Source organism: Haloferax sp. Atlit-48N (assembly GCF_003383015.2).
Taxonomy (GTDB): domain Archaea; phylum Halobacteriota; class Halobacteria; order Halobacteriales; family Haloferacaceae; genus Haloferax; species Haloferax volcanii.
In genome coordinates, this window is the sequence record NZ_CP137689.1 from 1525548 (window position 1) to 1639011 (window position 113464).

Here is a 113464-nt window from a genome sequence, read left to right on the forward strand (position 1 = left end):
GTTGGCGAAGCCGAACGCGAACGGCGAGAGGAACCAAAACACCATCAACAGCCCGTGGGCCGAGACGGCCTGATTGTACGCGACGGGCGAGAGAATCCCCTCGCCGAGCGCGCGCGGAGCGAGCAGTTGGACGCGCATCAGCCACGCGAGGACGCCGCCGAGCACGAGGAAGAAAAGCGACGTGACGACGTAGAGGATGCCCACGTCCTTGTGGTTCGTCGTGACGAACCAGCGCTTGATGCTCCCCGTGCCGGGGAAGTCGTGGCCGTGGTCGTCGCCGCCGCGAGCGACCTCGTGGCCGCCGTCGGCCGCGGCGTCCCGTTCGGGAGACGCGTCGGTCATGGAACCACCGCCGGTCGGAGGTTCGATTGCGCGGCGACCGATTCATCGGCGCTCGACTCGTTCGCTGTCGCGTTGTCCGCTGTCGCGTTGTCCGCGGTCGTGTTCGCGTACCACGCCTCGTACTCGTCGGGCGGCATCACGACGACCTCGGCGGACATATACGAGTGGCCGGCCCCGCAGAGTTCGTAACACTGCGCGGTGTACGTCCCCGGTTCGTCGGCGGTGAACCACGTCTCCGTCTCCTGACCGGGGATGGCGTCGGATTTGACGCGTAACTCCGTGACGCCGAAGTTGTGGAACACGTCCGCGGTGGTAATCGTCAGTCGGACGGGCCGGTCGGCGGGGACACGGAGCACGCCGTCGGTGGTGTGGCCGTTCGGGTAGGTAAAGCGCCAGCCGAACTGGTAGCCCTCGACGGCCACGTCGAGCGACTCGTCGTCGGCGGGGCCTTCCTCGACGTACAGGAGCGTCAGATACGTCCACGAGACCAGCGAGACGACGATGACCATGCTCATGAAAAACGAGGTGAACAGCTTTCGGCCCCCGCCGCTCCCCGACGGGAGTTCACCGAGGACGAGGCGGTCCCCGTCGTCGATGTGGCCGTTTCCGGAGCCGGAGCGATACTTGTACGCGTTGTAGAGCATATACCCCACGACGACGACGCCCACGAGCGTCCCCAAGAGCAGGAACACCTCGAAGATGCTCTCGAAGACGAACGCGCGGGTCCCCCGCGGAACCAACCCCGACTGGAGCGGGAACGCGGCCGTCAGTACGAGTTCCGTGACCATTGATAACACCACCCAAATAAGATAATTAACGTTCGTGATGATTATTGTTTCGGAGCAATCGGGGAAAGCGGCGTCGAACGGGCGGTTCCGGTCGGTCGCAGGGCGAAGCGGGGAGCAAAACGAGCGAAGTCGCGGGCGACGACGAGTGATGGCGGACGGGTAGCGGCGGCCGCTACCCGCCATGGCGCTCGGTCAGACTTCGTGTTGCGGGATATCCGCGAACAGGTCGAGCAGGTAGCCGAGCGAGAGGCCGTACACCCAGTGGGCCAGAAGCGAGAACACGAGGAACGAGGCGATGACGAACGCGTCCGCGGGCGGCCAGAACGCCGGCACGAACCCGACCCAGTAGAGCGTCGCGAACGACACGCCGCGGAGGTACTTCGGTGACTCCGGCGGGAGGAACGCGCCGACGACGACGAACGTCACCGGGAGGACGACGACCCCGCCGATGCCGAAGAGGAACGCTCCGAGGGCGAGCGTCGGTTCGTAGCCGAAGAACGCCCCCACACCGGCGAACCGCGTAATCGGCTCGGTCGTAAACAGACCGAGGAGTTCGGGGATGCCGACGAGGACGGGCAGCATCAACACCGTCCCGACGAAGCCGCTTGCCATCGCAGTGAGGATGACGTTCCCCGTGATGTCGTAGTCGGCGGTCTCGCCGGCGCGCTGTTCGACCGCGGTAGCCGGGTTCGGCGTCTCTTGACTCATACTCCCGTCATACTACGGGTTCTTTCATGATAAAAGATAACAAATGCCGTAGTGTTGAGGGGTCGCCGGCGCGAGTCACCGAGGTTTTTGCCCTCCGGACGCGCCCGTGAGTGCATGTACGAAGTCGAGGTCAAGGTCCGCGCGGACCACGGCGCGGTTCGCGAGCGACTCGACGCGGCCGGGGGCGAACAGGTTAACCGCGTCGCCCAGACGGACACCTACTACGACGCCCCGCACAGGGATTTCGCAGAGACCGACGAGGCGCTCCGACTCCGCCGGGAGTCGCGCTACGAGGGCGGCGAACTCGCCGACGAGGAGACCGTCGTCACCTACAAGGGACCGCTCGTGGACGAGTCGTCGAAGACCCGCCGGGAGTACGAGACCGGCGTCGAAGACGGTGAAACGATGAACGCTATCTGCGAGGCGGTCGGCTTCGAACCCGCCGCGACCGTCGAGAAAGAGCGCGAGCGGTTCGCCCTCGACGGCTACACCGTCTCGCTCGATTCGGTGTCCGGACTCGGCGAGTTCGTGGAGGTCGAAATCGAAGTCGAGTCCGGCGTCGACGACGCCCGCGACGGGGCGTTCGCCGTCCTCCGGGACCTCGGCCTCGACCCCGACGACCAGATTCGGACCTCCTACCTCGGGATGCTGCTCGGGTCGCCCGAAGAATAGACGGACTATCGACCCCCGCGGGCGTCCGCAACCTCGGCAGATACTGCCCGAGCATACTCTCAGGTAATACGAGTGTGGCCAAAGGTTTCCGCAAGTTATAGAACCGCCCGCCGGGTACGTCCCGCCAATGAACGACCGAAATATCCGCCTCGAATCCGCCGACAAGCGCGCGGTCGAGGACCAAGAGGTCGAAATCGTCGAGCGAAAGGGTATCGGGCACCCCGACTCCATCTCCGACGGCATCGCCGAGAGCGTCTCCCGCGCCCTCTCGAACCTCTATCTCGACCGCGTCGGCAAAGTGCTGCACTACAACACCGACGAGACCCAGCTCGTCGCCGGCACGGCCGCGCCCGCCTTCGGCGGCGGCGAGGTCATCGAGCCCATCTATCTCCTCATCGTCGGCCGCGCCACGAAGGAGTACGACGGCGAGAAGATTCCCGTCGACTCGACGGCGCTCCGGGCCGCCCGCGAGTACCTCAACGAGAACATCCCCGGGCTCGACGTGGGCACCGACATCATCGTCGACGTGAAACTCGGCGAGGGCTCCGGCGACCTCCAGGACGTGTTCGGCGAGGAGACCCAGCAGGTCCCGATGGCCAACGACACGAGTTTCGGCGTCGGCCACGCCCCCCTGACCGAGACGGAGCGAATCGTCCTCGAAGCCGAGCGCGCCCTCAACGGCCCGGCCTACGGCGACGACCACCCCGAACTCGGACAGGACATCAAGCTCATGGGCAAACGCGAGGGCGATGTCATCGACGTGACCGTCGCCGCCGCGATGGTCGACAAACACCTCGACGACATCGACGACTACGTCGCCGCCGTCGACGACGTGCGCGAGTTCGTCTCCGACCTCGCCACCGACTACACCGACCGCGAGGTCAACGTCGAGGTCAACACCGCCGACGACTACGACGAAGGCTCCATCTACCTCACGACGACCGGCACGTCCGCCGAGCAGGGCGACGACGGCTCCGTCGGCCGCGGCAACCGCGCCAACGGCCTCATCACGCCGAACCGCCCGATGAGCATGGAAGCGACCTCCGGCAAGAACCCCGTCAACCACATCGGGAAGATTTACAACCTGCTTTCCACCCACATCGCCGAGACGGTCGTCGACGAGGTCGACGGCATCCGCGACCTCCAGGTCCGCCTGCTCTCGCAAATCGGTCGCCCCATCGACGAACCCCACGTCGCCGACGCGAAGGTCATCACGGACGACGGCGTCACCATCGCTGACATCGAAGACGAGGTTATCGCCATCATCGACCGCGAACTCGCGAACGTGACCGACATCACCCGCCGGACCATCGAAGGCGAACTCAGCACGTTCTGAGGCGTCGCCTCGCGGCGGGTCGAAACCAAAACAGAACACCGACCGCCGCGTCGCCGGCGCGGGCGACGACGCTACTCCTCGCCGTAGTACTTCTCGACCAGTCGCGCGGCCGCCTCGGCCGTCTTCCGGTAGTCGCGGTCGCCGTCCGGCGTCCGAACCGCGTACTCGTAGTGCCGACTGCTCGGCACGTACCACTTCTCGGGGAAATCGTCGAGGACGTGCCGCGGGTCGCCGTTCGTCGGCGCGCCCGCGCCCGATTCGACGGCGGGGTCGGTGCTCTCGTCCTCGTCACCTTCCTGCGTCTCTGCCTCGTCTCTGGGAGCCATCACGGACGGGTCGGACTCCACGAGGAGCGTCTCGGGCACGTCGGGATGCGACGCCGAGATGCCGCGGTGGACGCCGGGCGTGTTCGACGCCGCGAGCGTCTGGTCCATCAGAATCTTCTGCATGCTAATCTCGTGGCCGTCGCCGGGGTCGCGCTGGTCGTAGCTGCCGTCGGCGTTCATCTCCCACGCCTTCCGGTTGTCCGCGAAGCCGAGTTCGAGGACGAACCGCAACTGCTCGCGGATGTCGGGGTCTTCGACGGGGGCGATGGCCTCCACGCGCTTGTCGAGGTTGCGGGTCATCCAGTCCGCCGAACCGACGTAGTAGTCGGGGTCGCCCGCGTTCTCGAAGTAGAAGATGCGGGAGTGTTCGAGGAAGCGGTCCACGACGCTCCGGACCGTGACGGTCTCCGAGACGCCCTCCAGACCGGGGCGGAGCCGACAGATGTCGCGGACGAGCAGGTCGATGTCGACGCCGGCCATCGACGCCTCGTACAGTTCCTCGACGATGCCGGGGTCTTCGAGGGCGTTCATCTTGGCGACGATGCGGGCGTCGCGACCGGCGCGGGCGTGTTCGGCCTCCCGCCGGATGCACTTCGTGAACTCGTTACGCATCGTCACGGGCGCGATGAGGAGCTTCCGGAACTCCTCGTCGAGCGAGGGGCCGGTGAAGAAGTTGAACACCTTCACGAGGTCCTGCCCGATGTCGCGGTCGGCGGTGAGGACGCCGAGGTCGACGTATCCCTTCGCGGTCCCGGAGTGGTAGTTCCCCGTGGCGACGTGGGAGTAGAGGCGGACGCCGTCTTCCTCCTCGCGGACGACGAGCGCGGTCTTCGTGTGCGTCTTGAGGCCGATGGTTCCGTAGGCGACGTGGATGCCCTCCTCTTCGAGGCGACGGACCCATTCGAGGTTGTTCTGCTCGTCGAACCGCGCTTTGAGCTCGACCATCGCCGCGACCTGTTTGCCGTTGTCGGCGGCGTCGATGAGCGCCTCGATGACCTGCGAGTCCGAGGCCGTCCGGTAGATGGCGGCCTTGATGGCCAACACGTCGGGGTCGTTGGCGGCCGCGTCGAGGAACTGCTGGACGGTGTCACCGAACGAGTGGTACGGATGGTGCAACAGCACGTCTTTGCGGCGAATCGCGTCGAAGATGGTGTCGCCGTCGTCGCCGGCCGCCTCGGGGGACGACGCGCCCGAGCCGAGCCCCGCGTCGGCCGCGTCGAGGTCCGAAAACCGCGGGTGCGGCTGGGGTGTCCACGACTCCAGCGAGAGGTCCGGGCGGTCGAGGTCGGTGAGGTCCATCAGTTCGCGGTAGTCGAGCGGCCCGCGGAGTTCGAACACCTCGCGGTCGTCGAGGTCCAACTGCTCGACGAGGAGGTCCCTCGCGGCCGCGGGCGCGTCCGCCTCGATTTCGAGGCGGACCACGGTGGCGAAGCGGCGCTGTTCGAGCACCTCCTCTATCATGTCGATGAGGTCCTCCGCGACCTCCTCGTTGCGGCGGACCTCGGCGTTTCGCGTCAGCTTGAACACCGCGGTGTCGACGACCTCGACGTTCGGGAACAGCAGGTCGAGGTTGGCGCGGATGACCTCCTCCAAGAGGACGTACCGGACCTCGTCGCCGTCGGTGTCGACCTCGACGAGCCGCGGGCGGTTCTGCGGAATCTTCACCCGGGTGAACGTCTGGTCGCCGTCGTCGTCGCGGGTGACGACCGCGAGCGACAGCGAGAGGTTCGAGATGAACGGGAACGGGTGGGCCGGGTCGAACGACAGGGGCGTCAGCGTCGGCAGCACCGAGAGTTCGAAGTAGTCCCGCATCTCCGCCCGCTGGTCGGGCGTCAGGTCGTCGTAGTCACAGATGTGGATGCCCTCCCCGGCGAGCGCCGGGCGAATCTCCTCGCGGTAGCACTCGGCCTGTCGCTCGAACATGGGCCGGGCCTTGTCGATGGCCTCCTCCCACTGCTTGAGGGGCGTCCGGCCGTCGGTCGTCCGCTCTGTCACGCCGGCGTCTATCTGCTGTTTCAGGCCGCCGACGCGCTTCATGAAGAACTCGTCTAAGTTCTTCGTGAAGATGGACAGAAATCGGACCCGTTCGAGAAGCGGGTTCCGGTCGTCGAGCGCTTCGTTGAGCACGCGGGACTGGAACTCAAGTTCGCTCAGCTCGCGGTTGAGATAGTACTGCGGGTCTGTGAGGTCGATGTCGGCTGGCAACTCGTCGGTCATTGGCATCGAGTGAGCATCGAGTGGGGTCGGGCGAACGTCGGGCAAGCGTCGGGCGCGACGGCGGGTCGTTCGGTGGTTGTACGAGTCGAAAACGGCGTGAAATCTATTAAGCGGTTTATATTGTTTCGCCGTCTGTCTACGGTTCAGTAAATTGTACTATTTACAAATATATAACACTAATAGCAGCGGAGAGCGACGTGCCGTGTCGGGCGCGGACGCCCCTCGAAACGAGACGCTGAAGGGTGCCGGCGGAGAACGTCGACCGTGAATCAGACGGCGCACGTCGTCCTCGTCGGCTACGGCGAGGTGGGCACGAAGAGTTCGAGCGTCCGGGCGAAGATGGAGGCCAGACTGCGGACGAACCTCCAGGCGGTCCTCGACGACCGCTCGCTCCCGGGCCGCGTCGAGCGGGAGTGGTCCCGCCTGCTCGTCCGCGACGCCGCCGACGCCGAGGCCGTCGCGGCCGCCTGCGCCGAGGTGCCGGGCGTCGTCTGGGCGCGCCCCTGCGTCGCCTGCGACCCCGTCCTCGACGACATCGTCACGGTCTGTCGAAGTCTCGCGTCCGACCACCCCGACGGGGCGGCGTTCGCCGTCGACGCCGACCGCGTCGGCGACGCCGACCAACACGCGTTCACGAGTTCCGACCTCGAACGCGAGGCCGGGAGCGCCGTCGTCGAGGCGACCGGCGCGCCCGTGGACCTCGACGACCCCGACCGGACCTACCGCATCGAGTGCCGCGAGGAGACGGCGTATCTCTCCGTCCGGCGGTTCGACGGCCCCGGCGGCCTCCCGCTCGGAACGCAGGGGCGGGCCGTCTCGCTCGTCTCTGGCGGCATCGACTCGCCGGTGGCGACGTGGGAGCTGATGCGCCGGGGCTGCGAAATCGTCCCCGTCTACGTCGATTTGGGCGACTACGGCGGCGCTGACCACCGCGCGCGGGCCATCGAGACGGTGCGGACCATCGCTCGCCGCGCCCCGAACGCGGACATGCGAGTCCACGTCGTCCCCGCCGGCGACGTGGTCGAGCGACTGATGGAGTCCGTCGATGACACCCGGATGCTCTCGCTGCGGCGCGCCATGCTCGCCATCGCCGCCGAGGTCGCCACCGACGAGCACGCCCACTCAATCGTGACCGGCGAGTCGCTCGGTCAGAAGTCGAGTCAGACCGGCGAGAACCTCGCCGTCACCGAGGCCGCGGTCGACTACCCCGTCCACCGCCCGCTTTTGACCCGCGACAAGACCGACATCGTCGCGGCCGCCCGCGACCTCGGCACCTACGACGACTCGACGCTCCCCGTCGGCTGCGAGCGCGTCGCGCCGAGTTTCCCCGAGACGAACGCCTCGCTGTCGGCCGTCGAGGCCGCGGAACCCGACGATTTGTTCGACCTCGCAGTCGAGGCCGCCCGCGAGCGAGTCGTCGTCTCGCCCGACGGCGAGTGAGTGAGTAAGTGAGTGAGTGAGAGAGCGCGGGAGAGGGAACGCGAGACGACGGCCGACTGCGAGAAAGAACGCCGGGGCGACCCCTCCGAGGTGCGGTACCGACGCCCACACGAACAGTGCAAACCACCATCACAGTCACGATTCTCCAAACGTTTAGATTCGTTTCGAATGAACAATTGCACAAAAATGGCTTTATTTACCGTGAGCGCTAGTGTTCTCCCATGTCGAAAACATCGCATCCCGGTCGCGGACACCCCGGTCCCGAGTGGCGCGTCAGCCACCGGGCGTCGCGGACCGACTGGAGCGACGCCGTCGAGCGGTGCGCGGCGTGCCGCGCCCGCGTCGACATGAGCGAAGCGCACTACCAGGTCCTCCTCGAACGAGACATCGACAAGCCCGGCAAGATAACGCTCGAACGCGAGCGCGTCGTGTTCTGCGACGAGTCCTGCGCCGCCGAGTGGGAGTCGACCGCCTGAGTACCGGAACCGCTTTACCGGGTCCGGTCCCTCCCTCTCGACGTGACGCAGGTCTGTATCGTCGGCGCGGAGGACGTCCACCTCCAGTACGAACTGCTGTCGCGCGACACCGCGCGCGCGGCGCTTTCGACCTACGATATCTCCGAACCGTTCGACAACTCGCTTTCGGTCGACACGGTGAGTCTCGGCGCGGCCGTCTCGCTTCTCAACGACCTCAACTGGTATCTCGTCCGGTTCGCCGACTTCTCGTTGGTCCGCGAGCCCTCCGTCTCGGCCGACGAGTGGCTCTCCCGCGACCTCGCCCGACGGATTCGAGACGGGAAGGTTCAGCCCGAGGACACGGGCGACCACCTCGCCATCTACGGCGTCGAAGACGGCCGCCTCGTCGAGCCGATGTTCGTGACGCGGGTCGACGGCTCGGTGCCCGACTACGACCTCAGAGACGTGGAGCGAACGCTCGTCGTCAGAGTGGGCGAAGACGAGTTCGGTCGGTGAGCGCCGCCCCGGGGCGACCGCTATTCTTCGGCGTCGAACATCCCGGTCGACATGTAGCGCTCGCCGGAGTCCCAGAAGACCGTCACCACGAGCGGCTGGTCTTCCTCGTCGGCGTCGGGGGCGGCGAGCCGCTCGGCGACGCGCTTGGCGGCGAGGAGCGACGCGCCGGACGACTGGCCGACGAGGATGCCTTCCTCGCGGGCGAGGCGGCGACACTCGGCCTCGGCGTCCGCGAGTTCGACGATTTCCACGTCGTCGAGGAGGTCGGTGTCGAGGTTGGGGCTGACGAAGCCCGGGCCCATCCCCTGGAAGTCGTTGTTTCCGACCTCACGGCCCGAGAGGACGGCGCTCTCGGCGGGTTCGACGCCGACGACGCGCATCGAGGGGAACTCCTCGACGAGACGGCGGCCGGTGCCCGAAATCGTGCCGCCGGTGCCGATGCCGGCGACGAGGGCGTCGATGCGGCGGTCGCCCACCTGTTCGAGAACCTCCTCGGCGGTCGTCCGGTAGTGCGCCTCCGGGTTGGCGGGGTTCTCGAACTGTCGGAGCTGGTACATGCCCTCGGCTTCGAGTTCGTCCGCGCGCTCTTTCGCGGCGGAGATGTCGCCGTCGACGAGCTCGATGGTCGCCCCGTAGGCGCGCATGATTTCGCGGCGCTCGGGCGACATCGAGTCCGGCATGACGATGGTCAGGTCGTAGCCCTTCGCCGCCGCGACGACCGCGAGTCCGATACCGGTGTTCCCGGACGTGGGTTCGACGAGGCGGTCGCCCGGCGAGATGTCGCCCGCCTCCTCGGCCGCCTCGACCATCGCCAACGCGGGGCGGTCCTTCGCCGACCCGCCCGGGTTCTTCGACTCTATCTTCGCCGCGACCGTCGACCCCTCGGGGGAGTCGACGCGGACCAGCGGCGACCCGATAGCGTCGAGGATACTGTCGTCCATCGACCCTCCGTTGACGGTGCGACACTAAACGACTGGCGGAGGCGGACGATACGGCCACCGTCTCGGGGGGAGACAGCGACGAGCGCGGGCGGCGAGCCCCGCCGCGAGCGCACCCGTTAAATCCGCGCGGCCGGTACACCGGCGCATGGCCGAAGCCGAGACGCTCGAAACGATGCAACCGAACCCCGCGTGGGACGCGGCGTCCTACCCCGACGTGGTCGACACTCTCGCGGCCGCGGACTACACGTTCAAGGTCTGGGGCGGCGACTGGTGCGGCGACTGCCGCGGACAGCTTCCCGACTTCGCGGCGGCGCTCGACGCCGCCGGCGTCCCCGCCGAGCGAATCGACCACTACCCCGTCGAGAAGGCCGACGACGGCTCGAAGGTCGGCCCGCTCGTCGAGGAGTACGACATCGAACTCATCCCGACGGTCGTCGTCGAACTCGACGGCGAGGAGGTCGCCCGCTTCGTGGAAGAAGAGGACGTTCCGATTGCGGTCTACCTCGCGGACGAACTGTCGAACTGAGCGCCGACGCCGATTCTCTCGTTTTCGTCGACCCGTCGAATCCGCCAACGAAGCCGAACCCGCCGAAACCGTGATACGACACCCGCGGGTACGCCGATGCGATGCGACGGGCGCAGATGGCGCGGGGGTCAGCAGATGCGTGAGGAACGTGGCGGAGATAGTAGTGAGAGTCCGGGTGACGGGGATGACCTGCGGCGCTATCACCTCGACAGCGACGACTACCGCCGCGACCTCCTCCCGGTGTTCGCCGAGGTCGTTCCCGTCGCGCACGCGGTTCGAGTCGAACTCGACGAGGAATGGCTCGACGAAGCGTTCGGGGAAGACGACAGCGAGCGATGCGTCGAGGCGCTCGCGGCCGTCGACGCGCTCGACCCCGAGCGTCCGGACGACAGGACCCGATGCTTCTCTCTCGGCCCGGATAGAGAGGGCGAGGACGCGCTGTTCGCGCTTCTCGACGCCGCGACGACGATGGTCGGTGAGCATTTCGTGTTTCGCCTCGCGCTCCTCGACGACGGCGGCGACGAACTGCTCACGACGATTCCCCACGAGTCGATGCTCTGGGGCGAGTCGCCGCCGCTCTCCGAGGGAGTCGTGGCGTCGGTCCAAGAACTGCTCGCCGACCGGGTCGGGCTGTTCGTGGCGTCGACGGTCCACGAGCGGTGGGAGACCGACGACCACGCCTACCGCTTCGACACCACGGCAATCGTGCAATCGACGCTGGACCGGAAGACGAGTCGGACGTACTGTTCCGCGCTCTCGGCGCGGCACCTCGACGTCGTCGACGGAACGACGCTCGTCTTCGACACGCCGACGGGTGAGAAAGTCGTCCCGTGCGTGACCCGCGAGCGCACCGAACGAGTCGCCGAGAAAGTCAGAGAATTACGACGACGCTACGACGGCTCTCAGCTCTGAATTGGGTTCCGACCCGTCTCTATGTTCAGTTAGACGTCGTCGCCCGCCGTGAACCACGCCAGCGCCTCGTCGAGGTCGTGGGTCGGCGCGGAGCAGGTGAAGTTCTCGCAGGCGTAGACGGTCGGCTCCCCGTCGGCGGCCTCGCGGCCGGCCCAGATTGGCGGGGCCTCGTCTAATCCGAGTTCGTCCAGCCACGCGTCGAGTTCCGCGTCGGTGCCGGGGCGACGGGAGACGACGAGGCCGGGGAGGTACCGCGAGGCGAGCGTCGCGCGCCACTCGTCGGGAACCTCGTCGGCGGCGACGGTGAGTTCGGGGACGCCGCTGGCGGCCTTCTCGGCGGCGAGCGCGAGCGAGACGTGTTCGAGCGGACTGCCGCGGACGCGGTTGGCGAACGACCCGAGGACCGCGTCCGCGACCTCGCCGAACCCCGCGTCGGGCGCGAACTGTTCGAGGTCCAAGAACAACGACGTGGCGACGCCGAGGCTCGACGGCGTGGACTGGTCGGTCGGCTCCTGCGGGCGGGTGACGAGCGATTCGCCGCTCTCGGGAGTGAAGTAGAGCGTGCCCGCGTCGGCGTCGTAGAACTCGCGGCGGGTCGCCCGCGCGAGGTCGAGCGCGAACGAGAGCGGCGCGAGGTCGCCGGTCGCCTGATAGAGGTCGAACGCGCCGCGCGCGAGGAAGGCGTAGTCTTCGAGGTAGCCGTCGCCTTTCACCTCGCCGTTCATCACGCGCCGCGAGAGCGTCTCGGTCTCGTCGTCCCAGAGGCGCTCGCGCACGAAGTCGAGGGCGCGGCGGGCGTCGGCCGCGAGCGAGTCGTCTTCGAGGACGACCGAGCCCTGCGCGAACGCCGAAATCATCAGGCCGTTCCAGCCGGCGAGCACCTTCTCGTCACGGGCGGGGCGCTCGCGCCCCTCGCGGGCGGCGAACAGCGCCTTCCGTGCCTTTTCGAGTCGGTCCTCGACCTCGGACTCGTCGAGGTCGTACTCGTCGGCGAGGTCGGCGGTCGTCGCGGAGACGTTCAGGACGGTCGTCTTGTTCTCGAAGTTGCCGCCGGGCGTGACGCCGTAGCGGTCGCAAAAGAGGTCGGCGTCGAGTTCGGGGAGGAGGTCGCGCACGTCGTCGGGCGTCCAGACGTAGAAGGTCCCCTCCTCGCCGCCGGACTGGGCGTCGAGGGTGGCGAAGAAGCCGCCGTCGTCGTGGGTGAGTTCGCGGCGGACGAACTCGAACGTCTCGGCGGCGACGGTCGCGTACGAGTCGTTGCCGGTGAGTCGGGCGGCGTCGAGATACCGCGAGGCGAGGCCGGCCTGGTCGTACAGCATCTTCTCGAAGTGCGGGACGGTCCACTCGCGGTCGACGCAGTAGCGGTGGAAGCCGCCGCCGAGGTGGTCGCGGAGGCCGCCGTTGGCCATCGCGTCGAGGCTCTGCCGCGCCACGTCGAGCGCTTCGCGGCGGCCGGAGACGGCGTAGCCGCGGAGCAGGGCGTCGATGCGACCGGGTTGGGGGAACTTCGGCCCGTCGCCGCCGAAGCCGCCGTGGTCGCGGTCGGCGCCGCGGAGCGCGGCCTGCACGGTCGTGTCGAGCACTTCCGAGCCGGGGGCTTCGCCGGGAACGTCGGGCGTCTCCTCCAGTCGGTCGGTGATGGCGCTCGTCCACTGCTCGGCGCGGTTTTCTATCTCGTCGCGGTCGGTCCGCCACGACTCTGCGAAGCTCTCGACGACATCGCGGAAGCCGGGCGCGCCGCGGCGGGGTTCGGGTGGGAAGTACGTGCCGACGAAGAAGGGCTTGCCCTCGGGCGTGAGCCAGACCGAAAGCGGCCAGCCGCCGCCGCCGGTGACCTGTTGGCAGATGGTCTGGTAGATGCGGTCGAGGTCGGGGCGCTCCTCGCGGTCGACTTTGACCGGGACGAACTCCTCGTTGAGCACCTCGGCGATGTCGGGGTCCGAGAAGCTCTCGTCGGCCATGACGTGACACCAGTGGCACGCCGAGTAGCCGATTGAAAGAAAGATGGGCTTGTCCGCCTCGCGGGCCGCTTCGAGGGCCGTTTCGTCCCACGGCTGCCAGTTGACCGGGTTGTCGGCGTGCTGGCGGAGGTACGGGCTCTGCTCCTCGTCGAGTCGGTTGCGTCCCACCGGGTCGGACATGCGTCGGAGTCGGCGCTCCGGGAACTAAAGCGGCGTGGAGACGGCCGTCGTGGCCGACTCGGGGTGTGGCGCGGGGTGTGGGTCGGACGGCGAGTCACCCTCGCTGGCGACCGTCTATGACCACAATCGTGCCTATTTCGTCGAAGATAAAGAGCAATCTTTACACTCCCGTGCGCATGGTATGCGACCATGAGCGAGACCGTCCTCCTCGTCGGCGGCGGCGGCCGCGAGCACGCGATTGCCCGCGCGCTGGCCCCCGACTGCGACCTGTACGCCTGCGCCAGCAACCGAAACCCCGGCATCGCCGCCCTCGCGGAGGGCTTCGAGACGATTTCGGAGACCGCCGCCGAGGACATCGTCGCCTACGCCGAGTCCGTCGACGCGACGCTCGCGGTCGTCGGCCCCGAGTCCGGCCTCGCGGCCGGCGTCGCCGACGCCCTCGACGAGGCGGGTATCTACACCTTCGGCCCGCAGGCCGCCGAGGCGCGCATCGAGACGGACAAGGCGTTCCAGCGGCAGTTCATGCGCGACGAGGAGATTCCGGGCAACCCCGACTTCGCCACCTTCGACGACATGGAGGCCGCCTGCGACTACATCGACGACTACGACGGCGACCTCGCGGTCAAGCCCGCGGGCCTCACCGGCGGCAAGGGCGTGAAGGTCATCGGCGACCAGGTGACGCCCGCGGAGGCGAAGGCGTACCTCCGCGACTCGGACTACGAGCGCGTCGTCCTCGAAGAGCGCCTCGTCGGCGAGGAGTTCACGATTCAGGCGTTCGTCGCCGACGGCGAGTTCCGCGTCAGCCCCGCCGTGCAGGACCACAAGCGCGCCTACGAGGGCGACGAGGGACCGAACACCGGCGGCATGGGCAGTTACACCGACGTGTCTCCCTCCCTGCCGTTCATGGCCGACGGCGACTACGAGGCCGCCGTCGAAGTCATCGAGGCCGTCGTGGAGGCGCTGCCGGAGTACAAGGGCATCCTCTACGGCCAGTTCATGCTCACGACCGAGGGGCCGAAGGTCATCGAGTTCAACGCCCGCTTCGGTGACCCCGAGGCGATGAACACCCTACCGGTCCTCGAAACGCCCTTCATCGACGTGCTCACCGCAGCCCGCGAGGGCGAATCCCTGCCGGAACTCGACTTCACCGAGGCCGCCACGGTCTGTAAGTACGCCGTCCCCGAGGGCTACCCGACGGACCCCGAGGCCGGCGCGGAAATCACGGTCGAAGTGGACGAGGACGCCGGCGCGCTGCTGTTCTACGCGAGCGTCGACGACCGCGAGGACGGCCTCTACACGACGACCTCCCGGTCGTTCGCCGTGGTCGGCGTCGCCGACAGCATCACCGAGGCTGAGGAACTCGCGGAGGACGCGCTCGCCGACGCCGGCGAGGGCTTCCACATCCGCCACGACATCGGCACGGCGGCGCTCGTCCAGCGCCGCATCGACCACATGGCCGAACTCCGCGGCGAGTAAGCGGGACGCGGTTCCGCGACCCCGCGTTTCTGTTTCTCTCGTCGCCCCCGCGCCGAGGGCGCTTTTACCCCCGCGGTCCAATCGGCGGACGTGACCGACGACGATGCCGCACCGGCGGACGCGGAGGCCCGCCGACACGACCGAATCCAGCACCACCCGACGCCCGGCCCGCGGAACTCGTTGCAGTACTGGACCGACGCCAAACCCGTCTGGCGCGTGATGCTCAACTACGTGTTCGTCCTCGTGGCGCGCATCGCGCCGTCGCTCAAACTTCGAAACTGGGCGCTCAGACGCATCGGCGTCACCGTCGGCGCGGGCGTCTCGTGGGGCCTCGAAGCGACGCCCGACGTGTTCTGGCCGGAACTCGTCACCATCGAAGACGACGCTATCATCGGCTACGACGCGGTCATCCTCTGCCACGAGTTTTTGCAGGACGAGTACCGAACCGGCGAGGTCGTCGTCGGCGAGCGCGCCATGATCGGCGCGAAGGCGACGATTCTCCCGGGCGTCCGCATCGGCGAGGGCGCGCAGGTCGCGGCGAACTCGCTCGTCACGCGCGACGTGCCCGCGGGCGAGACGGTCGCCGGCGTGCCCGCGAGACCCATGTCCGGCGGCGAGACCGACGGGCAGTAATCGGTCGTCGTAGTGGGCGGTTCGAGACGCGGCGACCGCCGGCCCGGCACCGAACCGCACGGAATCGGTCCGAACGACGACAGTGGCCTCGGTTCCGAGCGCCTACCGAACGCGCCCGACGCCCTTGTCGAGGACGCGCGCGTTCGGAATGACGAACTCCGTATCCTCGGATTCGACGTGGGTGACGAACATATCGAACTCCTGGACGACGCCGCGAACCTCGCCGACGACTATCTCGTCGCCGATGCTGTACGGTTGAGTGAACAGGAGATACGTCCCCGCCGCGCCCGAGCGAAGGAGGTCGCGGAACGCGACGGCACCGAACACGATGAGTCCCAGCAGGTACGCCCCGAGGAGGACGATGAGCGCGAGCGTGGCGACGCGGACCTGCGAGAGCGCGACGAGCGTGGCGAGAAAGAAGACGGTGTATTTCGCGAGCGCCGGGAGGATGTTCACCTGCGGGAGTTTGACCGCGCGGAGTCGCTCGGCGACGAGCAGTTCGACCTTGTCGCCGACGACGACCCCGATGATGAGGACCAGAATGGCGATGAACAACTGCGGGAGGATGGCGATGACGAGCCCCCAAAACCGGTCGGCGTAGTTGACCCCGGCGAACGAGAGGGTGGCGAAGATGCTGATGCCGAGGACGAAATACCGCGTCAGCCACGACAGGATTTCGACCGTCGAGGTGTCGAAGTCGCGGGCGGTCCGCTCGAACGCGGTCCCCTCGATGGCCTCCGGGACACCGACGCTGACGAGCAGCCGATGGACGAGCGTCCCCGCGACGTACGCGAGCACCAGCCCGAGGAGGAGGATGGCGAGCACGCCGAGAAACCGGAGGCCGGCGATTCTGACGATGTCGTCGACGACGCCGCCGACCGTCTGAAGCGGGGCGGTAGATGCGGACGCGGATGCGGACGCGGACGCGGATGCGGATGTGAGTGCGGCTGTGGACGCGGAACCGACCGACGAGTGGATGAGGGACGCCGAAGCGAACCCCGGCATCTCAGTACGCCTCCGGGTCGATTTCGAGAATCATCTTGCCGCCCTTGAACGCCCGGACGAGCCCGTCGGACTCCGAGAGGACGATGGCCGTGGCGTTGGTGTCGCGGGTGATAGCGCCGCCGGCCATGTGGCGCGCGCCCAGCCCCTTCGGGATGTCGACGCCCTCCGCCGAGGGTTCGAGGTAGCGGTACGCCGAGACGATTTTCCCCGAGTCGGAGATGACGAACGCGCCGTCGAGCCGCGAGAACTCCTTGAGCATCACGTTGACGATGGGGTCGCCGACGTAGACGTGGGATTTCTCGAAGGGGTTGTACGACAGCGGCCGCGACTTGTTCATCACCTTGCCCGCGTCACCGACGATGAACAGCGCGCCGACGGGTTCGCCCTTCTGCCCTTTCTTGCCCAGTTCGATGGCCACCTCGAACACGTCGCGGATGACGCCGGGGTCCGCCCGCGAGTTCGCAAAGAGGTCGTAGATGCCCGACCGCATGTTCTCCTCAACGCGGACGCGGACGAGCGAGTCCGGGTCGCCGCCGAAGATGCCGACGTTGCAGGCGATGGTGTCGCCGGCCTCGACGATGCTCTGTTCCATCGCGCCTTCGACGCCGAAGCGGATGCGGTCTTTGACGTTCTGGAACTGCAGGGGCAACTCCACGAACGTCTCTGCTTCGACCGTGTTCTCCGGCGCGATGACCACCGTCGGAACGTCCGTCTCGGCGAACTGCTCGTAGTGGGAGCTGCTCGGCGTGAACAGAAACAACCCATCGACGTCCGCCACGAGGTCGCCCAATAATTCGGATAACGCCGCCATTGGTGGAGAGAGACACCGGGTGAGAAAAAGGGTTGTGTCGCGTCTGACGCGTGGCGTGCGCGATTCGGCCGGTCGAAACCGGCGACTGAGTCTCCCGGAAGGGGGTCGAACGGGACCTACTGCCCCAGAATCGGGGCTCTGAGCGCGGCGACTTCGTCGAGAATCGCGTCGGCGTCTTCCGGGGCGACGCCGTTTTCGTCGAGCGCGGCCGCGAGGTGCTCGGCGATGGCGTCGAAGTCCTCACCGGAGAGGTCGAGGTGGTCGTGGGCCGCCCGCATATCGGCCCCGTCGTACTCGACGGGACCGCCCGCGACGGCGCTGATGAACTTGACCTGATGGGCGCGCTGTTCGACCATGTCGATGTCGTCGAAGTAGTGGGCGACCGAATCGTCCGCGAGGACGCGGTCGTAGAAGTCCGAGACGACTGCTTCGACGGCCTCACGGCCGCCGATGCGAGCGTAGAGTGACTGCGCAGGCATTCGTCGGGGAATTGGACACCACGACGGTAAGGTTTCCTCCGAACGTATGCGGGGTGTTTAAGAGTGGATTGGAAGTTGAAGTGGGAGTACGTGAAGTTCCGGTAGTTCTGTTTGAATTCTCCGGAGATGGGTCTGAGTCCGTAGAATCAAGATACTACGTCGAGTTCCGGGATACGACCGGGGACAAATTTATAGCACAGTTGTCAGTATCTCGGGCGTGAACACTACGGCGAGATTCGCTGTTATCGCGGGGGTCGCTCTCATCCTCTCGGCGCTGATTTACACCCCACTGTTTACGCCGGGTCCCTTTCGCCTCTCTGACTATTTCCGACTCGAACTCGTCGTTTACATGGCACTCGGGTGGATATTCCTCGCTGTCACGTTCGCAGCCACGGAAGACGGATAGCACTGTCCAGTACGCGAAACGCGCGGGACAGGGTTCGAACCGGGCCGAGACTCGCGGTGCTCGTCTCGTAGGGTTCGAACCTGTCTGCTCCCTCGCTCACTTCGTTCGCTCAGTGCGCGGGACAGGGTTCGAACCTGCGAAGGTCTACACCACAGCGTCCTAAGCGCTGCGCCTTTGGCCACTTGGCTACCCGCGCGCAATCGGGCGACGCCCGCCCTTCGACCGCACATTTCCCGCAACGATATATAAACGTCACGAGCGCCCGCCGCGGGGATTATGCTCCCGCGGCCGCAACGACGACCATGTACAGCGCCCGAGACCAGCGAGACAACCGGGAGTGGCTGGCCCGCATCGACGCCGCCGCCGACGGCCTCGAACTCGGCAGCGAGGCCCGCTCGTACGCCTCGGACATGTTTCTCACCCAGTTGCCCGACGAGGAGCGCTCCAAACAGGCCGTCGCCGCCGCCAGCCTCTACGCCGGCGCGCTCATCGCCGGCGAGGAGCGCTCCCAGACCGCCGTCGCCGAGTCGATGGACGTGTCGCGGCTCAGCATCCAACAGCGCTGGAAGGACCTCCTCCGGGAGGCCGGCTTCCGACCGCCGAGCTGGTAGTTTGGAGGCGCTCACTCCGAGGAGCGCGCGGGAGCCATCCGACGAGTCAGGACCGCGTAGGTCACCGCGGTGGCGACGACGCCGGCGGCGACGCCGGCCGGAATACCGACGAAAAGCGAGAAGAATATCCACCGCGAGGCTACCTCGGTGACGGCGATGCCGACGACGAGCGCGGCGACGACGCCGACGGCGAAACTGGCGAAACGCGCGTGTCGCATGGGGGAGCGTACGACCGTGACAGTGAAAACTATTCGTCGCTCGGGGGCGTCCGACCGCGGCCCTCGCGGTCGGGCGTGAGGTTGCCGTGGCGGTCGATTTCGCCGGAGACGATGCGCGTCGAGGAGATGCGCTCGCCGTCCTCGGCGGGGACGTGTTCGACGACCTCGATACGGAGGGGTTTGAGGCCCTTTTCTTCGCGAATCTCGTTGACGCGCTCGCCGCCACCCCGCGTCTCGGGCGAGACGATGAGCACGTCGAAGCCTTCCTCGGTCGCGATGCCGGTCGGTTTGTCGAGTTCGCGGACCTCGAACTCGCGGTCGTACTCCTCGGCGAGCGGTCGGAGTTCGGCTTCGAGGTCGGCCTTGCGGTCGTCGAAGGGCCGGACGTAGCGGTCGACGTGTCGCGTCTTCGGCGCGAGTTCGTCGCTCGTGAGTCCGACCGTGACAGCACCCAATTCGAACGCCCGCTCGAACAGCGCGAGATGTCCATCGTGGACAGGGTCGAACGTCCCGCCCAACGCGACGTGCATACTCTCGGGGTGGGTACGGCGCGACTTAAGCGGGTCGGGTTAGCCTAACGGCCCAACGCCCGCGGCCAGCGGGGGCTCCGAGGGTGCGCGAATCGTCGCAGCAGTCGGGACGCCGCGCTACTCCTCGCGGACCGTAATCGTGACCGGTTCGGTCTCGTCGGAGCGGTCGGTGCCGAGGTGTCGGTCGAGGTTGAACACGGCGTTCAACTGCGCCTGCACCTGTCCGGAGACGCCCTTCACGAGGTCGCTCGGCGCGATGGCGACGTACTCGTAGGGGTTGTTGCCCGCCCCGGAACTCTTCCGCTTGCGGCGCTCGACCGTCTCGTCGTCCGCGAGCTCGGCCAGCGCCTCCCGAACCGTACTGGGGTAGAGGCCGGTCCCCTCGGCGACTTCCTCGCTCGTCGAATGTGGGTGCTGTCGGAGGTGGACGTAGATTCGCGCGCGGGTCTCGGTATCGAGAATCCACGCGAGCAGGTCCACCAACCCGTCGTCGAACTCGGAGACGGCGCAGTCGGCCGCGCCGCCCGAGTCGTCTTCGTCCGTCGACTCCGCGCTCCCCTCTGTGCTCTGGTCCGCAGACATTTGTGCTACGGCAAAGGTCAAAACTGGGGCGCTAAAAAATGTTTCCTGTCGCGCGTCGGCGTGCGACTCAGTCCAGCGTCAGGTGTTCGCACAGGCCGTCGAGCCCGGATTCCTCGTGAATCCGCCGCTGGACGGCGGTTCCGGATTCGGCGTCGAGAAGCGACCGGAGGCCGTCGACGCCGAGGCGGTCGGACTCGGTTTCGACGAACGAGTCGAGGCTCACCACGCCCTCGGAGTCGGGGGCGATGAAGTCCGTGTCCCGGCCGTAGCGGGTCGCGCGCCACTTGTTCTCGTCGAGGAGTTCTCGGCGGACCGACGTTCCCGACTCGCCGGCCTCGTAGCGGTCGGCGAGGTCCAACACGAGCGCGTGGACGTACTCGACGAAGTCGGTGACGCGTTCGGGGTCGGTCTGGGCGTCGGGGGTGCGGATTTCGACCGTCCCGTGGCCGGTGTGGGGGCGCACGTCGTACCAGAGTTCGCCCCGGTCGTCTATCGAGCCGTACTCGACCATCCGGCGCTCGAAGCGTTGGAACTCCTCGAAGTCGTCGAAGGCGGTCGGCATGCCGGTGTTCGGGAGGTTCTCGAACACCTTGGCGCGGGCGGAGGCGAGACCGGTGTCGAAGCCGTTCCAGAAGGGAGAGTTCGCAGAGAGCGCGAGGAGCGGCGCGAGATACCAGCGGAGTTCGTTGGCGACCCAGACGGCCTTGTCCGCGTCGTCGACGCCGACGTGGACGTGGAGGCCGGCGGTCGTGTTCCGGTGTTGCGGGTACTGAATCCGGTCGAGTTGCGCCTGATACCGGGGTTTGGTCGCGTGGTCGAGTTCGCGCCACTTGGCGGCGGGGTGGAGCCCGGCCGCGGCGATGCGGTAGCCGTGGGCCGCGGCGTGGTCGACGAGCGCCTCGCGGACCGTCTCGACGGCCGCGCCGGCCTCGTCGGGGTCCTCGATGAGCGGCGTCTGCGTCTCGATAGTGAACTGGAACAGCTCGTGGTCGAGCCGTCCGGCGAGCGGTTCGGGAGGTTCCGGTCCGTAGACTAAGTCGTCGATACCCGAGGTGGGGCGGCCGTCGGCATCGACGATGTAGAATTCCTCTTCGACGCCGAGCGTCCCCATTCGGTCGAAGGCATCCGCCGACCCTAGTTCCATCGCAACGGCGTAAGTTGCGCCGAATTAAAAACACCGTGGGAGCCGGCGAACGCGTCGCACGACCGCCGCCGGTCGAATCCGACGACGTGACAGCGACCGAATGGTTCCGCGGACGCCCAACACCGGCGGCGACCCCCGTGATTCGGGGAGCCAGCCGGCGGCGGCGACCTACTTCGGCCGGGCGACGATACCGAGGTGGTCCGCGTGGAAGCGGTCGAGGCGGGCGGTTTCGAGGAGTTCGTACGCCGAGTCGAGTTCAGCGACCACGTCGTCGAATACGTCGTCCGGCTCCGCAGTCACGTCCTCGCTGCGCGCCTTGACGGCCATCAGGAGTCGGCCGTCGTCCGCGAGGAACTGTCGGTTGCGGACGGCGACGGTCGCCTGCCCGCGGGTCGCCACGTCCATGACGAGGCAATCGATGCCGGCTTCGACGACGTGCGCGTAGGAGTCGGGGTCGCGCGCGTCCTTCAGAAGCGGAAAGAGGTTGTCGCGGTCCTCGGCGACGCCGACGAGGTCGCGGACGGGTCGCGGCGCGAACTCCACGGCGTAGGTCGGCCCGGCGAAGTCGGCGACGTGCGAGACGGTCGTCCCCGAGGCGGCCCCGAGGTAGAGCACCGACTCGCCGCCGACGAGGCCCGTGTCCATGCCGAGTTCGAGCATCGCGCCGAGCTTCGAACGTCCGGCGTCCCACGCGCGCCAGCCGTCGGAATCGACGGGTTCGCCGTAGACCGGTTCGCCCCGCGTCGAGAGGCGCTCGCGGCCGCCGAACGTCCGGCGTTCGACGCCGTCGGGGAGGCCACTGTCGTCGCTCATTCGTCGCCCCCCTCGTCGGCGCGGGCGCGAATCGTCTCCATCCGGTCGGTGAGTTCGGCGTGCAGGTCCGGCCGGTAGTCGCCCGAGTAGTGGTCGACGCGGGCGGCGATAGCGAGTTTCCCGGCGAGCGCGCGGGCGGCGGACCCGCGGTCTTCCGGGCGCGTCCCGCGGACGTACTCGTGGGTGAAGATAACGCCGTGTTTGGGCGACGTGGCGCGGCCCTTCAGGTGGGCGAACAGGGCGTCTTCGGCTCCGAGCACTTGGACCGTCCCGCTCGGTTTCTTGGCGAGGGGTTCGAGGCCGCCCGCCAGCGCGATGAGCCGCGCCGCGAGGACCGGCCCGGCCATCTCGGCGAGGTTCGGCGCGGTCGTGGGCGCGCGCTCCTCGATGAACGCTCGGAGGTCGTCGCGCTCGTCGAGCAGGTCCACCGCGCGGGTGGCGTAGGAGACGACGCGCTCTTCGGCGGCGGTCTTCGGCTCGCGGGCGGCGATGTCGCGGACGCCGTCGAGGCCGCGCGGAACCTCCTCGTAGAGCGTGCCGGCCCACTCGACGACCCGCTCGGCGAGTTCGTTCGCGGTCCGTTCGGCGTCGTCCATCGCGCGCACGGCGTGGGCGAGCTGCACGTCGTCGGCGCGCTCGCGCTCCGCGACGGCCTCGCTGGCGGCGGCGAGCGTCGCCGAGCGGAGTTTGGCGTAGTAATCGCTTTCGTCGGCGGCGAACCCGGCGTCGACGGCCTCGGCCGGCCAGTCGGCGGGGGCGGAGGCGCTACCCGTTCGGACTCGCGTCGCCCCGGGTTCGGGGTCGTCGGGGTCCGCGCCGGCGAACCATGCGTCTGTCATACTGGCGGATTGCGCCCCGTTCGGGTAAAAGGGCACGGACCCGCGGGCGCGGGCCGCCGTCCGGTCGTTCTGTGGTAAGTTTTAACACACCATGTCTCGTACGAATGCTCGATGGAACGCGCTTCGTACGTCTGTCGTGAGTGTCAAACGACCGTGAGCGCCGCGTCGTACCGTTCGACCTGCCCCGAGTGCAGCGGCGAACTGCGGCCCACGTCGATGACGAGTCGCCGGCGCGCCGGAGATTGAACGGCGCGCGCGGGTCGTCCGACCCGACCGCCGTCCGCTCGCTCGCAGTCACGACCGACGACCTCGTGACCGCCTTGGAGGCGAACCGCAGAGGCGACGACCCCGTCGTCCTCCGCGTCACGCCGCCGTTCTACGGGCGGATGCGGGCGCGCATTCACCGCACCGGCGGCGAGGCCTCGGACTACGCCGACCCCGAGCCGATACACCTCCAGCCGCGGGTCTTCGTCGCTGACGACGCCCCCGCGTTCCCCGAACCCGACGAGACGCGACCGGACCCGTACGAGGTCGAAGCGCACCACGAGCGCCACACGGAGGCGGTTCGAGCGTGGCGCTCGGCGGTCCGCGACCACCTCCGCGAGGCGGTCGCGCTCCCGACAGACGACGGCCCGCACGAGGTCGAGGTCAAATACCTCGGCTGAGCGAACCACTTTTTCCCCGCGGGGGACACCGTAGCGACATGAGCACCGACGAGTACCGCCGCGGGACGGCGGTCGAGCGCGAGCGACAGCGGAAACAGCGCCCGGCGCGCGGCCGCTACCGTGGGGTGCTGCCGGTCATCTACGCCATCGGCTTCGTCATGTTCACCGTCGTCTCGCTGTACATCGGGCCGGAACCGGCGTTCGCGGTCTACCTCGTCACCCACGTCTTCTACGCGGGGCTGATTCGCGCCGATATCAGGTCGCTCCGCGGACAGGGCATCGACTGGGGCGCGTCCCGACATCTCTGGTTCGGCGCGGCGTTCGCGCTCCCGTTCGTCGCGCCCGCCTACTACGTCCACAGCGGCCGCGTGATTCGCCGCGAGAACGAGTCGCGGGACCTCGACGGCTGAGGCGAAACCCGCAGCGTTCGACGCGGGCCGCACCACGCCGAAGACCGACCCGTCCGGCCACCGAACTTATGCCGGGTGCGGGGAAATGGCGGGGCAATGAGTTCCAGACGCGTAGTCGCGGTGCTCGCGCTCGCCGCACTCGTGCTCACGAGCGGTTGTATCGGCTTTCTGACCGGCGAGGAGACGCTGACGTTCGAATCCGAGCCGGCCACGGCGGACGCGACCGTCGCCGGGAACGCCGGCTACGAGACGAACGGGACCGAGACGTTCGCGGTGAACCGCACGCTCTCGTTCGGCGGACAGGAGCGTCAAATCGCCGCCAGCAACCACATCACGACGTACGAGAAGACGCTTGACCTCGGCTTCTTCGGCGAGGCCAAACTCGGTTCGTTCAGCGTCATCTCGACGCCCGCGGTCGAGGTCGCCGGCCAGCCGCGGAGCCCCATCGGCGACTACTCGAACGACGACCTCATCCGCCTCGTCGACAACCGGTATCAGGGCCTCAGCGACGTCGACCAAGTCAGTTCGCGGAACGTCCAGATGCTCGGACAGACCGCCAACGTCACGAAGTACAGCGCCACCGCGCGGTTCGGCGGGGACGAAGTCGACGTGTACGTCCACGTGACGAAGGTCCAGCACAACGAGGACTTCGTCGTCGCAATCGGGCTGTACCCCCAACAGCTCGACGGCGAGGAGGAGAACGTCTTGGAACTGATTCGCTCGGTCGAACACCCGTCCGAAGCGTAGGTCGCTCTGGCGAGTCGCCTCGGGGGAGCCTTTTTCTCGTCGCCGCGGGTCGGTGGTTCCATGACTCGCGTACGGACCGCAGGTATCGCGGTGACGGCGCTCGGCGTCGTCGGCTACGGCGTCGGGACCCTCGCCGCCTATCCGGGGCGGGCGTTCTCGGTGACGGCCGTCATGGTCGGCATCACGCTCTGGGCCATCGGGGGTGACGTGCGGTGATTTCGGCGCTCGTCTACCGCGACGACGGCGCGTCGGCCTACGAGGAGACCGCGCTGGACGCGGCGCGCGACGCCGACGGGACGACGTGGGTTCGCGCGACGACCGGCGAGGAGTTCGACCGCGTCGCCGAGGCGTTCGGCATCCACTCGCTTTCGGTCGAGGACGTGCGGAACGACGCCCGACCGAAGACCGAGGAGTACGACGAGTACACGTTCGTCCTCGTCCGAATGGCGACGCTCCGCGCCGGCGAGCAGGTGTTCGAAGAGGAGGTCCAGACCAGACCCGTGGGGCTCTGCTTCGGTGACGACTGGCTCGTGACGCTGACGCGCCGGGAGTTGGAACCGATAAACTACGTCTGGAACGCCATCGAGCGCGAAGAGCCGCGGATGCTCCGGTTCGGGCCGGACTACGTGGGCTATCGCGTCATCGACCGCATCGTCGACGAGTACTTCGGGCTGTTGGACGAGGTCGGCGGGGAAATCGAGCTCATCGAGGACAGCATCTTCGAGGGGCCCGACCCGGAGGTGCTCGAAGGGCTGAACGCGGTCCGGCGCGACCTGCTGTCGTTCCGAAAGACGGTGTGGCCGACGCGCGAGGCCGTCGGGGTGCTCGCCCGCGGCGACCCCGACTACGTCCGCGAGGCGACGGAGAAGTACTACCGCGACGTGTACGACCACCTCGTCGAGTTGGTCGACCTGACGGAGACGTACCGCGACCTCGCGCGCGGCGCGCGAGATATCTATCTCAACACCCTCTCGCAGTCGACGAACGAGGTGATGAAGACGCTCACCGTCGTGGCGACCATCATCCTCCCGCTCACGCTCGTCGTCGGCATCTACGGCATGAACTTCGACCCCGGCGCGTCGGCGTTCAACATGCCCGAACTCGGCTGGGCCTACGGCTACCCGGCGACGATGCTCGGGATGGCGCTCGTCTCCGTGGTCCTCCTCGTCTACTTCCGCCGGGAACACTGGCTCTGAGCGACGAAAGAGCTATACTATCCCATTAATCGCGCGGAACCCCGATTCCCGTCGGCGAGGTGACGACAAAGCGCCCACATCGTGCGATTCACCCACACAGGAGTGGCGAAAACTTTATAAGGCTTTCGAACTTACTGTTGGTAAGGCCAGTCCAAGCCGGATTATTCTTTCGTCTTCTGAGGTCTTCCCGGCCGAGACGTATCCGCGCCTTCCACCCCACCATGAGCGACACGATAACCACCCGAACGTACAGTGCCGACGCAAAGAGCAGGGACGTCCGTCCCCGCGAGTCAGAGCGAGACGAAACGCAGCAGGACGAAACGCAGGTCTGCCCCGAGTGCAGCGGCCACCTCGTCACCGACGAGGAACACGGCGAGACCATCTGCGAAGACTGCGGCCTCGTCGTCGAGGACACCGTGGTCGACCGCGGCCCCGAGTGGCGCGCGTTCGACTCCGCCGAGCGCGACAGCAAGTCCCGCGTCGGCGCGCCCACGACGAAGATGATGCACGACAAGGGGCTGTCGACCAACATCGGCTGGCAGAACAAAGACGCCTACGGCAAGTCCCTCTCGCCGCGGCAGCGCGAGCAGATGCAGCGGCTCCGCACGTGGAACGAGCGGTTCCGTACCCGCGACTCCAAGGAGCGCAACCTCAAGCAGGCGCTCGGTGAAATCGACCGCATGGCCTCGGCGCTCGGCCTCCCCGAGAACGTCCGCGAGACCGCCTCGGTCATCTACCGCCGCGCGCTCAACGACGACCTGCTCCCGGGCCGTTCCATCGAGGGCGTCGCCACCTCGGCGCTGTACGCGTCGGCCCGGATGGCCGGAACTCCCCGGTCGCTCGACGAGCTGGAGAAGGTCTCGCGCGTCGATAAGATGGAGCTCACCCGGACGTACCGCTACATCGTCCGCGAGCTGAAGCTCGAAATCAAGCCCGCCGACCCCGAGCAGTACGTCCCGCGGTTCGCCAGCGAACTCGGTCTCTCCGACGAGGCCGAGCGACAGGCCCGCCAGCTCCTCCGCGACGCGAAGGAGACCGGCATCCACTCGGGCAAGTCGCCGGTCGGCCTCGCCGCCGCCGCCGTCTACGCCGCCGCCCTCCTCACCAACGAGAAGGTAACCCAAAGCGAGGTCTCGACGGTCGCGGACATCTCCGAGGTCACCATCCGCAACCGGTACAAGGAGCTGCTCGAAGTCCAAGACGGCACCCTGCTCGCGTAAGCCATCGGTGGGCGCGCGGCGCATCGTGAGCCGTGCTTTTTCTCGGCCGTGCTATCACGCAACAACATTTATCCGCGCTCCCGGAGCATATACCGGGTATGGTTGAAGCGTTCGTCCGCCTGTTGTGCCCCGAGTGTGGAAAGGACTGGGAGACGAATCCGACCGAACTCCCCGCTCACCGCGACAACTACTCGTGTCAGAGCTGTGGCGCGACGCGGCGCACGGCCGAGTTCATGCGGACGGAGCGCGACCTCCAGACGCTCAAGCAGTTCGAGTAGCGAGAGAACAGAGCGCCCGTCTCTCGGACGGGGCTGTCCCCGCCGGACGTTCGTTTTTACAGATCGGGAATCGCTGAGAGCGCGCCGCACGCGTCGCACTTCAGCACGTCGGCACCCCGCTGAGTGGTGAGCTTCGTGTCGGGAGACCCGCACTCGCTGCACAGCACGAACGACTCGACGTACTCGTCGAGCGCGTCGGCGATGCGGCGCTGGCGGAACTCGCCGGTGAAGCGCGCGCGGCCGCGGTCGTCGATTTGGGCGCTCGTGCCCAACTCCGTCTGGAAGAACTTCAGGACGTGCGTCGCCTCGCGGGCGAGTCGGTCGTGGGTCGCCGCGAAGTTCTCGTAGACCGTGACGTTCCCCTCCTGGCGGACCGTCGGCTCCGGGACGCTGAAGCGGTCGTCGCCTTCCGCGACATCCGGGGACGCCGAGAGCGCGCGGTCCAGTTGGTCGTCGTAGTCCATGCGCGACAGTACGCGCGCGGCGGCGTAAAATTCTCACGACCCCCCGACGCGCGCGACCGACGCTCGGCGCGCGGGCTACATAGCTATATAAACCACTCGTGATATTCGGCCGTCGTTCACTAGCGACGGGGCGAAACAACAAACCAATTGAAAACGGTCGAACACGAAATTTCCGCTGAGACCCCCATAATCGGCGGTTTAAGGGAGTCGGATGCTAACGTGACTCAAGATAATACTATATCCCTCCGGTCTCAAGCCGTGGTTGCTCATGAAGAAGCAGGAACTCATCCACCTGCACGGTCTGCTCGCAGAAGTCCACACCCAGATTGAGGCCTGGGAGGACGAGGAAATCAGTCTCGTCGAGTACAACGAACTCGGCGTACGACCGACATCCATCCACAAGTCCAAGACGGACCACAAAGCAGCCGTGTTTAAACTGGCGAAAGGAATCACCGGAGCGATGCGCGAGGCCGAACCAGAGCCGCTCGCACCGCAAGCCGACTGAACCGAGAAAAGAAACGCGTTCTCCTCTACGACCCTACATCCGAGAGCGACCGCGCCGTGCTCTCCCGCGCGACGACGCTCCCGAGCGACCGCCGTGCCGAGAGTGAGTGAGTTCCGCACGCGAGCAGAAACTGTGAACGGGGCTGCGGCGTCGCCGCAGCGACGACGATAGAACCGACGCCTCAGCGGCCGTCGACGAGGTCGTCGAAGTCGACGAGCGTTTCGTCGGGGTCAGACGCGCCGGTTTCGGTTCGGGTGCCGCCCTCGCCATCGGTCTCGACCGACTCGTCGTCGACGCGGTCGACGGACAGCACTTTCAGCGGGATGTTTTCGAGGCGTTGGCCGATTTCCTTGCGCGCGATGCGCGAGGCGTGTTCCTCCTGTTCGACGTTGAAGACGGTCATCTCCAGTTCGAGGGCGACGAGCGCCTCGTCCGCGGCGATAAAGGCGGGGGGAAGCTCCTCGCCGCCGGGCGAGGTGCGCGCGCCCATGCTAATCTCGACGTACTTCAGGTCGGGATTGAGCATCTCGCCGGTCTTCGAGATGGCGATACGAATCGCCTCGTCGACGGTCTCCACGTCGTACACCGGGACCGCGGCCTCGACGACGACTCTGCAGTCCATGGGTACGAGGAGGTTGTGTGCCGAAGGCTATCAACCTTCTTGCCAGTCCGTCTCGTGGCGCTCACTCCCCGCCTGAGCGAAGGTAGTGAAACACGTACGTCTGGGTGTAGCCGGCGTAGCGACCGCCGAGGCGCTCGCGGATGGCCCGCGAGGTGTCGGCGTAGTTCCCCCGGTCGCAGTCGGGGTAATGTTCCTCGATGGCCGACCGAATCCACGTGTCGAGCGGGACGGCTTCGAGGTAGTCGAGCGAGAACAACAGGACGCAGTCCGCGACCTTGTCACCGACGCCGACGAACGTCGTCAGGAACTCGCGGGCGTCCTCGTAGTCGCGGCCGCGGGCCTCGGCGGGCGTCGCCTCGCCCGTGGCGACCATCTCGGCCGTCCGCCGGACGTACGGCGCGCGGTAGCCGAGGCTGAGGTCGCGCAGTTCGTCTTCGGTGGCTTCGGCCAGTCGCTCGGGGGTCGGGTACGCGAAGTACGTCTCGCCGTCGAACTCGACGCGCTCGCCGTAGGTCTCTCTGAGCCGCGACTGCATCCCGAAGATGCGGGAGACGCGCATCTGCGCCGAGCAGATGAACGAGACGAGACAGCCGAACGGCGGGTCGCGGACGAGTCGCATCCCCGGGTACGCCTCGTAGGCCCGCCGGACCAGCGGTTCGTCGGGCATCTCCGAGACGATGGCGTCGAGGTCGTCGTCGAGGCGGAGCAAGTGGGTGAGAAGCGGGACGGCGTCGACGTTGGACTCCCACTCCAGCGCGCCGTCGGTCTGGCGGACCCTGACGACGGCGGACTCGTCGGAGACGCCGTCGAGCGGCGGGACGACCGTCTGGTACCACGCGTCGCCGCCGTGGGCCGCGTCGCGCTCGTACATCCGGCCGTCGGGGCGGTCCCAGAGGTACGACTGGCCGCTTTCCAGCGTCGATTGGAGGTCGAACGCTCCGTCGAGGCTCCCGAGGTCGATGACACCCGTCTCCATATCGCTTCGACGTTGGGCGCGGGGGATTTGCGGGTTTCGATGCCGGCGGGCGAGGCGGGGTGGCGACGAGGCGGGGTGGCGACGAGCGAGGCGCGCCGCGTCGCGCCACGTCGAACCGCGTCGCGCTCAGCGGTTGCGACTCACCGGGAAGCTGACGCGGTCCGGGTGGTCACCCAGTCGGTCGAGGATGCGCTCGTACAGCCGGTTTTTGACGCGCTGGGCGCGGGTCGGCGGGACGAGCACGCGGAGTCGGAAGACGACCCACGACTCCTCCTGTGCGACGTTGACGGTCGGGCCGTCGGCCACATCGAGGTCCAGCGGCGACTCGCGGAGCCTGTCTCGGTAGCGTTTCATCGCGGCGTCCATGTCGTCGCCGAGCTCCTCGTCGGCCACGTCCAAGAGGAGTCGGCGGACGAACGGGAGGTCCGTCTCGTAGGACACCTGCACGGGTATCTCGGTCCAGACGCGGTCGAACAGCGCGCCGTAGTTGACGACCTCGGAGGAGAGGACCAGCGAGTTCGGGACGGTGACGGTCCGGCCGGTCGGCTGGTTCGACGCGAGGGGGCCGCCGGTCTCCCAGAGCGTCGTGACGAGGAAGTCGATTTCGGCCACGTCGCCGGAGACCGAGCCGATGTTGACGCGGTCACCGACCGCGTAGGGGCGGCTCACGAGGATGTAAAACCAGCCGATGAAGGAGAGAATCGGCTGTTGGAGCGCGAAGGTGACGGCGAAGCCGATGACGCCGAAGGAGACCAACACGCCGAGCCACTGGTCCGTGAACGCCCCGAGGACGCCGACGAGCGCGATTCCGCCGACCCCGAGTCGCAGGACGTTCCGCACGTCGTGGGCGCGGCGGCGGTCCGCGATGCGCGCGACGAGGAACGCGGTGAGAAAGCGGTAGACGCCGTAGGCGACGAGCGCGACCGCGGCGGCCGACAGCCCGGTCGAGAGAAACAGGTCGGCGTTGGGTACGTCGAACTCCGAAAGCGGGGTCGTCGCGCGGACGAGCGCCGAGAGGACCGCGGCGAGAAGCCCGGCGGCGAACGCGCCGAGGCCGAGGCGGCGAGACATACCGTTGCCGTCGGGTGGACGATTGAAAAAGGTGCAGTCGAACCGAGGCGAGAGTCGCCGGCCGCTTCAGTTGCGGATGTGGAGGTCCGTGAGGCTCGCGAGGCGGTCAGCGACGCCGTCGTCGAGGCCTTCGCGGGTGACGCGCCACTCCCAGTTACCGGTCTGCGTGCCGGGGGTGTTGAACCGGGCGTCGGAGCCGAGCCCGAGGAGGTCCTGCGTGGTTGTGAACGCGAGGACGGACGCGGAGTTCCAGACGGCGTCGATGATAGACCAGTGAATCTCCGAGCCGTCCGCGCCGATGTTGTAGTGAAGGCAGTCGCGGGTGCGGTCGTCGAGGTCGCGGTAGTAGCCGACGAACGTGTCGGTGTCGTGGGTCGAGGTGTAGGCGACGGAGCTCTCCGGGTAGTGCATCGGCTGGTACATGTCGCCCTCGCGGCACCAGTCGGCGTACTGCGGGACGCGCATGCCGGGGAAGGCGAACCGGTCGCGGAGGTCGACGAGCGAGGCGTCGAGGAAGCCGAGGTCCTCGACGATGAACGGGAGGTCGCCCAGTTCGCGCTCGACCGTCTCGAAGAAGTCGTGGCCGGGCGCGTCGCGCCACTCGCCGTCGCCGGGGTCGTCGGAGTCGGCGTCGATGGCCCAGAACTCGTCGAAGCCTTTGAAGTGGTCGATGCGGGTCACGTCGACGAGGTCGAACAGCCGGCGGAGGCGGTCGAGCCACCAGCCGTAGCCGTCCTCGCGGAGCGTCTCCCAGTCGTACAGCGGGTTGCCCCAGCGCTGGCCGGCGTCGTCCGGGTTCGGCGGGACGCCGGCGACGACGGCGGGTTCGTTCGACTCGGTGAGGTCGAACGCCTCGGGGGCGGCCCACACGTCGGCGCTGTCGAGCGCGACGTAGATGGGGAGGTCGCCGACGAGGGTGATGCCCTTCTCGTCGGCGTAGTCGGCGAGGGCGCGCCACTGCTCGTCGAAGCAGAACTGGACGAACTCGCGGTAGCGAATCTCGTCGGCGTACTCGGCGCGGGCGTCGGCGAGCGCGTCGGGGTCGCGGGTCTTCAACTCGGTCGGCCAGTCTATCCACGCCCGCCGGAACTCGTCTTTCAGGGCGGCGAACAGCGCGTAGTCGTCGAGCCAGCCGGCCTCGCGCTCGCGGAAGGCGTCGAGGGCCGCGCGGGCGTCCTCGGTGGCCTCGGCCTCGAAGCGGTCGAAGGCGGCGCGGAGCCGCGAGCGCTTGTACTCGCCGACGCGCTCGTAGTCGACCGCGTGAGGGTCGAAGTCGGGGACGGGTTCGAGGTCGGCGTCGGTGAGCCACCCGCGGTCCGCGAGGTCGGTGAGGTCGATGAGAAGCGGATTGCCGGCGAACGAGGAGGTCGACTGGTACGGCGAGTTCGCCATGGCGGGTTCGGTCGGCCCGAGGGGGCAGAACTGCCACATCGACTGTTCGGCGTCGGCAAGGAAGTCCACGAAAGCGCGCGCGCCGTCGCCGAGGTCGCCGATGCCGTGGGGCCCCGGGACCGAGGTGACGTGCATGAACACCCCGCTCTGTCGAGAAAGTCGCATACCCACAGGGTCCGCGGGCGACCCAATTGGTACTTTGGGTCGAAACGGCGAGCCGACGACGAGGGCGCGACCGCGGGGGCGGGAACCGAGTCAGGCCGCCGACGCCGCCACAGTTGTGCTAGCAAATCGCACGAAACCGGCCGCGAGCGGGCGTCGCTCGCGCTCGTCTCAACAACACTTATTCTCCCCCGTCCGTTCCGTGCGCGTATGAGTGATATCGCTGTCATCCTCCCCGACGGGACGGAACTCTCCGTCGAGGAGGGTGCGACGGTGCGAGACGCCGCGTTCGCAATCGGCCCCGGCCTCGGCAAGGACACCGTCGCCGGCGTCGTCGATGGCGAACTCGTGGACAAGGAGACGCCGCTCCACGACGGCGCGGACCTCGTCATCGTCACCGACCAGTCCGACGAGTATCTGGACGTGCTCCGCCACTCGGCGGCCCACGTCTTCGCGCAGGCCCTCCAGCGGCTCCACCCCGAGGCCAAGCTAACCATCGGCCCGTGGACGGACGACGGCTTCTACTACGACGTGACGAGCGTCGACCTCGAACAGGAGGACCTCGAAGCCATCGAAGACGAGATGCGCGACATCATCGAGGAGGACCTCGACATCGAGCGCGTCCTCGTCGACCGCGAGGAGGCCCTGGAGAAGTACGCCGACAACCCCTACAAGCGCGACATCCTCGAAGAGGAGGCCGCCGGCGACGACGAGCTCTCGTTCTACCAGCAGGGCGAGTTCGAGGACCTCTGTAAGGGTCCGCACGTCGAATCGACGGGCGAAATCGGCGCGGTCAAGCTCCTCAACATCTCCGCGGCCTACTGGCGCGGCGACGAGGACAACGACACGCTGACGCGGGTGTACGGCACGGCGTTCGAGTCCGAGTCCGACCTCGAAGAGTTCCTCGAGATGCGCGAGGAGGCCAAGGAGCGCGACCACCGGAAGCTCGGCCAGGAGCTGAACCTGTTCGCCATCGACGAGACGACGGGGCCGGGTCTGCCGCTGTACCAGCCCAACGGCAAGCGCATCCTCGACGAGCTCGCGGACTACGCGAAACAGCTCAACCTCGACGCGGGCTACGACCCCGTCGAGACACCCCACCTGTTCCGGACGGAGCTGTGGAAGAAGTCGGGCCACTACGAGAACTACGTCGACGACATGTTCCTCCTCGACGTGAACGACGAGGAGTACGGCCTGAAGCCGATGAACTGCCCCGGTCACGCGACCATCTTCGACCAGCAGTCGTGGTCGTACCGCGACCTGCCGGTGCGCTACTTCGAGGACGGGAAGGTCTACCGGAAGGAACAGCGCGGCGAGCTGTCGGGCCTCTCGCGGGTCTGGTCCTTTACCATCGACGACGGTCACCTGTTCGTCCGCCCCGACCAGATCGAGGACGAAATCAACCTCATCATCGACAACATCCTGACGGTGTTCGACACGTTCGGGCTGGACGCCGAAGTCGCGCTCGCCACGCGTCCCGAGAAGTCCGTCGGCAGCGACGAAATCTGGGAGCAGGCCGAGACGCAACTGCGCGCGGTCCTCGACGACAGCGGCATCGACTACGGCATCGAGGCCGGCGACGGCGCGTTCTACGGGCCGAAAATCGACTTCGCGTTCAAGGACGCCCTCGGTCGCAAGTGGGACGGTCCGACGGTCCAACTCGACTTCAACATGCCCGACCGCTTCGACCTCACCTACACGGGCGAGGACAACGAGGACCACCAGCCGGTGATGATTCACCGCGCGCTCTACGGCAGTTACGAGCGCTTCTTCATGGTCCTCATCGAGCACTTCAACGGCAAGTTCCCGTTCTGGCTCGCGCCCGAGCAGGTCCGCATCCTGCCCATCTCGGACGACCAGATTGGGTACGCGAAGAAGCTCCAGTACGAACTCAACGACTTCCGCGTCGACATCGAGGACCGCTCGTGGACGCTCGGCCGGAAGATTCGCGAGGCCCAGACCGACCGCGTCCCGTACATGGTCATCGTCGGCGGCGACGAGGAAGAAGACGGAACCATCTCCGTCCGCGACCGCAAGGAACGCGAGGCCAAGGACGTGAGCGTCGAGGCGTTCCGCGACCACCTCCGGAGCGAATACGACGAAAAGCGCACGGAACCCGACTTCCTCGCCGACGAGGAGTGAGGTCCGGCAGTCGGCTCAGGCGGTAACTGATTCTCTGTTTCGGCGGTCCCGCGCCGCCGCGTCCAACTCTCGCCGGACCGTCGTTCGGAACGATTCGTCCCTGATGAGGTGTGCGAGCACGCCGAAATGTCCGCAGTCCCACTCGCGGCGGTTCGGCCGCGGGACGCCCCACTCGTCGAGGAGCGCGCGGGCCGTCGAGGCGGGAGCCATCTCGTCGCGACTGCCGACGAACGAGAAGACGCGTTCGGGCGCGAGACACGGCGTTTTGGGTGGATTCAACAGCGGCGCGAACTCGTGGAGCGCCGCGCCGGTCCAGCCGGCCGCGTCGAGCGCGTCGTCGATGTCGAGCAGTTTCGTGAGGCCGCCCGCGAGGAGCGTCTGGTCGATTGCGCCGGGCATTCCCACGGGGAACAGCAGGTCGGGGCGCATCGACTCGGGCCAGTCGCCGCACCGGCCGCCGACGTGGAGCGCGACGGTCCCGCCGAGGCTGACGCCGCCGACGCCGACAGCCGGCGCGCCCTCGGTCCGCGCCCAGTCGATGAGGACGGCGGTCTCCAGCGCGGCCGCCGAGTAGAGCGTGAACAGGCCGACTGGCGCGCGGGCGATGTAGGGCTCGCCGCTGTATCGACCGAGTAGCTCGCGGCGGCCGTGCCACGGCGCGTCGGGGAGGATGACCCGGTAGCCCTCCGGGGCGAGCGCGCGGGCGACAGACTCCTCTTCGGGCCAGTAGGTGAGTTGGTCGTCGAACATCCCCCAGCCGGAGTGGAAGACGAGCGTCGGCAGGTCGACGTCGCCGTCTGTGTTGGCGTCGATGTCGACGGGTTCGTACACCCGCGCGGTCGCCCGGTCGCTGAGGTGCGGCGAGGGCGACCGGAAGCGAAGCAGGTACTCGACGGTTCCCGGCCCGCGGACGGTCGCGGAGCGCTCGACGCGAGGGAACTCCTCGGCCGCGCTGGACTCGACGAAGCCGTAGAGCCGCTCGGGTTCAGCGAGTTCGTGGTGCCAGCGGGTCCGCGCGTCCTCGGGCGGGGGTGTCTCGAACTTCACCGGCGGTACGAGGTGTTCCTTCGAGAGGAAGCCGAAGATGTCGGTCGGTTTGGCCCGCCGTTCCGACACCTCGCGGCGCTCTCGCTCGACGGCGACGCGCTCGTCGGGCGTCGACTCGCCGTCGCCCCAGAAGACGCGCTCCCAGCGGTCCATCGTCTCGTCGTACGCGCCGCGGAGGCGGGCGTACCGCGCGAGGGCGCGTTCGATTCGGTCGTGGAGGTGCGGCGCGGGCGGCGCGCCGACCTCGCGGAGGAACGCTTCCGGGCCCTCCGAGAGCGCCACGTCGGCCGCGGCGCGAGCGCGGACGACGCCGAACTCGCGGGGGAGCGAGCGGGTCTTGAACGCCTCGAACGGGCGCGAGGTCAACAGTCGGCCGGCGGGCGAAGTGAGCAACCGGTGTACCGCCGGGGTTTCGAGGTGGTCCATACCGTGTGATACGAGTGACACGATAATGACCCTAGGCCCGCCTATTGGGGAGTGGGAACGGGCGGGGAGAAGTCCGGCCGGGACAGAATAAATCAGATACCACGATACAAAACGCACGAAGTCCTACCACGCCGTGAGCGCGTCGGTCCCGTGGGACCACGTCAGGGCCGCGAGGAAGGCGAGGACGCCGGTGATGGCCGTCGCGCCGCCGACGAAGAACACCCACTCCATGCCGACTTCGGCCATGAGGTAGCCGCCGAGGAGGGGCGCGACGACGCTGCCGGGTCGCCAGAGGAGTTCGCGGATACCGAAGCTACTGGCGACGCCCGCGCCGCCGGAGCCCTCGTCGGCGAACAGCGCCATGCTGGCCGGTTCGCGGAGGCTGTCGGCGACGCCGAGCAGACCCGCGAGGCCGACGAGCGGGAGGAACGCGGGCGAGAGCGGGCCGAGGACGGGGAACGCCGCGGGGAGCGCGAGCGCCTCGCCGACCGCGGGCGAGAAGGGGACGGCGAGCGCGATGAGGCCGTAGAGGCCGCCGCCGACGAAGACGAACCGCGCGCGGCCGTAGCCGTCGGAGATGCGGCCGGTGTAGGGCTGGCAGAGCATGTTGGTGAACTTCTCGGCGACGACGGTCGCGGCGACGGCGATGCCGCCGTAGGCGAGACCGCCGGAGGCCGCCGACACGCCGGCGTAGATGGGAACCCACGTCCGAACGAGGGTGACGGCGACGGCGTACTGGACGCGGAACGTCGCCATCGTCAGGATGCGCTCGTTGAGCGCGAGGTCCGTGAACGGAAAGCCGCGAATGCGGGTCTCGTCCGGCGGGAGAAACACCCAGATGGCGACGACGGCGGTGGTCAGGAGAATCGTGATGACGATGAAGATGGGCGTGAAGCCGAACAGGTCGTAGAGGGTACCGGCGCTGACGCTGCCGAGGATGGAGGCCGCGAAGCGGGCGGCGTTCGCCTTCCCGATGTGGTTCGCGCGCGTTCCCTCGCGGGCGAGTTCGCCGACGAGCGCGAGCGACATCAGCCCCGCGCCGGTGACGGCGACGCCCTGTGCGGCCCGCGCGAGGATAAACGAGAGATTGGAGTCGACGAGCGGGAACGCGGCGTAGACGACCGCGCCGAGGCCGACCGTCCCCGCGAGCACGAGGCGTTTGTCGTAGCGGTCGCCGGCCCACGACAAGGGCACGACGGCGACGGTCTGGGCGAGCGTGAAGCCGGTGGTGAACATCCCGATGACGAAGCCACGAGAGAGGGAGAACCCGCCGAGCGCGAGCCCGCCGAGCGCGAGTTCGGGGACGGCGACCGCACCCGGGTCGAGTTCGTTGATGTACTTCGGGAGGAGGGTGACGAGCGTGATGAAGCCGAACCCCCCGGCGAACCGAGTGAGATACAACGTCCAGAATCTGAGACGGGTGCGGTCCATGGGCTGTGTGCGGCCAACCGGCGAAAAGAAGTTCCGGAACCGGCCGTCGCCGCGGACGGCCTAAAGCCCCCGCGAATAACGGCGGTGAGCTTTATCATTCACGACGAGAGATATGTTACCATGGAGCTGGTGGGTGGAAAGACGGCGGCGAGAGGTGCGGAGACGCGCCTCGTCCGCGTCGAGCGGGAGATGAACGACCACGGCGCGATGACCGTTCGGGTGGTCGAAACCGGAGAACTGCGAACCGTGGTGGCGTGTGCGAGTTCGGGCCTGCGGGAGCGACTCGCCTCGGCGACGACCGAGTCGGAGTTCCCGCTTCGACTCGCGCCGTCGCCGGGCCGCGGGAACTCGTGGGTCGCGCTCGGGCGGTAGTCAGGAGTCGAACAGCAGTTTCGCACCGACCGCGAGACCGCCGAAGAGCGCCACGAGCACCGCGCCCGCGACGACATCGGCCCCGAACAACACCCCGAGGTCCGGGGTGAGCGCGGCGACGAACCGGTCGGCGTCGAAGCGGTCCCCGATGCCCATGGCCAGGCCGAAGACGATGGCGACGAGAAGCGTGATGAAGACGAGGACCAGTTCGGTCCTGTCGCTCTGGTTCATAGTCGGTAGCGTTCGGAGCGGGGCATAAAACACCCGAGGGTGTAAGCGAGTCGGCTATCCGATACGAACGGTCGAAGCGGCGTCTCGACTGCCGAAGTTGGTCTGGAAGGAAGGTAGTGGGCCGGACGCGATTTGAACCCCACTCGCTCCGCTCACTTCGTTCGCTTCGCTCCCTAGTTCAAATCGCACGGTCTACGAGAGCACTCAGTGAGACATCAGCCGCTCTCTGGAGGCTGTGGTTCCATCGGAAAGGTAGTGGGCCGGACGCGATTTGAACACGCGACCGTCTGATTAAGAGTCAGACGCTCTGCCTAACTGAGCTACCGGCCCTTGCAATCTCTCGTAGCTGCCGGTAGGTAAAATGACTTTCCTTTCTGCACGACGACGGCAGGGACGCACACGCAAGAAACAACGAACAAACGGTGGGTGTTAAGTGTCGGCCGACCGGAGTAGCGGGCAACGATGAGTGCAGGGGTCAGCATTTCCTCGATGTCTACGTACGCGATACTCGGCTGCGGGAGCGTCGGGCACGCGGTCGCCGAGGAACTGACAGACGAGGGAAAAGACGTCCTCATCCTCGACAAGGACGAAAGCCGCGTCGAAGCCCTGCGCGACCAGGATTTGAACGCGCAGACCACGGACATCGCCGACCCGGAGCTCGCCGACGCCGTCGTCGGACGCGACGTGATTCTCATCCTCTCGTCGGACGTCGAGGCCAACAAGGCCGCCGTCTCGACCATCCGCGACCGCGACGAAGACCAGTTCATCGTCGTCCGCGCTTCGGACCCCGTCTCCGAGGACGAACTGACGAAGCTCGGTGCCGACGTGGTCATCAACCCCTCCGAGGTCATCGCGGACTCCGCGCTCCGAAGCGTCGAGTCCGGCGAACTCGAATACAAGGCCCGCCAACTGGCCGATATCCTGCGCGACACCGACCACGGGATGGCAATCCTCACCCACGACAACCCCGACCCCGACTCGCTCGCCTCGGCGGTCGCCCTCCAAGCCATCGCCCGCGAGTACGACGTCGAGGCCGACATCCTCTACTCGGGCGATATGGGCCATCAGGAGAACCGGGCGTTCGTGAACATCCTCGGCATCGAACTCACCCCGCGGAGTGACTCGAAGCCGCTCCAAGAGTACGGCGCGGTCGCGCTCGTCGACCACATGAAGTCGGGAATGCCCGACCTCGGCGACGCCGACATCACGGTCTTTATCGACCACTTCGAACCCGACGACGGCATCGACGCCCGCTTTACCGACGTGCGACCGAACGTCTCGTCGACCTCGACGATTCTGACGAAGTACATCCAGGAGTTCGACCTCAGCCCGTCGCAGGCGGTCGCCACGGCGCTCCTCTACGGGATTCGCGCCGAGACGCTCGACTTCAAGCGCGACACGACGCCCGCCGACCTGACCGCGGCGGCGTATCTCTACCCCTTCGCTGACCACGATACCCTGGAGAAAGTGGAGTCGCCGTCGATGTCGCCGGAGACGCTGGACGTGCTCGCCGAGGCCATCCAGAACCGCGACGTACAGGGCTCGCATCTCGTCTCGAACGCGGGGTTCATCCGCGACCGCGACGCGCTGACGCAGGCGGCCCAGCACCTCCTCAATCTGGAGGGCATCACCACGACGGCGGTGTTCGGCATCGCCGACGACACCATCTACCTCGCGGCGCGGTCGAAGGACATCCGCATGAACATCGGGAAGATTCTGAGCGACGCCTTCACCGGCATCGGTGAGGCCGGCGGCCACTCCACGCAGGGGTCGGTCGAGATTCCGCTCGGCATCTTCACGGGCATCGAGTCCAACGACGACAACCGCGACACGCTCTTGCAGCTCACCGAAGAGGCGGTGAAGCGCAAGCTCTTCCGTGCGATGGGCGTCGAGGGCAGCGAGAGCGGAAACGGGAGTTAGAACGTCAGGCGACCAGCGACTCTTCGTCTTCTTCTGGGTTCTTCAGGCGTTCGATGACGTCGTTGATGAGGATGACGTCGCCGACGGCGCGGACCCACCGATACGGGATGAGAACGCCCTTCCCGGGTTCGATCTGGTTACGGAACAGTTCGTCGTTCAGCGCCGTCAGCGCGAGGCCGGTGACCGTCTCGTGGTCCAAGTCGAGGCGGACGTCTTCGACCTCGCCGACGAACACACCGTTGTTCGAGTAGACCTCTCGGCCTACGAGCGTCGTAATCTCTTCGGGCGTCCCGTCCATATCCGCCAACATGGGATGCCGGGTCTTAATTGTTCGTAGCCCGCGAGTCGGGGCGCAGACGCGCGGCAGACGGGCGTCCGACGCCGGCGAGAAATCACCGGACGAAGACGTGTTGGTCGGTTGAGAAGACGGGGGAAAGGGCGTCGCGGCCGACGGCCGAGACCGGGGTCGAGACGGGGCGCGTTACCGCCGCGGCGCGACCAGTTGAATCGGGTGTTGCGTCGGTCGGCTGAGGAGCGAATCGAGCTGTTCGAGACAGGAGGTGCCGCTGGCGACCACGGTGCGGTCTCTGTTCTCGTCGGTCTGGAACTGTCCCCGTAGCTCGGAGCCGACATCGACGCTGAGTTCGTAGTACTCGGATTTGTAGCCGAACGAGCCGGCCATGCCGCAGCACTCCACGTCGGAGGTGGCGACGTCGTAGCCGAGGTCCGAGAGGACGGCCTCGGTGTGGCCTTCGAGGCCGAGCGTGCGCTGCTGGCAGTGGCTGTGGTAGGCGATTTCCTCGCCCGCGCCCGCCGACAGCGCGTCGGCGTCAGCGCCGTTGTCCAGCAGGCCGAAGACGTACTCCATGACCTCGTAGCTGGCCTCGGAGATGCGCTCGAAGGACTTCTCGGGGAGGAACTTCTCGTACTCGCTTTGGAACATCGCCAGGTCAGAGGGCTCGATGACGACGATGTCGCGGCCGTCGTCGATGTGCTCCGCGAGGCCGGCGTACACGTCGTGAGCGTGGTCCTCCGCGGTCGCAATCATGCCCTGCGAGAGCGGCGCGCGGCCCGACGAGCGAACGTCGGGGACGACGACGTCGACGCCGAGGGCTTCGAGGGCGCGGACGGCGGCCTTCCCGCGTTCGACCTGCACGTGATTCGTGTACACGTCGGGGTAGAGCACGGCGGTGCGGACCGGGTCGTCGACACGCGAGGTGCGGCTCTCGAACCAGTCTTTCAGCGTCTCGCGCTGGAATTCGGGGAGTTCGCGGCGGGCGTCGATGCCGAGGAACCGCTCCATGAGGTCCCGAGAGACGCCGAGGCCGGCGGCCCAGTTGGAGACCGGGGCGAAGAAGCTCCCGACCTTCGCGGCCGTCTCGAAGTTGCCGAAGAAGCGCTTCTGGAGGCTGACGCCGCCGGGCTCCTCGTCGGGGGTGAGCCCCTCGACGAGCCAGTCGAGTTCGGACACCTCGCCGCGGTTGACCCGGTCGCGGACGACCGTGTTAATCCACGGAATATCGATTTCGACCGGACAGGCGGTGGTGCACCGGCTACAACCGGTACAGAGGTCGTTGAACTCGGCGGCGCTGTCGAGGCCCTCGACGCCGGCCTCCCAGCCGGTGCCGATGCCGCCGGAGTAGGTCTCGCCGCCGAAGGCGTGGCCGCCGACGTGCTGGAAGTTGGCGCAGACGTTGGAACACGCCGAACACCGGATGCAGTAGAGCGTCTCGCGGAGTTGGTCGTCCTCGCGCATGTCGAACCGCCCGTTGTCGATGAGGACGAGGTGGAAGTCGCGGTCCGTCTCGGTCTCCGAAAGCGGCGTGTCGGGGGCGTCGAAATCGACGGTTGGCGACTCGACCGGCGGCGTCAGAAGCGAGATGTAGGAGGTGATGTCCTGACCCGTCCCCGACTTGCCGATGAGTTCGACGAAGGGCCGGAGGTCCTCGACGGTCGGGATGACCTTCTCGACGCCGGCGACCGCGACGTGCGTGTCGGGGACGACGGCCGTCTTCCGGGCGTTGCCCTCGGAGGTGACGAGCGCCATCGTGCCGGTGTCGGCGGTGATGAAGTTCGCGCCGGTCATCCCCACGTCCGCGCCCTCGATGAGGTCGCCGAGCTGTTCGCGGGCGAACATGGTGAGTTCCTCCGCGGTTTCGAGGGGCTCGTCGGGCTCGAACGTCTCGTTGAACAGGTCGGCGATGGCCTCCCGCGACTTGTGGATGGCGGGCGCGACGATGTGCGACGGCGACTCGTCTGCGACCTGCAAGACCCACTCGCCGAGGTCGGTCTCGACCACGTCGATGTCGGCGGCTTCGAGGTCCTCGTTGACCTCGATTTCCTCGGATGTCATCGACTTCGACTTGACGACGCGTTCGGCCTCCTTGTCCTCGCAGACCTCGCGGACGTACCGATTCGCGTCGGCCGCGTCGTCGGCGATGTAGAGCGTGCCGCCGTTGGATTCGACCGTCTCGCGCAGTTGGTCGATGAGTTCGGGGAGGCGTTCGATGGCGTCTTCCTTGATGGCCCGCGCTTCGGACTTCAGCCCCTCGTAGTCGTCGAGCGACCGGACCGACTCGTAGCGGCCCTCGTTGAACCCGCGGGTGCTCGTGCCGACGGCGTCGCCCTCGGTCTCCATCAGCTGTCGAATCTTCGCCGCCTTGGCCTCGCGCGCCTTACTCATCGAGAATCACCACGTGGACGTCCTTCGGGCCGTGCGCTCCTTTCACCAGCGCGCCCATGTCGGCGGTGGCGCTGGGACCGGTGGCGATGATGGCCGAGGAGTGGCCCGTGCGGAACTCCTCGCCCAGCCAGTCGAACGCCTCGGGCATTCCGGGGACGATGTCCGACCGCCGGAGAACGGCGATGTGGAGGTCGCCGAACAGGCTCACGGGTTCGATGCCGTCGGGCGTGCCCTGCACGACGACGCTCCCGTAGTCCGCGATGCCCAGACCGGCCGCCGTGACGCCCGCGTTCGCCTCCCGGAGGTCCGCGGGGGTCGGGTCGGTGTTCACCCAGTCGGGGAGGTCGACGCCGTCGTACGGGAGTTCCACGCCGACGGCCGGCTCCGGACAGCGTTCTTCGAGTACGTCCGCCAGCCCGTCGGGCGACGCGTGTGTCCAGCCTACTTCGAGTCGTTCGAGCGAGTCCTCGAACGTCGCAACCGTGCCGGTTGACATACGTTGAGCTAGCGCGTTCTACATAATCGTTCTTCGGGTTCGAGCACCACGCTGTCGGTTAATTATGAAGGATAGGAGTCAGGAGAACCGGCCGACCGCCTCGTCCGCGTCGGCGACCGTGCCGGCCGCCTCGCGCTTTCCGGCGGCGGACTTCGCCACCGCGTAGGCCTGCACGGCGAAGTAGCCCGCCCAGAGGAGGTAGCCGCCGGTCCCGCTCCCGATGACCGTCGGGACCGTTCGGAACGTCGCGACCCCGAGGCCGTTGAGCCACGTCCCGATGAGGAGGACGCTGAAGTAGCCGTAGAAGCCCGTCGCCCACCACATGCCGACGACGCGCGCCCAGCCGGGCTGGACGTGTTCGGGGAGCCGCGTCGTGTTCATCACGAGGACGAGCGCGGTGTAGGGCCACATCATCACACCGGACATCGCGGCCCCGACGACGAGGAAGAAAAACGGCTCTTGGCCCTCGAACGGCGAGCTAAACAGGAGGATGATGACGACGCCCCAGACGCAGAAAGCGGTGAGGAGCCGCCAGAACAGTTTCGGGAGGTCCCAGCCGGCCTCGCGGCCGTAGGACTCGTAGAGGGCGTCGGCGCTGTTGCGGACGAACGACTCGACGATGGCGTACTCGGTGGTAAACAGCGCGACGAAGAGGACGGCGAAGACGAGAAACGAGCCGACCGGGCCTAAAAGCGGGACGACGTCGCCGAGCCACATCTGGATGGCGTTGGCGGTCGACCCCGAGGCGTAGCGCATGGCGACGCTCATCAGCGCGGGGGCGACGAGGAGCAGGCCGAACGCGAACGTGAGCAGGTGTTCGAGTTGAACGACGCGCCACCAGCCGCGCCAGCGGCGGAGGTTCGTTAGCGTCGGGCGGAACGCGAAGCCGTCGCGCTCGATGGGTTCGGGGTCGTCGCCGCGGAGCGGGTTCTTCACGCGCCCCTGATAGTTGCCCATGCCGTAGCCCTTCTCCCGCATCCAGAGGCTCTGGGAGAGGTTCAGATAGCCGCCCGCGCCGGCGAAGGCGAGGCCGCCGAGGAAGACCGCGATGTCCAGCCCCTCGGGGAGCGTTCCGACCGACCCCGCGGCCGCGGGGAGGTCAGCGAACTCGACCCACGAGCCGGTAACGGCGACGAGGAGCAGGGCCGCGCCGATGGCGACGAACAGGAGGCCGATTTGGAACACCTCGACGGCGTTGTACATGACCGACGACACCTGGTACGAGAGCCAGATGACGCCCATGAGGGCGGCGGCGACGAGTTTCCACGTCGCGAGCGACGCGCCGAACAGCGCCACCGTCCCGTCGAGTCCGAGCGCCGTCGTGGCGACCTGCGCCGCGCCGGCGGCCCACCCGGGCCAGCCGAGGCTGATGAGCCCGCCGACGAGGAACGCCCACGGCCAGTACGACCCCACGCGTGCGAACGCGCGGAAGATGCTCTCGCCGGTGGCGAGCGTCCAGCGCTGAAGCTCCGTGTTGATGAGGAACTGCGTGAAGACGCCGACGACGAACGCCCAGAACACCGCCCAACCGTACTGCGCGGTCAACACCGGCCAAAAGAGCGTCTCGCCGCTCCCGAGCGACGCCCCGAGCATGATGGCCGAGGGGCCGACGACGTGGCCGACCCGCGGGACGCGCGGGAGGTCAGCGAGGCGGAACGACCCGCCTTCGCCCGATTCGGGGTAGTCGTCCGAGTCGTCGGACTCCTCCAACTCCTCGTAGCGAAGCGGGAGATACCACGTCCCGCGGTACTGTTTTCCCTCGACTTCGGAGGCGTAGACGTCGTCGCCGCCGGCGACGCTCGGCTCCGTCGAGGGCGCGGACGCCGAGGGGTGCGTGTTAGACTCGTCCGAGTCGTCCGAGTCGTCGAGCGCGTCCGACCGCGCGGACCCGTCGGCGTCGGAACCGGGGCGACCGTCGCTCACGAGACGAGACCCCCCGGAACGACACTATCGGACGGCGAATCGCTTGACATCGATGCGTTTGCCGGAATTGTGGCCCGATGGTGTATAAATTCGTAGGGTGGCTGTCGCGTTCGAAAACCGGACTACCCGCCGAGGAAGTGCCAGATGTGGCCGCGCTCTTCCGGCGGGTCGACGCCGGGCAGTTGCTTGAGCGCCGGCTGAATCGCGTTCCACCAGCCCTCGGCGGACTCGAAGCCGGCGGGGTAGTCGTGGTACACGTCCCGCAGGAAATCCGCCTTCTTCGCCTCCGGGTGGTCGGTGAGGTACTGGTACGCCGCCGACAGCGCCTCGCGGCGAGCGTCGAGCATCGGGCCGCTCCCCGGCAGGTCGGCGCGCTCGATGGCCGACGAGACGGCGGGCGGGTGGTCGAGGTCGTCAGAACCGTCGGCCTCCACCTCGTCCGTGGCCGCGGTTTCGGCGGTCGAAGCCGAGTCAGTCGAGTCGGCGGCCCGCCCCGCAGTCGGCTCCCCGCGGGCGGGCATCGGAATCCAGAACACCCGGCTCCGAGCGCCGACTTTCCGGGTCGCGAGGTCGCCGCGTGCTTCGAGTTCGTTCAGTTTGTTGTGCGCGGTACGCCGCGAGCAGTCGAGCGCCTCCATCACGTCGGTGGCGGTCAGGGGGCGAGCGGCGTCGTCGCGCGCCTCGAACACCTCCAAGACGGCGTCCAGCGAGATGCGTCCCACGTACTGTCCGTGCTCGTTCCGAGAGCGCGCGCGAGACTCATCGCCCATGAGAATCCCTTTTCACACGACTGCATAAGCCTTTACACACGAGTGAATTACCAGTTCATTCGTGTGTTGTAACCGTGAAACACGTATGTAGTGGCTATTTCGAGAATCGGTTTCCCAAAATCGACTCCGAACGCGAACCGACAGGATAGACCATGTAGAACACGGATTCGGCGTTTAACCGCGTATTTGTCCGAATATCCACGAGTGTACCGGGTTGTGTACTCCGAGTAAGGCGGCCCCAACCGATATGCCATGAATAGCGACGAACGATAGATATATATCACAAAAGTTGTGTAGCGGATGCCACGATGCACCGCATCAGGCACGAATCTGGAACGGCACAGGCTGGAACGAACTGCGGAGGTGTGCGGCATGGTTAGCGCGACGAACGCGCTCATCGCACTGCTCCCGCTCATCACCATCGCCTATCTGATGGTCGGGCGGTACTGGCCCGCGACGCGGGCGATGCCCGTCGCGTGGGTCGTCGCAATCGGAGCCGGCGTCCTCGGCTGGGGCATGACGCCGCAGTGGATTATCGCCTCGACCATCAACGGCTTCATCACCGCCTCGAACATCCTGTACATCGTCTTCGGCGCGATTCTGCTCCTGTACACGCTCAAGCAGACGGGCGCGTTCGACGCCATCAACAACGGCTTCGCCTCCATCAGCGAGGACCGCCGCGTACAGGTCGTCCTGCTCGTGTTCCTCATGGGCTCGTTCATCGAGGCGGCCGCCGGCTTCGGCACGCCCGCGGCAATCGTCGGCCCGCTTCTCGTGGGCCTCGGCTTCCCGCCGCTCGCGGCCGTCGTCGTCGCGCTGACGGGGAACCTCATGGCCATCACCTTCGGCGCGGTCGGCACGCCCCTCATCATCGGGATGATAGACATCTTCGACGACGTGCCGGTCATCACGAACGCGCTCGACGCGCAGGGCATGGGCGTCGAACAGTGGGTCTCCGAAATCGCCGTCTTCGCGGCGATGAACCACGTCGTCGTCGGCGTCGTGCTCCCCTTCATCGGCGTCGCCATGATGACGCGCTTCTTCGGCGAGGAGCGCTCCATCAAGCCGGCGCTCGAAGTGCTGCCCCTCACGCTGTTCGCGTGGGCGTCCTTCTCGGTGCCGTACTTCCTGACGGCCTACTTCCTCGGCCCGGTGTTCCCCGGCCTCGTCGGCGCGATGGTCGGACTGCTCCTCACCGTCTCCGCGCTCAAAGCCGGCTTCTTCCACCCCGACGAGGAGTGGGACTTCGCGCCGCAGACCGAGTGGCCAGACCACTGGGTCGGTGACATCCAACCCGGCGAGACGAGCCAGCGCGGCGGCGCGGTCGCCGCCGACGGCGGAGCCGTCCAGCAGATGTCGCTGTGGAAGGCGTGGACGCCGTACGTCCTCGTCGCGGCGCTCCTCGTCGTCACCCGCGTGTTCGACCCGCTGACGAGCTTCCTCACGTCGAATCTCGTCTTCGAGTACGCGGACATCTGGGGTACGGAGTTGGCCGGCGACTTCCAACTGCTCTACCTGCCCGGCGCGGTGTTCCTCGTGGTCCACGCCGTCACCATCGGCCTCCACGACATGGACGCGAGACAGGTCAAAGCGACGTGGGCGGAGACCGTCGAGAAAGTCACTCCGGCGGTCGTCGCGCTGTTGTTCGCGGTCGCGACCGTCCAAATCATGCTCCAGTCGGGGAACGCCACGGGCACCGACAGCATGCTCATCGTCCTCTCGGAGGGCATGGCCGGCATCGCGGGCGGCGTCTACCCGTTCTTCGCCGCCTTCGTGGGCGCGTTCGGCGCGTTCCTCGCGGGGTCGAACACCGTCTCCGACATCCTGTTCGGCACCTTCCAGTACGGCGTCGCCGACCAAATCGGCACGCCGAAGACCGTCATGCTGGGCGCGCAGGCGGTCGGCGGGGCCATCGGCAACCTCATCGCCGTCCACAACGTCGTCGCCGCGCTCGCGGTCGTCGGCCTCGTCGGCGAGGAGGGCCGCGTCATCCGCCTCGAACTCATCCCGCTTCTGTACTACGGGACCGCGACCGGCGTCCTCACGCTCCTGTTCAGCTACGTGCTGTTCCCGGGCGTGTTCTGACCGGTCGGCGCTTTCGACCCGGCCCGACCTGACTCGGTTCGGCTGAGCTACCTCGGTCCGAACCGACCAGACGTGACTCGGGCCGACTTGCCTCGGCCCGACTCGACTCGATTCGGGCCGCGAATCGACTCGAAAACCACCCGCGCGCGACCCGGAGCGACGCCCGTCACCGGGTGTCTTTATCCGTTCACGCAAACCGACATACGACAGAGCTAATCAATGGCATCCAACACGCACGAACCGGCCACCGACCCCGCGCTCGCTGGCGATTATGACTACGTCAGCGACGACGTCGAGCGGCCGGGGCTGGTCGAAGACCTCGAATCCCTCGTCGAGGGCGACGTGCGCTTCGACACCTACACGAGAACGCTGTACGCGACCGACGCGTCGGCCTACGAGCAAGTCCCCATCGGCGTCGTCATGCCGACCTCGACGGCCGACGTGGCGGCGGTGATGGAGTACTGCGCCGACCGCGAGATTCCCGTCCTCCCCCGCGGCGGCGGCACGAGCCTCGCCGGCCAGACCGTCAACGAGGCCGTCGTCCTCGACCTCGTCCGCCACATGGGCGGCGTCGAGGAAATCGACCCCGAAGCGCGGACGGCCACGGCCGAAGCGGGCGTCCGCCTCGGCGAACTCAACGAGGAGCTCGCCCCCCACGGCCTGAAGTTCGCGCCAGACCCGGCGTGGGGCGACCGCTCCGCACTCGGCGGCGCAATCGGCAACAACTCCACCGGCTCGCACTCGCTGAAGTACGGCAAGACCGACTACTACATCGAGGAGTTGGAACTCGTCCTCGCGGACGGCACGGTGACGACGTTCGGAGAAGTGAGCGTCGACGAACTCCGCGAGTCCGGCGACCCCGACGGCGACCTCGAAGCGCGCGTTTACGCCGAAGTCGCGCGGATACTCGACGAGGAGGCCGACGAGATTTCCGAGCGCTTCCCCGACCTGAAGCGCAACGTCTCGGGCTACAACCTCGACATGCTCGTCGACGAGATGCGCGGCGAGCGCCGCACGCCGGACGATACCGGCATCGACGAGGACTGGGAGGCCGGCCGCGTCAACCTCGGTCGGCTCATCGCCGGGAGCGAGGGCACCCTCGGCATCGTGACGAAGGCGACCGTCTCGCTGGAGGAGATTCCGAACACCGCGTCGGTGGCGCTTCTCACCTACGACGACGTCATCGACGCGATGCACGACGTCGCGCCCATCCTCGAACACGAACCCGCGGCCGTCGAGGTGATGGACGACGTGCTGCTCGACCTCGCTCGGGACACCGCCGAGTTCGCGGACGTGGTCGGGATGCTCCCCGAGGGGACGGACTCGACGCTCCTCGTGGAGTTCTACGCCGACTCCGACGAGGCGGGCAAACAGAAGGTGGCGAACCTCATCGAAGACCGCGTCATCGACCCCGACGGGACCGAGTTCACCCCCGACGAGGGCTCGGCCTCGGTGACCGAAACGGAACGCCGCGCGACCGACTTCATGGAGGCCCACGACGCCGACACCCGCGCGAAGTTCTGGAAGATGCGCAAGTCGGGGCTGCCGATTCTCCTCTCGCGGACGACCGACGAGAAGCACATCGCGTACATCGAGGACACTGCCATCCCCGCCGAGAACCTTCCGGCGTACGTCTCTGACTTCCAAGACATCCTCGACGAACACGACACCTTCGCGTCGTACTACGCCCACGCGGGGCCGGGCGTCCTGCACATCCGCCCGCTGGTCAACACGAAGACCGCCGAGGGCGTCGAGACGTTCGAGGCCATCGCCGACGAGGTGACGGACTTGGTCGTCAAGTACGGCGGCTCCGTCTCGGGCGAACACGGCGACGGCCGCGCGCGGACCCAGTGGAACCGCAAGCTGTACGGCGACCACCTCTGGAACGTCTTCCGCGACCTCAAGACCGCGTTCGACCCCGACTGGCTCCTGAATCCGGGGAACATCTGCGGCGACTACGACATGACCGAGAACCTCCGGTTTTCGCCCGACTACGAGTTCGACGCCGGCTTCGAACCGGCGCTGAACTGGGACAACGACAACGGGTTCGAGGGCATGGTCGAACTCTGCCACGGCTGTGCCGGCTGTCGCGGCCAGCAGTCCACGGTCGGCGGGGTCATGTGCCCGACGTTCCGCGCCGCCGAAGAGGAGATTCAGGCGACTCGCGGCCGCGCCAACATGCTCCGGCAGGCCATGAGCGGCGGGCTCCCGGAAGACGAGATGTTCACCGACGAGTTCGTCGACGAGGTGCTCGACCTCTGTGTCGGCTGTAAGGGCTGTTCGAAGGACTGCCCGAGCGAGGTCGACATGGCGAAGATGAAAGCCGAGGTCGTCCACGAGTACCACCAGCGCAACGGCTCCAGCCTCCGCGACAAACTGTTCGCCAACATCGACTCGCTTTCCAAACTCGGGTCGGCGTTCGCCCCGCTCGCCAACGCGGCGACGAAAGTTCCGGGCGCGCGGACGGTCATGGAGAAGACCGTCGGTATCGCCAAGGAGCGCTCGCTCCCGACGTTCCACTCGACGAGCTTCGTCGACTGGTTCGAGAGCCGCGGAGGAGCCGGCGTCCCGAAGGCCGAGGCCGACCGCAAGGCGCTGTTGTTCCCCGACACCTACACGAACTACAACCACCTCGAGGTCGGCAAGGCCGCCGTGGCGGTGCTGGAGGCCGCAAACGTCCACGTCCGGATTCCGGACGGCGTCGCCGGCTCCGGCCGGCCGCCGCACTCGAAGGGCTTTCTCGACAAGGCCCGCGCCGACGCCGAGCAGAACGTCGAGGCGCTCGCACCGTCCGTCGAAGAGGGCTGGGACATCGTCCTCTGTGAGCCCTCCGACGCGGTGATGTTCCAGTCGGACTACCTCGACCTGCTCTCCGGCGACGACGTGGAGGCCGTTTCGGCCAACGCCTACGGCGTCATGGAGTACGTCGACGCGTTCCGGCTGGACGAGTCGCTGTCGTTCCGCCCGCAGGACGACTCCCTGACGTACCACGGCCACTGCCACCAGAAGTCCACGAAGAAGGACCACCACGCGGTGGGCGTCCTCCGCCGCGCCGGCTTCGAGGTGGACCCGCTGGACTCGACGTGCTGCGGGATGTCCGGGTCGTTCGGCTACGAGGCCGAACACTACTCCATGTCGAAGGCCATCGGGGACATCCTCGAAGGCCAAGTGGCCGAGAGCCCCGGCGACGTGGTCGTCGCCCCCGGCGCGTCGTGTCGGACGCAACTCGAAGACATGGACGGCGCGACCGACGACCCGCCGCACCCCGTCGAGGTGCTCGCGCGCGCCATCGACGCGTAGGCGACGCGTAGGCGACGCTCCGACGGCGCGGCACTGCGGGCCCGACTCGGACGCGACGCGGGTCGCGGTCTTCCCTCGTTTTTCGCCGCAGATACGTTTAGGACGCTCGGCGGCCAACCGCGGAACGACCGAGATGCGAGGGAACCAGCCATGACACCGATGGAACTCGACGACGTGCGCGTCGACGCGTACATGACGACCGGCGTGGAGACGGTCGGGCCCGACGCGTGGGTCACGGACGTGGTCGACCGACTCAAAGCGGGACCGCAGTACGGCGGGCTCCCGGTCGTCGACGACGAAGACCACCTCCTCGGGTTCGTCGGCGCGATAGACCTCTTGGAAGTCCACGGCGACGTGCGTGTCGAGTCGGTGATGAGCCGCGACCTCGTGGTCGTCCGCCCGGAGATGACGGTGAAGAACGCCGCGCGCGTCATCTTCCGCACCGGCCACCAGTTCCTGCCCGTCGTCGACGACGACCGAGTGCTGCTCGGCCTGTTTTCGAACGGCGACGCGGTGCGGAGCCAAATCGAGCGGACGACGCCCTCGAAGGTCCAGAGCACCCGCGAGATGCTCGAACGGACCCACGACACGTCCATCGGCGTCGGCGAGCGGGAAGTCGAGGTCGGCTCGCTGATTCCGACCCAGCGGGAGGTGTACGGCGACGAGCTCGAAGGCCGGAAGTACGAACTCCAAAACGGGCTCGCGGAGCCGCTCATCGTCGTCTCTCACGGCTCCGAGACGCTGCTCGTCGACGGTCACCACCGGGCGATGGCCGCGAGGCGACTCGATATCGACCGGATGCTCGCGCACGTGCTCACGGTCTCGCCGGAGGACGTCGACGAGTTGGGCCTGCGCCGGATGGCTCGCGTCGGGGGCCTCCGGTCGCTCGCTGACGTGGAGGTCAACGACTACCTCCAACACCCGCTCATCGAGAAGACCGAACAGTAAGAAACGCCGCGTTACTCGTCGAGGTCGTCGAGCGCGTCACCGAAGGCTTCGAGGCCGGTTTCCATCGCCTCGGGGTCGCCGCCCAGCGAGATGCGGAACGACTCCGGCGCGTCGAAAAATCGGCCGGGAACGACGAGGACGCCGCGGTCCCACGCGGCGTCGACGACCGCGTCGCCGTCGGCAGTGGCGTGGTCGAGGAAGGCGAACGTCCCGCCGGCGTGGATGCGCCCGTCGAGTTCGTCGCGGTCAGCGACGAACGTCGCCAGCAGGTCGTGGTTGGCCGAGAGGTGTTCGCGGGCGGCGGCCTCTATCTCGTCGCCGTGGTGGAGCGCGCGCCGGGCGAGTTTGGTGCTCGGCTCGGCGACCGCGGGCAGGTACATCGACGCCGAGCGGGCGCGCTCGACGACCTCCTCGGGGCCGATAATCCAGCCGACGCGGAGGCCGCCGAGACCGTAGAACTTCGTCAGCGACCCGGTGACGACGGTGTTGTCGAGGCCGGACGCCGTGGTGCCGCCGAAGGGACCGTCGGCGGCGGGGTCGACGAAGGGCGCGTACACCTCGTCGACGAGGAGGTAACCGCCGGCGTCGGCCGCGGCCGACGCGACTTCGGCGAGTTCGGCGCGCGGCGTGAGTTTCCCCGACGGGTTGTGGCGGTTAGTGACGATGGCGTAGGCGAAGTCGTCGGTCGACGCCCCGTCGAGGCGGTGCGGTTCGAGTTCGTAGTCGTACTCCGGCGGCCGGACGAAACGGTCGACGCGCGCGCCGAGCGCCTCCGACGTGGCCACGAGCGGCTGGTAGCCGGGCTTTTCCACGAGCACCTGCGGGCGCGAGGCGTCGGAGTCGTCGTCGCCGTCTTCGTCGTCGCCGGACGCAAGTTCGAGAAGCGCGCAGGCGGCGAGGAAGTTCGCGTTCGTCGCGCCCGCGGTGACGAGGACCGACGACTCGGAGACGCCGTAGCGCGCAGCGAGCTGACCGCTGAGCGTCGCGTCTTCGGGGTCTGAGCGACCGGCGAGAACCGGCGGGACGAGGTCGTCACCGCGCCGGGAGGAGCCGAGGTCGCTCGTCGCGAGGTCGTGGGTGGCCTCGTCCACCCGGTCGACAATCCACTCCAGATAGGGGATTCCAGGAAACGTTGCCGTCATTGGGACCCCTTCGCGGCCGCCCCCGTAAGTCGTTGGGGTCTCGGGAACATCGGCTGCCGGCGGCGGGTCGTCAGGGTTCGTCGCCCGGCGGCCGGGGGAGCGGCGAGGCGTCCGACCGCCAGTCTTCGATGCGCCGGCTGGCCCACGACACCGCCGGCCGCGAGTCGTTGTAGATGACGCCCGCGAGACCTCGCTCGGAGTACGCGACCAGGAACGCGACGGGGCCATCCGGGAGGTCCGAAACGACGAGGCCGTACGGAAGCGCCGCGGTCGACCGAAGCGAAAAAGAGTCAACCGACCACGCCTCGGCGAGTTGCGGTCGGTAGGCGGTGACGAGGCGTTGGACCACGTCGTCGGTGGCGACGATGTCGACCGGCGTGCCGTCGTCGACGACGGCCCGATAGTAGGCGTCGACCTGCGAGGGGAACGCTCCCCGGACGCACCCGCGGACCGACTCCGCCTCCTCGACGAAGGACGTGAGCTTCGAGAGCGCGGGCCCGGGGCCGCCGTCGGCGACGGGGACGACCTCGCAGCCGTCGAGGAACACCGGCGCGAGCGGCGCGTCCGAATCGAGCGCGTCGAGCACCGCGGCGGCGGCGTCGATGTCGTCCAAGCACTCGACGAACTGCGAGTACGTTTCGAGCGCCATGCGGCCGGCGAGCGTCGAGTAGTGGACGGCGTCGCGCGTCTCGACGAAGCCCGCGCGCTCTAGCTCGCGGAGGCCGCGGTCGACGGTCGACCGCGACACCGGGAGGTCGCTCGCGAGTTCCGCGGTCGTTCGAGACTGTCGAACGACGGCCTCGAGCACGTCGGCCCGCGACGCGAGCACGTCGAACACCCCGGCGACCTCGGACCGAACCATGTCGAACTGCATGAACGTGTCACTACTTAAGTCACAGGAGAACCCGCCATCAGCATATAAACAAACGAATCGTTTTTATACTCGAAATCACTGACTGAGTGAGTGATGCGATGGGTGAAGTAAAGCGTGTAGCCGGAGTATGGAGGTACGCCGGGGTGCCTCTGACAACCGGCTTATCGTTCGAACCGGGGTGCCCGGTCCGGTTCGGACGTCAGAAGGGGAAGACATTCCCCTTCACATTTTGCTTCGAAACGCTGCTTCGACGAGCGGCGTCACCGTCTCGACCGAGTCGCCGCGCGCGAGGTGCGCGTCGCACGAACAGTCCGACGAGCCGAAGCCGTCGATTGGGGCCGAACCGAGCGACGACGCGAGTTCGGTCGCGACCGCACACTCCACGTCGCGGTCGGTGAGGCAGACGACGCGCGCGAGGTCGACGGCCGGATGGCCGCCGAGGTAGTCGACGTGCCAGTGGCGGGCGTCGTGGTCGCCGGCCGCGACGCGCCGGTGGCGGCGGACGCGGCGTAAGCCGCCGGTTCCGAACGCGCTCCCGACGTAGACGTACGCACCGGCCGGAAAGCGGTGTTCGCCCAGCGCGCCGACCTCGACGGTCGCCTCGGGCGCGTCGAAAACGAGCGCGTAGGTTCCGACGGGCGACCGAGAGCCGAGCGCCAGCGGGTCGTCGTCGGTGCCGAGGGCAGCGGGGTCGAGGGAGTGTATCGTCGGCGCGTCGTCGGTGGAGTGGTTCGGTTCAGTCATCGGTCGGAGTGCGTCGCCCCGGCTACGAAAGTTCGGCGGGTCGTGGCTCGGCGTTGTCGAGGAGGGGCGCAAACAGGGCGGCTGCGTCGGGTTCGAGGTCGTAGACGCTGTGGACGTCGTCGGGGTCGCGGCCGCGGCCGCTGGCGACGCCGACGACCTTGGCGATTCTGTCGTAGTTGTCGCGGACGAGACTGCCGAGGAGTCCGGGCATTCCGGCTCGGTCGGTGAGTTCTTTGGCGGCGGCGCGGCCGGCGTACACGCGCCCCTCCCGGCGGTCGACGAAGACCATGGCGAACGGCACGTCCGCGAACTGGGCGTCGAGAAACGCCTGCGCCGCGTCGTCGTACCACGAGATAGCTTCCACGTCGTCGAGGCGCTTCAGCGCCGACGCGGCGACGGAACAGTAGGCGCACTCGCCGTCGTAGATGAGCACGGCGGCCGCGGACTCGTTCATATCTTCCGTCGGGACGCGAAGAACAAAAACGGCGCGGCGGGCGTGCCGTGTGCTATCAGTTACGGCCTGCGACAGCGTTAGGGCGACCACGTCCGCAGTAGACGTGTGGACGACCTCATCGAGTGGCTTCGGACCAGACCGTACTACGAGGGGCAGATTCGGTCCCGCCGCCGGTTCGAGGCGCGCGCGCCGGCGTTCGCCGGCGTGGACCTCGAACCGCGGTTGGCGTCGGCGCTCGAAGACCGCGGCATCGACCGGCTCTACCGGCATCAGGCCGAGGCGGTCGAGGCGGTCCGCGACGGGGACAACGTCGTGTTGGCGACGCGGACCGCGAGCGGCAAGAGCCTCGCGTACACCGTGCCGGCGTTCGAGCGGGCGATGGACCACGGCGGGCGGACGCTCTATCTCGGCCCGCAGAACGCGCTCGTCGCCGACCAACTCGACACGCTGTCGGACCTCGCGCGCGGCCTCGGCTTCGGCAGTCGCGTCTCGGTCGACCAGTACACCGGCCGGCTGTCGAAATCGGAGAAACGCGAGGTGAGAAAGCGGATGCCGACGGTGCTGCTTTCGAACCCCGACATGGTTCACTACGCGCTGCTCCCGCACGCCCACCGGCTGTGGGAGTGGTTCTTCTCCTCGCTGGAGACGGTCGTCATCGACGAAGTCCACGGCTATCGCGGGGTGTTCGGGAGCCACGTCGCCCTGCTCATCCGCCGACTCAAGCGCGTCTGCGAGCGGTTCGGGGCCGACCCGCAGTTCGTCTGCTGTTCGGCCACCATCGGCAACCCCGTCGAACACGCCGCGCGCATCACGGGCGAGCGGGAGGACTCCTTTACGCTCGTGGACGAGGACACGAGCGGGACCGGCGAGACCAACTGGCTCCTCTGGAACCCCCCGGAGTACGAGAACCCCGACGCCGGCGGGTCGGGGCGGCGGCGCTCGGGCCACGTCGAGACGAAGAACCTCTTCGTCGACCTCGTCGCGCGCGGCCACCAGACGCTGGCGTTCACCCGCGCCCGACAGGCCGCCGAGCGGTACGCCTCCGAGAGCGCGAGCGACCTCCGGAGTCGCGGCGAACACGACCTCGCGGGCGAGGTGGCGGCGTATCAGGCCTCGCTGACCCACGACCGACGACGGGAGATAGAGGACGGCCTCCACGACGGCGACATCGCGGGCGTCTGGAGCACCAACGCGCTCGAACTCGGCGTCGACGTGGGCGGCCTCGACGTGGTGCTCATCGACGGCTACCCCGGCACGAGGATGTCCGCGTGGCAACAGGCCGGGCGGGCGGGCCGCGGCGACAGGCCCGCACTGGTCGTCCTCGTCGGCGGCGAGGACCAACTCGACCAGTACCTCATGAACCACCCCGCCGAGTTCTTCGACGGCGACCCCGAACGCGCCGTCTCCGACCCGGAAAACGACCATCTCCTCCCCTCACACGTCGCCTGCGCGGCCGCGGAAAACTGGCTCTCGACGGAAGACGAATCGAAGTTCGGCGCGCCGTTCCCCGGTATCGTCTCCGACCTCGAAGCCGACGGGACGCTGGCGCGCCGGGAGACGGACGACGGCCTCCGGTGGACCCACGACGGGGGCGAGAGCCCGCAGCACGCGATGAGCCTCCGGACCATCACCGACCGCGAGGTGCAACTGATGGACTCGCGGAACGACGAGACCATCGCCACGCTGGCGTTCGACGACGCGCTCCGGGACGCCCACCCCGGCGCGGTCTACCACCATCAGGGCCAGACGTACGAGGTCGCGGAGTTGGATTTGGACCGCGACGTGGCCCGGCTCCGGCCGACGTGGGCGGACTACTACACCCGCGTCCTCCACGACAAACACATCACGGTCGAGCGGGACATCCTGTCGAAACCGCTGTCGGCGCGGTCCGACGTGGAGGTCCGGTTCGCGGAGGTGACGATGCGAAAGCAGATAACGGGGTTCGAGCGCCGCGACCCGAAGCGGGGGACGACCATCGGCCAGCAGCTACTCGACCTCCCGGAGACGAGCCTGCGGACGAAGGCGCTGTATTTCACCGTGCCCGGCGACGTGGAATCGGAGATGCGCGAGCTATCGAGCGACCGCGCGGAGGGCCGCGACTACGGCTTCAACGGCGGCATCCACGCCGCCGAACACGGGATGATTTCGCTGTTTCCGCTCCGACTGCTCTGTGACCGCGGCGACATCGGCGGGCTCTCGACGCCGTACCACGCCCACACCGACCAGTCGACCATCTTCATCTACGACGGCCACCCCGGCGGGGTCGGCATCATGCGCGCCGGCTACGACATCGTCGAGGGGCTGATGCGCCAGACGGCCGAGTTGATTTCGGACTGCGACTGCGAGGACGGCTGTCCCTCCTGCGTGCAGTCGCCGCAGTGCGGAAACGCGAACGACCCGCTGGCGAAAGCCGAGGCGGTCCTGCTGTTGGAGTCGCTGACGGGAACGCGAGCCTAAAGCGGGCGGTCGGGCGTGAATCGCCCGCCCTCGTCGGCCCGACGGAGTAATTATCACTACATCGGCATTTCAGGGCCGCTATTTCGAACCAACAGCTATTTTTGGGTTGCCTAAATCCATAGGAGCAATGAACGCGGATATCTGTGTTATCGTCCCGACTATCCGGGAGTACGAGTGCATGCGGGCGTACTTCGACAACGCGCGGGCACACGGTTTCGACCTCGACCGGCTGTTCGTCCTCCTCGTGACCGAGGACTTCTGCGACACCGAGGGGATGGCGTCGATGCTGGACGACGAGGGGATTTCGGGCGCGGTTTTCGACGGGACGGCCCGCGAGGAGTGGTACGACGACCACGACATCTCGGAGTACTCGCATCTCGTTCCGGCGGCGAGCCACGCCCAGACGAGCTTCGGCCTGCTGTACGTGTGGGCGCACTCCGAGTTCGACTACGGCGTCTTCATCGACGACGACACGCTCCCGCACGACGAGTGGGACTTCTTCGGTCGCCACATGGCGAACCTCGACCGCACCGACGAGGTGGAGTCGGTGTCGAGCGACGAGCGCTGGGTGAACGTGCTCTACCAGAACGCCGACGAACACGGGCTGTACCCCCGCGGGTATCCCTACTCCGCGATGGACGAGACGGTCGAGACCGGGACGCGCGAACTCCGCGACGTGGTGGCCTCGCAGGGGCTGTGGACGAACGTCCCCGACCTCGACGCGGTCCGCATCCTGATGGACGGCGACCTCGAAGGGCAGGCCCAGACTCGGACGGACTTCGACGACTTCGACGGCGACTTCGTCGCCGAACCGGGGCAGTACCTCACCGTCTGCTCGATGAACCTCGCGTTCGAGCGCGAGGTCATCCCGGCGTTCTACCAGCTCCCGATGGACGACAACGAGTGGGAGGTCGGCCGCTTCGACGACATCTGGTCGGGCGTGTTCCTCAAGCGCGCCGCCGACGTGCTCGGGAAAGACATCGTGACGGGCTACCCGCTGTGCGAGCACAACAAGGCCGCGCGGCCGACGTTCGACGACCTCAACAACGAGGTACCGGGTCTCGAACTCAACGAGCACCTCTGGGAAGTCGTCGACGCGGTCGGCGGGGACGCCGACAGCTACGCCGGCGTCTTCGAGGCGATGGCCGACGCCCTCGCCGACGGCGACTGGTCCGACTACCGCAACGGCGACTTCTTCAACTACGTCGGCGAGCACATGCGCGACTGGCTGGACTGCCTCGACGCGCTCGCCGCACCGCGGGCCGCCGCGCCGGCCGACGACTGAGTGAGCGACGGCGAACGCCACCCCGCGCCGCCGCGGGAGAAAGCTGACCCGTGGCCCGCGATTCGGCCGCTTCGCCCGACGAATCGGTAGGTATAAATGGTTTAGGGAGACCTAAATTCACATATGCACGAACGCGACCGAGAGCCTCGCGGCCACAGTCGTCGGCGGTTCATCGCGACGACGGCGGCCCTCGGGGTCGGCGCACTCGCCGGGTGTACCGGCGGAAGCGACGAGGAGACGGAAACGACGACCGAATCCAGTACGAACGAGTCGGTCGGGCAGATTGGGTCCGGGCGCTCGCCGTTCGGTGACCGCGACATCACCGGCGGCGTGTCCGTCACGGAGATGCCGGACCTCTCGGGCGAACTCACGCTCTACTCCGGGCGCGGGCAGGCGCTCGTCGGTGAGCTTATCACCTTCTTCGAGGAGTACTACGACGACTTCACCATCCGCCCGCGGTACAACTCGGCGGCCGAACTGGTCAACCAGATTCAGACCGAGGGGCAGAACAGCCCCGCGGACGTGTTCTTCTCGGTCAACGCCGGCTCGCTCGGCGCGCTGAAGGACGCCGGTCGCACGCAGGACCTCCCGAGCGAGGTGCTCGACCTCGTCCGCGACGAGTTCCACGACCCCGACGGCCAGTGGACCGGGACCTCCGGTCGCGCCCGGACCGTCCCGTTCAACACCGACCAGTTCGACGAGTCGGGCATCCCCGACGACATCATGGCCTTCCCGGACACGGAGGCGTTCCGCGACAACATCGGCTGGGCACCGACGTACTCCTCGTTCCAGGCGTTCATCACGGCGATGCGCGTCCTCGAAGGCGAAGACGCCACGAGAGAGTGGCTCCAAGGGATGCAGGACCTCGGCGTCACGGAGTACAACAACGAGTTCCTCGTCTCGCAGGCCGTCGCGGACGGCGAAATCAACGCGGGCTTCGCCAACCACTACTACATCCAGCGCATCCTCGCGGGGCGGCCGAACGCGCCGCTTTCGACCGCGTTCACCGCGGGCGACGCCGGCTCGATTTTCAACGTCGCGGGCGCGCTCGTCCTCGACACCGCCGACGACACCGAGTTGGCGAGCAACTTCGTCCGCCACCTGCTTTCGGCCGAAGCGCAGGACTACTTCGCGCGGACCACCTTCGAGTACCCGCTGGTCTCGGGCGTCGACCCCATCGGCGAACTGCCGAGCATCGACGAACTCAGCCCGCCCGAGGGGCTCGACCTGACGCAGCTTTCGGACCTCGAAGGAACCGTGGAACTCTTGCGTGAGGTGGGCGTTCTCTGAGGTAGCTCACTCATGGCGACCGAACAGCAGACGGGGACCGGTGGGGGAGACGACGAGCAACCGCTCGGCCTGACCGTCGCCAGCGGGGCCGTCGCCGCCGCGGTCGTCGTCCCGCTGTTGTGGCTCGTCAGGACCGCGCTCGACGTGGGGTTCGCCGAGGCGGTGGCGCTCGTCACCCGGCCGGCGACCGTCGAGGTGTTTCTGAACAGCGCCGTCCTCGTCACGCTCGTCACCGCCGCGTGTATCGGTCTGGGCGTCCCGCTGGCGTATCTCACCGTCCGGACCGACCTGCCGTTCAGACGCTTTTGGACCGTCGTCGTCTCGCTCCCGCTCGTCATTCCGAGCTACATCGGCGCGTTCGCGTTCGTCTCGGCGTTCGGCCCGCAGGGCGCGTTTCAGCGGCTGTTAGCTCCCCTCGGTATCGAGTCGCTCCCGGAGATTTACGGGCTACCCGGTGCCGTTTTAGTGCTGACGCTCTACACGTACCCGTACGTGTTCATCACCACCCGGGCCGCGCTGAAGTCGATGGACACCACGCTCATCGACGCCGCGCGGACGCTGAACCACAGCCGCTGGGAGGCGTTCAAACGGGTGACCGTCCCCCAGATTCGCCCGGCGGTCGCCGCCGGCTCGCTCCTGGCGGCGCTGTACGTCCTCTCGGACTTCGGCACGCCGGCCATCATGCGGTTCGACGCCTTCACCCGCGTCATCTACGTCGAGTTCGGGACGTTCGGCCGCGACACCGCGACGCTCCTGTCGCTCCAACTGGTCGCCGTGACGCTCCTCATCCTGACCCTCGAATCGAAGATTCGGGGCGACGAGCGCACGACGACCGGCGGGCGCTCGGGAGCCCCGATGCCGCTCGGCCGCTGGAAGTACCCGGCGCTCGGCTTCGCGGCGCTCGTCGCCACCGTCGCGCTCCTCGTCCCGCTCGGCATCCTCTTTACGTGGCTCGCGCAGGGCGTCGCCGCGACGAGCGGGTCGCTCGCGTTCCAGCCGGAGTACGCGCTCAACTCGGTCCTCGTGGCGGCCGCGACGGCCGGCGCGGCGACGCTCGCCGGCCTCCCCGTCGCGTACCTCGCCGCCCGGCACCCCTCGCGGCTGAGTTCCGTCTTCGAGCGCGCGACCTACGTCGGCTACGCGGTGCCGGGCGTCGTCCTCGGGCTGGCGCTCGTCTTCTTCGGCAGTTCGTACGCGACGCCCATCTACCAGACGCTCTACCTCCTCGTGTTCGCGTACGTCATCCGCTTTCTCCCGCAGGCCATCGGGTCGCTCCGGGCGTCGTTCCTCCGGGTCGACCCCGCGCTCCCGGAGGCGGCGCGGACGCTCGGCGAGACCCCGTCGGGGGCGTTCCGTCACGTCACGCTCCCGCTCGTCGCGCCCGGCCTGTTCGGCGGCGCGGCGCTCGTCTTCCTGACCACGATGAAGGAACTGCCCGCGACGCTCCTGCTTCGCCCCTCGGGGTTCAGCACGCTCGTGACCCACATCTGGACGGCCTACGAGCAGGGCTACTTCGGTCAGGCCGTCGTGCCCGCGTTCATCCTGCTTTTCGTCTCCGGGCTCTCGATGCTCGTCATCATCACCCAAGAGGGATACGATGTCAAATAGCACACTCTCGACCACCGACCGCTCGAACCGCGCGGAAGCCACCGACTCCGAGACCGACGACGCGGACGCCGGCGGCGTCCTCGAACTCGACGGCGTCTCGAAGTCCTACGGCACCGAGTCGGTCATCGACGACCTCTCGCTCAGCGTCGAGGAGGGCGAGATTCTCACGCTGCTCGGGCCGTCGGGCTGCGGGAAGACGACGACGCTCCGGCTCATCGCCGGCCTCGACCGCCCCGACGGGGGCGAGGTCCGGCTGAACGGAAACGTCGTCTCCGGCGGCGACACCTTCCGCGCGCCCGAAGAGCGCGGCGTCGGCGTCGTCTTCCAAGAGTTCGCGCTGTTCCCGCACCTCACCGCGGCCGAGAACATCGCGTTCGGCCTGAAGGACCTCAGTGAGTCCGAGCGCGACGAGCGCGTGGCCGACCTCCTCGACCTCGTGGGGCTGGAGACCCAAGGCGACAGCTACCCCGACGAGCTCTCCGGCGGCCAGCAACAGCGGGTCGCCCTCGCCCGCTCGCTCGCGCCGGAGCCGGCTATTCTGCTCCTCGACGAGCCGTTCTCGAACCTCGACGTGGACCTCCGCGTCCAGATGCGCGAGGAGGTCCGCCGCATCCTCAAGGAGGCCGGCGTGACGGCCGTCTCCGTCACCCACGACCAGGAGGAGGCGATGTCCATCTCCGACCGCGTGGCCGTGATGAACGACGGCGACCTCGAACAGGTGGGCGAACCGGAACAGGTGTTCCAACACCCCGAGTCGCGGTTCGTCGCCGGCTTCCTCGGCTACGCCGGGTTCCTGCCGGGACGCATCGCGGGCGACGCGGTCGAGACCGAACTGGGGACGGTCGACCGCGACCAGATTCACGGCCTCGCGCCCGAGTACGACGACACGGACATCGACATCCTCGTCCGCCCCGACGACGTGTCGGCCCATCCCTGCGACGGCGGCGGCGACGGCCACGGCAAAGTCGTCGGCAAGCGCTACCTCGGGCCGACAATCCTCTACGAGGTCGAACTTCACGGCGGCGACAATCTGCTGTGTATGCACAACCACGACGAGACCGTCCCGACCGACGGCTGCGTCGAGGTGACGCTCGACGCCGGCCACGAACTCGCGTGGTTCCCGCGCGAACAGCGCCCCGAGAGCGGCCTCTACTCGGACTGAGGATGGGCCGGCGAGACTCGAACACGGGCGGCTCCCTCCCGCTTGGCGAACGCGTGCGAGCCGCAGTCCGCGGACTCGCATTCGATTTTGACGGTACCATCGACATCGACCGAACCCGGACGCAGCGGCGACTCGCAGCGCTCTGTGTCTCGCTTCTGGTCGGGCTCGTCGTGACGTGGCTCGCGGTCGACCTCTTTCCGTACCACACCGTCAACGACGACGAGGGCGTCTACCTCACGCAGGCCGCGATGCTCCTCGAAGGCAAGCTGTTTCTCTATCCCGGCCGGCTGACCGAGGCCGTCAGGCCGTGGTTCTTCGTGGTACAGGAGACGCCGAGCGCCCCCGGCGGCGTCCAGCTCTACTCGAAGTACTCGCCGGCGGTGCCGGCGCTGTTCGCGGTCGGCCTCGCGGTCGGGCTTCCGAACCTCGTGTTGGGCGCTATCGCCGCGATATCCGCCGCGCTGGTCTACGCGCTCGCGGCCGACGCGTTCGACCGGACGATCGGCGTCGTCGCGGCGGGCCTGCTCGGCCTCTCGCCGCTGTTTCTCCTCACGTCGTCGACGTTCCTCGCGTACGCGCCGACGACGATGCTCAACCTCGGGTTCGCCGTCTGTTACGTCCGGGCCGCCCGCCGCGACTCCTCGGGCTACGCGGTCGTCGCCGGCGCGCTCGTCGGCGCGGCGTTTTTCGCCCGCCCCTACACCGCCGTGCTGTTCGCGCTGCCCTTCATCGCCCACTCGCTGTGGGCGCTGGCGACCGCCCGGCGCGCGGGGACCGGCTGGGTCGTCTTCCGTCGGTACGCCGCCATCGCGCTCCCCGGCCTCGCGTTCGTCGGCCTGACGCTCGCGTACAACGCCGTCGTGACGGGCGACCCGCTCACGTTCCCCTACATCGCCTTCGCCCCGCGGGACGGCATCGGCTTCGGAGAGCGGGCAATCCTCGGCTACGAAGTCGTCTACACGCCCGCGATGGGCGTCGAGACCGCCGCCGAGGCGCTCGACCTGCTCGTGACGCAGTGGGGGCCGATGGGCTGGCTCGGCACCGTCGCCGCGGTGGTCGGCCTCGGCGTCACCGCCCGCCGCTGGTGGGGCCACGAGACCGGCCGGAACCTCCGCGGGAGCGCGAGACGCCGCCACCACGGCCTCGGCGGCCGCGACCGCGCGTTCACCGAACTCTCCGACGACGCCCTCGCCTGCGTCGTCGCGGGCGTGTTCGCCTCGGTGTTCGTCGGCAACGCCGCCTTCTGGGGGACGCACAACGGCCTCCGAAACGGCCTCATCGACCTTCTCGGCCCGTTCTACCACTTCGACGCGCTCGTCCCGCTCGCGGTGTTCGGCGCGGCCGGCGTCGTTGCCGGCGCTCGCCTCCTCCGTCGGCTGGCCCACCGTCGCTTTTCGGCGTCGGAGGCCCGCGGCGTCGTCTTCTCGGTGCTTCTCGTGTCGGCGCTGTTCGCTGGCGGCGTGACGGTCGGCGCGGTCGAAGACCCCTACGACGAAAACCGGCTCCGAACTGAGAACCTCGCGGCGACCTACGAACCGCTCCTCGACGCCGGCTTCGAACAGCCGCCGCTGACCCCGTCCGTGCCGGGCGTCGATGCCGGCGGTCTCAGCGGTGGTGACAGCGGAATCGGACTCGGCGGTGGCTCGGCCGCGCCGGGCAACGAGACGAAGGCGCTCGTCTTCCACCCCGACCCGTACGGCGACTGGTCGGCCCATCCCTTCCAAGCGCTCCGCAACGACCCCGGCTTCGACGGCCCGGTGATGTACGCCATCGACGGCGGGGCCGAACGGGACCTCGCGGTCCTCGACGCGACGAACCGGACGCCGTATCGCTTCACCTATCGGGGGACGTGGACCGGAGCTGTTGACCCCGTCGAACCCGAACTGACCCGACTCGACGTGCTCGCCGGCGAGCGGGTCGACGCGACGACGACGCTCGGCGCGCCCGAGGGGACGAACACGGCGTCGGTCCGCGTCGAGACCGACGAGGGCTACGCCCGCTACGACGCGACGACGGCCGAGAACCTGACCGTCGAGTGGTCGGTCTCGTCGGCGGGCGTGGCCGTGACGAACCGCCCGCTGGCCGCCGGTCCAGAACGGCTGTCGGTTCCGGCGGGCGCGAGCGAGGTCGACCTCGTGGTGACCTATATCGGCGACTTCGGTGAGACGGTTACGTACCGACAGACCGCGACGGTCGAGCGCTCCGGCGACGAGGTGCGCGTCGTCTGGCCGCCGGAGACCCGCGTCTGCCGGCTGACCACCGACTGCGGGAGCGAGCGCGAGTGGGTCGGCCCCGACGGCGACTACCTCGACGGCGTCTCGGTCGAGACCGACGCGCGCGTCGCCTGAGGCGAGCGTCGAAAGCCGGCGGCTCGCGGGCAGTCGGGCGGGCGAAAAAAATGAAACGTCGCAGTCGCGGTCGGCGGCTCAGTCGTCGGCCGGGCCGGTCGAGCCCGACGAGCCGAGGAAGCCGTCGACGGTCGCGCGCTTCGCGATGTGCGGGCGGTACACCCACGCGTTCAGGAGGACGATGGGAACCATCGTCGCCGCGACGAGCGCGTAGCCGACGTGCAGGTTCGGCAGGAGCACCGACGAGTAGACGAGCGGGTAGGTGATGCCGCCGATGGTGCCGACGCCGCCGACGACGCCCGCGACGGCCCCGGAACTGTTGGGGAACATCGCGGGAACCTGCGCGAAGATAGCGCCCTCAGCGAACGCGCAGGCCATGCCGACCATGAAGCCGGCGGCCACCGCGACGAGGACGGTCCCCGAGAGGCCGGCGAGCGTCATCACGAGCATGGAGACGACGATGAACGAGAGCGCCACGAACGTCCACTGTTCGCGGTAGCGACCCTCGAACACGGGCAGAATGTCCATCTCCTTGCGCGCCAGCACGTCGCTGACGTAGCCGCCGATGGGCCGGAGCAGGCCGGCCGCGATGGAGAACGTGGCCGCGAATGTGCTCGCGAGAACGAGGTTGTCCGTGTTGAACGCCTCGCGGTAGTAGGTGGCGAGCCAGCCGTTCATCGAGAGTTCGAGGCCGAAGCTCATGACGTAGGCGAGCGCGAGCGCGACGGTCCCGTACCGGGTCGCGGTGTGGACCCACTGCTTGAGCGTCGCGTTGTCGGCGGTCGCCTGCCGGCGCTCCTTGCTCGACGCCGCCTCGCCGAGGACGTAGTAGGCGATTGCGAGCAGAATCGAGACGACGCCGGTGTAGAAGAACGCCGCGCGCCAGTTGCTCTGGAACAGGGGGCCGCTCCAGTCGGCCCCGAACACGCGGGGCAGGATGAGCGCGCCGCCGGCGGCCCCGGCGTTCCCGATGCCGGCGTAGATGCCCTCGGCCATGCCGAGGTTCTCCTCTTCGAACCACTCAGAGACGTGCTGGATGCCGATGACGAACGTGATGCCCGCCGTGGCGACGATGAGGCGCTCGACGAAGAACACGGTATAGCTCTCCGCGAAGGCGCTCGCCATCGAGAACACCCCGACGTAGCCGAGGACGATGGCGAACACCACCGGCGCACCGAATTTATCCGAGAGCCAGCCGGTGAGGATGCGGCCGAACGGTGCGAGCCAGATTGCCGCGCTCGCGAGGATTCCGATTTCGGCCAGCGAGAGGCCGAACTCCTCCGCCATCGGCCCCGTGAAGGGCGCGAACGAGAACCAGATGAGGAACGAGAAGTTGAACCCGATAGTGGCGAGAAGCAGCGTCCGCCACTTGGTCATCTTTACGAGTCCCATACGCTACCCCCCGAAGAACCTACACAATCGTGTACATTTCCACCATTTCCTTGCATTGGTTTGGACATCATGTAGCGAAACGCACAGGGCTATCATAGAAAAGTGCTGCCCACAATGAGCCATAAACACCTACCGAATGTTTAGAGAAATGAACTAGATAAGGAGAATATTATCGATATTACCCGATAATACATCCCGTTACGAGGTGGACATTCGTCCAAAAGTGTTCGGAGCGTATGAATCTGGTGGTGAGGGCCGCTCCGACTGGGGCGGTCCGTCAGCGAGCGGGCGTCAGGCGAGCGGGCAGACGACCACGTCGTCGACGCGGATACCGCCCTCGGCGGCGACCGAGTCGCCGGAGACGACATCGGTCGCGTCGACCGCGAGGTCACCGACATCGACCGTGGTCGCGCCGGGCGCGAAGTTGAGCGCACAGAGGTACGAGCCGTCGTCGTGGTCGCGGACGAAGGCGATGGCGCGGTCGGTGTCGGTCTCGTAGTCGATGCGGCGGAACGTCCCGTCGTACCGGAGCGCGGGCGTCTCGTCGCGGACCTCGATGAGTCGCTCGTAGTGCTCGCGGATGTCGTCGCGGGCGTGGTCCCACGCGAGGGCGTCGCGGCGGCCGCGCTGGCCGATTTCCTGGCCGCCGTAGATCATCGGCACGCCGGGGAGCGTAAACAGCGCGCCCGCGGCGGCCAGCGCCTCGTCCTCGCCGCACTCGACGATGTAGCGCGTCTCGTCGTGGTTTTCGAGGTAGAGCATGAACGCCGCGTGGTCGGGGAAGCCGACCTGCGTTCGCTGTTCGATGGCGTCGAGGATGCGTTCTGCGGGCTCGTCGCCGCGGCCGACCTGCCGGAGCGTGAAGTACAGCGTCGTGTCGAAGTGCATGTCGAACATGCCCTCGTGGAAGTCGGCGATGTAGGGGATGGTCTCGTCCAAAAGCAGGAACTCGGGGTCCTTCGCCTTCACGCGGTCCCGAATCTCCTGCCAGAACGTGTCGGGGACGGCCCACGCCATGTCGCAGCGAAAGCCGTCGACCACCTCGGCCCACATGTCCACCGCGTCGAGCAGGTAGCGCCGGACGTCGAGGTTCCGGTGGTCGAAGTTGGCGATGTACTCCCAGTCGAAGTACGTTCCCGGCTCGCCGTCTTCGCGCCACTCGTACCAGTCGTAGTACTCGGAGTCGGGATTCTTGTAGGCGTCCTCGAAGAAGGGGTGGTCCCGCGCGGAGTGGTTGAGCACGAGGTCGAAAAGCACCTTCATGCCGCGGTCGTGGGCGGCCTCGACGAACCGCTCGTAGTCCTCGCGGGTGCCGAGGTCCTCCGCGATGGAGTAGAAGTCCACGATGTTGTAGCCGTGGGGCGCGTGGTCGTTTTGGAGGACGGGCGTGAGCCACAGGCAGTCGATGCCGAGCGATTCGAGGTAGTCGAGGCGTTTTTCGAGCGCCTCGAAGGTGTTGTCGGCGTCCTCGTCGTCCGAGGCGTAGCCGCGGACGTAAATCTCGTAGAGCGTCACCTCCCGAGACCACTGCGGCGGGTCGTTGGGGCGGGAGACTGACGCGCTCCCCGCGCCGGAGCCGTCGGCGTGGCTCGTCACGTCGGTCTGGACCGCTTCTGTCTCCGCCTCGGCGAATCCGCCGTCGGCGGCGGCCTCGCGCTCGACGGTCACCGCGTCGGGGACGCTGTACGTCTCGTCGAGGGCGACCGCGTGGACGCGGAGTCGGTCTCCGACCGCCGAAAGCGGGACGCGGAGTTCCCAGCCGTCGGTCTCGACGGCCGCGTCGTCGACCTCGTCGCGGTCGTCGACGACGAACTCGACGACGAGGTCGTCGCGGTCGGTGTCGCTGTCGGGGTTCGGTTGCGGGTCGGCGCGGACGACGACCACGCCGTCTTCGACGGTCGCGTCGAGCCTGATGCGCGGGCGACCCCCCCGTCCCCGGTCGGCGTCCCCGATGGCGCTCCCGGAGCCGGACGCGCCGCCGCTGAATCCCGTCGGGCGCGCTGAGCCGCTCTGTCCGCTGTACCCGCTCATTCCGCTCATTCCGCTCGCGCCGCTTCTGGCGGAGCCGGCGGGCAGGTAGGAACCGGGGAAGACGCGGACGGTGAGCGTGTACGTCACGTCGGGCGCGTCGAGTTCGACCACGTACTGGCCGGCCGCGTCGGGCGTGAACTGCACGACTGCCGTGTCTTCGTCGAGTTCGAGGCTACTGGCGACCGGCGCGCTCCGAACCCGCCACGAGTAGTCGGCGTCGGGGTCCGGGTCGCGAGGCGCGAGTTGTACTGACTCGCCGACAGCCATGAACTGCGGCGGTCCTGGGTGTTGCATACTCACAATCAACGTGCCGGGTGACTTTGAGTTTACCCCTGGTGGGACCGGCGTTCCGGTGAGAGACGGGTTCTACCGAGTCGCCTCGGCGTCTCCCGAATTCGTCGGTTCACAGGCATAACCGATGGCAAACGGGCGGCCAATACTTATGGTTCGGGACCCTCGTCTACCTCTATGCGACTTCGGACCGCGTTAAACGAATACAAACGCGACCGGGGCGGGCGCTTCCCAGAGGAGTGTCGGACCTCGGACGGCGCGTTTTCGGGTCACGGGGACCGACTCGTCTACGTCGGACTCGACGGCTCTCTCCGGGATTATTCCGCTCCGCTTTCGGGTCTCTACGGTATCGACCGCTCTCGGTTCGGCATCGAGACGGACGGCGAGACGCACTGGTTCGACGAGTTGGAGTCCGTGCGGCAGCACTACTACCGGGAGACGAGCCTCGTCGAGACCGAGTACGACGCCGGGGAGTACACCGTCCACCAGTACGACCTGACGCTCGGTCGCGCCCACGTGACGCACGTCGAACTCCGCGGTGCGATTCCCACCGACGCCCACCTGACCGCCTTCCTCACCTTCGCACCCGAGGGGCGAGAGACGCGAGTCGGCCGGCTCATCCACGAGGCCGGCGGCCCGAACGACACCCAAGCGGTCGAGGTGTTCCACCGGAACGAACACGACTACGTCACCGCGTCGACCGGCCTCACCGACGTTCGCGGCCAGATTCCCGAGCGATTCGACGAGATTCTCTCCGACGACACCTTCGACTTCCCGCGGGAGGCCGTCCTCGACCGCTACGAGGACACCCATCTCTCGGGCGACGTGGTCGTCAGCGCCCCGCTCGAACAGGAGGGCCGCGCCGCGCGGACCACCCTCGTCACCCAGCTTTCGGACCACAACGAGATGGCGCGGACCGACGCCCTCGCCGACCTCCGACACTGTTCCGTCCAGCACGCCACCGCCGACGCGCTCCGCGATGCCGCCCGCGAGCAGGCCGAGGTGTTCGTCCCCGACGGGACGCCCCGCGAGCGAATCGTCCGCGCCGACCTCCGGGCGCTGTCGCTCCTGACCGCCCCCAGCGGCGCGCGCATCGCCGGCCCCGAGTTCGACCCGTTCTACGCCCACTCCGGCGGCTACGGCTACACGTGGTTCCGCGACGACGCCGAGGTCACACAGGCGCTCGCGCACGCCGACGACGCCTTCGGTCTCGACCTCGGTGACCGCCTCGCGACGAGCGCCGAGTTCTACTGTCAAACCCAACTCGAAGACGGCACGTGGCCCCACCGGGTCTGGGCCGTCGACGGGAGCGTCGCCCCCGGCTGGGCACACGGCCGCGTCGAGGGCACCGGCGACGAGGAGTACCAGGCCGACCAGACCGCGAGCGTCGTCGCCGCGCTCGCGTCGCTCCTCGCCGAGCGCCGCGACGAACTCGACGACGAACTCGTCGGGCGGCTCCGCTCGACCGTCGCGGCGGGGGTCTCGGGACTCGACAGCAGCCTCGAATCCGACGGACTCCCGAAACCCTGTCAGAACGCGTGGGAGAACATGAGCGGCCGGTTCACGCACACGGCCGCGACGTTCCTTCAGGCGTACGCCACGGTCGCCGCCGCGCCCGTGAACGACGACCTCCGCGAGCACGCCGCCGAGCAGGCGACCGCGGTGTACGAGGGGCTCGACGAACTCTGGTCCGAGGAACGCGAGGTCTACGCCCTCCGCATCGACGGAAACGGCGGCCTCGACGACCGCCTCGATTCGGCCACGTTCGCCCTCGTCGACGCCGTCGACGCCTACGCCGACATCGAAGACGTCGACTCGCAGACCGCCAATCGGCTCGTCAAGCACATGGCCGCGACGCTGAAGGGGCTCTACCGAAATCCCCGCGGCGGCGTGGCCGGGTTGGTCCGGTTCGAAGACGACTACTGGCGCGCCGAGGGGCAGGACGGCGAGAAAGTGTGGTCCGTCTCGACCGCGTGGGGCGCGAACGCCGCCGCGAAGTTCGGCGTCCTCTGTGACCGCCTCGGGAAGGACGGCCGCCGCTTCGTCGAGCGCGCGACGAACCTCTACGAACTGCTCCAGCCCGACGGCCCCTTCACGACCGACGCGGGCTACCTCGCGGAACAGGTGTTCGACGACGGGCGCTTCGACAGCGCGACGCCGCTGGGGTGGCCCCACGCAATCCGCATGGAGACGACCGCCATCCTCGCAGATATCGACGCGCTGCCGGCCCCGAAGCCCGCGCCGACCGGCCCGGAGAACCGGCCGCGGTGGACGACCGGCGAGAAATACGGCATCGGCACCGTCGCGGACCACTACGCCGAGGACCCCTCGCGCGTCTGGTTCACCCTGACCGAGGGCGCGCTGACCGAGGTCCGCTTCCCGCGGGTCGACCTGATGAACCTCCGGACGCTCGACTTCCTCGTCGTCGACGCCGACCCGGACGACGAGTACACGGCGCGGACCCACAACGAGACCCGCCGCGACGACCACGCGGACACGGTCGAGCGCCGGGCCGAAATCGTCGACGACGACGCGCTCGTCTTCCGCCACGTCGTCACCGAGACGGGCGACGGCCGCGGCCACGAGTGGGAACTCACCGTCGAGTACGTCCTCGACCCCGAACACGACGCGATGCTCGCTGACGTGCAGTTCGAGTCCATCGACGGCGACGAGTACGAACTGTACACCATCGCCGACACGGCGCTGGCGAACACCGGGACGAAAGACCGCGGCATCCGCCTCGGCCAGCTCGGGAGCTACCACCTCGTCGCCCGCGACGCGGGCGCGTTCGACGCCGGCGACGGCCACGAACCGCTCCTCATCGACCAGGACGGCAGGGAGTACAGCGTCGCAATCGCGCTCACCGCCGCCGGGCGATTCGAGTGGGCGACCGTCGGCGTCGCCGGCTCGCGGTACCTCGCGGACTTCTTCTCGAAGGGCGAACTCCCGAGCGCCCAAGAGCGCATCGACGACGAGAACGTCGTCCTCGTCGGGCGCATCGGCACGGGCGACGAACTCGGTGAGACGCTGGCGCTCGGCTTCGCTGAACACGCCGACACCGCCGCCGCGCTGGGCGAGGCGGCCGGCGCGCTCACCCGCGGCTACGAGACGGCGCGGGCGGCCTACACCGACTCGTGGGCAGACTTCCTCGCCGACAAGGAACTCCCCGGCTCGGTCGCCGCCGACGACGAACTCGCCGCGCAGTACAAGACCGCGCTCATGAGCCTGCGGGCGGTCGAGGACAAGACCTACCTCGGCGCGGGGCTCGCCTCGCCGTCGGTGCCGTGGGGCGAGGCCGTCCCCGCCGAGGAGGCGAAGGGCTACGGCTACAACTTCGTCTGGTCGCGTGACCTCTATCAGGTCTTCACCGTCTTCGAGGCCGTCGGCGACGTGGAGACGGCCATCAACGCGCTGGAGTACATCTACACCTACCAGCAGGACGACCGCGGCTTCATCCCGCAGAACACCTACCTCAACGGGCGGACCCGCTGGGGCGGCGAGCAGATGGACAACATCTCGTTCCCGCAGGTGATGGCGTACATGCTCCACGAGCGCGGCGTCACCTTCGACGACGTGGCCTACGGCTACGAGAACGTCAAGTACTCCGCGGACTACGTCGCGCGGAACGGGCCGCCGACCGCACAGGAGCGCTGGGAGGAGGAGGCCGGCTACTCGCCGTCGTCCATCGCGGCCGAAATCGCCGGTCTCGGCTGCGCGGCGGCCATCGCGCTCGACGAGGGCCACACCGACGACGCGCTCGTCTGGCTGGCGCTGGCCGACGACTGGGCCGAGCGCGTCGACGACTGGACCGCCACGCGGACCGGTACCGACCGCAACACGCACACGCCGTACTACGTCCGCATCACCCGCGACGGCGAACCCGACGCCGGACACCTGCGGACGCTGGCGAACAACGGGCCGACGCTCGACGAGCGCGAAATCATCGACGCCGGCTTCCTCGAACTCACCCGCCTCGGCATCAAGCCCGCCGACGACGAGATAATCCGCAACTCGCTGAAAGAGGTCGACGAGACCATCCGCGTCGACACGCCGCACGGCCCGGCGTTCTACCGGTACAACGGCGACGGCTACGGCGAGCGCGAACGCGACGAAGAGGGCGCGCCGTGGTCCGTCGACGCCAAGGGGAAAGGCCGGCTGTGGCCCATCTTCACCGGCGAACGCGGCGAGTACGAACTGCTCGCGGGAACCGAAGACGGCGACCTCGCACCGGACAACCTACTGCGGACGATGGCCGCCTTCGCCAACTCCGGCCGGATGCTCGCAGAGCAGGTCTGGGACCGCGAACACGCGACCGACTTCAACTGGGAGTTCGGTGAGGGCACCGGCAGCGCGACGCCGCTGGCGTGGTCGATGGCCCAGTACGTCCGCCTCGCCCACGGCGTCGACGCGGGCGAACCCGTCGAGACGCCCGCGTTCCTCCGCGAGCGGTACGTCGAGTCCGACCGCCCGACCGGGCCCTCGCTCCGCGTGAGCACGCGCTTCAAGGGCGACAAGCTCGTCGTCTCGGGGCAGACCGACGCTCCCGTCGCCGCGGTGAAGACGCCCGGCGAGACCCGACTCGTCGAGCCCGAAGACGGGGCGTTCGAGGTCGAAGTCGCCATCGAGTACGGCGAAAACCAAGTGACCGTCGCCGCCGCGACCCACGAGGACCTGACGAAAGCCGGCACGACCGTCTCGCGCTTCACGCTCTGAGGCGGCGCGACCGGCCGACTGCCGTTCCCGTCACCGTCCCCGACCCCGACCTCGCGGGCGGCGCTTCGACGACTTCTTTCGACCCGTTCCGCCAGCACCGCTTTTCCGTCTCCGGCCTAACGGTCGGGTATGCCGGTCTACCAGCGTCGAACCCGTATCGCCGCCCCGCTCGAACGCGTCTGGGAGTTCCACTCCGACGTGTCCGGACTGGAGGCGCTCACCCCGGCGTGGATGCGCCTCGACATCGAGTCGGTCCGCGGCCCCGACGGCGACGACGACCCCGACGAACTCGTCGCCGGGACGGAAATCGAGATGTCGATGCGACCGTTCGGGGTCGGTCCCCGCCAGCGATGGACCTCGCGCATCCTCGACCGCGAGGCCGGGGAGACGACGGCGTGGTTCCGCGACGACATGGTCGGCGGCCCCTTCTCGCGGTGGGTCCACACCCACCGGTTCGTCGCCGACGGCGACGAGACGATAGTCGAAGACCGCGTGGAGTACGAACTACCGTTCGGTCCCCTCGGTGACCTCGCGGGCGTCTTCGGCGGCGTCGGCTTCGAGGGGATGTTCCGCGCGCGACACGCCGAGACGAAGCGACTGCTCGAAGAACAGTAACCGGTAGCGCGGGAGTCGAATCGAGTCGAGTCGGAGCGTCGACGGCTCAGTCGTCGCTGAGCGAGAACCGCGGTTCGACCTCGGAGCGGACGCCGCCGATATCGAACTCGAAGCGCGCGCCGCCGAGGTCGGCCTCCGGGGCGGTCGCCTCGATATCCCAGCCGTGGGCCTCGATGATGCTCTCGACGATTGAGAGCCCGAAGCCCGTGCCGGAGTCGGACGTGGTGTGACCGTGTTCGAAGACGGTGTCGCGCTCGTCGGCCGGGATTCCGGGACCGTTGTCGGCGACGTAGAAGCCGGTCTCGGTGGGACCGACGCGGACGGTCAGCTCGTCGGTCGCGTCCGTCGGCGGCGACTCGGCGGACGCCGTCTCGTCGGCGGGCGCGTCGTCCGCGGCCGCGTCGTCACCGGAGTCACAGCAGGAGCCGCCGTGCTCGACCGCGTTCCGAAACAGGTTCTCGAACGCCTGTTGGAACCGGCCTTGGTCGGCCTGCGTGGTCCCGAGTCCGTCCTCGACGACGAGCACCGCGTCGTCGCCGGTGTCGACCGCCTTCCACGCCCGCTCGGCGACGTTCTCGATGGCGACAGAGCGCGTCTCACCGACTTTGCGGCCCTGTCTGGCCAGCGTGAGCACGTCGTTGAGGAGCGTGTCCATTCGGGTAACGCCGTCGAGCGCGCGGTCGAGGTAGGTCACGTCGTCTTCCTCGCGGGCGAGTTCGACGAACCCCTTGGCGACGTTGAGGGGGTTCCGCAGGTCGTGTGAGACGACCGACGCGAACTCTTCGAGGCGGTCGTTCTGCCGCTGAAGTTCGCGCTCGCGTCGCTGGCGGGCCAGCGTGTGCGTGACGTTGTTGCCGACAGAGCGAAGGAGGTCGACTTCGGTGTCAGTCCACGAGCGACTCGTCTCGACCACGTCGAAGACGACGAAGCCGACGAGCGCCCATTTCGACACCATCGGCACGGCGACGAAGCCGCCGGTCTCGGCGTCGGTGAGCACGCGCTTCGTGTCCGACGCCTCGGGCGGGAGGTCCGAGACGCGATGGAGACGGACGTTCTCGAATCGGTGGAGTCGTTCGAGCAGCCAGCGGGCGTCTTCGAGGGCAACGCGCTCGGGGTGCTCGCGTCGGCCGCCGCCGCGCCAGTCGTGCATCCGGGCGGCGACGGTCGTCTCGTCGTCGTAGAGATAGACCGAACAGCGGTCGAGGTCGGCCACCTCGCCGACGGACTGGAGCGTCCACTCGATTTTCGTGCCGATTTCGTCGGTCTCGGCGCTCATCAGCGACGTTGACGTGTCCAACACGGCGTCTTTCAGCCGCGTCTCGTAGCGCAGTCGGTTCCGCCGGCGTCGACGCTCGGTCACGTCCTGCAACGTCCCGATGACGGCGGGTTCGTCGTCTTCGGTGGGACGGAGCGCGAGGTGGCCCTCACAGAGGAGGTCGTCGTCGTGCGGGTACGCGGGGCCGGGCGACAGCACCGTCTCGAAGCGCTCCGTGTCGGGAGCGTTCGGGGAGACGACCCGCTCGAAGGCGGACAGAATCTCGTCGGCGGCCTCCGCGGCGAGGTCAGCGAACTCGCGGCCGATAATCGCCTCGCGGTCGTAGCCGGTGAGTTCGCAGAAGACGCCGTCGGCGGAGGTAAAGCGCCCCGCCGAGTCGAGCGAGTAGACGCCGCTGTCGAGCACCTCGATGGCGGTGCCGTACCGCTCGGAGGCCGCCTTCGCGCGGTACTGCGAGACGGCGTTGACGACGCGGTTGGCGAGGACCGTGTACTGGTCCGTGCCGGTGTCTTTCTGCATGTAGTCGGTCGCGCCGACGCGGAAGGCGTCGCGGGCGACCTCCTCGGAGCCTTTGCCGGTAAAGAGGATGAAAGGGAGGTCGGGGTGTTCCGAACGGACCGCGCGGAGGAACTCCAGCCCGTCGATGTCGGGCATGTCGTAGTCCGACACGACGCAGTCGACCCGTTCCTGTCGGAGTCGTTCGAGGGCGTCCGCCCCCGAGTTCGACGTCGAGACCGACAGGTCGACGTCGCCGGCCTCGCGTTCGAGGTAAATCGACACGAGGTCCGTCAGACTGGGCTCGTCATCGACGTGGAGAACGCGTACGTCCGCCCCCGACCCGTCGTCCATACGATGTAGCGACCGCTCACCGTAATGAGCGTTGTGACGCGGTTATCAGGGCCGATAACGGATTCGGAGCGGGAGACGAACCGACGCGTCTTCGGACGAGTGTCCGGGTTCGGAACCGCCCGTATCGGCCGGGACAGGTCAGGACGCGCTGACGTAGATGCCGCCGAGGACGACCGCCCCGCCGAGGACGGTCGGGAGCGTGGGAATCTCACCGAGGAGAAAGAGCGCGAGAATCGTGCTGCCGACGGGTTCGCCGAGGAGGGAGACGGAGACGACGCTCGATTCGAGGTGGGCGAGCGCCCAGTTGATGACGGTGTGGCCGAAGACGCCCGGGCCGACGGCCATCCCGAGAAACAGGAGCCACTCGCGGGGCGGATAGCCCGTCAGCGGGTCGCCGCGGCCGACCGCGACGACGAGGAGCGCGGCGGCGCAGACCGAGTAGACGACGACCACGTAGGGGACGAGGGCGACCCTGCTGCGGACGCTCCGGCCGGTGAGGACGTAGGCGGCCGCCGTCACGGCCCCGACGACCGCCAGTCCGTTTCCGAGAAGCGGCCGCGGTGCGCCGCCGGCGGTGAGGAAGTCGGAGACGGACATGAGCGCCATGCCCGCGAGCGCGACGCCGATGCCGATTGCGGTGCGGCGGCTCACGCGCTCGTCGAGGACGGCCCACGCGCCGACGGCGACGAAAAGCGGTTGGGACTGCACGAGCGTGACGCTCGCGGCGACCGTCGTGTGGTTGAGGCTCTCGAACCACGACGCGAAGTGGGCCGCGAGCGCGACGCCCGCACCCCCGGCCGCCAGCAGGTCCCGTCCCGAAATGGTCGCCAACGCGTCGCGGTGGCGGACGAGCGCGACCGGCGCGAGAAGGGCAACAGTGAACAGGACCCGATAAAACGCCTTCACGAGGCTGGGCGCGGCGCTCCAGCGGACGAGAATCGCGCTCGTGCTGACCGCGAGGACCGCGATGCCGAGCCCCGCGAGCGGCGAGATGGGGGCGTCGGAGTCGGGCGTTGACACACCTCCACGTCGCGGGGGGTCCGCTTACCGTTTGTGGGTCTCGGCGGGTCGCGGATTCGAGGCGGCGACTCTGCTCACCTACTCCGTTCGCGCTCGAACCAGCGCCTTCGGGTTGGCAAAGGAGACGACGGAGTCGCCGTCGAACTCCACGTCGAACAGTTCTTTCGCCTCCTCGGGCGCCTCGCGGAACCGACGTTCGAGTTCGTCTCGGTCGGCGGGCGAGACGTTCGTCCGCTCGGTCCACGGGTCGAACTGGAGACGTATCGCCGCGGTTTCGACCGTCTCGACCGACAGGCCCGCGGCCGCGAACCACTCGCGCCACCGCGAAACCGGGTGGAGTTCGACGTGAGTCGGGTCGCGGAGCACTTCGACGCCGTTGAGGAACGCGGCGAGGGCGGCGTCTTCGGGCGCGACGTTGTCCTCGAAGGCGAAGACGCCGCCCGGTTCGAGGACGCGCGCGACCTCGGCGACGAACGCCTCGGGGTCGGGGAAGTGGTGCGCGGCGATACGGCAGGCGGCCGCGTCGAAGACATCGTCCGCGAAGGGAAGGCGCTCGGCGTCGGCGACGACGCCCGCGACGGGGTACTCGCGAACCGCGGTGGCGACCATCTCCGGGGCGGCGTCGGCCGCGACGACCGAGGAGACGCCGGCATCGGCTATCGCGCCCGCGGTGTGGCCGGCCCCGGTCGCCACGTCGAGCGCGCGGGTCGCGCCGCGGCACCACGACGCGAGCGTCTCGCGGTCCGCGCCGAGGCGGTGGACCTCGCTGTCGAAGTACGACTCGGCGGCGCTCCCGAACTGGGCGGCGGTTCGGCGTTTCTCGTCGCTCATGACGCGGGGTTCGCGCAGGTCGGTGAAAAAGGGGCGCGAGGAGACAGGTCGGGACGCGGGCGAACTCTCTCCGTCACGTCGGCGCACGGAGCGCGGAGTGGTCAGCGTGCGGGGCGACGCTACGCCGCCTACGCCGCGTCGGGGTCGGCGTCGCCGTCCGCGTAGTCAGGGCGCTCGGCGTACGGAATCGGGTCGCGCTCGCCGAGGTTCTGGAACGCCTGCAAGCGGAACGCACAGGAGTCGCAGGTGCCGCAGGCCGGTTCCTCGGCGCGGTAGCAGGACCACGTGTGCTCGAAGGGGACGCCGAGTTCGAGGCCCCGGCGGGCGATGTCGGTCTTCGAGTCGTGGACGAACGGGACTTCGAGCGAGATGGTCGTGTCGGGTTTCGTGCCGACGTCGACCATGGCCTCGAAGGCGTCGAAGAACTCGGGCCGGCAGTCGGGGTAGCCCGAGTAGTCCTCGGAGTGTGCGCCGACGAAGACGGCGTCGCAGTCGTTCGCCTCGGCGTACGAGACGGCCATCGACAGGAGGTTGGCGTTGCGGAAGGGGACGTACGAGGTCGGGATGTCGTCGGCGTCCACGTCGGCGTCGGCGACGGCCATCGAGTCGTCGGTGAGCGACGACGCGCCGATCTGCTTCAGGTGGCTCGTCTCGATGTGGAGGAAGTCCCGCGCGTCGAGTTCGTCGGCGAGTTCGCGGGCGCAGTCGTACTCTTTCGACTCGGTCTTCTGGCCGTAGGAGGTGTGGAGCGCGTAGAGTTCGTAGCCGCGTTGCGTTGCCTCGTAAGCGGTCGTCGCGCTGTCCATGCCGCCGGAGAGGAGGACGACGGCGCGTTTGTCGTCGGACGTGGGTTCGGTAGTCATCGTTATCGTGGAACGTTCGGGGTGTGTTTGGGGTGTGTTCGGGGTTCGTTTAGCGGGCGTTCGGCGGGGTTCGGCGGGATTCGAGGTTCGTTCGGCGGGCGTTCAGGTCTCGGGCGCGTCGTTCCAGAGGTCGACGTGGAGTCGCGGCGTGTAGCGGTAGCCGAACGACGCCGCGAGGTCTGCGACCTCGGTCCGGGTGCGGGCGAGCTGCTCGCGGGTCTGTCCCTCGGGCATGAGCAACACGTCGCTGTCGCGGATTTCGCGGTCTGCGACGCCGCGCACGTCGTCGACGAGCGACTCGATTTCGTCGAGGTCGTCGCGGCCGGTGACGACGAACTTCAGTTGGAACTCCGCCGCGTCTTCGACCAGCGAGGCGAGCGCGCCGAGGTCGACGCGGGCGTTCTCGTGTCGCTCGGTCCAGACGCCGGGGTCGACGTCGTCCGGGACGTTGTCGGGCGTCGGCGTCGACGACGCGAGTTTGGGGCTGATACTGGCGAGGTCGACCGGCGCGTCGGTTTCGAGCGTCCCGTTCGTCTCGACGGTCAGGTGGTAGTCGTCGTCGAGCGCCGACAGGAGCGCGTCGGTCTCGTCGTGGACGAGCGGTTCGCCGCCGGTGACGACGACGTGCTCGGGGGACAGCGACTCGACCTCGGCGACGATTTCGTCGAGGCTCAGCCACGCGTGAGTCGGCTCCCACGAGGTGTGAAAGGAGTCGCAGAACCAACAGCGGAGGTTACAGCCGCTGGTGCGGACGAACGTGCTCGGGACGCCGGCGAGTTTACCCTCGCCCTGAAGCGACGCGAACAGCTCGTTTATCGGGAGGCGGTCGCCCTCGGCGTCGGTGTCGTCGCGGGCGACGGTGTCGGAGACGGGCATCAGAAGCCGGCGCAGAGCTCCGACGTTTCGCTGACCGAGACCGAGACCTCGGAGACGGTGTCGGGGAGCGCCGTCAGCAGCTTCTCTTCGAGCACGACGGCCATCACCTCGGCCGTCGGCGGCGCGTCGAGGACGACCGTTCCGTCGGCGTCGCCGGAGCGCTCGAACGCCTCGACCAGCGGGTCGCCCGATTCGACGAGAAAGCGGTGGTCCCACTCGTCGATGACGTCGGTCACGACGCCCTTGTCGACGACCCAGCCCTCGTCGGTCAGGTCACCGACGACGCGGACCGAAATCTCGTAGTTGTGCCCGTGCGGGCGGCTACACTTGCCGTCGTGGTGGAGGAGACGATGGCCGGCGCTGATGCGAATCGGCCGGTCGCGTCCGATGTGGAGGACGCGTTCGCCTGCTCGGGACAGCGGGGTCTCGTCGTCGGCGTCCGCCGACTGTGCGCGTTCTAGTGTTCCCCGAGGCATATCCGAGGATTATCACGAGAGTATTTAATTCTCCTGTCTCGGCTCTGTCGGTCGAATAACCGGTGTCGTTCTAGGTCGCTCCAAGAGACAACGCGGTGCGAGCGGCGGCCGGACGCTACGGTTGGTCGGCGATTGCCTCGCGCCACTGGTCGGGAACGCGGGTCGGGCGGCCCTCGTCGTCCATCGCGACCTGAACCGTCTCGCCGGTGGCGACGACCTCGCCCTCGTAGGAGAGCGTGTAGTAGATGGGGAAACTCTTTCCGCCGGGCTCGCCGGCCTCGACTTCCACCTCGACGGTGCCGACGCCCTCGATTGGCGCGCGGTAGTCGAGTTCGAGGTGCGCGACGACGATGTGCGGGTCGGAAAGCGGGGTGTCCAACACCTCCTCGAAGAAGCGCACGCGGGCCTGTTCGCAGTAGGTCGCGTAGACCGCGTTGTTCACATGGCCGAACGAGTCGTGGTCGCGGAACCGGACTTCCACCTCGGCGACGAAGCTCATTGCGGTGCGCGACACGGGCGAGGGGTATAGCACCGACGGTTTGCCTCCGGTGAAGCCGGTGCGATAAGCCGACGACGCGGGAACGAGCGGCGGGCGAAAGACGGGGTCGCGGACGACTCAGTTCGCCGTGCGCGCCGACTGGTCGGCGGGGAGCGTCTGTCGGCCGTGCAGTGCGACGGCCTTCCAGACGTTCGAGCGCGAGCCGGCGCGGACCATCTCGACGGGCACGCGAGCGCCCTCGGAGAGCGACGCGAGCGCGTCGCGGATGCGCTCGGACTCGTAGGCCACGAGGTGGCGCGTTTCGTTCGTCTCGTGCAGTTCGACCGTCATCGTCTCGTGGTCGTTCATCTCGACGCGGACGTTCACCAACACCGGCGCGGACGCGAGGGACACCATCACGCTCATCTACGAATCCGCCCGTCATAAGCCGTTATAATACTGATATCTTCGGGTATGGATTCTACATAGATGACGGGAGAGCCGCGAGCGGGAGGGGTGGGCGAGGCGACTGGACGAGGGGCCGGTCCGAGGGGTACGCCCATGTCGCGTCGGCCCGAACGACCGACCGATGAGCGACCGCGAGCCCCGGGTTCGAACCGAGTGCGACCCGGCTGACTCGACTGTCACGGTTCGTGTCCGCGACACCGACGGCGACCGCGTCACCGACCTCGAAGTCGAACGCGGGACCGTCCTCCGCGACGCGTTGCTCGACGCGGGTATTTCACCGTACGCGCGGCTCACGAAGCGAGTGAACTGCGGCGGGCGCGGCCTCTGTGCGACGTGCGGCGTCCGGGTTCGCTCGGGCGAGCCGACGCCCGACCACTGGCACGACGACCTCGCGGCGCGGTTCGGCTACCCGCGGCTCTCGTGTCAGCTTCGCGTCGACGGGCCGCTAACGGTCGAACTGGTCGAAAAGGTGGTGTGGGGCGGTCGGGAGTGACCGTGTGAACCGGCCGGTACGAGAGAAGACGGTCCGCGCTCTGAGTTGCAACACTGAGAGAATCCGCGCTCCCCGATTTGAACTCACTCGCAACGCTCCGCGTTGCTCGCTGCTCAAATCGGGTCGAGGAGTCCTTCACATTCAACACCGCCCGCTACGCTCGCGGGTGTTGAAGTTCAGTCCGCTCTCCCCGATTTGAACGGGGGACAAGCCGATCTACAGTCGGCTGCTCTGCCAGGCTGAGCTAAGAGCGGTCAAGAGAATCTCAATCCACGGGCAGACTTAAGAATTCTCATTCCGGGCGGCGAAGCGCCCGACGACGGGTGATTACTCGTCGGTCGTCGCTGACTCAGCGCCGTCCGCAGACGCCGACTCAGCGCCGTCCGACTCGTCGTCTTCGGTGTCAGTGTCGGCGTCGGTGTCACCGCCGTCCGAGTCGGGGTCGAGGTCGTCGGCGCTCGTCTCCCGGACGCGGATACCCTTCCCGGCGAGGTGTTGCATCTGGCGCTGGGCGAAGTCCTCTTCGCTCGTGCCGCGGGTGGCGAGCACGTAGACGAGCGCGCTCCCCGTCGGGCGCATGGTTCGGCCGGCGCGCTGGGAGCCCTGCCGGCGAGAGCCGCCGAGGCCGGAGGCGACGATTGCGAGTCCGGCGTTCGGGAGGTCGATGCCCTCGTCGCCGATGCGGGAGATGACGAGCGTGTCGAGGTCGCCGTCGCGGAACGCCTCGAAGTACGCCTCGCGGCGGTGATGGCGGGTCTCGCCGCTGACGAACGGCACGTCGAGCGCCTCGGCAATCGCCTCTCCCTGGTCGAGGTAGTCGACGAAAACGAGCGTCTTCGAGTCGGCGTGACGGGCGCGGAGCCGACGAATCTCGAATATCTTCCCGGGGTTCATCGCGGCGAGCATGTGCCGCTCGCGGCCGTCGCTGGAGGCCCATTCGTTTCTGGCCATGTCGTCGCCCCAACCCACGTAGCGAATCTCGACTTCGGGCTCCTGAACGTAGCCGGCGTCGAAGAGCTTCCCCCAGTCGGTGCCGATAGGCGGGCCGATGAGCGTGAAGATCTCTGCTTCCTTGTCGTCCTCGCGGATGGGCGTCGCCGACAGCCCGAGGCGGTGTTTGGACTGGAGGTCGGCGCTCCGCTGGAAGACGCGACTCGGGATGTGGTGGGCCTCGTCGTAGATGATGAGCCCCCAACGCCGCGAGTCGAAAAGCGAGCGATGGCGGTCCATCCCGGCGGTCTGGTAGGTGGCGATTGTGACCGGGCGAATCTCTTTCGCGCCGCCGTGATACTCGCCGATTTGGCCGGCGTCGAGGTCCGTCGTCGAGCGGAGTTCCTCGCGCCACTGGCGGGCGAGTTCGCGACTCGGCACGAGAATCAACGTCTCGCCACCGACCGCGGCGAGCGCGCCGATGCCGGCGATGGTCTTCCCCGCGCCGGGCGGCCCGACGAGGACGCCGGCGCGCTGGTCGACGAATCGGTCGACCCAGTCTCGCTGGTAGTCGCGGAGGTCGACGCCGAGCGTAACGTCGAGTTCCTCGCCCTCTTCGAGGTCGCGGTCGTCCTCGACGGGGTAGCCCGCGTCGTAGAGGATGCGCTTTATGGCCGCGATTTCTTCGTCTCTGACCCACGCCTCGGTGTCCGAGATGGGGGCGTAGACGTGGTCGTCGTCGAGTTTCTGGAGCGCGACGTTGCCCATGAGGCTCTCGGTGGCGGCTTCGAGGACGGTGTACCCCTCCTCGTGAGAGTAGAGGCGGAACTGGTGGGCGCGCTTCCACTGGTCTTCGACCCACGCTTCGAGGTGCGACGACCGCTCAGGGAGGACCGACCGAAGCATCGAGAGGAGCGAGTCGACGTCGTCGAAGGGTGCCTGCCACACGTCTTCCTGCCGGATGCGGTAGAGGTAACCGCGGCCGCGGCCCTCGCGGTCGCCGGTGGTGTCCGCGAGGTGCGCAAACTGCGAGAGTCGCGCCCGGGTGTACTGGGTCGGGTTGTCGACGACGATTTCGCGGCGTTTCGGAAAGAGGACGACCCGCTCGCGCGAGGCGAGGTCGCCCCACTCGGTCGGATACCAGACGACCGGGTCGGTCTCGACGTTCACCCGCTGGACTCGCCCCGCACCGGCGAGCGCGTCGAGTCCGTCCATCGCGTCCGCCTGCGAGACGCCGAGGCGGCGAGCGACCTGCTGGGCGGTCACCACGGGCCGGCCCTCGGATTCGAGCGCTTCGTAGAACGCTGCGAGCGAGACGCCGTCGGCAATTTCGCTCGGTTGGTCCGCGTCGACGGTGGACGCGTCGGGCACGTCGGATACCTCGGTTACGTCGGCCAATCGGTCGAGCACGTCTCGGGACGCGCCGGCCCCGTCGATGTCGCCGTCTCCGTCGGGAGGACTTTGGTCCTCGTCCTCGGCAGTCATCGAAGCCGAATACGGTCGCGACGGGGAAACGGCTTGCGACACCGGGGCCCGTGACGCGAGCGAGGGAACTCGCTGCACGCGAGGGTTCAGGGGGAGCGGAGGCGGAAGGAACGAAGGGAGAGCGAGGAGAAAGCGAGGAGCGAACGAGCTGAGTGCGAGAAGACAGAAGCGACTCGGCTTCGTCGAAGCGGACCCCCGTTGAAACGACGTTATCGGGACGGAGGCGATACTATCGGGACGTGCTCGACCGCGCGGGAGCCATCCGGTCGAACACGGCCCGAAAGTCGTCGTCGACGGTGAGGAACTCGGGGAACTCTTCGAGCGTCCGGACGCCGTCGAGATAGACGTACTCGACCGGCTCGGGTGGAATCTCCTCGAAGACCTGAACCGGTCCCCGTTCAGCGAGACCGACGAACGGCCGTCCCTCCGGGTCGGTCTGCGGCGTCAGTTCGTGTTCGAGGTAGAGCTTCGCCATCACGAGCGCGCTCGCGAGCGGGACCTGACCGGGAGTCAACTGCCACGTGACCTCTCGGTCTTCGTAGTGGACGGTGGTCACGTAGCCGTCGTCGAACCGGAAGCAATCGACTCGCTCCCCCGGGCGCGACCACCGCGTCTCCGTCGAACGGGAGCGTTCGAGAGACCACGCTCCGTCGTCGTCGCGATTAAACACGACCTCGCCGAGGCGCACCCACAAGCGACTGAGCGCACGCATACGTTACCGATTCGTCCCCCTGGGTAATTGCATTGACGCCACGGGAACGACACAGTCCGTCGGGGGAGAACGTTTCGAGACCCGTTCCGGGAAGCTACGCACGGATGCACGAGAGTCGCATGCACACCACGTTTCCGGTGAACGAGTGAGAGCTAAGTTCGGTCCGAGACCGGTGTAGACGTCGGTGTCGGCAGGTGACGGCTCGGCCGGGTCCGGTCGGTCGTCGTCGACGACTCACCACATCGTGTTCGCGACACCCCACACCTCGCTTCCGGTGAATCCCGAGACCGGGTGAGACGGGCAGAGACACCACGTTTCCGGTGAATGAGGGGAAAGAGAACCGGAAAACCCGGTCACAGAGCCGGGATACCACGAGCCGTCAGGACGGAAAACGACAGTCGGTCGCTCACCGGTCAGCTCTCCGTCGCCAGCTCTCCGTCGTCAGCTTCGTCCGGTTCGGCGGAGAACGTAGCAACGCTGACAGACACCGTGTTTCCGGTGAAATACGATACAGGGCAGGCGAGTCCCGCGGGGGTCGGAAAGCGGTCGAACAGCCGATGAGTCACCAGAGCGAGGTCACGCGCACACCACGTTTCCGGTGAACCGAACCACGCGCCTGGCAGCGGCAAACGCATGGAAACACGGGTGTGCGCGTTCGTATCTTCCCCCTCATTTTCGGGGGCACCCGAATCGAACCACTTATATTGAACACACCGTGTTTCCGGTGAAAACACCTGCAATGAGAGTTCTATCTGGGGTATAGGGACACTACGGGAGACTGAGATGAGACACCACGTTTCCGGTGAGTCAGCCAGGCGAGTCCATCAGGTGCGGTCCAGCACTCACTCGACTCGCGTCGGGGGTCCTGTGTAGTTCGAGTAGCAATGATTAAATAGTATATTCGTGTTAACGACCATTGATACACTCGTGAAGTAAAGAAGTACTCGTAACTCGAGTACTGTTCGAATCGAACTGCTCGTCTTAGACGTGTGTTTTTCGGAGTTTGCGAGTCAGGACAGTCCGTGATTTCGGTCCGTTCTGGAGGGTCCTACGAGGTTTCGCGAACTCCGGTGAATCTGAGCGATTCGTGGCGAGACGGGACTTTACAGTCGACTCTCGTCACAGACCGCTTCCAGCAACAGCGCACACACGGCGTCGGTGCCGACGTAACTCGTCAGCTTCGTGCGCGTTCTCCGTCCTCAGGTGGGACGCGAAGTGAGAGTAGCCGGCCTCGTGGGGTCAGGTAGACTCCCCCACACCGTGTTTCCGGTGAATCAATACCTCCGTTTCGTGTGGACGGGAAACCGGGGTTCGTGGGCGTTCACCGGAAACGTGGTGTGTGTGTGCTGAGTCGAATGGTAAGTCCTTTCACCGGAAACGTGGTGTGTTGCGAACATGCCTAACGCCAGCGACGACCTCTTCACCCGGGAGGACCCCATCTTCGCCAACAAGGAGTTGTTGGAGATTAACCACCTCCCGGGCGAGGGTCGCATCGTCGGTCGCGACGACGAGATTTCGGATCTCGCGACCGCGGTGAACCCCGCCATCTTCGGACAGAGCCCGAGCAACGTCCTCATCTACGGGAAAACTGGGACGGGGAAGTCGCTCTGTGCGAAGTACGTCTCCCAGCGCCTCGTCGAGACGGCCGAAGAGGAGGGCGTGAAAGCGACGTTCGCCTACGTGGACTGCGCGCAGGACACGACCGAGACGCAGGCCGTCCAGACCATCGCCGACAGTGTCAACGACACCTCGATTACCGGGATAAAAGTCCCCGATAAGGGACTTTCGACGTCGACGTACTACAAACGCCTGTGGCGCATCCTCGACTCGCTGTACGACGTGGTTCTCATCATCCTCGACGAAATCGACAAACTGAGCGACGACGACATCCTCATGCAGCTCTCGCGAGCCGGTGAGGCGGGGAAGATTGCCGGCTGTAAGCTCGGCGTCATCGGTATCAGCAACAAGATTCAGTACAAAGACCGGATGGACGAGCGGGTGAAATCAAGCCTCTGCGAGCGCGAGTTCGTCTTTCCACCGTACGACGCGAACCAGCTTCGCGACATCATGGACGCCCGGAGCGACGCCTTCCGCGACGGCGTGTTGGACCCATCGACGATTCCGCGAGCCGCGGCGCTCGCCGCCCGCGAACACGGGGACGCCCGGAAAGCAATCGACATCCTGCGGTACGCGGGAGAAATCGCACAGTCCATGGGGGCGAGTACCGTCAAGGAGAACTTCGTCACGCAGGCGCGCCAGCGCGCGGAGACCGACCGCTTCCGCGAGCTGATTCGCGGGTCGACGCCTCACTCTCGCTACGTGTTGCAGGCGCTCGCCATCCTCTCGCTTTCGAACGAAAAACAAGACGGCTTCCGAACGAGCCGCGTCTACGAGGTCTACGAGAACATCTGCCGACAGCAGGGCTCCGATAGCCTGTCGCTGCGGCGGGTTCGAGACCTCCTGAAAGAACACGCCTTTCTCGACATCATCGAGCAGTCGAAACACAGCGGCGGGAGCGCGGAGGGAAGCTACACCAAGCACCAACTGCTCGAGGATCCGGACGTGGTGAGGGACGTCCTCATCGAGAACACGGACTCCTGATTGGAGAATCGAACTCTCGACCGGGGCGTGTGAGGGCCGAACCGGCTAGCGGGAACGCCGTACCACCGCAGGCGTACCTCCGTAGAGTGGCCTCTTATAGTTTATTGCATCATCATGTGATTGGAATATTCACGCGTGACCGACCCGGTCACGCCGGTTGTCGGCGCCGACTCACGGTTCGAGGCGGTCAATCGGCACTGATTTCGAGCGGACCGACTCGTACAGGTTTTCGACCCACGAAACGACTTCCGACGCGTCGCCGTCAACGAGGGCCGTCAGGTTGTTGTGTTCGTCGTAGGCGGAGACGAGACCGTGGCCGTCGACCACGAGCAGGCCGAAATCGAGGTTCTCCTCGGTGACTCGAAGTTCGAACTGGTCAAGGTCCCGCGCACGCTCGAAGGAGTCCGGGTAGGCGTCCATCGAACGCTCGAGGACGCCGCGGTCGACGATGAGTTCCATCCGAGTATCTTCTCCCAGCACCGCTTCGGCCGATTCGTTGAACACACGACTCACGATGGGCGTGACTCCGCGGAAGCGGTCGACTGGCTCGCTTCCGACGATAGTCAAGTACCTGTTAAGTGGCGCGTGCGGGTCGTTGTCCGCGGCGGTCGTGATGTTCATCTGACCGAGGACACCGGGCGGGGCGTTCTCACAGATGTCTGCGGCGTTCGCCAGGAACTCGCTCATTCGGTCGGCGCATTCGACCGTCTCTATGAACCGCTCGTACCGTTCGTGGACCATCGTTCCGCCCGGCGTAAGGTGATACAGTCCGTCGGATCTCTTTTTCGCCCATCCTCGGTCACAGAATCCTGCGAGTGTCCGCTGTGCCGTCTCTCGGGCGCAGTCACAGTGTTCCGCGAGCGCTGTCGGTCGACGTGGTTCGACCGCCAACGCCCGGAGAATCGCCTCTCGACTCTGTGACCCAACGAGAAACGCTACGTCCTCCCGCGCACTCATGTACCTCTGTTACACTGTTCGCCATTTCACACTTATGGGTGTTCAGACACCTAGCACCGCGAAAAATCGGATAGTTCGGGAGCGCCTAGCCGAGCAGTCCAAGCGCGTCGATGCGCTCGACGATTTCCTCGACGGCGGTTTCCGCGTCGTCCGTCCGCTTTCCTCCGGTGATGACGATTTTCCCGGAACCGAAGAGGAGGATAACGACTTTCGGCTCGTCCATCCGGTAGACGAGGCCGGGGAACTGCTCCGGCTCGTACTCGACGTCTTCGAGACCGAGCCCGATGGCCAGCGCGTTCAGGTTCAGGTTGTGTCCGAGGTCCGCGCTGGAAACGATGTTCTGGACGGTTATCTCTGGCTCGTCGTCGACGGGAATCTTCAGCTCACGGAGCTTATCGAAGATAATCCCGAGTGCGTCGTGCACGTCGTCGATACTTTTCGCGCCCGTGCACACGATCTTCCCCGACCGGAAGATGAGCGCAGCGGCTTTCGGGTCCTGGGTGCGATAGACGAGGCCCGGGAAGTTGTCCGGATTGAAATCTGCACCGGGGAGGTCGTCGGCGAGGGCTTCGAGGTCGAGCTCCTGACCGATCCCGGTCGATGCGACTACGTTCTGAATCTCGATGGAGTCTGCCGGCCCACTCATTGCTCGCACGTGAATCGTACCTCCGGCCTTATAAAGCGACCCGTTATAAACCGACTTCAACGGGTCGATTCTGTTGGCCCTTCGCACGCACGCGAAACTAATACATTGATTTATCGCTCGACCGAATTGATGTCACAACTGACCGCGCGTGAAGTTATGGCACGCCTCGTGTCTATTTTTCTCACAGAGCCACTAAATCAACGGGGTTAAATGTATCCCGGGCATTCGGATTAATGCGAAGAAGCGCACGGGGGTACTCCCCCTGAAAGCTTCCACCGAACGCCCCCGACCCCAAGGTCGTCAGGCGCTCACCGGGATGACACACCTTCCCGGGGGTCGCCACGATACGACGGCCTTAAGTGGTCCAAGGCATTTCGGATGAATGCGAACGACACACCGCGATTGCAGGGCGATTCAACGCGTCCTGCCTCACCGGACCCGAACCGAACGGGGTTCGAAGGGTTTATACCCTCGAATCGCTTCGATTCAGGTCCGAAGGAAATGAGGATTCCGCCCCTGCGGTACGCCGCAAGACGGTATCTGATGTTAGCCCTAGTAGTTCGGTGACATCCGAACGGATGTCACGCGAACTCGGACCTTTGAACGGTGATTTGACAGCATTACGCTGCCATTCACCCGCCAACACCCCGCGACCAGGTTTAAATGGTCGCGACCCATTCCGGTTGATCCTGCCGGAGGTCATTGCTATTGGGGTCCGATTTAGCCATGCTAGTTGCACGAGTTCATACTCGTGGCGAAAAGCTCAGTAACACGTGGCCAAACTACCCTACAGAGAACGATAACCTCGGGAAACTGAGGCTAATAGTTCATACGGGAGTCATGCTGGAATGCCGACTCCCCGAAACGCTCAGGCGCTGTAGGATGTGGCTGCGGCCGATTAGGTAGACGGTGGGGTAACGGCCCACCGTGCCGATAATCGGTACGGGTTGTGAGAGCAAGAGCCCGGAGACGGAATCTGAGACAAGATTCCGGGCCCTACGGGGCGCAGCAGGCGCGAAACCTTTACACTGCACGCAAGTGCGATAAGGGGACCCCAAGTGCGAGGGCATATAGTCCTCGCTTTTCACGACTGTAAGGCGGTCGTGGAATAAGAGCTGGGCAAGACCGGTGCCAGCCGCCGCGGTAATACCGGCAGCTCAAGTGATGACCGATATTATTGGGCCTAAAGCGTCCGTAGCCGGCCACGAAGGTTCATCGGGAAATCCGCCAGCTCAACTGGCGGGCGTCCGGTGAAAACCACGTGGCTTGGGACCGGAAGGCTCGAGGGGTACGTCCGGGGTAGGAGTGAAATCCCGTAATCCTGGACGGACCACCGATGGCGAAAGCACCTCGAGAAGACGGATCCGACGGTGAGGGACGAAAGCTAGGGTCTCGAACCGGATTAGATACCCGGGTAGTCCTAGCTGTAAACGATGCTCGCTAGGTGTGACACAGGCTACGAGCCTGTGTTGTGCCGTAGGGAAGCCGAGAAGCGAGCCGCCTGGGAAGTACGTCCGCAAGGATGAAACTTAAAGGAATTGGCGGGGGAGCACTACAACCGGAGGAGCCTGCGGTTTAATTGGACTCAACGCCGGACATCTCACCAGCTCCGACTACAGTGATGACGATCAGGTTGATGACCTTATCACGACGCTGTAGAGAGGAGGTGCATGGCCGCCGTCAGCTCGTACCGTGAGGCGTCCTGTTAAGTCAGGCAACGAGCGAGACCCGCACTTCTAATTGCCAGCAGCAGTTTCGACTGGCTGGGTACATTAGAAGGACTGCCGCTGCTAAAGCGGAGGAAGGAACGGGCAACGGTAGGTCAGTATGCCCCGAATGAGCTGGGCTACACGCGGGCTACAATGGTCGAGACAATGGGTTGCTATCTCGAAAGAGAACGCTAATCTCCTAAACTCGATCGTAGTTCGGATTGAGGGCTGAAACTCGCCCTCATGAAGCTGGATTCGGTAGTAATCGCATTTCAATAGAGTGCGGTGAATACGTCCCTGCTCCTTGCACACACCGCCCGTCAAAGCACCCGAGTGAGGTCCGGATGAGGCCACCACACGGTGGTCGAATCTGGGCTTCGCAAGGGGGCTTAAGTCGTAACAAGGTAGCCGTAGGGGAATCTGCGGCTGGATCACCTCCTAACGACCGAGACCACCCCGACGGGGTGGCTCACACGCGATCTTCCGAGTTCACCAATGACACCCGTTCGGACACCTTAGAACTACTAGGGCTAACACGGGCCCATAGCTCAGTGGTAGAGTGCCTCCTTTGCAAGGAGGATGCCCAGGGTTCGAATCCCTGTGGGTCCATGGTAAGCAGTACTCCACTCCGAAACGATCGTGCCCCTTAAGTGTGGCAAGACGTTTCGACTGAATGGATACTGACGACAGATGCACCATCCCGCGCAAGCGAGGTTGGGAAGGGTCGAAAATTCGCCTCGGGTCGTCACCGAGGGGATTTGATGAAACCGTGTGTACGTGCAATCCAGGCGTCCACTGGACCCGTTCTCCGGGTCACAGTGACTATATCAACTGGCTACTGTGCCAGCTGGTGGATAGCTCGGCTCGAGAGCCGATGACGGACGTGCCAAGCTGCGATAAGCCTCAGGGACCCGCATGGAGGGAAAGAACTGAGGATCTCCGAATGGGAATCCCCACGCAATTGCCTCGCGCAATGGGGAACGTTCCGAATTGAAACATCTTAGTAGGAACAGGAAAAGAAAGCAATCCGCGATGTCGTTAGTAACGGCGAGTGAACGCGATACAGTCCAAACCGAAGCCTTCGGGCAATGTGGTGTACGGACTACCCATAACGGACCTGGATCTTATGTGAAGTCTCCTGGAACGGAGCGTGATACAGGGTGAAAACCCCGTAACATAAGAACCAGATCCCGGGGTTGTTCCAGAATAGCGGGGGTTGGATATCCCTCGTGAATTTCGCAGGCATCAACTGCGAAGACTAAACACTCCTCGAGACCGATAGCGAACAAGTAGCGTGAGCGAACGCTGAAAAGCACCCCGAACAGGGCGGTGCAATAGGGCTTGAAATCAGTTGGCGATAGAGCGACGTGGCATACAAGGTCACTCGACGAAAGAACTGGGAGCGATCCCGTAGTATGACTCGAGTGAAGCCGATGTTACGTCGTGCGTTTTGAAAAACGAACCATGGAGTGCATCTGACTGGCGAGTCTAAGGGGTGAACCCCCGGAGGCATAGGGAAACCGATACGGCCGCAGTCTTTGACCAGGGCCACCGTCTTCAAGGGCGGGGAGCCAACCGGATGCGACCCGAAACCAAGTGATCTACGCCGGAGCAGGGCGAAGCGTGGCGAAAGCTGCGTGGAGGCCCGTTAGAGTTGGTGTCCTACAATACCCTCTCGTGACTCTGGTGTAGGGGTGAAAGGCCCATCGAACTTGGCAACAGCTGGTTCCAACCGAAACATGTCGAAGCATGACCTCTGATGAGATAGTTCGTGAGGTAGAGCGACCGATTGGGAATCCGGACTCCGAGAGGAGTTCGCTTCCCTGTCAAACTCCGAACTTACGAACGTCGTAGACTCAGGGAGTCCGGTGTGCGGGGTAAGCTTGTGCACCGTGAGGGAGACAACCCAGAGCCAGGTTAAGGACCCAAAGTGTGGATTAAGTGTGATTGAAGATTGTCTCGAGCCCTAAACAGCCGGGAGGTGAGCTTAGAAGCAGCTACCCTCTAAGAATAGCGTAACAGCTTACCGGCCGAGGTTCGAGGCGTCGAAAATGATCGGGACTCAAATCCACCTCCGAGACCTGGCGGCGTGTCACACGACACGATTCCGTAGGTTGGCATACTGCATGGGTGGAAGCACGGGTGAGAACTCGTGTGGACCGTGCAGCAACGAAAATCATGGTCTCAGTAGCAGCGAGAGTCGGGTGTGAACCCCGACGGCCTTACGCGCAAGGGTTCCTCGGCACTGTCAATCAGCCGAGGGTTAGTCGATCCTAAGTCTATCCGTAATTCGAAATAGATGAAAGGGAAACTGGTTAATATTCCAGTACCTTCTTGCACTAAACGTCGACGCTTTAGGAAACACCGAGCGGGGCCTTCGCCCCGTCGAATCACCGAAATTCGTGGAAGCCGTAACGGCACGAAGCGAACGAATGGTGAGATAGGGAAACTCGGCGGTACCTAGAGCCCGTGAAAAGACAAGCAAGAAGCTCGTACCGAGATCCGACACAGGTGCGCTGGCAGAGCAAGCCAAGGCCTGTCGGGATCAACCGACGTTAGGGAATTCGGCAAGTTAGTCCCGTAAGTTCGCGATAAGGGATGCCTGCTCTTGACCGAGCAGGTCGCAGTGACTCGGACGCTCCGACTGTCTAGTAACAACATAGGTGACCGCAAATCCGCAAGGACTCGTACGGTCACTGAATCCTGCCCAGTGCGGGTATCTGAACACCTAGTACAATAGGACGAAGGACCCGTCAACGGCGGGGGTAACTATGACCCTCTTAAGGTAGCGTAGTACCTTGCCGCTTCAGTAGCGGCTTGCATGAATGGATCAACGAGAGCGTCACTGTCCCAACGTTGGGCCCGGTGAACAGTACGTTCCAGTGCGGAGTCTGGAGACCCCCAAGGGGAAGCGAAGACCCTATAGAGCTTTACTGCAGGCTGTCGCTGAGACGTGGTCGCTAATGTGCAGCATAGGTAGGAGCCGTTACACAGGTACCCGCGCCAGCGGGCCACCGAGGCAGCATTGAAATACTACCCGTTAGTGACTGCGACTCTCACTCCTGGCGGAGGACACCGGTAGCCGGGCAGTTTGACTGGGGCGGTACGCGCTCGAAAAGATATCGAGCGCGCCCAAAGATTTCCTCACGCGAGTCGGGAACTCGTGGAAGAGCGCAAGAGCAAACGGAAGTCTGACAGTGACATTCCCAACGAGTGTCGCTGACGCGAAAGCGTGGTCTAGCGAACCTACGAGGTTCATTCATGGGACCCGTAGATGACAGAAAAGCTACCTTAGGGATAACAGAGTCGTCACCGGCAAGAGCACATATCGACCCGGTGGCTTGCTACCTCGATGTCGGTTCCCTCCATCCTGCCTGTGCAGAAGCAGGCAAGGGTGAGGTTGTTCGCCTATTAAAGGAGGTCGTGAGCTGGGTTTAGACCGTCGTGAGACAGGTCGGCTGCTATCTATTGGGGGTGTTAAGGAACTTGACGTGAACGTTCGTATAGTACGAGAGGAACTACGAATGGGTGCCACTGGTGTACCGGTTGTCCGAGAGGGCAGATGCCGGGCAGCTACGCACCACGGGGTAAGAGCTGAACGCATCTAAGCTCGAAACCCACACGGAAAAGAAGTTCCACTGAGGACACTCGTAGAAGACGAGTTCGATAGACTCGGGGTGTGCGCAACGAGGCAACGAGTTGTTAAGCCCGCGAGCACTAACAGTCCAAGCCACATTCATACGCACTGAGACCCGAGAACGGGTCCAGGCGCAAACTGGATTGCACGGACACATTGGTAAGACGGCCCGACCGATATTGGTATGGCAACGGTTCGATTCCGTTGGTCGGCATTAAGGCGGCCAGAGCGGTGAGGTTCCACCCGTACCCATCCCGAACACGGAAGTTAAGCTCACCTGCGTTCTGGTCAGTACTGGAGTGAGCGATCCTCTGGGAAATCCAGTTCGCCGCCCCTACTCATACTTCACAAAGCCCACTGGACGCGGTGTCCAGTGGGCTTTGTTCATTTTATGCAGAGCGGCACGCACGGTCGTTCAGCGACTCGCACCGACCCCGTCGAGTCGCATCTTCCATCGTCCGAGAGTGGCAACGCTCGCGTCGAGCACACCGGTTCGGCCGACAGCCGCTCGCGTTCGACTGCGGGGCTGTTTCGATACGACTTGATCGCCCGTTCGGCACGGAAGTCGATAAAATCGACAGACGACGCCCCGATTTCGAACGCGTTGATTGGGGTGAAATTCAGCGAAAACCGGGGTTACGATTCTCCCCTTTTACCGTATCAGGGTTAGAAGGAAGGGTTGCATGCGCGGCAGCAAACACTTCACCGTAGTCATGGTCGTTGCGATGCTCGCCGTCGCGATGGTTCCCGGGGCCGTCGGAGCAGCGAGCTCCGATGCCCTCCAGGTCGGCGTCACGCAGGACGCCGACACGGGCGACGCGACAGTGACCGTGACGCGGAACGAGACGGCCGTCGAGAACGCGACGGTCGTCGTCGAATCGAGCGGTAACTACGCCGGAAACGGAACGTACGCGACGGGGACGAACGGCACCGTCGACCTCCCCAATCCGCAGGAACGCGTGAACGCGACGGTCACCGTTACTGAGGGGAACAACACGACCGCCTCCTCTGTCGTCCTCGTCCCGCTCGACGAGTCTCTCGATGTCTCCGTCGAGGTTGACGACGCTAACGACACGGTCGTCGCCACCGTCACCCAGTACGGTGACGCCGTCGAGAACGCCTCGGTTCAGGTCAACGGGACCGACTACGCGGGCAACGGTACGTACGAGACGGACGCGAACGGAACCGTCGCGGTTGCAGAGCCGACGACCACGACGAACCTGACGTTCGTCGCGACCGCCGACGGTCTCACCGCGGAGACGACGGTCGAAGTCGAGGCTGACGACCTCAACATCGCCGTCTCGCAGGACGAAAACGAGTCGGTCACCATCACCGTAACCGAAGACGGCGACCCCGTCGAGAACGCCTCGGTCGCGGTCGACGGGAACTACACGGACGCGGGCGAGTACGAGACGGACGCGGACGGGACGGTTGACCTCATCTCGCCGTTGCAGACCGTCACGGTCGACGTGGCGGCCGAGCACGACGGCCTCACCGCCGAGACGACCGTCACCCTGCAGGGTGAGGTCGCCGCCGAGGACCCGTTCGGACAGCTCGTTAGCAGCTTCGTCGAGCGTCTCAAGGACACGGGTAGCGACGGCCCGCTCGGGCAGGCCGTCTCCGACTTCGTGACCGAGAACAACCCGGGTAACGCGGACGACAAGCGTCCCGACCACGCCGGTCCGCAGAACGGCGACGACGCTGACGGCGACGAGGACGCGCCCGGTAACTCCGGCAACGCCAAGAACGGTAACGGCGGCCCGCCGGAGCACGCGAACAACGATAAGGCGAGCGACGAGGAAGACGAAGAGACCGACGAAACCGAGCAGGCCGACGACGAGGAGTCTGAGACTGCGGACGACGCTGACGACGAGTCGGACGATGACTCCTCGGACGAGTCGGATGACGACGACTCGGGCGATGACGACTCGAACGGCAACGGCAACGGCGGTGGCCCGCCGGACCACGCCAACAACTAACTAATATACGTTCCCACGCAGCGAGCGTGGGGTTCGGGCTTCACCCTTCCGCGTCCGGGCGGGTACTGTGGATCGGAGGCACCCCATCCCGCTACGCCCCCGACCGTCGTTGTCAGAGGCTGACGGTCGGGCTACTCACTCGCCCGACGCGACTCTTTCTATCGAAACGTCACCGAGCGCGGCGACGAGCGCCGGGTCGGCGTCGAACCGTCGAACCGCGAGCCGCGCGCCCGCGACCACGAGGTCGTCGTCGACGCGGGCGGGAGCGCCGCTGGGATACCACGCCGAATCGTCGGATGCGCGGACGCTCGCCCGGAGCGACTCGCGGAGGCGACGGTGCGCGAACAGCGTCGAGACGAACGCGAGCGACGCCGCGAGCGTGACGCCGCCACCGTCGAACGCTGCGTCGGTCGCTTCCGTTCTGGCCGTTTCGAGCGCGCCCGCGACGGCGAGCGACTGTCTCGCGTGGTCGTCGTCGGTGAGCGCGCGACTGAGCGCGGCGTCTTGCATCTCGCGAATCGCGGTCTCAGTCGTGGGGTCGGTCATCGGTGACGCCGAGTCGGGTCACGCGCCGTCGAGCGGCGGCACGCGGAGGGTGTGGTCGACGACGGTCTCGTCCGGTCGGAGCGTCACCGTGCCGAGAAACACCGTCTCGCCCTCGGCGGCGTTTGTCGCGACGGTCTGGAGCGTCGGCCGCTGGTCGAGTTGCTCCCAGGTGACGCGTTCGACGAGGCGCTGGAACGCGTCGGGGTCGGTCCACCCCGAATCGATGTCGGACGGGACGTTGACCACGAATCGGAGTTCGGTCTCCGTGACGTGGATACCGACGCGGAACGTGTCCGCGTCGGTCGCGTCGTCCGTCGAGGAGTCGGTGGTCGCCGCGCCGGAGTCCGCAGTCGACGCGGATGCGGGTTCGCTCGCCGTCTCGTCGAGGTCGGTCATGCCCGGCAGTCGGGGACGTGAAGACAAAGATGCACCGGACGGCGTCGTAGCGTCGACTCATCGGTGCCGAGGAGACCTCCGACACCGAACCGGACCCGGCTGCTGTCCGCTCCGAACCCGACGACGGCGTCACCTCTCCGGCGCTCGAACCCGGGAGTCGAGCGCGGAGAATTACCCTCCTCGGCCCCGGTGGCGTGTGAATTTCACGCACGGCGAGGCGAACGTCGAACGGTTATTAGCGTTCGAGACACCAGTCCGACCAACGAATGAGTTACAAGATCGGTCTCGTCGGAAAACCGTCCGTCGGGAAGTCGAGTTTCTTCAACGCGGCGACGATGAACGACGTACCCGAGGGTGCGTATCCGTTTACGACCATCGACCCCTCCATCGGCGAGGCGTACGTCCGCGTCGAGTGTGCGGCCCCGGAGTTCGACGAGTCGTGTACGCCCTCGGTCGGCTACTGCGACCACGGAATGCGGTTCGTTCCCGTCAAACTCGTGGACGTGGCGGGGCTCATCCCCGGCGCGCACGAGGGAAAGGGCCTCGGAAACCAGTTCCTCACCGACCTCAACGAGGCGGACGTGCTCGTCCACGTCGTCGACTTCTCCGGTGAGACGGACATCGAAGGCGAGGCGACGGAGGGCCACGACCCCCGCGAGGACATCGACTTCCTCGAAAACGAACTGGACATGTGGTACCTCGGTGTCTTAGAGAAGGGTATCGACCGCTACCGCTCGGGCTATCACGGCGAGGACAAAGATATCGAAGTCGACCTCGCGGAGCAGATGTCCGCGTTCAAGACGAACAAGGACGAAATCAAGCAGATAATCCTTTCTCTCGGCTTGGAACTCGACCCCGACGAGTGGGACGACGCGGACAAGGAGTCGCTCGCCCGCGAGATTCGAAAGCGCACGAAGCCGATCATCATCGCGGCGAACAAGATGGACAAACCGGTCTCCCAGGAGAACTACGAGGAGATCACGGCCGATTCGGACTACGAACACCTGACGTTCGTCCCGACCTCGGCGCACGCGGAGAAGGCGCTGAAGAAGGCCGACGAGGGCGGCGTCGTCGATTACCGCCCCGGCGACGCCGACTTCGACATCGTCGGCGACGTGAGCGACGAACAGGAGGCGGGCCTCGAACAGATTCGCGAGTTCGTCACCGAGTTCGGCGGCACGGGCGTCCAGCAGTCGCTCGAAAACGCGCTGTTCGACGTGATGGGAGCGATTGCCATCTTCCCCGGCAGCGCCAACGGCAAGAGCGACTCGCAGGGCGTCTTCCGCGACTGCTTTATCCTGCCCGAGGGTTCGACGACCGAGGACTTCGCGTACCATCTGCATTCGGACATCGGCGACGGCCTCCTCCACGGCATCGACTGTCACTCGAAGCGCCAAATCGGGTCTGACCACGAGCTTTCGCACCGCGACGTGGTCGAAATCGTCTCGACCAACTGACTCTCTCGGACGCCAACCGCAACACCGTTATATCCGTGGACGTAGGACCCGGGTATGGGTGAGGCCGAAACGACGGCCGCGACGCTCGACGTCGAGATTGGGGGTCTCGGCGGCGAGGTAACGCTGGCCGACTTGTTCCCGTCGCCGTGGGTCGAGTCACATTGTGAGGCGGCATCGATTAGTGAATTCCTCGAAGAAAGCGGATTCGCGGTCGCGGATCAGGATTCTTTCGAGTCGATACCGACCCACGAGTTGGACCGGTACGTCGACGCGAACACCGAGTTCGACGACTGGCAGGCGATGCTTTCCGCCGGCGTCGAGCGCTACGTACTCGAACAGGGAGCGACGGGCGAAGCAGCCGCCGACGCGGCAGACGAAGTCGAGGCGGCCGAGGAAGGCGACTCGGCGGACGCCGAGACTGAGGACTCCCTCGAAGCCGGCGTCTGAACGCGACCGAGTCAGACGACGGGAGTTGACTCAGTTCGGGTGGAACCGTTATGCGCTGTTTTCGACGAGCGCCGCACCGCGGGTGAGCGCGTCGTCCCACCAGTCACGGTCGCGAGCGTCGGCGACGGACAGCGGCGCGTCGGGGTCGTCGGGTCGGTCGCCGAGGTCGAGGCTCCACCACTCCACGTCGTGCCACGCGTCGCCTTTGTAGCCGACGCGCTCGAAGCGGCCGACGCGCTCGAAGCCGAACGACTCGTGGAAGGCGATGCTCGCGGGGTTCGGCGTCGTGATGACGGCGACGGCCGAGACGTAGCCCTGCCGTTCGAGCAGGTCCAAAAGCGCCGTGTAGAGACCGCGGGCGACGCCGCGGCGCTGGAACTCAGGGCGGACGTAAATCGACGTCTCGACGGCCCACCGGTAGGCGATGCGCTCTCGAATCGCGCCGGCGTAGGCGTAGCCGGCCACCTCGCCGTCGAGTTCGCAGACGAGCCACGGGTAGTCGGTCTTCTGCTCCAGTTTCGTTTCGAGGTCCGCGACGCTCGGCGGGTCGTAGGCGAACGAAATCGCGGTGTTCTCGACGAACGGCGCGTAAATCTCCCGAATCGCGGGGAGGTCGGACGGCGTCGCCGCGCGGAGTCGGACGGTCATGACTCAGGTGGCGTCGCGCGGAGAGAAAGAGGCGACGATGGCGGCGGGCCTCGCGGGTGCGGCCGGCCGGTCTCGCGTGCGAGGTGGTCTCGCAGGCGGAGACGCTGTTCAGTCGCTCGTCGGTGCCGAGTCGAGACCGTCGGCGACCGCCCGCGCCCGTTTTCGGATGCCGTCGGCGTCCGCGCGGACGTGTTCGCCCTCGTCGTAGAGCACGTCGCCGTCGACCATGGTGAACACCACGTCGTCGCCGTGGGCGGCGAAGACGAGATGAGACAGCACGTCGTGGAGCGGCGTCGCTCGCGTGCGGTCGGCGTCGATACCGACGATGTCGGCCTTCCATCCCTCGCGGAGTTCGCCGACGCGGTCGAAGCCGGCGGCCTTCGCGCCGTTGCGGGTCGCCATCTCGAAAACGGTCGCGGCGGGCGTGCTCGTCGGGTCGAGCGCATCGACTTTCTGGAGGAGACTGGCCTGTCGCATCTCGGTGAAAGGGTCGAGCGTGTTGTTACACGGCGGGCCGTCGTTGCCGAGTGCGACGTTGATGCCGCGGTCGAGGTAGTCGGGAATCGGCGCGATACCCGACGCGAGCTTCATGTTCGACGACGGGCAGTAGGTGACGTGCGTGCCGGTCTCTGCGAGCACGTCGCGCTCGGAGTCGTCGGTGTGGACGCAGTGTGCGAGGACGACGTCGTCGCCGGTGAGACCGACTTCGTCGAGCCAGTGGATGTTGCGCATTCCCGTCTCGTCTTCGACCGTCTCGATTTCGCTTCGGTTCTCGCTCGCGTGGGTGTGGATGCGGACGCCGTCGTAGCGGTCCGCGAGGTCGCGGACGCCCCGCAGACACGCTTCGGAGCAGGTGACGGCGAACCGCGGCGTGACGGCGTACTGGATGCGCCCGTCGAAACTGTCGTGATAGCGCTCGATGAGGCGCTCGGACTCGGCGAGGCCCGCGTCGGTGTCTTCTTGGAGTCCCTCGGGAGCGTTCGTGTCCATGAGGACCTTCCCGATGCGTCCGCGGATACCCATCTCGCCCGCGGCTTCGAACGCCTGCTCGGCGTGATTGACCGAGAGGTGGTCGACGACCGTCGTCGTGCCGGACTCGATGCATTCGAGGTAGCCGAGTTCGGCGGCGACGCGCATCCCCTCGGCGTCGAGACCGGCCTCCATCGGGAGTACGTGGTCGAAGAGCCAATCCAAGAGTTCGGTGTCGTCGGCGATGCCCCTTCCGAGCGACTGCACCGAGTGGACGTGCCCGCCGACCAGTCCCGGCGCGACGATGCCGAACTCGCGTCGCTCGTGGTTAGGATACCGGTCTGTGAGGTCCGCGTGCGCTCCGACCGCGACGATTCGGTCGCCGTCGACGACGACGGCACCCTCTTCGATGATGGTGGACGCGTCGACGACCACCGTTCCCGCGAGTAACATCCTCGTGCGGGTAGACGACCGGGCGTAAAATAGGTGGTGACCCGGCCGTCGTCCGAGGTTGGTTGGAGCGTTCGAGTGCAGTCGGTGGTGGGGGTGGGGACGGTCGGAACCGGTCCCCGCGGACGAACGAACCGGCGGGACGCGAGCGCGTGTCCGAAAGAGCGGGTGGAGACCACGCCTGACGCGCGGCGTTCGGTGTCCGTTCGTCGTGGTCGCTACTCCGTGCTCAAGTGCCCTCCCAGTTCTGTTGGTATCTGCTAACTTCAGCAAGTGGTGTGCCTCGAAGCCGAGTCCGAATCGGAGCGAAGGTAGAACGCGGTCGGTGTCTGATTAGTACCTGCTAAGTCGCTCCGCGACAGAGCGAAAACCGAATGCGCGAGTTCGAATTCGTCGTTCGCTTCTCGGAGGGAACCGACGAGCTAATGGACCTGTTTTACGAGTACCCGAGCCTGCGGTCCCGGTCGTCGGTCTGTTCGTCCACCACGGACGTGATGTGGCGGGTCGACCACGTCGTCGGCACGCCGGAGGCGCTGTCGGCGTTCGAGGAGGTGTTCCTCGACGAGACGCGGTGTAACGAGTGTCTCGACGCGCCCGACTGCCACACCCATCGCAACTACCACGTCCTCGACCGCTCGGACAACTCGATGACCGTCTACACCTACCGCGAGGAGGTGAGCAACTGCCACTCGATTCCGCGCTACGTCCTCGAACACGTCGGGCCGGGGGTCATCTTCGAGTCGTCCCGCCGCGCGGGCGCGTACCGCTGGCGCATTCTCTATCCCGGCGACCACCCGCTCGGCGAACTGTACGAGACCATCGAGGCGCAGCTCAGAGAGGGACTGCAACTGGACGTCGAACACCTCACGAGCGCCGGTAACTGGGACGCCGAGTCGCGCATCGCGGCCGACCTCTCGTCGGCTCACTGGGAGGCGCTCGAAACCGCCGTCGAACACGGCTACTACGAGCGCCCGCGAAAGGTGACCGTCGAAGACCTCAGCGACGTGCTCGACGTGCCACGTTCGACGGTTCAGTACCGACTGCGAACCGCCGAGGACCTCGTGATGTCGCAACTCGGTGACCCCGACTTGTAGGTGCAGCGCGAAATCGTGCCACGTAAAAGCACACGCTCGCTGCCGCTCACGGTTCAAGATTGAGAGAAGTGCTCCGTCAGGGATTCGAACTCACTCGCAACGCGTTGCGTTGCTCGCTGCTCGAACCCTTCGTCGAATTTCTGACTTGAACCCGCTCGCTGCCGCTCGCGGTTCAAGATTGAGAGAAGTGCTCCGTCAGGGATTCGAACCCTGGTCATCACCGTGAGAGGGTGATATGATTGGCCGGACTACACCAACAGAGCACGTTGGTACATCACCAGATATTGCTCGCGATTGTAAAAGGTTGTCGCTTCAAATCGGGTGTGATACCGACTGCCGTGTTGCGATTAGACGACCCGTTTGCCCTCTCGATACACCTGCCGGACCGTCCGCCACGCGCCGGCGTCCTCGCTCGGGTCGGCGTCGAGGACGACGAGGTCCGCGAGGTAGCCCTCGGCGACCTTCCCCACGTCGTCCAACCCGAGGAGGTCCGCGCCGCCGACGGTCGCGGCTTCGAGCGCTTCGGCGGGCGACAGGCCGTACTCGACGAGCAGTTCCATCTCGCGGAGCGCGTTCTCGCCGTGGTCGTTGAACGGCGTGCCCGCGTCGGTACCCATGGCGATGTTCACGCCGGCGTCGAGCGCGTGTTCCCATGCGGTTTCGAAGCGCTCGGCGGCGTCCGCAGCCTTTTCGACCGCCTCCGGCGGGATGCCGGCCTCGACGCCCGCCTCGACGATTTCGCGGACGGCCGAGGCCGTCGGCACCCAGTACGTGCCGTTATCGACCATGAGGTCGGCGGCTTCCTCGTCCATGAACATCCCGTGTTCGACGCTCGAAACCCCCGCGCGGGCGGCGTTTTTGATACCGTCCTCGCCGTGGGCGTGGGCCGCGGTCGGGACGCCCTTCGCGCTCGCGGCCTCCGCGAGGGCGCGAATTTCCGCTTCCGTGAGCTCGGGTGCGCCCGTGACCGCGCCGGTCGTGAGGACGCCGCCGGTCGCGATGCATTTCACCACGTCGGCGCCGCGCTTCAGTTGCTCTCGGGCGGCCTTGCGAACCTCGTCCGGACCGTCGGCCTCCCGACCCAACCAGTGGGCGTGGCCGCCGGTCATGGTGATGGGTTCCCCCGCGGCGAGGACGCGCGGCCCGTCGAGCTCGCCGGCGGCGACTGCGGCCTTCGCACTCGTCGCAGTGTTGCCGGGCGAACCGAGGTCGCGGACGGTCGTGACGCCCGCTTCCAGCGTCTTCCGGAGGTTGGCCGCGGCCCGATAGCAGGCGCGTTCGACCGGCTCGGACCGATAGGCGGCCACGTCGGGGCGACCGTCCATCATGAGGTGAACGTGGGCGTCGACGAGTCCCGGCGCGACCACCGCACCCGAGCAGTGTCGCGTCTCGCCTTCGGTCTCGTCGCCGACGGACGCGATGCGCCCGGTCGACTCGTCTATCACCACGTTCGCCTCGCGGGTCCCGTCGGCGTCGACGACCCGCACGCCGGTTAGCGTGAACATACGTGTGTCAACCCGGGCAGGTGACCTAAAGCCGCGGGTGTCAGCGAAGAACAACCGACCGACTGCGAGGCATTCGAACGCGACGAAACCCGACCCCCTCACTCGGGGACGATGTCACCGACGGTGACCGCGTCACCGACCGACAGCGTCTCGCCCCACGACGATTCCGGCACCGCGGTGTTGACCATGAGCCGGAAGTCGTGGTCGAACCAGTCGCCGCCGGACCACTCGGGGAGCGTCTCGCGGCGCTTCGTCATGAACGTCGTCCGGAAGTCGGCCGTCTCCGCGCCCGTGTCCGGGTCGCGGCTCGGGACGACACAGCGCTGGCAGGGGTTGACGCCCTCGAAGGCGACCCCGCCGACGCTGAACTCGACGACCGTCCCGCGCCGGTCGAACAGGTGGTCCTCCCAGAACGGCTCGCTCGCGTCGAAGACGAGGTTCGGCCGGAGGCGACGGCGCATCTCGTCGGCGTCGACGCCGTCGAACCACGAGGCGACCGCGTCGAGCGTCCCCGTCGAGATGACGGTCGGGCCGCTGACTTCGGTGTCGTCGGGGAACCCGCCGGCGGGGTCGCGCCGGAGTTCGACCGGGTAGCCGAAGTACGCCGAGAGCCAGCCGTCGGCCTCGGCTATCGGGCCGTCGTAATCGTCCATCTCGGGGGCCGACAGTTCGACCGTTCCGTCGGCGAGCGAGACGGAGCTCCGGATTCGGTGGACCGCCCGCTCGCGCTTGCCGTTGACGTACTCGTCGTCCTCGTCGAAGATGGCGTACTCGCGGTCGCCGCGGAGCCCGCCGTTCTCGACGATGTCGGCGGCGTCGACGAACTCGGCGTCGAGCGACTTCACGGGGTAGACCGCGATGCGGTCGAGCGTCACGGCCGCCGCGCCGGCGGTCGCGCCCGCTTCCGCATCCGTGGCCGCGGCCGCTGTCGTCTCCGCCTCGGCCGCCGAGGTGTTACCGTCGGTCGGGCTCCCGTCTGTCATCTACTCCTCGCTTTCGTCCGTCTCGTCGGACTCGTCGTCCGCGGTCGCGTCGGCGAACAGCTCAGCGATGGTCTCCTCGTCGACGATTTCGTAGCCCGCCTCGGAGACGGTGACGAGATTCAGTTCGTCGCTCTCGATTTCCTCGTCGGCCGCGACGAGCGCCTCGACGGCGAGCGCGAGGCCGTCTTCGAGCGACAGGTCCTCGGCGTAGCCGTCTTCGAGGGCGGCCTGGACGTCCTCGCGGTGGCCGCCGATGGCGACCGCCTTCCACTCCTGGGGCGTCCCCGAGGGGTCGGTCGCAAACAGGCGACCCGAGCCGTTTTCGACGCCGCCGATGAGGAGCGACGCGCCGTACGGGCGGGTGCCGCCGGACTGCGTGCTCTCTTGGATGTTGTCGGTGATGGTTTTCGTGAGCGTCTCGACGCCGATTGGCTCGCCGTAGCGCAGGTGCTCGCGCTGGGCGGTCGTCCGCGCGAAGTCCACGAGCTTCCGCGCGTCGGCGACGTGGCCGGCCGTGGCCGCGCCGAGCGCGTCGTCGAGTTTGTGCAGTTTCTCGATGCTTTCGGCTTCCATGAGTTCCGACGGGGTCGACCGGAGCGCCGCCAGCACGACGCCGTCGGCGGTGCGGACGCCGAGAACCGGCGCGCCGCGCTTGACGGCCTCGCGGGCGTACTCGACCTGATAGATGCGTCCGTCGGGGGAGAAAAGCGACGTTCCGCGGTCGTAGGCCTGCTTGTCGTTTCGGTTCATCGTGCGACCTCCTCGCTCGCGTCGGCGACGTTCGTCATTACTCTCCGGTCAGTCCCGGAGGCGGAAAAAGCCTCCACACCCGGCATCGGTGTGGGGTTCGTACTCGAATCGGCGGGCTATCCGACGGTTTCAGGCGAATCGAGGGCTCGAACCGCGGAACTACGCTTCGATAACGTCCGCGTCGGGCGCGTTCCGCTTGACGCTCTCGATGCCCTGTTTCGCCTTCTGTTTCGACGCGTAGCCCTCGCCCGAGTCGGCGAGGATGTTCCCGTTGTCGTGGACGAGTCGCCAGCGGTACTTGTCGGCCGCGTCGACGAACACCTCGAAGTGCGCCTTGCTCATACGGAGAAACTGTTGTCAGCCGACAAAAATGTATTCGCCGGCGGAGCGTCGCGGCCGACGCGCCAGTCCGGCGGCTCAGGCGGCTTCGGGTTCGAGCGCCTCGGCGTCGACTTCCAGCAGTCGCGTCTCGCAGTCCTCACAGCGGACGACGAACACCTCCCACGACCGGCAGCACGATTCGGCGGTCTCCGAGCCGAACCGGACGCCGCCGCCGCAGGTCGGACAGCTGTTGAGGTAGATGCGGAGCCCCCGCGCCAGCGCGCTCCGCTGTTCGGCCGTCAGCTGGTCCCGGTCGTCGAGGCGACCGTCGAGGGCGGCGTCGGCGGCCACGTCCGCGACGAGCGCGCCGTTCGACTCCCAGGTGCCGAGGGTGGTGCCGTCGGCCATCGCCACGAGCCACCGGCTCCGAGCGCGAGACTCCAGCGTGACATCGGCCTCGTCGACCCCGGTCAAGCGGGCGAGCCACCGTCGAGCGACCGTCTCGTCGGTGCGCGCGATTTCGTCGTCCCACGCCGATTCGAACGCCGGTGCGAGGCGGAGTTCGTCGCCGCTCTCGTCCAACTCCAACGCGCCGGCGTCCATCAAGGTCGCCTCCACGTCGAACGCCGCGACTGACGCGCCATCGCCGTCTAACTGCCCCGATTCGACCTCCTCGTCCGACGATTCGGCGTCAACGTCGTCATCGGCGGCCGACCCAGGCGCGGATGCGGTGGCCCCGACGCGAGTCTGCGTCGGCTCCTTGTCGAACCAGCGGAGGACCCGGTCGGGGAAGTACGTCTTCGTGAGCGTCGGCGTGCCGGGAATCAGGTAGCCGCGGAAGTAGATGGCCCCCGCGAAGAGGGCGAACGAGACGAGTCCGAGCGGCGGCCACGCGACGCCGAGCACCAGACTCAACGCGGCGGCGATGACGACGTTCACGACGGTACAGGGCGTACACCGGTTCTCGCCGGTGTACTCGGGTTGTCGGAGTCGGTCTGCGAGTGTCGAGGCGGTCATAGCGAGGGGAAGCTTCGTTCCCTCTTACGAGGTCGTTCGCGTCAATAAAGCTACTCGTGATGCGTCACGAGAAACGCAGGTCGTTCACGAGCGCCCGTGAGGTGACGCCCGGCGTCTCAGCGCTTCGGCCGCTTGAACACGAGCGCCGTCTGCCCGCTGTTCGCGCCAGCGCCGCGCGAGTCCGAAATCGTGTCCACGAGCTCCCAGCCGTCGCCGCCGAGGGAGTTGAGCGCGTCTTCCATCGGGGAGGTGTCGCCGCTGAACAGGCCGCCGTCGGCCGTGCGGACGATTTTGTACTCCCACTCGCCCGAGTTACTCATCGGATTCCTCCGCGCCGCGGTCAGCCGCGGCGGGCTGTTTGCGCTCGTACGTGACGAACGAAAAGCCGTCGCGGTCGTCGCGGTCGGTCTCGACCCACTTCCCGCGGTCCCACTCGGGGAACCGCGTGTCGCCTTCGTGTGCCGCGTCGAGTTCGGTGAGCACCAGCCCCGCGGCGCGGCCGAGGAACTGCTCGTAGACGGTCGCGCCGCCGACGACGTAGACGGTCTCGACGCCCATCTCGTCGGCCGCGTCCTCGGCGGCGGCGACCGCCGACTCGACCGACTCGACCGCTTCAGCGCCCTCGGGGAGGTCGAGGTCGCGGGTCGTCAGCACGACGCTGTGACGCTCCGGAAGCGGGCCGCCGAGCTGGCGGGCGATGCTCTCGTAGGTCTTTCGACCCATCAAGACCGGGTGGCCGGTCGTCGTCCGCTTGAACTGTTTCAGGTCCTCGGGGAGGTGCCACGGCATGTCGCCGTCGCGGCCGATGACGCGGTTGTCGGCGACGGCGGCGACGAGGACGAACCGGACCGCGGCGTCGCCCTCGGTTTCGGACCCAGAAAGCTCCTCGCCGCTCATTCGGCCACCGCGAAGCGAATCCCGTCGGCCGGGTCGTAGTCGCGGAGGACGATGTCCTCGAACGAGAGGTCTTCGAGCGGCACGTCGGCCACGTCGAGCGCGGGGCGCTCGCGCGGCTCGCGCGAGGCCTGCAAGAGCAGTCCGGGGACGTGGTCGTAGTCCTCCTCGCCGTCGGCCTCCTCGGGGGCCGCGTCGAGGAGCCATTCGCGCACGTCGAGGTATTCGTCGGGCGACTGCACGTCGGCGAGGCGGGACTGGAGTTCGTCGAGGTGGTCGCCGTACCACGCGCCGCGCTCGCCGGCCCCGCAGTAGACGTGGGCGTCGACGATGGTGTGGGCGAACGACCCGAGTTCGAAGCCGGCGCGCTGGGCGACGACCTGCGCGAGGATGGCGTACGCCGCGAGGTTGAACGGGACGCCGAGCGCGATATCGCCGGAGCGCTGGGTCAGATGGAGGTTGAGTTCGTCGCCCTGCACGTTGAAGACGAACGTGTAGTGACACGGCGGGAGCGTCGAGACGGCCGCGTTGGCGGGGTGCCACGCGTTGATGACCAGCCGGCGCGAGTTCGGGTTCTCGTCGAGCGTGTCGAGGACGTACGCGAGCTGGTCGAACGTCCCCTCGTCGTTCATCCAGCGGTGGCCGTCGTCGGGCCACGCCTCGCCCGCAAGCCCCTCCTCGGGGACCGGGTAGCGCCGCCAGAACCGGCCGTAGGCCGTGTCGAGGTGGCCCTCCTCGTCGGCCCACGCGTCCCAGATGCCCGTCTCCTCGCGGAGGGTGCGGATGTGTTCCTCGCCGGAGAGATACCACAGCAGTTCGTGGATGAGGGAGTTCCAGCGGAAGCCCGAGAGGTCCTTCGTCGTGAGCAGCGGAAAGCCCTCTTGGAGGTCGACGGTGTAGTGCTTCGAGAAGCCCGAGATGGTATCGACGCCCGTTCGATTCGGTTTGTGCCGCCCGGTTCCGAGAACGTCCGTGACGAGGTCGAGATATTGGCGCATGAGAGGTGCCCTGGTTGGGTGTTGGTCGTCGTCGGTCCCTCTAAATCCTACCGTCCTCGGCCCGGATTTCCGCAGCGCCCACAACACCGAATACCCCGCTTTTCGTACCCGTGACCGTGATTCGCAATCTCGCAGGAGACATCCGCGCCTTCACGAGCAACGTCTTTCTCGTCGACGGCGAGACCACCGCGCTCGTGGACACCGGGGCGAACTTCGACGTGGTGCCGACGGTCCGCGAGGTCACCGACTCGCTCGACGCGGTGTACCTCACCCACACGCACCCCGACCACATCGGCAACGTCGACGCCGTCCGCGAGGCGTTCGACGTGCAGACGTGGGGCTACGACACCGGCAACCTCGCCGTAGACAGGCGCATCGACGACGGCGAGCGCGTCCAAATCGGTGACGACGTGTTCGAGGCGGTCCACACGCCGGGCCACAAGGACGACCACCTCTGCTTTTTCTCCCGCGGGTCGGGCGTCTGCTTCGCGGGCGACCTCGTCTTCGCCAACGGCGGGTTCGGTCGGACCGACCTCCCCGAGGGCGACCGCGGCGCGCTCGTCGAGAGCATCGACCGCCTGCGCGAGGTGGTCGGCGGCGACCTGACCGAACTCCACACTGGCCACGGCCCGAGCGTCGCGACTCGCCCGAGCGAGGACCTCGAACTCGCGGCCCGCGCGGCGCGGACGAGGTAAACCGTCGCCTCGCCGCGTCACCTCGCGCTAGCGACTCGTGTAGCCGCCGTCGACGGTGAGCGCCTCGCCGGTCGTGAACGACGCGCCGTCCGAACAGAGCCAGACGACCGCGGAGGCGATTTCGTCCACGTCGCCGAGGCGGTTCATCGGGTGGAGCGACTCGATTCCCTGGCGCGCTTCGGGGTCGTCGAGGCCGCCTTCCCCGAGCAGGGGCGTGTCGACGAAACCCGGGCACACCGCGTTGACGCGGACGCCCTGTTCGGCGTACTCGATGGCCGCGGTCTTCGTCAGTCCGAGGACGCCGTGCTTCGCGGCGACGTACGGGGCCGCGTTCGCGAAGCCGACTTTCCCGAGAATCGACGCCATGTTGACGATGACGCCGCCGTCGACGTCGAGCATCGCGGGAATCTCGTGTCGCATCGACCGCCAGACGCCGTTGAGGTTCACGTCGACGACCCGGTGCCACTCGTCGGCCGAGAGGTCGGCGGTCGGTTTCTGCGGGCCGCCGATACCCGCGTTGTTGCAGGCGAAGTCGAGTCGGCCGTACTCGGAGACAGCCGTGTCGACCAGCGCGGCGACGGCGTCGTCGTCCGTCACGTCCGTCTCGACGAATATCGCCGTCCCGCCGGCTTCTTCGATGCGTGCGACGGTCTCCTCGCCGCCCTCGACGTTCACGTCGGAGACGACGACGCGCGCGCCCTCCGCGGCGAACGCCTCCGCGGTCGCGCGACCGATTCCAGAGCTAGCGCCGGTCACGACCGCGACTTCGGTGTCGAACTGAGTCATCGTACGAGAGAGAACACACCGACCTGACAGATAACCGTTTGTGCGACTCTCACGCCGGAAGAATATCGGGGACACCGAGCCGCGCGGTGCGGGTGTGGTCGTTATTCCTCGTCTGCTTCGGGGACGGCGTCGGGATGAAGGCCGAAGTAACCCGGTTCGTCGCTCCGCGGGTCGTTGATGACGAAGTCCTCTTGGTTGGCGACGATCCACGGAATCGTCCACTGGATGATGCGGTCTTCGGTCTCCTCGGCGAGGTCGTCCTGCGGCGACAGCCCCTGCATCAGGCGGGCGATTTCGCCCACGGTGTACATGTAGTCTGGGTCGAGGATGTCGGCGGGTTCGTACAGGAGATACCCGTAGAGGGTGTCGAAGTCGTCTTTCGGCTTGGGCATGCGTGCGCTTCTCGGCCGACGGGCAAAACCCCGACGACCGCGGGCGGCGGGTGACGAGCATCGGCGGCGACGGCAGTGCGACTGACGAGCGTGCCCATCGCTCCCTTACAGCCTTCGATAACCCCATAAGTAGGCTTATCAGCCGTGACGCCAGACCCGAAACGATGAGCGACGCCGCCGCACGACTCGTCGAGGCCTTCCGTAGCTTCGGCGGGGACGACCTCCGCGACCTCTGGGTCTTCGACCACCACGGGTACGAACACCTCTACGTCAGGGAGGACGTGTCCGATGCGCTCGAATGTCTCGACATCTCGCAGTTTATCGACAACGAGCGGTTCGGATACGTCACGAGAGACACCTACGAGACGCTGTACTACGCGGACTACGGCTACACCGTCCGCGGGTTCGACTCGTTCGAGCAGTTTCGGACCTTCGTCGGCGACCGCCCCACCGGAATCCTCGCCGGCTTCGACCGCGGGGCTGGCCGCGACTTCGCCGCCCTGCACGACCGCGTCTGCGCGCTGAACGACGAGTTCGACGGGGCGGACCTGTTCAGCGACCCGACCGCCCGCGACCGACTGCCCTGAGGTCGAGCGGAGCGCATCCGCGGACTGATTTGATTCGATTCGGTTCGACGCGGACAGCGCCGCCGCTGACGGCGTTGCGTCCGAAAGAAAAGTCGGGATGTACCGGGTTTACTCGAAGAGTTCGACGGCCTGCTCGTAGCGAGCGGCGGGTTCGTCCCAGTCGACGACCTCGAAGAACGCGGAGACGAAGTCGCCGCGGGCCGGGCCGTAGTCGTGGTAGTACGAGTGCTCCCAGACGTCCAGCGCGAGGATGGGATGGCTACCCCAGAGCGCGCCCTGGTCGTGCTTGTCGACGACGACGTTCCGAAGCTGGTTCGAGAACGAGTCGTACACTAAGAGCGCCCAGCCGCCGGCCGCGCCGGCCGCCGCTTCGAATTCGCCCTTCCAGGCTTCGTAGGAGCCGAAGTCCTCCGCGATGCGGTCTGCGAGCGCACCCTCGGGCTCGTCGCCGCCTTCCGGCGACATGTTCTGCCAGAACAGGTCGTGCAGAATGTGTCCCGAGCCGTTGTGGGTGACGTTGCGGAGCGCGCCGGCGGACGAGCCGAACTCGCCTGCTTCGCGGTTCTCGGCGAGGGTTTCTTCGGCCGCGTTCCAGCCGTTGACGTAGCCCTGGTGGTGGGTGTCGTGATGCCACGTCAGCACCTGCTCGGAGATGTGCGGTTCGAGGGCGTCGTACTCGTACGGAAGCGGGTCGAGTTCGTAGCTCATAATGTGTAACCTCCGTATCATGCGTCGGGCGGAATCCTGTTAAAACTTGAGGAGGGGTATGCTAGCACAAACCACAGTATGCGGGTCGCTATCGGTCGATTTCTCCGCTTCGAGAAGCTCCGGTTCGCGCGAGCGTGTCAGCCGTCGAACGGCTTCGTCCGGCGCTCGTACTCGATTTCCGTCGAGACGGCGTCGGCGATTTCGGCTCCGAACTCGCGTTCGACGAGATGTAACGAGAGGTCGAGACCGGAGGTGACGCCGCCCGCGGTGAGCACGTCGCCGTCGTCGACGACGCGCGCTTCGACGACTTCCGCGGCCGTCTGTCGGAGGTCGGAGAGCGCGCCGCCGTGGGTGACCGCGGGGCGCCCGTCGAGGATGCCGGCGCGGGCGAGGAGCATCCCGCCGGTACAGACGCCGGCGACGGTCGTTCCGGCCTCGTGGAGCGCGGCGATGGCATCGGGAATCTCGCCCTTCTCGGCTTCGGCCCACGCGCTCTGGTCGGCGCGGGAGTTCCAGCCGCCGCCGGGGACGACGAGCAGGTCCGGGCGGTCGGTTTCCGGGTCGAGGGCGCCGTCGACGCCGACGCGCATCCCGTGGCTCGCGGTCACGAACTCGCGGTCGTCGAGCGCGACGAGTTCGGCCTCGCAGTCGGCCCCGGCCGCGCCGGCGTTCTGGAACACCTCGAACGGCGCGACGGCGTCGAGTTCGTCGAAGCCGTCGTAGAGGATGATAGCGACGTGCATGAACTCTGAGTCGGGTCCCGAGCAGAAAGCCGTTCGT

General features: G+C 66.9%; 103 protein-coding genes, 5 tRNA genes and 3 rRNA genes (1 of these 111 running past the window's edge). 45 read left to right on the top strand and 66 right to left on the bottom strand.

Annotated features, from left to right (window positions below; genetic code table 11):
- From DEQ67_RS08250 to DEQ67_RS08260, 3 genes are all read right to left on the bottom strand, one after another.
- Nucleotides 1-342, bottom strand: the beginning of a protein-coding gene (locus tag DEQ67_RS08250; RefSeq protein ID WP_115891230.1) for a cbb3-type cytochrome c oxidase subunit I. 2220 nt of this gene lie to the left of the window's left edge; only the first 342 of its 2562 coding nucleotides appear in the window; its start codon is at nt 340-342; its stop codon lies off the left edge, out of view.
- Nucleotides 339-1130 carry a cytochrome c oxidase subunit II gene (gene coxB / locus DEQ67_RS08255; RefSeq protein ID WP_115859788.1) on the bottom strand — a complete coding sequence of 264 codons (792 nt, stop codon included), beginning with the start codon at nt 1128-1130 and terminating at the stop codon, nt 339-341. The genes DEQ67_RS08250 and coxB overlap by 4 nt, the downstream gene beginning before the upstream one ends.
- Before the next feature lie 192 nt (nt 1131-1322).
- Nucleotides 1323-1838, bottom strand: coding sequence for a DUF6789 family protein (locus tag DEQ67_RS08260; RefSeq protein ID WP_115859786.1), 516 nt, complete (start codon nt 1836-1838; stop codon nt 1323-1325).
- Nucleotides 1839-1952: 114 nt separating this feature from the next.
- On the opposite strand from DEQ67_RS08260, the gene cyaB reads away from it, so the two are divergent.
- The gene (cyaB, locus tag DEQ67_RS08265) at nt 1953-2510 is read left to right on the top strand and encodes a class IV adenylate cyclase (RefSeq protein ID WP_006600237.1); all 558 of its coding nucleotides are present in this window, start codon (nt 1953-1955) and stop codon (nt 2508-2510) included.
- 127 nt (nt 2511-2637) lie between these two features.
- A complete protein-coding gene (locus tag DEQ67_RS08270; RefSeq protein WP_115802666.1) occupies nt 2638-3846 on the top strand; it encodes a methionine adenosyltransferase in 1209 nt (402 codons plus the stop codon).
- A gap of 71 nt (nt 3847-3917) precedes the next feature.
- Here DEQ67_RS08270 and ppk1 read toward each other — a convergent pair whose 3' ends face one another.
- The gene (gene ppk1, locus DEQ67_RS08275; protein WP_115891229.1) at nt 3918-6389 is read right to left on the bottom strand and encodes a polyphosphate kinase 1; all 2472 of its coding nucleotides are present in this window, start codon (nt 6387-6389) and stop codon (nt 3918-3920) included.
- A gap of 264 nt (nt 6390-6653) precedes the next feature.
- Between ppk1 and thiI the strand changes: the two genes are divergently transcribed.
- The 3 genes from thiI to DEQ67_RS08290 all read left to right on the top strand — a co-directional run bounded on the left by thiI (nt 6654) and on the right by DEQ67_RS08290 (nt 8800).
- Complete coding sequence (gene thiI / locus DEQ67_RS08280; RefSeq protein WP_115859780.1) at nt 6654-7829, top strand: tRNA uracil 4-sulfurtransferase ThiI; 1176 nt, start codon at nt 6654-6656, stop codon at nt 7827-7829.
- Between the two features lie 221 nt (nt 7830-8050).
- The gene (locus DEQ67_RS08285; protein WP_004063175.1) at nt 8051-8305 is read left to right on the top strand and encodes a hypothetical protein; all 255 of its coding nucleotides are present in this window, start codon (nt 8051-8053) and stop codon (nt 8303-8305) included.
- Between the two features lie 42 nt (nt 8306-8347).
- A complete protein-coding gene (locus DEQ67_RS08290; protein ID WP_004063174.1) occupies nt 8348-8800 on the top strand; it encodes a DUF5804 family protein in 453 nt (150 codons plus the stop codon).
- A 20-nt stretch (nt 8801-8820) separates the two neighbouring features.
- On the opposite strand, the gene DEQ67_RS08295 is transcribed toward DEQ67_RS08290, so the two are convergent.
- Nucleotides 8821-9741, bottom strand: a complete 921-nt coding sequence (locus DEQ67_RS08295) for a PLP-dependent cysteine synthase family protein (protein ID WP_115802669.1) — start codon at nt 9739-9741, stop codon at nt 8821-8823.
- Nucleotides 9742-9886: 145 nt separating this feature from the next.
- On the opposite strand from DEQ67_RS08295, the gene DEQ67_RS08300 reads away from it, so the two are divergent.
- Both DEQ67_RS08300 and DEQ67_RS08305 read left to right on the top strand, forming a co-directional pair.
- Complete coding sequence (locus DEQ67_RS08300; protein WP_115802670.1) at nt 9887-10267, top strand: thioredoxin family protein; 381 nt, start codon at nt 9887-9889, stop codon at nt 10265-10267.
- A gap of 135 nt (nt 10268-10402) precedes the next feature.
- The gene (locus DEQ67_RS08305) at nt 10403-11179 is read left to right on the top strand and encodes a hypothetical protein (protein WP_004063171.1); all 777 of its coding nucleotides are present in this window, start codon (nt 10403-10405) and stop codon (nt 11177-11179) included.
- 29 nt (nt 11180-11208) lie between these two features.
- On the opposite strand, the gene DEQ67_RS08310 is transcribed toward DEQ67_RS08305, so the two are convergent.
- Complete coding sequence (locus DEQ67_RS08310; RefSeq protein ID WP_115891228.1) at nt 11209-13320, bottom strand: thioredoxin domain-containing protein; 2112 nt, start codon at nt 13318-13320, stop codon at nt 11209-11211.
- Between the two features lie 189 nt (nt 13321-13509).
- Here DEQ67_RS08310 and purD point away from each other — a divergent pair, with 189 nt between their 5' ends.
- Entirely contained in the window at nt 13510-14796 is a 1287-nt protein-coding gene (purD, locus tag DEQ67_RS08315) for a phosphoribosylamine--glycine ligase (protein WP_004063169.1), read from the top strand.
- A gap of 90 nt (nt 14797-14886) precedes the next feature.
- Nucleotides 14887-15429 (top strand): acyltransferase, encoded by a 543-nt coding sequence (locus DEQ67_RS08320; protein ID WP_004063168.1) that lies wholly within the window; start codon nt 14887-14889, stop codon nt 15427-15429.
- 102 nt (nt 15430-15531) lie between these two features.
- On the opposite strand, the gene DEQ67_RS08325 is transcribed toward DEQ67_RS08320, so the two are convergent.
- From DEQ67_RS08325 to DEQ67_RS08340, 4 genes are all read right to left on the bottom strand, one after another.
- Complete coding sequence (locus DEQ67_RS08325; protein ID WP_115859772.1) at nt 15532-16434, bottom strand: mechanosensitive ion channel domain-containing protein; 903 nt, start codon at nt 16432-16434, stop codon at nt 15532-15534.
- Between the two features lies 1 nt (nt 16435).
- Nucleotides 16436-17245, bottom strand: coding sequence for a diadenylate cyclase (dacZ, locus tag DEQ67_RS08330; RefSeq protein WP_004063166.1), 810 nt, complete (start codon nt 17243-17245; stop codon nt 16436-16438).
- A gap of 116 nt (nt 17246-17361) precedes the next feature.
- Nucleotides 17362-17724, bottom strand: a complete 363-nt coding sequence (locus DEQ67_RS08335) for a group I truncated hemoglobin (protein WP_004063165.1) — start codon at nt 17722-17724, stop codon at nt 17362-17364.
- A gap of 519 nt (nt 17725-18243) precedes the next feature.
- A tRNA-Leu gene (locus DEQ67_RS08340) sits at nt 18244-18326 on the bottom strand.
- A 106-nt stretch (nt 18327-18432) separates the two neighbouring features.
- Between DEQ67_RS08340 and DEQ67_RS08345 the strand changes: the two genes are divergently transcribed.
- Nucleotides 18433-18741 carry a cyclin gene (locus DEQ67_RS08345; RefSeq protein WP_004041554.1) on the top strand — a complete coding sequence of 103 codons (309 nt, stop codon included), beginning with the start codon at nt 18433-18435 and terminating at the stop codon, nt 18739-18741.
- An 11-nt stretch (nt 18742-18752) separates the two neighbouring features.
- On the opposite strand, the gene DEQ67_RS08350 is transcribed toward DEQ67_RS08345, so the two are convergent.
- The 6 genes from DEQ67_RS08350 to DEQ67_RS08375 all read right to left on the bottom strand — a co-directional run bounded on the left by DEQ67_RS08350 (nt 18753) and on the right by DEQ67_RS08375 (nt 22867).
- Complete coding sequence (locus DEQ67_RS08350) at nt 18753-18959, bottom strand: hypothetical protein (RefSeq protein WP_115891227.1); 207 nt, start codon at nt 18957-18959, stop codon at nt 18753-18755.
- A gap of 29 nt (nt 18960-18988) precedes the next feature.
- A complete protein-coding gene (locus tag DEQ67_RS08355) occupies nt 18989-19489 on the bottom strand; it encodes a phosphopantetheine adenylyltransferase (RefSeq protein WP_004041556.1) in 501 nt (166 codons plus the stop codon).
- Nucleotides 19490-19606: 117 nt separating this feature from the next.
- Nucleotides 19607-20071 (bottom strand): winged helix-turn-helix domain-containing protein, encoded by a 465-nt coding sequence (locus tag DEQ67_RS08360; protein ID WP_004041557.1) that lies wholly within the window; start codon nt 20069-20071, stop codon nt 19607-19609.
- A 67-nt stretch (nt 20072-20138) separates the two neighbouring features.
- A complete protein-coding gene (locus DEQ67_RS08365) occupies nt 20139-21215 on the bottom strand; it encodes a glutamate--cysteine ligase (protein WP_115859770.1) in 1077 nt (358 codons plus the stop codon).
- Between the two features lie 168 nt (nt 21216-21383).
- Nucleotides 21384-22028, bottom strand: a complete 645-nt coding sequence (locus DEQ67_RS08370) for a fibrillarin-like rRNA/tRNA 2'-O-methyltransferase (RefSeq protein WP_115859768.1) — start codon at nt 22026-22028, stop codon at nt 21384-21386.
- Nucleotides 22025-22867, bottom strand: a complete 843-nt coding sequence (locus DEQ67_RS08375) for an NOP5/NOP56 family protein (protein ID WP_115859766.1) — start codon at nt 22865-22867, stop codon at nt 22025-22027. Before DEQ67_RS08375 ends, DEQ67_RS08370 begins: the two co-directional genes overlap by 4 nt.
- A gap of 111 nt (nt 22868-22978) precedes the next feature.
- Between DEQ67_RS08375 and DEQ67_RS08380 the strand changes: the two genes are divergently transcribed.
- From DEQ67_RS08380 to DEQ67_RS08415, 8 genes are all read left to right on the top strand, one after another.
- Complete coding sequence (locus DEQ67_RS08380; protein ID WP_115802679.1) at nt 22979-23113, top strand: rubrerythrin-like domain-containing protein; 135 nt, start codon at nt 22979-22981, stop codon at nt 23111-23113.
- Nucleotides 23110-23532 carry a hypothetical protein gene (locus tag DEQ67_RS08385; protein WP_004063157.1) on the top strand — a complete coding sequence of 141 codons (423 nt, stop codon included), beginning with the start codon at nt 23110-23112 and terminating at the stop codon, nt 23530-23532. Before DEQ67_RS08380 ends, DEQ67_RS08385 begins: the two co-directional genes overlap by 4 nt.
- Nucleotides 23533-23570: 38 nt before the next feature.
- Nucleotides 23571-23942 carry a hypothetical protein gene (locus tag DEQ67_RS08390; RefSeq protein WP_004041562.1) on the top strand — a complete coding sequence of 124 codons (372 nt, stop codon included), beginning with the start codon at nt 23571-23573 and terminating at the stop codon, nt 23940-23942.
- 120 nt (nt 23943-24062) lie between these two features.
- On the top strand, nt 24063-24689 hold the full coding sequence (locus DEQ67_RS08395; protein ID WP_004041563.1) for a DUF6517 family protein: 627 nt from the start codon (nt 24063-24065) through the stop codon (nt 24687-24689).
- Between the two features lie 60 nt (nt 24690-24749).
- Complete coding sequence (locus DEQ67_RS08400) at nt 24750-24905, top strand: hypothetical protein (protein WP_004041564.1); 156 nt, start codon at nt 24750-24752, stop codon at nt 24903-24905.
- A complete protein-coding gene (gene corA, locus DEQ67_RS08405) occupies nt 24902-25885 on the top strand; it encodes a magnesium/cobalt transporter CorA (RefSeq protein WP_006600226.1) in 984 nt (327 codons plus the stop codon). The genes DEQ67_RS08400 and corA overlap by 4 nt, the downstream gene beginning before the upstream one ends.
- 221 nt (nt 25886-26106) lie before the next feature.
- Nucleotides 26107-27105 carry a transcription initiation factor IIB gene (locus DEQ67_RS08410; protein ID WP_004041566.1) on the top strand — a complete coding sequence of 333 codons (999 nt, stop codon included), beginning with the start codon at nt 26107-26109 and terminating at the stop codon, nt 27103-27105.
- A 98-nt stretch (nt 27106-27203) separates the two neighbouring features.
- A complete protein-coding gene (locus DEQ67_RS08415; RefSeq protein WP_004041567.1) occupies nt 27204-27383 on the top strand; it encodes a hypothetical protein in 180 nt (59 codons plus the stop codon).
- Between the two features lie 56 nt (nt 27384-27439).
- Here the strand turns inward: DEQ67_RS08415 and DEQ67_RS08420 are convergent, their stop codons facing one another.
- Nucleotides 27440-27847: a translation initiation factor IF-2 subunit beta gene (locus tag DEQ67_RS08420; RefSeq protein WP_004063154.1), complete on the bottom strand. Its 408-nt coding sequence runs from the start codon at nt 27845-27847 to the stop codon at nt 27440-27442.
- A gap of 268 nt (nt 27848-28115) precedes the next feature.
- On the opposite strand from DEQ67_RS08420, the gene DEQ67_RS08425 reads away from it, so the two are divergent.
- Nucleotides 28116-28352, top strand: a complete 237-nt coding sequence (locus DEQ67_RS08425) for a UPF0058 family protein (protein ID WP_004041569.1) — start codon at nt 28116-28118, stop codon at nt 28350-28352.
- A gap of 181 nt (nt 28353-28533) precedes the next feature.
- Here DEQ67_RS08425 and DEQ67_RS08430 read toward each other — a convergent pair whose 3' ends face one another.
- The 4 genes from DEQ67_RS08430 to malQ form a co-directional block, all read right to left on the bottom strand.
- On the bottom strand, nt 28534-28974 hold the full coding sequence (locus tag DEQ67_RS08430) for a DUF555 domain-containing protein (protein WP_006600225.1): 441 nt from the start codon (nt 28972-28974) through the stop codon (nt 28534-28536).
- Nucleotides 28975-29035: 61 nt separating this feature from the next.
- Nucleotides 29036-29950, bottom strand: a complete 915-nt coding sequence (locus DEQ67_RS08435; protein ID WP_004041571.1) for a DNA-3-methyladenine glycosylase family protein — start codon at nt 29948-29950, stop codon at nt 29036-29038.
- 126 nt (nt 29951-30076) lie between these two features.
- Nucleotides 30077-31021 (bottom strand): mechanosensitive ion channel family protein, encoded by a 945-nt coding sequence (locus DEQ67_RS08440; protein ID WP_115802680.1) that lies wholly within the window; start codon nt 31019-31021, stop codon nt 30077-30079.
- 66 nt (nt 31022-31087) lie between these two features.
- A complete protein-coding gene (malQ, locus tag DEQ67_RS08445) occupies nt 31088-32578 on the bottom strand; it encodes a 4-alpha-glucanotransferase (protein WP_115859762.1) in 1491 nt (496 codons plus the stop codon).
- 207 nt (nt 32579-32785) lie between these two features.
- On the opposite strand from malQ, the gene thrS reads away from it, so the two are divergent.
- A complete protein-coding gene (gene thrS, locus DEQ67_RS08450; RefSeq protein WP_115802682.1) occupies nt 32786-34717 on the top strand; it encodes a threonine--tRNA ligase in 1932 nt (643 codons plus the stop codon).
- Nucleotides 34718-34732: 15 nt separating this feature from the next.
- Here the strand turns inward: thrS and DEQ67_RS08455 are convergent, their stop codons facing one another.
- Both DEQ67_RS08455 and DEQ67_RS08460 read right to left on the bottom strand, forming a co-directional pair.
- Entirely contained in the window at nt 34733-36190 is a 1458-nt protein-coding gene (locus DEQ67_RS08455; RefSeq protein WP_115859760.1) for an alpha/beta hydrolase family protein, read from the bottom strand.
- A gap of 123 nt (nt 36191-36313) precedes the next feature.
- A complete protein-coding gene (locus DEQ67_RS08460; RefSeq protein WP_115859758.1) occupies nt 36314-37621 on the bottom strand; it encodes an MFS transporter in 1308 nt (435 codons plus the stop codon).
- Nucleotides 37622-37741: 120 nt separating this feature from the next.
- Between DEQ67_RS08460 and DEQ67_RS08465 the strand changes: the two genes are divergently transcribed.
- The gene (locus tag DEQ67_RS08465; protein ID WP_115859757.1) at nt 37742-37993 is read left to right on the top strand and encodes a hypothetical protein; all 252 of its coding nucleotides are present in this window, start codon (nt 37742-37744) and stop codon (nt 37991-37993) included.
- Here the strand turns inward: DEQ67_RS08465 and DEQ67_RS08470 are convergent, their stop codons facing one another.
- The gene (locus tag DEQ67_RS08470) at nt 37994-38224 is read right to left on the bottom strand and encodes a hypothetical protein (protein ID WP_115802684.1); all 231 of its coding nucleotides are present in this window, start codon (nt 38222-38224) and stop codon (nt 37994-37996) included.
- Nucleotides 38225-38480: 256 nt separating this feature from the next.
- Nucleotides 38481-38554: transfer RNA gene (locus DEQ67_RS08475), tRNA-Lys, on the bottom strand.
- A 132-nt stretch (nt 38555-38686) separates the two neighbouring features.
- Between DEQ67_RS08475 and DEQ67_RS08480 the strand changes: the two genes are divergently transcribed.
- Complete coding sequence (locus DEQ67_RS08480; protein WP_004041579.1) at nt 38687-40144, top strand: DHH family phosphoesterase; 1458 nt, start codon at nt 38687-38689, stop codon at nt 40142-40144.
- Between the two features lie 4 nt (nt 40145-40148).
- Here the strand turns inward: DEQ67_RS08480 and DEQ67_RS08485 are convergent, their stop codons facing one another.
- From DEQ67_RS08485 to DEQ67_RS08505, 5 genes are all read right to left on the bottom strand, one after another.
- Entirely contained in the window at nt 40149-40442 is a 294-nt protein-coding gene (locus tag DEQ67_RS08485; protein ID WP_004041580.1) for a PRC-barrel domain-containing protein, read from the bottom strand.
- A 183-nt stretch (nt 40443-40625) separates the two neighbouring features.
- On the bottom strand, nt 40626-42827 hold the full coding sequence (locus DEQ67_RS08490; protein WP_115802685.1) for an LUD domain-containing protein: 2202 nt from the start codon (nt 42825-42827) through the stop codon (nt 40626-40628).
- Nucleotides 42820-43323: a LutC/YkgG family protein gene (locus DEQ67_RS08495; RefSeq protein WP_115802686.1), complete on the bottom strand. Its 504-nt coding sequence runs from the start codon at nt 43321-43323 to the stop codon at nt 42820-42822. Before DEQ67_RS08495 ends, DEQ67_RS08490 begins: the two co-directional genes overlap by 8 nt.
- A gap of 78 nt (nt 43324-43401) precedes the next feature.
- Nucleotides 43402-45246 (bottom strand): Nramp family divalent metal transporter, encoded by a 1845-nt coding sequence (locus DEQ67_RS08500; protein ID WP_115802687.1) that lies wholly within the window; start codon nt 45244-45246, stop codon nt 43402-43404.
- 122 nt (nt 45247-45368) lie between these two features.
- Nucleotides 45369-46016 carry a helix-turn-helix domain-containing protein gene (locus tag DEQ67_RS08505; protein ID WP_115802688.1) on the bottom strand — a complete coding sequence of 216 codons (648 nt, stop codon included), beginning with the start codon at nt 46014-46016 and terminating at the stop codon, nt 45369-45371.
- A 372-nt stretch (nt 46017-46388) separates the two neighbouring features.
- On the opposite strand from DEQ67_RS08505, the gene DEQ67_RS08510 reads away from it, so the two are divergent.
- The 3 genes from DEQ67_RS08510 (at nt 46389) to DEQ67_RS08520 (ending at nt 52349) form a co-directional block, all read left to right on the top strand.
- Nucleotides 46389-48101, top strand: a complete 1713-nt coding sequence (locus DEQ67_RS08510) for an L-lactate permease (protein ID WP_115802689.1) — start codon at nt 46389-46391, stop codon at nt 48099-48101.
- 219 nt (nt 48102-48320) lie between these two features.
- The gene (locus DEQ67_RS08515) at nt 48321-51401 is read left to right on the top strand and encodes an FAD-binding and (Fe-S)-binding domain-containing protein (protein ID WP_115891226.1); all 3081 of its coding nucleotides are present in this window, start codon (nt 48321-48323) and stop codon (nt 51399-51401) included.
- Between the two features lie 159 nt (nt 51402-51560).
- A complete protein-coding gene (locus DEQ67_RS08520) occupies nt 51561-52349 on the top strand; it encodes a CBS domain-containing protein (RefSeq protein WP_004041587.1) in 789 nt (262 codons plus the stop codon).
- A gap of 11 nt (nt 52350-52360) precedes the next feature.
- On the opposite strand, the gene DEQ67_RS08525 is transcribed toward DEQ67_RS08520, so the two are convergent.
- The 4 genes from DEQ67_RS08525 to DEQ67_RS08540 all read right to left on the bottom strand — a co-directional run bounded on the left by DEQ67_RS08525 (nt 52361) and on the right by DEQ67_RS08540 (nt 55563).
- A complete protein-coding gene (locus tag DEQ67_RS08525) occupies nt 52361-53491 on the bottom strand; it encodes a pyridoxal phosphate-dependent aminotransferase (RefSeq protein ID WP_115802691.1) in 1131 nt (376 codons plus the stop codon).
- Between the two features lie 70 nt (nt 53492-53561).
- Entirely contained in the window at nt 53562-54365 is an 804-nt protein-coding gene (locus tag DEQ67_RS08530; protein WP_115891225.1) for a helix-turn-helix transcriptional regulator, read from the bottom strand.
- Nucleotides 54366-54587: 222 nt separating this feature from the next.
- Entirely contained in the window at nt 54588-55109 is a 522-nt protein-coding gene (locus tag DEQ67_RS08535; RefSeq protein ID WP_006600216.1) for a GIY-YIG nuclease family protein, read from the bottom strand.
- A 22-nt stretch (nt 55110-55131) separates the two neighbouring features.
- Nucleotides 55132-55563 carry a DCC1-like thiol-disulfide oxidoreductase family protein gene (locus DEQ67_RS08540; RefSeq protein ID WP_006600215.1) on the bottom strand — a complete coding sequence of 144 codons (432 nt, stop codon included), beginning with the start codon at nt 55561-55563 and terminating at the stop codon, nt 55132-55134.
- 105 nt (nt 55564-55668) lie between these two features.
- Here DEQ67_RS08540 and DEQ67_RS08545 point away from each other — a divergent pair, with 105 nt between their 5' ends.
- The 6 genes from DEQ67_RS08545 (at nt 55669) to DEQ67_RS08570 (ending at nt 65713) form a co-directional block, all read left to right on the top strand.
- Nucleotides 55669-58020, top strand: coding sequence for a DEAD/DEAH box helicase (locus DEQ67_RS08545; RefSeq protein ID WP_115891224.1), 2352 nt, complete (start codon nt 55669-55671; stop codon nt 58018-58020).
- A gap of 127 nt (nt 58021-58147) precedes the next feature.
- Nucleotides 58148-59305 carry an alpha-1 4-glucan-protein synthase gene (locus DEQ67_RS08550; protein ID WP_115891223.1) on the top strand — a complete coding sequence of 386 codons (1158 nt, stop codon included), beginning with the start codon at nt 58148-58150 and terminating at the stop codon, nt 59303-59305.
- A 123-nt stretch (nt 59306-59428) separates the two neighbouring features.
- Nucleotides 59429-60595 (top strand): iron ABC transporter substrate-binding protein, encoded by a 1167-nt coding sequence (locus tag DEQ67_RS08555; RefSeq protein ID WP_004063130.1) that lies wholly within the window; start codon nt 59429-59431, stop codon nt 60593-60595.
- A gap of 12 nt (nt 60596-60607) precedes the next feature.
- Nucleotides 60608-62203 carry an ABC transporter permease gene (locus DEQ67_RS08560; RefSeq protein WP_004063129.1) on the top strand — a complete coding sequence of 532 codons (1596 nt, stop codon included), beginning with the start codon at nt 60608-60610 and terminating at the stop codon, nt 62201-62203.
- Complete coding sequence (locus DEQ67_RS08565) at nt 62193-63365, top strand: ABC transporter ATP-binding protein (RefSeq protein ID WP_006600211.1); 1173 nt, start codon at nt 62193-62195, stop codon at nt 63363-63365. Before DEQ67_RS08560 ends, DEQ67_RS08565 begins: the two co-directional genes overlap by 11 nt.
- Before the next feature lie 2 nt (nt 63366-63367).
- A complete protein-coding gene (locus DEQ67_RS08570) occupies nt 63368-65713 on the top strand; it encodes a glycosyltransferase family 39 protein (protein ID WP_115859749.1) in 2346 nt (781 codons plus the stop codon).
- A 78-nt stretch (nt 65714-65791) separates the two neighbouring features.
- Here DEQ67_RS08570 and DEQ67_RS08575 read toward each other — a convergent pair whose 3' ends face one another.
- On the bottom strand, nt 65792-67090 hold the full coding sequence (locus DEQ67_RS08575; RefSeq protein ID WP_188148667.1) for an MFS transporter: 1299 nt from the start codon (nt 67088-67090) through the stop codon (nt 65792-65794).
- Nucleotides 67091-67396: 306 nt separating this feature from the next.
- A complete protein-coding gene (malA, locus tag DEQ67_RS08580) occupies nt 67397-69430 on the bottom strand; it encodes an alpha-amylase MalA (protein ID WP_304999674.1) in 2034 nt (677 codons plus the stop codon).
- A 174-nt stretch (nt 69431-69604) separates the two neighbouring features.
- Between malA and DEQ67_RS08585 the strand changes: the two genes are divergently transcribed.
- Together DEQ67_RS08585 and DEQ67_RS08590 are read left to right on the top strand one after the other, a co-directional pair.
- Nucleotides 69605-74140: a glycoside hydrolase family 15 protein gene (locus DEQ67_RS08585; RefSeq protein ID WP_115891221.1), complete on the top strand. Its 4536-nt coding sequence runs from the start codon at nt 69605-69607 to the stop codon at nt 74138-74140.
- 129 nt (nt 74141-74269) lie between these two features.
- Nucleotides 74270-74755 (top strand): SRPBCC family protein, encoded by a 486-nt coding sequence (locus DEQ67_RS08590; protein WP_004041602.1) that lies wholly within the window; start codon nt 74270-74272, stop codon nt 74753-74755.
- A 46-nt stretch (nt 74756-74801) separates the two neighbouring features.
- On the opposite strand, the gene DEQ67_RS08595 is transcribed toward DEQ67_RS08590, so the two are convergent.
- The 8 genes from DEQ67_RS08595 to DEQ67_RS08630 form a co-directional block, all read right to left on the bottom strand.
- On the bottom strand, nt 74802-76880 hold the full coding sequence (locus tag DEQ67_RS08595) for a hybrid sensor histidine kinase/response regulator (RefSeq protein ID WP_115859744.1): 2079 nt from the start codon (nt 76878-76880) through the stop codon (nt 74802-74804).
- Between the two features lie 138 nt (nt 76881-77018).
- Nucleotides 77019-77900: a DMT family transporter gene (locus DEQ67_RS08600; RefSeq protein ID WP_115802700.1), complete on the bottom strand. Its 882-nt coding sequence runs from the start codon at nt 77898-77900 to the stop codon at nt 77019-77021.
- A 78-nt stretch (nt 77901-77978) separates the two neighbouring features.
- Entirely contained in the window at nt 77979-78731 is a 753-nt protein-coding gene (locus DEQ67_RS08605) for a class I SAM-dependent methyltransferase (protein ID WP_004041605.1), read from the bottom strand.
- Nucleotides 78732-78859: 128 nt separating this feature from the next.
- On the bottom strand, nt 78860-79594 hold the full coding sequence (queC, locus tag DEQ67_RS08610) for a 7-cyano-7-deazaguanine synthase QueC (protein WP_004063120.1): 735 nt from the start codon (nt 79592-79594) through the stop codon (nt 78860-78862).
- A 102-nt stretch (nt 79595-79696) separates the two neighbouring features.
- The gene (locus DEQ67_RS08615) at nt 79697-80470 is read right to left on the bottom strand and encodes a 7-carboxy-7-deazaguanine synthase QueE (protein WP_115802701.1); all 774 of its coding nucleotides are present in this window, start codon (nt 80468-80470) and stop codon (nt 79697-79699) included.
- Nucleotides 80470-80946: a 6-pyruvoyl trahydropterin synthase family protein gene (locus DEQ67_RS08620; RefSeq protein WP_115859742.1), complete on the bottom strand. Its 477-nt coding sequence runs from the start codon at nt 80944-80946 to the stop codon at nt 80470-80472. The genes DEQ67_RS08615 and DEQ67_RS08620 overlap by 1 nt, the downstream gene beginning before the upstream one ends.
- Nucleotides 80947-81061: 115 nt before the next feature.
- Entirely contained in the window at nt 81062-81445 is a 384-nt protein-coding gene (locus DEQ67_RS08625) for an acyl-CoA thioesterase (RefSeq protein ID WP_004063118.1), read from the bottom strand.
- Between the two features lie 117 nt (nt 81446-81562).
- A complete protein-coding gene (locus tag DEQ67_RS08630; RefSeq protein ID WP_008605666.1) occupies nt 81563-81841 on the bottom strand; it encodes a hypothetical protein in 279 nt (92 codons plus the stop codon).
- Nucleotides 81842-82013: 172 nt separating this feature from the next.
- Between DEQ67_RS08630 and DEQ67_RS08635 the strand changes: the two genes are divergently transcribed.
- Nucleotides 82014-82385: a 2Fe-2S iron-sulfur cluster-binding protein gene (locus DEQ67_RS08635; RefSeq protein ID WP_004041611.1), complete on the top strand. Its 372-nt coding sequence runs from the start codon at nt 82014-82016 to the stop codon at nt 82383-82385.
- 180 nt (nt 82386-82565) lie between these two features.
- Here the strand turns inward: DEQ67_RS08635 and DEQ67_RS08640 are convergent.
- From DEQ67_RS08640 to DEQ67_RS08650, 3 genes are all read right to left on the bottom strand, one after another.
- Nucleotides 82566-82639, bottom strand: a tRNA-Tyr gene (locus DEQ67_RS08640).
- Between the two features lie 73 nt (nt 82640-82712).
- Nucleotides 82713-84800, bottom strand: a complete 2088-nt coding sequence (locus DEQ67_RS08645) for a DEAD/DEAH box helicase (RefSeq protein WP_115891220.1) — start codon at nt 84798-84800, stop codon at nt 82713-82715.
- A 229-nt stretch (nt 84801-85029) separates the two neighbouring features.
- The gene (locus DEQ67_RS08650) at nt 85030-85512 is read right to left on the bottom strand and encodes a hypothetical protein (protein WP_004041613.1); all 483 of its coding nucleotides are present in this window, start codon (nt 85510-85512) and stop codon (nt 85030-85032) included.
- 1395 nt (nt 85513-86907) lie between these two features.
- Here DEQ67_RS08650 and DEQ67_RS08655 point away from each other — a divergent pair.
- Nucleotides 86908-88113, top strand: coding sequence for a Cdc6/Cdc18 family protein (locus DEQ67_RS08655; RefSeq protein WP_004063115.1), 1206 nt, complete (start codon nt 86908-86910; stop codon nt 88111-88113).
- Nucleotides 88114-88284: 171 nt separating this feature from the next.
- On the opposite strand, the gene DEQ67_RS08660 is transcribed toward DEQ67_RS08655, so the two are convergent.
- Both DEQ67_RS08660 and DEQ67_RS08665 read right to left on the bottom strand, forming a co-directional pair.
- Nucleotides 88285-88854: a transcriptional regulator FilR1 domain-containing protein gene (locus DEQ67_RS08660; protein ID WP_115802704.1), complete on the bottom strand. Its 570-nt coding sequence runs from the start codon at nt 88852-88854 to the stop codon at nt 88285-88287.
- A 301-nt stretch (nt 88855-89155) separates the two neighbouring features.
- Nucleotides 89156-89716 carry a TATA-box-binding protein gene (locus tag DEQ67_RS08665; protein ID WP_004041616.1) on the bottom strand — a complete coding sequence of 187 codons (561 nt, stop codon included), beginning with the start codon at nt 89714-89716 and terminating at the stop codon, nt 89156-89158.
- Nucleotides 89717-90392: 676 nt separating this feature from the next.
- Between DEQ67_RS08665 and DEQ67_RS08670 the strand changes: the two genes are divergently transcribed.
- The 5 genes from DEQ67_RS08670 to DEQ67_RS08690 all read left to right on the top strand — a co-directional run bounded on the left by DEQ67_RS08670 (nt 90393) and on the right by DEQ67_RS08690 (nt 97041).
- Nucleotides 90393-91865, top strand: a 16S ribosomal RNA gene (locus tag DEQ67_RS08670).
- A 97-nt stretch (nt 91866-91962) separates the two neighbouring features.
- A tRNA-Ala gene (locus tag DEQ67_RS08675) sits at nt 91963-92034 on the top strand.
- 217 nt (nt 92035-92251) lie between these two features.
- Nucleotides 92252-95164: ribosomal RNA gene (locus tag DEQ67_RS08680) — 23S ribosomal RNA — on the top strand.
- Between the two features lie 113 nt (nt 95165-95277).
- Nucleotides 95278-95399: ribosomal RNA gene (rrf, locus tag DEQ67_RS08685) — 5S ribosomal RNA — on the top strand.
- Together the 16S, 23S and 5S rRNA genes with 1 tRNA gene alongside form the textbook arrangement of a ribosomal RNA operon.
- A gap of 346 nt (nt 95400-95745) precedes the next feature.
- On the top strand, nt 95746-97041 hold the full coding sequence (locus DEQ67_RS08690; RefSeq protein ID WP_115802732.1) for a hypothetical protein: 1296 nt from the start codon (nt 95746-95748) through the stop codon (nt 97039-97041).
- A 135-nt stretch (nt 97042-97176) separates the two neighbouring features.
- On the opposite strand, the gene DEQ67_RS08695 is transcribed toward DEQ67_RS08690, so the two are convergent.
- On the bottom strand, nt 97177-97587 hold the full coding sequence (locus tag DEQ67_RS08695) for a hypothetical protein (RefSeq protein ID WP_004061126.1): 411 nt from the start codon (nt 97585-97587) through the stop codon (nt 97177-97179).
- 18 nt (nt 97588-97605) lie between these two features.
- Nucleotides 97606-97983, bottom strand: a complete 378-nt coding sequence (locus DEQ67_RS08700) for a hypothetical protein (RefSeq protein WP_115891517.1) — start codon at nt 97981-97983, stop codon at nt 97606-97608.
- Nucleotides 97984-98249: 266 nt separating this feature from the next.
- Here DEQ67_RS08700 and DEQ67_RS08705 point away from each other — a divergent pair, with 266 nt between their 5' ends.
- On the top strand, nt 98250-99440 hold the full coding sequence (locus DEQ67_RS08705; RefSeq protein WP_004061129.1) for a redox-regulated ATPase YchF: 1191 nt from the start codon (nt 98250-98252) through the stop codon (nt 99438-99440).
- 54 nt (nt 99441-99494) lie between these two features.
- A complete protein-coding gene (locus DEQ67_RS08710; protein ID WP_004044769.1) occupies nt 99495-99887 on the top strand; it encodes a hypothetical protein in 393 nt (130 codons plus the stop codon).
- 48 nt (nt 99888-99935) lie between these two features.
- Here the strand turns inward: DEQ67_RS08710 and DEQ67_RS08715 are convergent, their stop codons facing one another.
- Nucleotides 99936-100535 (bottom strand): GNAT family N-acetyltransferase, encoded by a 600-nt coding sequence (locus tag DEQ67_RS08715; protein ID WP_004061131.1) that lies wholly within the window; start codon nt 100533-100535, stop codon nt 99936-99938.
- Between the two features lie 108 nt (nt 100536-100643).
- The gene (locus tag DEQ67_RS08720) at nt 100644-101957 is read right to left on the bottom strand and encodes a 5'-deoxyadenosine deaminase (protein ID WP_115861648.1); all 1314 of its coding nucleotides are present in this window, start codon (nt 101955-101957) and stop codon (nt 100644-100646) included.
- Between the two features lie 371 nt (nt 101958-102328).
- Between DEQ67_RS08720 and DEQ67_RS08725 the strand changes: the two genes are divergently transcribed.
- Nucleotides 102329-103048, top strand: coding sequence for a helix-turn-helix domain-containing protein (locus tag DEQ67_RS08725; protein WP_004061135.1), 720 nt, complete (start codon nt 102329-102331; stop codon nt 103046-103048).
- A 188-nt stretch (nt 103049-103236) separates the two neighbouring features.
- Here DEQ67_RS08725 and DEQ67_RS08730 read toward each other — a convergent pair.
- The 9 genes from DEQ67_RS08730 to thyA form a co-directional block, all read right to left on the bottom strand.
- A tRNA-Glu gene (locus tag DEQ67_RS08730) sits at nt 103237-103311 on the bottom strand.
- 84 nt (nt 103312-103395) lie between these two features.
- A complete protein-coding gene (locus DEQ67_RS08735; protein WP_115891516.1) occupies nt 103396-104553 on the bottom strand; it encodes a metal-dependent hydrolase family protein in 1158 nt (385 codons plus the stop codon).
- A 98-nt stretch (nt 104554-104651) separates the two neighbouring features.
- Nucleotides 104652-105536, bottom strand: coding sequence for an MOSC domain-containing protein (locus DEQ67_RS08740; protein WP_115891515.1), 885 nt, complete (start codon nt 105534-105536; stop codon nt 104652-104654).
- Nucleotides 105537-106286: a proteasome subunit alpha gene (gene psmA2 / locus DEQ67_RS08745; protein WP_006601584.1), complete on the bottom strand. Its 750-nt coding sequence runs from the start codon at nt 106284-106286 to the stop codon at nt 105537-105539.
- A gap of 159 nt (nt 106287-106445) precedes the next feature.
- Entirely contained in the window at nt 106446-106628 is a 183-nt protein-coding gene (locus DEQ67_RS08750) for an HVO_2922 family protein (RefSeq protein ID WP_004061144.1), read from the bottom strand.
- 75 nt (nt 106629-106703) lie between these two features.
- A complete protein-coding gene (locus DEQ67_RS08755) occupies nt 106704-107624 on the bottom strand; it encodes a hypothetical protein (RefSeq protein WP_115861650.1) in 921 nt (306 codons plus the stop codon).
- A 116-nt stretch (nt 107625-107740) separates the two neighbouring features.
- Nucleotides 107741-107944, bottom strand: coding sequence for a DUF4177 domain-containing protein (locus DEQ67_RS08760; RefSeq protein ID WP_004061148.1), 204 nt, complete (start codon nt 107942-107944; stop codon nt 107741-107743).
- Nucleotides 107937-108521, bottom strand: coding sequence for a dihydrofolate reductase (locus tag DEQ67_RS08765; RefSeq protein ID WP_115861652.1), 585 nt, complete (start codon nt 108519-108521; stop codon nt 107937-107939). Before DEQ67_RS08765 ends, DEQ67_RS08760 begins: the two co-directional genes overlap by 8 nt.
- Nucleotides 108518-109516: a thymidylate synthase gene (thyA, locus tag DEQ67_RS08770; RefSeq protein ID WP_004044747.1), complete on the bottom strand. Its 999-nt coding sequence runs from the start codon at nt 109514-109516 to the stop codon at nt 108518-108520. Before thyA ends, DEQ67_RS08765 begins: the two co-directional genes overlap by 4 nt.
- A 116-nt stretch (nt 109517-109632) precedes the next feature.
- Between thyA and DEQ67_RS08775 the strand changes: the two genes are divergently transcribed.
- The gene (locus DEQ67_RS08775) at nt 109633-110211 is read left to right on the top strand and encodes an MBL fold metallo-hydrolase (protein ID WP_049896348.1); all 579 of its coding nucleotides are present in this window, start codon (nt 109633-109635) and stop codon (nt 110209-110211) included.
- Between the two features lie 27 nt (nt 110212-110238).
- Here the strand turns inward: DEQ67_RS08775 and DEQ67_RS08780 are convergent, their stop codons facing one another.
- Nucleotides 110239-110997, bottom strand: a complete 759-nt coding sequence (locus DEQ67_RS08780; protein ID WP_115891514.1) for an SDR family oxidoreductase — start codon at nt 110995-110997, stop codon at nt 110239-110241.
- A 101-nt stretch (nt 110998-111098) separates the two neighbouring features.
- Nucleotides 111099-111389, bottom strand: a complete 291-nt coding sequence (locus DEQ67_RS08785) for a DUF5827 family protein (protein WP_004061159.1) — start codon at nt 111387-111389, stop codon at nt 111099-111101.
- Between the two features lie 164 nt (nt 111390-111553).
- On the opposite strand from DEQ67_RS08785, the gene DEQ67_RS08790 reads away from it, so the two are divergent.
- Nucleotides 111554-111976 (top strand): DUF7522 family protein, encoded by a 423-nt coding sequence (locus DEQ67_RS08790; RefSeq protein ID WP_004061160.1) that lies wholly within the window; start codon nt 111554-111556, stop codon nt 111974-111976.
- A gap of 108 nt (nt 111977-112084) precedes the next feature.
- On the opposite strand, the gene sod is transcribed toward DEQ67_RS08790, so the two are convergent.
- On the bottom strand, nt 112085-112684 hold the full coding sequence (gene sod / locus DEQ67_RS08795) for a superoxide dismutase (protein ID WP_115861656.1): 600 nt from the start codon (nt 112682-112684) through the stop codon (nt 112085-112087).
- 137 nt (nt 112685-112821) lie between these two features.
- Nucleotides 112822-113427 (bottom strand): DJ-1/PfpI family protein, encoded by a 606-nt coding sequence (locus tag DEQ67_RS08800; protein ID WP_115802739.1) that lies wholly within the window; start codon nt 113425-113427, stop codon nt 112822-112824.
- Between the last annotated feature and the right edge of the window lie 37 nt (nt 113428-113464).

Coding starts and splice junctions, on each gene's coding strand:
- coxB (WP_115859788.1), bottom strand. CDS start 1,130: ATGGTCACGGAACTCGTACTGACGGCCGCGTTCCCGCTCCAGTCGGGG.
- DEQ67_RS08260 (WP_115859786.1), bottom strand. CDS start 1,838: ATGAGTCAAGAGACGCCGAACCCGGCTACCGCGGTCGAACAGCGCGCC.
- cyaB (WP_006600237.1), top strand. CDS start 1,953: ATGTACGAAGTCGAGGTCAAGGTCCGCGCGGACCACGGCGCGGTTCGC.
- DEQ67_RS08270 (WP_115802666.1), top strand. CDS start 2,638: ATGAACGACCGAAATATCCGCCTCGAATCCGCCGACAAGCGCGCGGTC.
- ppk1 (WP_115891229.1), bottom strand. CDS start 6,389: ATGACCGACGAGTTGCCAGCCGACATCGACCTCACAGACCCGCAGTAC.
- DEQ67_RS08285 (WP_004063175.1), top strand. CDS start 8,051: ATGTCGAAAACATCGCATCCCGGTCGCGGACACCCCGGTCCCGAGTGG.
- DEQ67_RS08295 (WP_115802669.1), bottom strand. CDS start 9,741: ATGGACGACAGTATCCTCGACGCTATCGGGTCGCCGCTGGTCCGCGTC.
- DEQ67_RS08300 (WP_115802670.1), top strand. CDS start 9,887: ATGGCCGAAGCCGAGACGCTCGAAACGATGCAACCGAACCCCGCGTGG.
- DEQ67_RS08305 (WP_004063171.1), top strand. CDS start 10,403: ATGCGTGAGGAACGTGGCGGAGATAGTAGTGAGAGTCCGGGTGACGGG.
- DEQ67_RS08310 (WP_115891228.1), bottom strand. CDS start 13,320: ATGTCCGACCCGGTGGGACGCAACCGACTCGACGAGGAGCAGAGCCCG.
- purD (WP_004063169.1), top strand. CDS start 13,510: ATGAGCGAGACCGTCCTCCTCGTCGGCGGCGGCGGCCGCGAGCACGCG.
- DEQ67_RS08325 (WP_115859772.1), bottom strand. CDS start 16,434: ATGCCGGGGTTCGCTTCGGCGTCCCTCATCCACTCGTCGGTCGGTTCC.
- dacZ (WP_004063166.1), bottom strand. CDS start 17,245: ATGGCGGCGTTATCCGAATTATTGGGCGACCTCGTGGCGGACGTCGAT.
- DEQ67_RS08335 (WP_004063165.1), bottom strand. CDS start 17,724: ATGCCTGCGCAGTCACTCTACGCTCGCATCGGCGGCCGTGAGGCCGTC.
- DEQ67_RS08345 (WP_004041554.1), top strand. CDS start 18,433: ATGTACAGCGCCCGAGACCAGCGAGACAACCGGGAGTGGCTGGCCCGC.
- DEQ67_RS08350 (WP_115891227.1), bottom strand. CDS start 18,959: ATGCGACACGCGCGTTTCGCCAGTTTCGCCGTCGGCGTCGTCGCCGCG.
- DEQ67_RS08355 (WP_004041556.1), bottom strand. CDS start 19,489: ATGCACGTCGCGTTGGGCGGGACGTTCGACCCTGTCCACGATGGACAT.
- DEQ67_RS08360 (WP_004041557.1), bottom strand. CDS start 20,071: ATGTCTGCGGACCAGAGCACAGAGGGGAGCGCGGAGTCGACGGACGAA.
- DEQ67_RS08365 (WP_115859770.1), bottom strand. CDS start 21,215: ATGGAACTAGGGTCGGCGGATGCCTTCGACCGAATGGGGACGCTCGGC.
- DEQ67_RS08370 (WP_115859768.1), bottom strand. CDS start 22,028: ATGAGCGACGACAGTGGCCTCCCCGACGGCGTCGAACGCCGGACGTTC.
- DEQ67_RS08375 (WP_115859766.1), bottom strand. CDS start 22,867: ATGACAGACGCATGGTTCGCCGGCGCGGACCCCGACGACCCCGAACCC.
- DEQ67_RS08380 (WP_115802679.1), top strand. CDS start 22,979: ATGGAACGCGCTTCGTACGTCTGTCGTGAGTGTCAAACGACCGTGAGC.
- DEQ67_RS08390 (WP_004041562.1), top strand. CDS start 23,571: ATGAGCACCGACGAGTACCGCCGCGGGACGGCGGTCGAGCGCGAGCGA.
- DEQ67_RS08400 (WP_004041564.1), top strand. CDS start 24,750: ATGACTCGCGTACGGACCGCAGGTATCGCGGTGACGGCGCTCGGCGTC.
- DEQ67_RS08410 (WP_004041566.1), top strand. CDS start 26,107: ATGAGCGACACGATAACCACCCGAACGTACAGTGCCGACGCAAAGAGC.
- DEQ67_RS08415 (WP_004041567.1), top strand. CDS start 27,204: ATGGTTGAAGCGTTCGTCCGCCTGTTGTGCCCCGAGTGTGGAAAGGAC.
- DEQ67_RS08420 (WP_004063154.1), bottom strand. CDS start 27,847: ATGGACTACGACGACCAACTGGACCGCGCGCTCTCGGCGTCCCCGGAT.
- DEQ67_RS08425 (WP_004041569.1), top strand. CDS start 28,116: ATGAAGAAGCAGGAACTCATCCACCTGCACGGTCTGCTCGCAGAAGTC.
- DEQ67_RS08430 (WP_006600225.1), bottom strand. CDS start 28,974: ATGGACTGCAGAGTCGTCGTCGAGGCCGCGGTCCCGGTGTACGACGTG.
- DEQ67_RS08435 (WP_004041571.1), bottom strand. CDS start 29,950: ATGGAGACGGGTGTCATCGACCTCGGGAGCCTCGACGGAGCGTTCGAC.
- DEQ67_RS08440 (WP_115802680.1), bottom strand. CDS start 31,021: ATGTCTCGCCGCCTCGGCCTCGGCGCGTTCGCCGCCGGGCTTCTCGCC.
- malQ (WP_115859762.1), bottom strand. CDS start 32,578: ATGCGACTTTCTCGACAGAGCGGGGTGTTCATGCACGTCACCTCGGTC.
- thrS (WP_115802682.1), top strand. CDS start 32,786: ATGAGTGATATCGCTGTCATCCTCCCCGACGGGACGGAACTCTCCGTC.
- DEQ67_RS08455 (WP_115859760.1), bottom strand. CDS start 36,190: ATGGACCACCTCGAAACCCCGGCGGTACACCGGTTGCTCACTTCGCCC.
- DEQ67_RS08460 (WP_115859758.1), bottom strand. CDS start 37,621: ATGGACCGCACCCGTCTCAGATTCTGGACGTTGTATCTCACTCGGTTC.
- DEQ67_RS08465 (WP_115859757.1), top strand. CDS start 37,742: ATGGAGCTGGTGGGTGGAAAGACGGCGGCGAGAGGTGCGGAGACGCGC.
- DEQ67_RS08470 (WP_115802684.1), bottom strand. CDS start 38,224: ATGAACCAGAGCGACAGGACCGAACTGGTCCTCGTCTTCATCACGCTT.
- DEQ67_RS08480 (WP_004041579.1), top strand. CDS start 38,687: ATGAGTGCAGGGGTCAGCATTTCCTCGATGTCTACGTACGCGATACTC.
- DEQ67_RS08485 (WP_004041580.1), bottom strand. CDS start 40,442: ATGGACGGGACGCCCGAAGAGATTACGACGCTCGTAGGCCGAGAGGTC.
- DEQ67_RS08490 (WP_115802685.1), bottom strand. CDS start 42,827: ATGAGTAAGGCGCGCGAGGCCAAGGCGGCGAAGATTCGACAGCTGATG.
- DEQ67_RS08495 (WP_115802686.1), bottom strand. CDS start 43,323: ATGTCAACCGGCACGGTTGCGACGTTCGAGGACTCGCTCGAACGACTC.
- DEQ67_RS08505 (WP_115802688.1), bottom strand. CDS start 46,016: ATGGGCGATGAGTCTCGCGCGCGCTCTCGGAACGAGCACGGACAGTAC.
- DEQ67_RS08510 (WP_115802689.1), top strand. CDS start 46,389: ATGGTTAGCGCGACGAACGCGCTCATCGCACTGCTCCCGCTCATCACC.
- DEQ67_RS08515 (WP_115891226.1), top strand. CDS start 48,321: ATGGCATCCAACACGCACGAACCGGCCACCGACCCCGCGCTCGCTGGC.
- DEQ67_RS08520 (WP_004041587.1), top strand. CDS start 51,561: ATGGAACTCGACGACGTGCGCGTCGACGCGTACATGACGACCGGCGTG.
- DEQ67_RS08525 (WP_115802691.1), bottom strand. CDS start 53,491: ATGACGGCAACGTTTCCTGGAATCCCCTATCTGGAGTGGATTGTCGAC.
- DEQ67_RS08530 (WP_115891225.1), bottom strand. CDS start 54,365: ATGCAGTTCGACATGGTTCGGTCCGAGGTCGCCGGGGTGTTCGACGTG.
- DEQ67_RS08535 (WP_006600216.1), bottom strand. CDS start 55,109: ATGACTGAACCGAACCACTCCACCGACGACGCGCCGACGATACACTCC.
- DEQ67_RS08540 (WP_006600215.1), bottom strand. CDS start 55,563: ATGAACGAGTCCGCGGCCGCCGTGCTCATCTACGACGGCGAGTGCGCC.
- DEQ67_RS08550 (WP_115891223.1), top strand. CDS start 58,148: ATGAACGCGGATATCTGTGTTATCGTCCCGACTATCCGGGAGTACGAG.
- DEQ67_RS08555 (WP_004063130.1), top strand. CDS start 59,429: ATGCACGAACGCGACCGAGAGCCTCGCGGCCACAGTCGTCGGCGGTTC.
- DEQ67_RS08560 (WP_004063129.1), top strand. CDS start 60,608: ATGGCGACCGAACAGCAGACGGGGACCGGTGGGGGAGACGACGAGCAA.
- DEQ67_RS08565 (WP_006600211.1), top strand. CDS start 62,193: ATGTCAAATAGCACACTCTCGACCACCGACCGCTCGAACCGCGCGGAA.
- DEQ67_RS08570 (WP_115859749.1), top strand. CDS start 63,368: ATGGGCCGGCGAGACTCGAACACGGGCGGCTCCCTCCCGCTTGGCGAA.
- DEQ67_RS08575 (WP_188148667.1), bottom strand. CDS start 67,090: ATGACCAAGTGGCGGACGCTGCTTCTCGCCACTATCGGGTTCAACTTC.
- malA (WP_304999674.1), bottom strand. CDS start 69,430: ATGCAACACCCAGGACCGCCGCAGTTCATGGCTGTCGGCGAGTCAGTA.
- DEQ67_RS08585 (WP_115891221.1), top strand. CDS start 69,605: ATGCGACTTCGGACCGCGTTAAACGAATACAAACGCGACCGGGGCGGG.
- DEQ67_RS08590 (WP_004041602.1), top strand. CDS start 74,270: ATGCCGGTCTACCAGCGTCGAACCCGTATCGCCGCCCCGCTCGAACGC.
- DEQ67_RS08595 (WP_115859744.1), bottom strand. CDS start 76,880: ATGGACGACGGGTCGGGGGCGGACGTACGCGTTCTCCACGTCGATGAC.
- DEQ67_RS08605 (WP_004041605.1), bottom strand. CDS start 78,731: ATGAGCGACGAGAAACGCCGAACCGCCGCCCAGTTCGGGAGCGCCGCC.
- queC (WP_004063120.1), bottom strand. CDS start 79,594: ATGACTACCGAACCCACGTCCGACGACAAACGCGCCGTCGTCCTCCTC.
- DEQ67_RS08615 (WP_115802701.1), bottom strand. CDS start 80,470: ATGCCCGTCTCCGACACCGTCGCCCGCGACGACACCGACGCCGAGGGC.
- DEQ67_RS08620 (WP_115859742.1), bottom strand. CDS start 80,946: ATGCCTCGGGGAACACTAGAACGCGCACAGTCGGCGGACGCCGACGAC.
- DEQ67_RS08625 (WP_004063118.1), bottom strand. CDS start 81,445: ATGAGCTTCGTCGCCGAGGTGGAAGTCCGGTTCCGCGACCACGACTCG.
- DEQ67_RS08630 (WP_008605666.1), bottom strand. CDS start 81,841: ATGGTGTCCCTCGCGTCCGCGCCGGTGTTGGTGAACGTCCGCGTCGAG.
- DEQ67_RS08635 (WP_004041611.1), top strand. CDS start 82,014: ATGAGCGACCGCGAGCCCCGGGTTCGAACCGAGTGCGACCCGGCTGAC.
- DEQ67_RS08645 (WP_115891220.1), bottom strand. CDS start 84,800: ATGACTGCCGAGGACGAGGACCAAAGTCCTCCCGACGGAGACGGCGAC.
- DEQ67_RS08650 (WP_004041613.1), bottom strand. CDS start 85,512: ATGCGTGCGCTCAGTCGCTTGTGGGTGCGCCTCGGCGAGGTCGTGTTT.
- DEQ67_RS08655 (WP_004063115.1), top strand. CDS start 86,908: ATGCCTAACGCCAGCGACGACCTCTTCACCCGGGAGGACCCCATCTTC.
- DEQ67_RS08660 (WP_115802704.1), bottom strand. CDS start 88,854: ATGGTCCACGAACGGTACGAGCGGTTCATAGAGACGGTCGAATGCGCC.
- DEQ67_RS08665 (WP_004041616.1), bottom strand. CDS start 89,716: ATGAGTGGGCCGGCAGACTCCATCGAGATTCAGAACGTAGTCGCATCG.
- DEQ67_RS08690 (WP_115802732.1), top strand. CDS start 95,746: ATGCGCGGCAGCAAACACTTCACCGTAGTCATGGTCGTTGCGATGCTC.
- DEQ67_RS08695 (WP_004061126.1), bottom strand. CDS start 97,587: ATGACCGACCCCACGACTGAGACCGCGATTCGCGAGATGCAAGACGCC.
- DEQ67_RS08700 (WP_115891517.1), bottom strand. CDS start 97,983: ATGACCGACCTCGACGAGACGGCGAGCGAACCCGCATCCGCGTCGACT.
- DEQ67_RS08705 (WP_004061129.1), top strand. CDS start 98,250: ATGAGTTACAAGATCGGTCTCGTCGGAAAACCGTCCGTCGGGAAGTCG.
- DEQ67_RS08710 (WP_004044769.1), top strand. CDS start 99,495: ATGGGTGAGGCCGAAACGACGGCCGCGACGCTCGACGTCGAGATTGGG.
- DEQ67_RS08715 (WP_004061131.1), bottom strand. CDS start 100,535: ATGACCGTCCGACTCCGCGCGGCGACGCCGTCCGACCTCCCCGCGATT.
- DEQ67_RS08720 (WP_115861648.1), bottom strand. CDS start 101,957: ATGTTACTCGCGGGAACGGTGGTCGTCGACGCGTCCACCATCATCGAA.
- DEQ67_RS08725 (WP_004061135.1), top strand. CDS start 102,329: ATGCGCGAGTTCGAATTCGTCGTTCGCTTCTCGGAGGGAACCGACGAG.
- DEQ67_RS08735 (WP_115891516.1), bottom strand. CDS start 104,553: ATGTTCACGCTAACCGGCGTGCGGGTCGTCGACGCCGACGGGACCCGC.
- DEQ67_RS08740 (WP_115891515.1), bottom strand. CDS start 105,536: ATGACAGACGGGAGCCCGACCGACGGTAACACCTCGGCGGCCGAGGCG.
- psmA2 (WP_006601584.1), bottom strand. CDS start 106,286: ATGAACCGAAACGACAAGCAGGCCTACGACCGCGGAACGTCGCTTTTC.
- DEQ67_RS08750 (WP_004061144.1), bottom strand. CDS start 106,628: ATGAGCAAGGCGCACTTCGAGGTGTTCGTCGACGCGGCCGACAAGTAC.
- DEQ67_RS08755 (WP_115861650.1), bottom strand. CDS start 107,624: ATGACCGCCTCGACACTCGCAGACCGACTCCGACAACCCGAGTACACC.
- DEQ67_RS08760 (WP_004061148.1), bottom strand. CDS start 107,944: ATGAGTAACTCGGGCGAGTGGGAGTACAAAATCGTCCGCACGGCCGAC.
- DEQ67_RS08765 (WP_115861652.1), bottom strand. CDS start 108,521: ATGAGCGGCGAGGAGCTTTCTGGGTCCGAAACCGAGGGCGACGCCGCG.
- thyA (WP_004044747.1), bottom strand. CDS start 109,516: ATGCGCCAATATCTCGACCTCGTCACGGACGTTCTCGGAACCGGGCGG.
- DEQ67_RS08780 (WP_115891514.1), bottom strand. CDS start 110,997: ATGACTCAGTTCGACACCGAAGTCGCGGTCGTGACCGGCGCTAGCTCT.
- DEQ67_RS08785 (WP_004061159.1), bottom strand. CDS start 111,389: ATGCCCAAGCCGAAAGACGACTTCGACACCCTCTACGGGTATCTCCTG.
- DEQ67_RS08790 (WP_004061160.1), top strand. CDS start 111,554: ATGAGCGACGCCGCCGCACGACTCGTCGAGGCCTTCCGTAGCTTCGGC.
- sod (WP_115861656.1), bottom strand. CDS start 112,684: ATGAGCTACGAACTCGACCCGCTTCCGTACGAGTACGACGCCCTCGAA.
- DEQ67_RS08800 (WP_115802739.1), bottom strand. CDS start 113,427: ATGCACGTCGCTATCATCCTCTACGACGGCTTCGACGAACTCGACGCC.